110 protein-coding genes and 1 tRNA gene (1 of these 111 running past the window's edge) are annotated in these 115343 nt (G+C 35.8%); 57 read left to right on the top strand and 54 right to left on the bottom strand.

Annotated features, from left to right (window positions below):
- Positions 1-37 precede the first annotated feature (37 nt).
- Positions 38-721 carry a peroxiredoxin family protein gene (locus JAZ75_RS06105; RefSeq protein WP_232789368.1) on the top strand — a complete coding sequence of 228 codons (684 nt, stop codon included), beginning with the start codon at positions 38-40 and terminating at the stop codon, positions 719-721.
- Between the two features lie 51 nt (positions 722-772).
- Here JAZ75_RS06105 and radA read toward each other — a convergent pair whose 3' ends face one another.
- A complete protein-coding gene (gene radA, locus JAZ75_RS06110) occupies positions 773-2158 on the bottom strand; it encodes a DNA repair protein RadA (protein ID WP_132771694.1) in 1386 nt (461 codons plus the stop codon).
- A gap of 97 nt (positions 2159-2255) precedes the next feature.
- Between radA and JAZ75_RS06115 the strand changes: the two genes are divergently transcribed.
- The 3 genes from JAZ75_RS06115 to JAZ75_RS06125 are packed head-to-tail and all read left to right on the top strand — an operon-like array spanning position 2256 to position 3684.
- Complete coding sequence (locus JAZ75_RS06115) at positions 2256-2756, top strand: RNA polymerase sigma factor (RefSeq protein ID WP_132771695.1); 501 nt, start codon at positions 2256-2258, stop codon at positions 2754-2756.
- On the top strand, positions 2756-3373 hold the full coding sequence (locus JAZ75_RS06120) for a hypothetical protein (protein WP_132771696.1): 618 nt from the start codon (positions 2756-2758) through the stop codon (positions 3371-3373). The genes JAZ75_RS06115 and JAZ75_RS06120 overlap by 1 nt, the downstream gene beginning before the upstream one ends.
- A gap of 32 nt (positions 3374-3405) precedes the next feature.
- Positions 3406-3684, top strand: a complete 279-nt coding sequence (locus tag JAZ75_RS06125) for a DUF1294 domain-containing protein (protein WP_208700651.1) — start codon at positions 3406-3408, stop codon at positions 3682-3684.
- On the opposite strand, the gene JAZ75_RS06130 is transcribed toward JAZ75_RS06125, so the two are convergent.
- Both JAZ75_RS06130 and JAZ75_RS06135 read right to left on the bottom strand, forming a co-directional pair.
- Positions 3681-4838 carry a dipeptidase gene (locus JAZ75_RS06130; RefSeq protein ID WP_208700653.1) on the bottom strand — a complete coding sequence of 386 codons (1158 nt, stop codon included), beginning with the start codon at positions 4836-4838 and terminating at the stop codon, positions 3681-3683. The genes JAZ75_RS06125 and JAZ75_RS06130 overlap by 4 nt on opposite strands.
- Positions 4839-4843: 5 nt before the next feature.
- Positions 4844-6613, bottom strand: coding sequence for a serine hydrolase domain-containing protein (locus JAZ75_RS06135; protein WP_232789369.1), 1770 nt, complete (start codon positions 6611-6613; stop codon positions 4844-4846).
- Positions 6614-6718: 105 nt separating this feature from the next.
- Between JAZ75_RS06135 and xseA the strand changes: the two genes are divergently transcribed.
- Together xseA and xseB are read left to right on the top strand one after the other, a co-directional pair.
- Positions 6719-7987: an exodeoxyribonuclease VII large subunit gene (gene xseA / locus JAZ75_RS06140; RefSeq protein ID WP_208700655.1), complete on the top strand. Its 1269-nt coding sequence runs from the start codon at positions 6719-6721 to the stop codon at positions 7985-7987.
- Positions 7977-8192 carry an exodeoxyribonuclease VII small subunit gene (gene xseB / locus JAZ75_RS06145; protein WP_208700657.1) on the top strand — a complete coding sequence of 72 codons (216 nt, stop codon included), beginning with the start codon at positions 7977-7979 and terminating at the stop codon, positions 8190-8192. The genes xseA and xseB overlap by 11 nt, the downstream gene beginning before the upstream one ends.
- Here the strand turns inward: xseB and JAZ75_RS06150 are convergent, their stop codons facing one another.
- The gene (locus JAZ75_RS06150; RefSeq protein WP_208700659.1) at positions 8193-8888 is read right to left on the bottom strand and encodes a FadR/GntR family transcriptional regulator; all 696 of its coding nucleotides are present in this window, start codon (positions 8886-8888) and stop codon (positions 8193-8195) included.
- Between the two features lie 303 nt (positions 8889-9191).
- On the opposite strand from JAZ75_RS06150, the gene JAZ75_RS06155 reads away from it, so the two are divergent.
- The 7 genes from JAZ75_RS06155 to JAZ75_RS06185 are packed head-to-tail and all read left to right on the top strand — an operon-like array spanning position 9192 to position 18853.
- Entirely contained in the window at positions 9192-10115 is a 924-nt protein-coding gene (locus JAZ75_RS06155) for a dihydrodipicolinate synthase family protein (RefSeq protein ID WP_208700661.1), read from the top strand.
- 1 nt (position 10116) lies between these two features.
- A complete protein-coding gene (locus JAZ75_RS06160) occupies positions 10117-11232 on the top strand; it encodes a kelch repeat-containing protein (RefSeq protein ID WP_208700663.1) in 1116 nt (371 codons plus the stop codon).
- Between the two features lie 21 nt (positions 11233-11253).
- Positions 11254-12483, top strand: a complete 1230-nt coding sequence (locus tag JAZ75_RS06165; protein ID WP_232789370.1) for an MFS transporter — start codon at positions 11254-11256, stop codon at positions 12481-12483.
- 25 nt (positions 12484-12508) lie between these two features.
- Complete coding sequence (locus tag JAZ75_RS06170; protein WP_208700665.1) at positions 12509-14539, top strand: GDSL-type esterase/lipase family protein; 2031 nt, start codon at positions 12509-12511, stop codon at positions 14537-14539.
- A 5-nt stretch (positions 14540-14544) separates the two neighbouring features.
- Complete coding sequence (locus JAZ75_RS06175; protein WP_208700667.1) at positions 14545-15738, top strand: AGE family epimerase/isomerase; 1194 nt, start codon at positions 14545-14547, stop codon at positions 15736-15738.
- Positions 15728-17677, top strand: coding sequence for a family 20 glycosylhydrolase (locus tag JAZ75_RS06180; protein ID WP_208700668.1), 1950 nt, complete (start codon positions 15728-15730; stop codon positions 17675-17677). The genes JAZ75_RS06175 and JAZ75_RS06180 overlap by 11 nt, the downstream gene beginning before the upstream one ends.
- An 18-nt stretch (positions 17678-17695) precedes the next feature.
- On the top strand, positions 17696-18853 hold the full coding sequence (locus tag JAZ75_RS06185) for a sialidase family protein (RefSeq protein ID WP_208700670.1): 1158 nt from the start codon (positions 17696-17698) through the stop codon (positions 18851-18853).
- A 74-nt stretch (positions 18854-18927) separates the two neighbouring features.
- Here the strand turns inward: JAZ75_RS06185 and JAZ75_RS06190 are convergent, their stop codons facing one another.
- From JAZ75_RS06190 to purD, 6 genes are all read right to left on the bottom strand, one after another.
- Positions 18928-19641: a pirin family protein gene (locus JAZ75_RS06190; RefSeq protein WP_208700672.1), complete on the bottom strand. Its 714-nt coding sequence runs from the start codon at positions 19639-19641 to the stop codon at positions 18928-18930.
- Positions 19642-19794: 153 nt separating this feature from the next.
- Positions 19795-20535 carry an aspartate/glutamate racemase family protein gene (locus JAZ75_RS06195; protein ID WP_208700674.1) on the bottom strand — a complete coding sequence of 247 codons (741 nt, stop codon included), beginning with the start codon at positions 20533-20535 and terminating at the stop codon, positions 19795-19797.
- A gap of 13 nt (positions 20536-20548) precedes the next feature.
- Entirely contained in the window at positions 20549-21652 is a 1104-nt protein-coding gene (locus tag JAZ75_RS06200) for a serine hydrolase domain-containing protein (protein ID WP_208700676.1), read from the bottom strand.
- Positions 21621-22772, bottom strand: a complete 1152-nt coding sequence (locus JAZ75_RS06205) for a P1 family peptidase (RefSeq protein WP_208700678.1) — start codon at positions 22770-22772, stop codon at positions 21621-21623. The genes JAZ75_RS06200 and JAZ75_RS06205 overlap by 32 nt, the downstream gene beginning before the upstream one ends.
- A gap of 162 nt (positions 22773-22934) precedes the next feature.
- Positions 22935-23006 (bottom strand) — tRNA-Glu (locus JAZ75_RS06210).
- An 89-nt stretch (positions 23007-23095) separates the two neighbouring features.
- Positions 23096-24370, bottom strand: a complete 1275-nt coding sequence (gene purD / locus JAZ75_RS06215; RefSeq protein ID WP_132771710.1) for a phosphoribosylamine--glycine ligase — start codon at positions 24368-24370, stop codon at positions 23096-23098.
- A 174-nt stretch (positions 24371-24544) separates the two neighbouring features.
- On the opposite strand from purD, the gene JAZ75_RS06220 reads away from it, so the two are divergent.
- From JAZ75_RS06220 to JAZ75_RS06245, 6 genes are all read left to right on the top strand, one after another.
- A complete protein-coding gene (locus JAZ75_RS06220; protein ID WP_208700680.1) occupies positions 24545-27160 on the top strand; it encodes a carboxypeptidase-like regulatory domain-containing protein in 2616 nt (871 codons plus the stop codon).
- Positions 27161-27270: 110 nt separating this feature from the next.
- Positions 27271-28038: an enoyl-CoA hydratase/isomerase family protein gene (locus JAZ75_RS06225; RefSeq protein WP_132771712.1), complete on the top strand. Its 768-nt coding sequence runs from the start codon at positions 27271-27273 to the stop codon at positions 28036-28038.
- Between the two features lie 110 nt (positions 28039-28148).
- Positions 28149-28832: a hypothetical protein gene (locus JAZ75_RS06230; RefSeq protein ID WP_208700682.1), complete on the top strand. Its 684-nt coding sequence runs from the start codon at positions 28149-28151 to the stop codon at positions 28830-28832.
- A 78-nt stretch (positions 28833-28910) separates the two neighbouring features.
- Positions 28911-30644, top strand: a complete 1734-nt coding sequence (locus JAZ75_RS06235; protein WP_208700684.1) for a phospho-sugar mutase — start codon at positions 28911-28913, stop codon at positions 30642-30644.
- An 8-nt stretch (positions 30645-30652) separates the two neighbouring features.
- Positions 30653-31195 (top strand): NUDIX hydrolase, encoded by a 543-nt coding sequence (locus tag JAZ75_RS06240; RefSeq protein WP_021189368.1) that lies wholly within the window; start codon positions 30653-30655, stop codon positions 31193-31195.
- Between the two features lie 144 nt (positions 31196-31339).
- Positions 31340-32653 carry a hypothetical protein gene (locus JAZ75_RS06245; RefSeq protein WP_021189151.1) on the top strand — a complete coding sequence of 438 codons (1314 nt, stop codon included), beginning with the start codon at positions 31340-31342 and terminating at the stop codon, positions 32651-32653.
- A 47-nt stretch (positions 32654-32700) separates the two neighbouring features.
- On the opposite strand, the gene JAZ75_RS06250 is transcribed toward JAZ75_RS06245, so the two are convergent.
- From JAZ75_RS06250 to rpmB, 9 genes are all read right to left on the bottom strand, one after another.
- Positions 32701-33531, bottom strand: a complete 831-nt coding sequence (locus tag JAZ75_RS06250; RefSeq protein ID WP_208700686.1) for an N-acetylmuramoyl-L-alanine amidase — start codon at positions 33529-33531, stop codon at positions 32701-32703.
- A 497-nt stretch (positions 33532-34028) separates the two neighbouring features.
- Positions 34029-36902 carry an aminomethyl-transferring glycine dehydrogenase gene (gene gcvP / locus JAZ75_RS06255; RefSeq protein ID WP_183918335.1) on the bottom strand — a complete coding sequence of 958 codons (2874 nt, stop codon included), beginning with the start codon at positions 36900-36902 and terminating at the stop codon, positions 34029-34031.
- 364 nt (positions 36903-37266) lie between these two features.
- The gene (locus JAZ75_RS06260; RefSeq protein ID WP_208700688.1) at positions 37267-40449 is read right to left on the bottom strand and encodes a TonB-dependent receptor; all 3183 of its coding nucleotides are present in this window, start codon (positions 40447-40449) and stop codon (positions 37267-37269) included.
- A gap of 110 nt (positions 40450-40559) precedes the next feature.
- The gene (bshC, locus tag JAZ75_RS06265) at positions 40560-42149 is read right to left on the bottom strand and encodes a bacillithiol biosynthesis cysteine-adding enzyme BshC (RefSeq protein ID WP_208700690.1); all 1590 of its coding nucleotides are present in this window, start codon (positions 42147-42149) and stop codon (positions 40560-40562) included.
- 122 nt (positions 42150-42271) lie between these two features.
- Positions 42272-43606 carry a 30S ribosomal protein S12 methylthiotransferase RimO gene (gene rimO, locus JAZ75_RS06270; RefSeq protein ID WP_021189157.1) on the bottom strand — a complete coding sequence of 445 codons (1335 nt, stop codon included), beginning with the start codon at positions 43604-43606 and terminating at the stop codon, positions 42272-42274.
- Positions 43607-43620: 14 nt separating this feature from the next.
- Complete coding sequence (gene ftsY / locus JAZ75_RS06275) at positions 43621-44583, bottom strand: signal recognition particle-docking protein FtsY (RefSeq protein WP_208700692.1); 963 nt, start codon at positions 44581-44583, stop codon at positions 43621-43623.
- Between the two features lie 170 nt (positions 44584-44753).
- On the bottom strand, positions 44754-44921 hold the full coding sequence (locus JAZ75_RS06280; RefSeq protein WP_021189159.1) for a DUF4295 domain-containing protein: 168 nt from the start codon (positions 44919-44921) through the stop codon (positions 44754-44756).
- A gap of 47 nt (positions 44922-44968) precedes the next feature.
- Positions 44969-45151, bottom strand: a complete 183-nt coding sequence (rpmG, locus tag JAZ75_RS06285) for a 50S ribosomal protein L33 (RefSeq protein WP_002998409.1) — start codon at positions 45149-45151, stop codon at positions 44969-44971.
- An 81-nt stretch (positions 45152-45232) separates the two neighbouring features.
- A complete protein-coding gene (gene rpmB, locus JAZ75_RS06290; RefSeq protein ID WP_021189160.1) occupies positions 45233-45466 on the bottom strand; it encodes a 50S ribosomal protein L28 in 234 nt (77 codons plus the stop codon).
- A 443-nt stretch (positions 45467-45909) separates the two neighbouring features.
- On the opposite strand from rpmB, the gene recO reads away from it, so the two are divergent.
- Positions 45910-46632 carry a DNA repair protein RecO gene (gene recO, locus JAZ75_RS06295; protein ID WP_021189162.1) on the top strand — a complete coding sequence of 241 codons (723 nt, stop codon included), beginning with the start codon at positions 45910-45912 and terminating at the stop codon, positions 46630-46632.
- Between the two features lie 33 nt (positions 46633-46665).
- Here recO and JAZ75_RS06300 read toward each other — a convergent pair whose 3' ends face one another.
- From JAZ75_RS06300 to JAZ75_RS06310, 3 genes are all read right to left on the bottom strand, one after another.
- Positions 46666-46914: a hypothetical protein gene (locus tag JAZ75_RS06300; protein WP_132771720.1), complete on the bottom strand. Its 249-nt coding sequence runs from the start codon at positions 46912-46914 to the stop codon at positions 46666-46668.
- Positions 46911-47225: a DUF2752 domain-containing protein gene (locus JAZ75_RS06305; protein WP_132771721.1), complete on the bottom strand. Its 315-nt coding sequence runs from the start codon at positions 47223-47225 to the stop codon at positions 46911-46913. The genes JAZ75_RS06300 and JAZ75_RS06305 overlap by 4 nt, the downstream gene beginning before the upstream one ends.
- A 76-nt stretch (positions 47226-47301) precedes the next feature.
- Positions 47302-47493, bottom strand: coding sequence for a cold-shock protein (locus JAZ75_RS06310; protein ID WP_038695072.1), 192 nt, complete (start codon positions 47491-47493; stop codon positions 47302-47304).
- Between the two features lie 161 nt (positions 47494-47654).
- Here JAZ75_RS06310 and JAZ75_RS06315 point away from each other — a divergent pair, with 161 nt between their 5' ends.
- The 6 genes from JAZ75_RS06315 (at position 47655) to gcvT (ending at position 51965) form a co-directional block, all read left to right on the top strand.
- A complete protein-coding gene (locus tag JAZ75_RS06315) occupies positions 47655-48359 on the top strand; it encodes an SIMPL domain-containing protein (protein ID WP_021189166.1) in 705 nt (234 codons plus the stop codon).
- Entirely contained in the window at positions 48359-48844 is a 486-nt protein-coding gene (locus JAZ75_RS06320) for a DUF4112 domain-containing protein (protein ID WP_021189167.1), read from the top strand. The genes JAZ75_RS06315 and JAZ75_RS06320 overlap by 1 nt, the downstream gene beginning before the upstream one ends.
- A 77-nt stretch (positions 48845-48921) precedes the next feature.
- Positions 48922-49290, top strand: coding sequence for a DUF4359 domain-containing protein (locus JAZ75_RS06325; RefSeq protein ID WP_021189168.1), 369 nt, complete (start codon positions 48922-48924; stop codon positions 49288-49290).
- 6 nt (positions 49291-49296) lie between these two features.
- Positions 49297-49986: a pseudouridine synthase gene (locus tag JAZ75_RS06330; protein WP_132844920.1), complete on the top strand. Its 690-nt coding sequence runs from the start codon at positions 49297-49299 to the stop codon at positions 49984-49986.
- Positions 49983-50801, top strand: a complete 819-nt coding sequence (locus JAZ75_RS06335; RefSeq protein WP_208700694.1) for a DUF6929 family protein — start codon at positions 49983-49985, stop codon at positions 50799-50801. Before JAZ75_RS06330 ends, JAZ75_RS06335 begins: the two co-directional genes overlap by 4 nt.
- A gap of 84 nt (positions 50802-50885) precedes the next feature.
- Positions 50886-51965, top strand: a complete 1080-nt coding sequence (gene gcvT, locus JAZ75_RS06340; protein ID WP_183918386.1) for a glycine cleavage system aminomethyltransferase GcvT — start codon at positions 50886-50888, stop codon at positions 51963-51965.
- A 37-nt stretch (positions 51966-52002) separates the two neighbouring features.
- Here gcvT and JAZ75_RS06345 read toward each other — a convergent pair whose 3' ends face one another.
- The 10 genes from JAZ75_RS06345 to surE form a co-directional block, all read right to left on the bottom strand.
- On the bottom strand, positions 52003-52224 hold the full coding sequence (locus JAZ75_RS06345; RefSeq protein ID WP_132771725.1) for a DUF6358 family protein: 222 nt from the start codon (positions 52222-52224) through the stop codon (positions 52003-52005).
- A gap of 371 nt (positions 52225-52595) precedes the next feature.
- On the bottom strand, positions 52596-52910 hold the full coding sequence (locus JAZ75_RS06350; protein WP_021189171.1) for a rhodanese-like domain-containing protein: 315 nt from the start codon (positions 52908-52910) through the stop codon (positions 52596-52598).
- 50 nt (positions 52911-52960) lie between these two features.
- Positions 52961-53458 carry a GNAT family N-acetyltransferase gene (locus tag JAZ75_RS06355; protein ID WP_208700696.1) on the bottom strand — a complete coding sequence of 166 codons (498 nt, stop codon included), beginning with the start codon at positions 53456-53458 and terminating at the stop codon, positions 52961-52963.
- Positions 53455-54024: a thiamine diphosphokinase gene (locus tag JAZ75_RS06360; protein WP_208700699.1), complete on the bottom strand. Its 570-nt coding sequence runs from the start codon at positions 54022-54024 to the stop codon at positions 53455-53457. Before JAZ75_RS06360 ends, JAZ75_RS06355 begins: the two co-directional genes overlap by 4 nt.
- 5 nt (positions 54025-54029) lie before the next feature.
- Complete coding sequence (locus JAZ75_RS06365) at positions 54030-55220, bottom strand: M20 family metallopeptidase (RefSeq protein WP_208700701.1); 1191 nt, start codon at positions 55218-55220, stop codon at positions 54030-54032.
- Positions 55221-55230: 10 nt separating this feature from the next.
- On the bottom strand, positions 55231-55689 hold the full coding sequence (locus JAZ75_RS06370) for an SPOR domain-containing protein (protein ID WP_021189175.1): 459 nt from the start codon (positions 55687-55689) through the stop codon (positions 55231-55233).
- A gap of 24 nt (positions 55690-55713) precedes the next feature.
- Positions 55714-59010, bottom strand: coding sequence for a preprotein translocase subunit SecA (gene secA, locus JAZ75_RS06375; RefSeq protein ID WP_132771729.1), 3297 nt, complete (start codon positions 59008-59010; stop codon positions 55714-55716).
- A gap of 141 nt (positions 59011-59151) precedes the next feature.
- A complete protein-coding gene (locus tag JAZ75_RS06380) occupies positions 59152-60024 on the bottom strand; it encodes a menaquinone biosynthesis family protein (protein WP_132771730.1) in 873 nt (290 codons plus the stop codon).
- Positions 60021-60281: a hypothetical protein gene (locus tag JAZ75_RS06385; protein WP_208700703.1), complete on the bottom strand. Its 261-nt coding sequence runs from the start codon at positions 60279-60281 to the stop codon at positions 60021-60023. The genes JAZ75_RS06380 and JAZ75_RS06385 overlap by 4 nt, the downstream gene beginning before the upstream one ends.
- 1 nt (position 60282) lies before the next feature.
- Positions 60283-61053, bottom strand: coding sequence for a 5'/3'-nucleotidase SurE (gene surE / locus JAZ75_RS06390; RefSeq protein ID WP_021189178.1), 771 nt, complete (start codon positions 61051-61053; stop codon positions 60283-60285).
- Positions 61054-61449: 396 nt separating this feature from the next.
- On the opposite strand from surE, the gene JAZ75_RS06395 reads away from it, so the two are divergent.
- The 4 genes from JAZ75_RS06395 to JAZ75_RS06410 all read left to right on the top strand — a co-directional run bounded on the left by JAZ75_RS06395 (position 61450) and on the right by JAZ75_RS06410 (position 65193).
- Positions 61450-62361, top strand: coding sequence for an AEC family transporter (locus JAZ75_RS06395; RefSeq protein ID WP_208700705.1), 912 nt, complete (start codon positions 61450-61452; stop codon positions 62359-62361).
- 86 nt (positions 62362-62447) lie between these two features.
- Entirely contained in the window at positions 62448-63293 is an 846-nt protein-coding gene (gene kduI, locus JAZ75_RS06400) for a 5-dehydro-4-deoxy-D-glucuronate isomerase (protein ID WP_208700707.1), read from the top strand.
- 5 nt (positions 63294-63298) lie between these two features.
- Entirely contained in the window at positions 63299-64423 is a 1125-nt protein-coding gene (locus JAZ75_RS06405; RefSeq protein WP_208700709.1) for a DUF4861 family protein, read from the top strand.
- The gene (locus tag JAZ75_RS06410) at positions 64423-65193 is read left to right on the top strand and encodes an SDR family NAD(P)-dependent oxidoreductase (protein WP_317192302.1); all 771 of its coding nucleotides are present in this window, start codon (positions 64423-64425) and stop codon (positions 65191-65193) included. The genes JAZ75_RS06405 and JAZ75_RS06410 overlap by 1 nt, the downstream gene beginning before the upstream one ends.
- A gap of 38 nt (positions 65194-65231) precedes the next feature.
- Here JAZ75_RS06410 and JAZ75_RS06415 read toward each other — a convergent pair whose 3' ends face one another.
- From JAZ75_RS06415 to JAZ75_RS06425, 3 genes are read right to left on the bottom strand one after another with little or no spacing between them, the layout of a single operon-like run.
- On the bottom strand, positions 65232-66053 hold the full coding sequence (locus JAZ75_RS06415; RefSeq protein ID WP_208700711.1) for a formylglycine-generating enzyme family protein: 822 nt from the start codon (positions 66051-66053) through the stop codon (positions 65232-65234).
- Complete coding sequence (locus tag JAZ75_RS06420) at positions 66050-66805, bottom strand: hypothetical protein (protein WP_208700713.1); 756 nt, start codon at positions 66803-66805, stop codon at positions 66050-66052. The genes JAZ75_RS06415 and JAZ75_RS06420 overlap by 4 nt, the downstream gene beginning before the upstream one ends.
- 1 nt (position 66806) lies before the next feature.
- The gene (locus tag JAZ75_RS06425) at positions 66807-67565 is read right to left on the bottom strand and encodes a hypothetical protein (protein WP_132771736.1); all 759 of its coding nucleotides are present in this window, start codon (positions 67563-67565) and stop codon (positions 66807-66809) included.
- Positions 67566-67737: 172 nt separating this feature from the next.
- Between JAZ75_RS06425 and JAZ75_RS06430 the strand changes: the two genes are divergently transcribed.
- Positions 67738-68262, top strand: a complete 525-nt coding sequence (locus tag JAZ75_RS06430) for a YegJ family protein (protein ID WP_208700715.1) — start codon at positions 67738-67740, stop codon at positions 68260-68262.
- Between the two features lie 37 nt (positions 68263-68299).
- Here JAZ75_RS06430 and nadD read toward each other — a convergent pair whose 3' ends face one another.
- The 7 genes from nadD to dnaN all read right to left on the bottom strand — a co-directional run bounded on the left by nadD (position 68300) and on the right by dnaN (position 73582).
- Positions 68300-68875, bottom strand: a complete 576-nt coding sequence (nadD, locus tag JAZ75_RS06435; RefSeq protein WP_021190413.1) for a nicotinate (nicotinamide) nucleotide adenylyltransferase — start codon at positions 68873-68875, stop codon at positions 68300-68302.
- Positions 68875-69447 (bottom strand): guanylate kinase, encoded by a 573-nt coding sequence (gmk, locus tag JAZ75_RS06440; RefSeq protein WP_132771738.1) that lies wholly within the window; start codon positions 69445-69447, stop codon positions 68875-68877. Before gmk ends, nadD begins: the two co-directional genes overlap by 1 nt.
- 2 nt (positions 69448-69449) lie before the next feature.
- Complete coding sequence (locus JAZ75_RS06445) at positions 69450-70325, bottom strand: YicC/YloC family endoribonuclease (protein WP_132771739.1); 876 nt, start codon at positions 70323-70325, stop codon at positions 69450-69452.
- Positions 70326-70383: 58 nt separating this feature from the next.
- A complete protein-coding gene (locus tag JAZ75_RS06450) occupies positions 70384-70953 on the bottom strand; it encodes a CAP domain-containing protein (RefSeq protein ID WP_021188229.1) in 570 nt (189 codons plus the stop codon).
- A 64-nt stretch (positions 70954-71017) separates the two neighbouring features.
- Positions 71018-71665: a DedA family protein gene (locus JAZ75_RS06455; protein WP_208700717.1), complete on the bottom strand. Its 648-nt coding sequence runs from the start codon at positions 71663-71665 to the stop codon at positions 71018-71020.
- A gap of 122 nt (positions 71666-71787) precedes the next feature.
- Positions 71788-72447, bottom strand: a complete 660-nt coding sequence (locus tag JAZ75_RS06460) for a DedA family protein (RefSeq protein ID WP_021188231.1) — start codon at positions 72445-72447, stop codon at positions 71788-71790.
- A gap of 10 nt (positions 72448-72457) precedes the next feature.
- Positions 72458-73582 (bottom strand): DNA polymerase III subunit beta, encoded by a 1125-nt coding sequence (dnaN, locus tag JAZ75_RS06465; RefSeq protein ID WP_021188232.1) that lies wholly within the window; start codon positions 73580-73582, stop codon positions 72458-72460.
- A gap of 224 nt (positions 73583-73806) precedes the next feature.
- Between dnaN and JAZ75_RS06470 the strand changes: the two genes are divergently transcribed.
- The 6 genes from JAZ75_RS06470 (at position 73807) to JAZ75_RS06495 (ending at position 79013) form a co-directional block, all read left to right on the top strand.
- Positions 73807-74949, top strand: a complete 1143-nt coding sequence (locus JAZ75_RS06470) for an ATP-binding protein (RefSeq protein ID WP_208700719.1) — start codon at positions 73807-73809, stop codon at positions 74947-74949.
- Positions 74950-74955: 6 nt separating this feature from the next.
- The gene (locus tag JAZ75_RS06475; RefSeq protein WP_206368615.1) at positions 74956-76341 is read left to right on the top strand and encodes a stage 0 sporulation family protein; all 1386 of its coding nucleotides are present in this window, start codon (positions 74956-74958) and stop codon (positions 76339-76341) included.
- A 62-nt stretch (positions 76342-76403) separates the two neighbouring features.
- Positions 76404-76868 (top strand): gliding motility lipoprotein GldH, encoded by a 465-nt coding sequence (locus JAZ75_RS06480; protein ID WP_132844949.1) that lies wholly within the window; start codon positions 76404-76406, stop codon positions 76866-76868.
- Between the two features lies 1 nt (position 76869).
- Positions 76870-77925: a tetraacyldisaccharide 4'-kinase gene (gene lpxK / locus JAZ75_RS06485; RefSeq protein WP_208700721.1), complete on the top strand. Its 1056-nt coding sequence runs from the start codon at positions 76870-76872 to the stop codon at positions 77923-77925.
- 95 nt (positions 77926-78020) lie between these two features.
- Entirely contained in the window at positions 78021-78407 is a 387-nt protein-coding gene (locus JAZ75_RS06490; RefSeq protein ID WP_208700723.1) for a hypothetical protein, read from the top strand.
- Between the two features lie 198 nt (positions 78408-78605).
- Positions 78606-79013: a hypothetical protein gene (locus JAZ75_RS06495; RefSeq protein ID WP_021191448.1), complete on the top strand. Its 408-nt coding sequence runs from the start codon at positions 78606-78608 to the stop codon at positions 79011-79013.
- Positions 79014-79110: 97 nt separating this feature from the next.
- Here JAZ75_RS06495 and dnaA read toward each other — a convergent pair whose 3' ends face one another.
- Positions 79111-80535: a chromosomal replication initiator protein DnaA gene (dnaA, locus tag JAZ75_RS06500; protein ID WP_132771747.1), complete on the bottom strand. Its 1425-nt coding sequence runs from the start codon at positions 80533-80535 to the stop codon at positions 79111-79113.
- A 413-nt stretch (positions 80536-80948) separates the two neighbouring features.
- Positions 80949-82877, bottom strand: coding sequence for a 1-deoxy-D-xylulose-5-phosphate synthase (gene dxs / locus JAZ75_RS06505; RefSeq protein WP_132771748.1), 1929 nt, complete (start codon positions 82875-82877; stop codon positions 80949-80951).
- Between the two features lie 133 nt (positions 82878-83010).
- Between dxs and JAZ75_RS06510 the strand changes: the two genes are divergently transcribed.
- Positions 83011-83835: a segregation and condensation protein A gene (locus tag JAZ75_RS06510; protein WP_021189298.1), complete on the top strand. Its 825-nt coding sequence runs from the start codon at positions 83011-83013 to the stop codon at positions 83833-83835.
- Positions 83836-83891: 56 nt separating this feature from the next.
- Here the strand turns inward: JAZ75_RS06510 and thiL are convergent, their stop codons facing one another.
- Both thiL and nadA read right to left on the bottom strand, forming a co-directional pair.
- A complete protein-coding gene (gene thiL, locus JAZ75_RS06515) occupies positions 83892-84938 on the bottom strand; it encodes a thiamine-phosphate kinase (protein WP_021189297.1) in 1047 nt (348 codons plus the stop codon).
- A gap of 20 nt (positions 84939-84958) precedes the next feature.
- Entirely contained in the window at positions 84959-85954 is a 996-nt protein-coding gene (gene nadA, locus JAZ75_RS06520) for a quinolinate synthase NadA (protein ID WP_208700725.1), read from the bottom strand.
- A 2005-nt stretch (positions 85955-87959) separates the two neighbouring features.
- On the opposite strand from nadA, the gene nadB reads away from it, so the two are divergent.
- Positions 87960-89552 carry an L-aspartate oxidase gene (nadB, locus tag JAZ75_RS06525; RefSeq protein WP_168127991.1) on the top strand — a complete coding sequence of 531 codons (1593 nt, stop codon included), beginning with the start codon at positions 87960-87962 and terminating at the stop codon, positions 89550-89552.
- 7 nt (positions 89553-89559) lie between these two features.
- Positions 89560-90069: a gamma carbonic anhydrase family protein gene (locus tag JAZ75_RS06530; protein WP_021189295.1), complete on the top strand. Its 510-nt coding sequence runs from the start codon at positions 89560-89562 to the stop codon at positions 90067-90069.
- Here JAZ75_RS06530 and JAZ75_RS06535 read toward each other — a convergent pair.
- From JAZ75_RS06535 to apaG, 4 genes are all read right to left on the bottom strand, one after another.
- Positions 90066-91640: an Ig-like domain-containing domain gene (locus JAZ75_RS06535; protein ID WP_232789371.1), complete on the bottom strand. Its 1575-nt coding sequence runs from the start codon at positions 91638-91640 to the stop codon at positions 90066-90068. The two genes, JAZ75_RS06530 and JAZ75_RS06535, sit on opposite strands and share 4 nt — an antisense overlap.
- A gap of 186 nt (positions 91641-91826) precedes the next feature.
- Entirely contained in the window at positions 91827-93686 is a 1860-nt protein-coding gene (gene mnmG, locus JAZ75_RS06540) for a tRNA uridine-5-carboxymethylaminomethyl(34) synthesis enzyme MnmG (protein ID WP_208700729.1), read from the bottom strand.
- 100 nt (positions 93687-93786) lie between these two features.
- Positions 93787-95646 (bottom strand): ABC-F family ATP-binding cassette domain-containing protein, encoded by a 1860-nt coding sequence (locus JAZ75_RS06545; RefSeq protein ID WP_208700731.1) that lies wholly within the window; start codon positions 95644-95646, stop codon positions 93787-93789.
- A gap of 465 nt (positions 95647-96111) precedes the next feature.
- The gene (apaG, locus tag JAZ75_RS06550; RefSeq protein WP_208700733.1) at positions 96112-96498 is read right to left on the bottom strand and encodes a Co2+/Mg2+ efflux protein ApaG; all 387 of its coding nucleotides are present in this window, start codon (positions 96496-96498) and stop codon (positions 96112-96114) included.
- A 126-nt stretch (positions 96499-96624) separates the two neighbouring features.
- Between apaG and JAZ75_RS06555 the strand changes: the two genes are divergently transcribed.
- The 9 genes from JAZ75_RS06555 (at position 96625) to JAZ75_RS06595 (ending at position 106345) form a co-directional block, all read left to right on the top strand.
- Positions 96625-97332 carry an SAM-dependent methyltransferase gene (locus JAZ75_RS06555; protein WP_031287845.1) on the top strand — a complete coding sequence of 236 codons (708 nt, stop codon included), beginning with the start codon at positions 96625-96627 and terminating at the stop codon, positions 97330-97332.
- A gap of 442 nt (positions 97333-97774) precedes the next feature.
- Positions 97775-98275, top strand: a complete 501-nt coding sequence (locus tag JAZ75_RS06560; protein WP_021189291.1) for a hypothetical protein — start codon at positions 97775-97777, stop codon at positions 98273-98275.
- The gene (locus JAZ75_RS06565; RefSeq protein WP_208700736.1) at positions 98265-99365 is read left to right on the top strand and encodes a Nif3-like dinuclear metal center hexameric protein; all 1101 of its coding nucleotides are present in this window, start codon (positions 98265-98267) and stop codon (positions 99363-99365) included. The genes JAZ75_RS06560 and JAZ75_RS06565 overlap by 11 nt, the downstream gene beginning before the upstream one ends.
- Positions 99365-100117, top strand: coding sequence for a zinc ribbon domain-containing protein (locus tag JAZ75_RS06570; protein WP_021189289.1), 753 nt, complete (start codon positions 99365-99367; stop codon positions 100115-100117). Before JAZ75_RS06565 ends, JAZ75_RS06570 begins: the two co-directional genes overlap by 1 nt.
- 141 nt (positions 100118-100258) lie before the next feature.
- Positions 100259-103558, top strand: a complete 3300-nt coding sequence (locus JAZ75_RS06575; RefSeq protein ID WP_208700738.1) for a S41 family peptidase — start codon at positions 100259-100261, stop codon at positions 103556-103558.
- Positions 103559-103741: 183 nt separating this feature from the next.
- The gene (locus JAZ75_RS06580; protein WP_208700741.1) at positions 103742-104671 is read left to right on the top strand and encodes a CPBP family intramembrane glutamic endopeptidase; all 930 of its coding nucleotides are present in this window, start codon (positions 103742-103744) and stop codon (positions 104669-104671) included.
- Complete coding sequence (locus JAZ75_RS06585) at positions 104646-104861, top strand: DUF2007 domain-containing protein (protein WP_208700743.1); 216 nt, start codon at positions 104646-104648, stop codon at positions 104859-104861. The genes JAZ75_RS06580 and JAZ75_RS06585 overlap by 26 nt, the downstream gene beginning before the upstream one ends.
- Position 104862: 1 nt before the next feature.
- Positions 104863-105663: a phosphatidate cytidylyltransferase gene (locus tag JAZ75_RS06590; RefSeq protein WP_208700745.1), complete on the top strand. Its 801-nt coding sequence runs from the start codon at positions 104863-104865 to the stop codon at positions 105661-105663.
- Between the two features lie 10 nt (positions 105664-105673).
- Positions 105674-106345, top strand: coding sequence for a DUF2461 domain-containing protein (locus JAZ75_RS06595; RefSeq protein WP_132844976.1), 672 nt, complete (start codon positions 105674-105676; stop codon positions 106343-106345).
- A gap of 3 nt (positions 106346-106348) precedes the next feature.
- Here JAZ75_RS06595 and JAZ75_RS06600 read toward each other — a convergent pair whose 3' ends face one another.
- Complete coding sequence (locus tag JAZ75_RS06600; protein ID WP_208700747.1) at positions 106349-107545, bottom strand: anhydro-N-acetylmuramic acid kinase; 1197 nt, start codon at positions 107543-107545, stop codon at positions 106349-106351.
- Between the two features lie 107 nt (positions 107546-107652).
- Between JAZ75_RS06600 and gcvH the strand changes: the two genes are divergently transcribed.
- Entirely contained in the window at positions 107653-108033 is a 381-nt protein-coding gene (gene gcvH, locus JAZ75_RS06605; RefSeq protein WP_021189281.1) for a glycine cleavage system protein GcvH, read from the top strand.
- Between the two features lie 60 nt (positions 108034-108093).
- Here gcvH and JAZ75_RS06610 read toward each other — a convergent pair whose 3' ends face one another.
- From JAZ75_RS06610 to mqnB, 3 genes are all read right to left on the bottom strand, one after another.
- Positions 108094-108837, bottom strand: a complete 744-nt coding sequence (locus JAZ75_RS06610) for a DUF6263 family protein (RefSeq protein WP_132844981.1) — start codon at positions 108835-108837, stop codon at positions 108094-108096.
- A gap of 88 nt (positions 108838-108925) precedes the next feature.
- Positions 108926-109912 (bottom strand): pyruvate dehydrogenase complex E1 component subunit beta, encoded by a 987-nt coding sequence (locus JAZ75_RS06615; RefSeq protein ID WP_021189278.1) that lies wholly within the window; start codon positions 109910-109912, stop codon positions 108926-108928.
- A gap of 140 nt (positions 109913-110052) precedes the next feature.
- On the bottom strand, positions 110053-110682 hold the full coding sequence (gene mqnB, locus JAZ75_RS06620) for a futalosine hydrolase (RefSeq protein WP_208700749.1): 630 nt from the start codon (positions 110680-110682) through the stop codon (positions 110053-110055).
- Positions 110683-110787: 105 nt separating this feature from the next.
- Here mqnB and JAZ75_RS06625 point away from each other — a divergent pair, with 105 nt between their 5' ends.
- The 7 genes from JAZ75_RS06625 to JAZ75_RS06655 all read left to right on the top strand — a co-directional run.
- Positions 110788-111201, top strand: coding sequence for a 6-pyruvoyl trahydropterin synthase family protein (locus tag JAZ75_RS06625; protein WP_208702367.1), 414 nt, complete (start codon positions 110788-110790; stop codon positions 111199-111201).
- A gap of 27 nt (positions 111202-111228) precedes the next feature.
- Complete coding sequence (gene folE, locus JAZ75_RS06630; protein ID WP_132771763.1) at positions 111229-111858, top strand: GTP cyclohydrolase I FolE; 630 nt, start codon at positions 111229-111231, stop codon at positions 111856-111858.
- Between the two features lie 234 nt (positions 111859-112092).
- The gene (locus tag JAZ75_RS06635; protein WP_132771812.1) at positions 112093-112728 is read left to right on the top strand and encodes an O-methyltransferase; all 636 of its coding nucleotides are present in this window, start codon (positions 112093-112095) and stop codon (positions 112726-112728) included.
- A gap of 22 nt (positions 112729-112750) precedes the next feature.
- Positions 112751-113278 (top strand): glucosaminidase domain-containing protein, encoded by a 528-nt coding sequence (locus JAZ75_RS06640; RefSeq protein WP_208700751.1) that lies wholly within the window; start codon positions 112751-112753, stop codon positions 113276-113278.
- A 13-nt stretch (positions 113279-113291) separates the two neighbouring features.
- On the top strand, positions 113292-114119 hold the full coding sequence (locus JAZ75_RS06645; RefSeq protein ID WP_208700753.1) for a glucosaminidase domain-containing protein: 828 nt from the start codon (positions 113292-113294) through the stop codon (positions 114117-114119).
- Between the two features lie 58 nt (positions 114120-114177).
- On the top strand, positions 114178-114936 hold the full coding sequence (locus JAZ75_RS06650; protein WP_132771765.1) for a hypothetical protein: 759 nt from the start codon (positions 114178-114180) through the stop codon (positions 114934-114936).
- A gap of 31 nt (positions 114937-114967) precedes the next feature.
- Positions 114968-115343, top strand: partial view of a DUF3078 domain-containing protein gene (locus tag JAZ75_RS06655; RefSeq protein WP_208702369.1) — the beginning only. The gene runs 653 nt beyond the window's last position; the window shows 376 of its 1029 coding nt (coding positions 1-376); its start codon is at positions 114968-114970; the stop codon falls past the right edge of the window.

The raw sequence follows: 115343 nt of genomic DNA on the forward strand, positions 1-115343 counted from the left end.
TAGATTATATTATATTTGTAATCAAAACGCTCAAATAATGATGAAAAAATTTTTTATATACTTCTTATTTTGCTTACCCCTAATAGTGGTCGCACAGAAGAAAGAGTTAACTAAAGAGGATTATATCGCTCGTGTAAAAGCCAATCCAGATTCTATTTCTACATTGGTAGATTTAAGAAGAGTTGGTGGCTATACGCCAGAATATCAAGAATTACAAAGCTTATACAACACCTTAGGCAAAAACGTTAAAAATTCACAAGAAGGTCAGGAATTTAAAACTTATCTTGAAGCACTTTCGAAAGTCGAAATCGGAAAACAAGCTCCCGAGTTTACGCAAAATGATACCACGGGAAATCCTATTAAATTAACCGATTTCAGAGGGAAGTTTGTGCTACTAGATTTTTGGGCTTCATGGTGTCCTGATTGTCGGGTGCAAAGTCCTGACTTAGTCAAAACCTATGCGACCTTTAAAGATAAAAACTTCGAAATATTAGGAATTTCTTTTGATAGAGACAGAAACTCTTGGATAAAGGCCATTCATACCGATAAGTTACATTGGAAACATGTTTCGGACCTAAAGCGTTGGCAAAATGATGTGGGAACATTATACGGCGTCAAAGCTATCCCACAAAATGTGCTGATTGATCCTTCTGGAAAAATCATAGCCAGAAATATACATGGTGAGGAGTTGAATAAGAAACTGAAAGAAGTATTAAAATAAATAGAAAAGGGAGCGATTAATAGTCGTTCCCTTTTCTATTTATAGCTCATGTTAACCAAAAAGAGCTCGGAATACATCCTCAAGAGTTGCAACCGGACGAATAGCGATATTATACTTTTTAGGATCTAACCCCTTTGTATTAAACTTAGAAATAAAGATTCCTTCAAAACCTAATTTCTCAGCTTCAGCGATGCGCTGCTCGATTCGATTTACAGCACGAATTTCTCCAGAAAGCCCGACCTCACCAGCAAAAGTGATGTTTGTTTTTACAGCAATATCCTGTTGTGACGAAATAATAGCGACGATGACTGCTAGATCTATAGCAGGATCTTCCACTCTTAGTCCACCTGCAATATTTAAGAAGACATCTTGTGCACTCAATCTGAAACCAAAACGTTTCTCCAAGACAGCAAGTAACATACTTAATCTTTTAGTATCAAATCCAGTGGATGTACGTTGTGGATTTCCAAAAGCAGAATTACTAACCAAGGCCTGCACCTCAATCATCATAGGACGTGCTCCCTCCAGCATTGCTGCGATAGACACCCCACTAACCGGAGCATCGCGTTGCGAAATCATAATTTCAGAGGGATTGGAAACCTCTCTCAGACCTGAACCCTGCATTTCATAGATACCCAGCTCTGAGGCCGAACCAAACCGATTCTTCACAGCTCTCAAGATACGATAAACGTGATGCCGATCGCCCTCAAACTGTAAAACAGTATCGACCATATGCTCTAAAACTTTAGGTCCAGCAATAGATCCATCTTTAGTAATGTGACCAACAATTAAAACTGGAGTACTCGTTTCTTTGGCAAACCGCAACAACTCTGCTGTACATTCCCGAACCTGAGACACGGAACCCGGCGCAGATTCTATCTGCGACGAATGCAGGGTCTGAATGGAATCGATAACGATTACATTGGGTTGCACAACTTCTATCTGTTTAAAAATATTTTGTGTAGACGTTTCTGTTAAGATATAACAATTCGCATTAGATGATTGCGACAACCGTTCCGCCCGCATTTTAATCTGTTGCTCACTCTCTTCTCCTGAAATATACAGCGTCTTTACCTGCGGAATGGATAATGCCAGTTGCAACATGAGCGTAGATTTCCCAATACCCGGTTCTCCACCGATTAAAACCAAAGAACCTGGAACAATCCCTCCCCCCAAGACACGGTTAAACTCCTGATCGGGTGTCAGGATACGTGATTCATCCTGATAGACGATTTCATGAATAACAGCCGCTTTATTTGCGCGCTTGGGTGACGATGTTACCGATGTACTGCGCCATTCAGGGACTTTAGATCCTGATTTCTCTACCACTTCTTCTACGAGAGAATTCCATTGCTTACATGAAGGACATTGCCCAAGCCATTTTGCGGATTCAAATCCACAACTTTGACAGAAATATGCTGATTTTGTCTTTGCCATTGTACGAATTTACCACTTTTTAAACGGCAACATTTAGGTTATTAAAAAATCTTACAATATTTTGTAACAAGAATCAGAAGTTATCGACTTATCGAATATGAATTTGGAACAGGAGTTTATTATCCTTTTAGAAAAAAATCAAAATATCGTACATAAAATCTGTAAAATATATACGGATCAAGAGGATATGCATAAAGATCTTTTTCAAGAAATAACGATTCAGCTTTGGCATTCTTATCCTAAATTCCGAGGCGAGGCAAAATTTAGCACCTGGGCATATCGAATTGGGCTAAATACAGCGATATCCCTATTTAGAAACAAAAAAAGGACTTTACCAATTATTCCCTGGGACCAAAATTTAGAAAAAATATCATACGAGGAATACGATCCAGAAAAAGATGATCAGCTCAAATATTTATATGAGGCGATACACCATTTGAATGATATTGAAAAAGCACTCATATACCTTTATCTGGAAGATAGGGATTACACAGAAATCGCTGAGACACTTGGCATCAGCGAAGTGAATGCTCGCGTTAAAATGAACAGAACAAAAACAAAATTGAAAGAGATTTTAAAAAAGAAAGGAGCTTTGTAATGGATGAGTTAGATCAATTTAAAAAACAGTGGAAGGAAAACGAAAATTTCATGAAACTCAATCAATCTGAGATCAAAGCTATTCTTCATAAAAGCTCTAAATCGATTGTTAAATGGATATTTATTATAAGTCTTATTGAGCTGACTTTAGGCATTGTCATATCTCTACTATTGCCCGAATCAGATCGAGAGCACTTAGCATTCTTTAATTTTATAGGCTATGCTTCAGATGTCGTATTTTATAGTGGAATAGCTTATTTCATTTATAACTTTTTTAAATCCTATATCTCGATATCAAGTACAAGCAATACCAAGAATTTATTAGTCAACATCATGATGACTAGAAAACATGTTGAAAAATACATAAAATTCAATATTTATTTTATTATCTACTCCTTTTTGATAGCCTTTATAGAATTAACAATAAGTAGAATGGATGTAAGTACAAAATGGGGAGCTAATTTCTTTATGACCATTGTCTTTGCTGTTTGCATAACTTTAGTTGCCTATTTCTTTATTTCCATATTTAAATTTTACTATAAAATCGTTTACAGAAGATTGCTCAAAAAATTGAATCATAACTACGAAGAGTTAACACGCTTAGAAGAGGAATCTTAGAAAAAAGAAATCTATTATTACCTTTACAAACTATGCAGCAGACTATTATTTTCTATCTTGTATTCGTTAATCTTCTTACTTTTTTACTTTTTTATCTTGATAAACGAAAAGCGGTAAATAAAGCCAATAGAATCTCGGAGAAAACACTGCTAAGCTTTTGTGCCATTGGGGGTAGTTTAGGAGGGTTTCTTGGCATGCAGCTATTTCGCCATAAAACTAAAAAGAGAAGCTTTCTGCTTCCCTTTTTTATTATTGTTATTCTACAGGTAGGGGGTGTCTATGGATATGCTAATTATCATCATTTGATCTAGTTTTCATTTTCTTTTAGTATTCTTAAAAAGTTTAATCCCATAAGCTTTTCAAGGTCCGACTGATCATAGCCCCTTTTCAGTAAAGCCTTTGTCAAATTCGGTAATTTACTTACATCTTCTAATCCTCGAGGGGTTGACTCTATACCGTCATAGTCAGATCCGATGGCAACATGATCAATACCAATTTTTTGCACCAGATAATCAATATGATCCAAAAGTAAAGACAAAGGCACATCTGCAATATGTTTATTTTCCACAGACAATATCCCATATTGATCAGAAGCAGAGAGGGTATAATCGCCTTGAAGACCAAATTGCTTCTTGTACAATTTTTTGACACGCTTTTCATAATTTTTATCCAGAAAACCAGAGTAAAAATTAACACCTACCACTCCCCCATTTTTCTTCAGAGCTTCCAACTGGGCATCTTTTAAATTTCGGAAATGAGGAGTTAATTTGTAAGCATTACTGTGCGACACCAGTACCGGTTTGGTCGCGACATCCAATACATCATAAAAAGTCTTTTCACCAACATGTGATAGATCTACCATCATGCCCAGTTTATTCATTTTTCTAACAACATCCTTACCTAAGGATGATAAACCCTTACCATCCTGTGATGTCGTTTTGAACTCTTGAGCGGCCGCAGTAGCCCAAGATAAATTATAATTCCAAGTGAGCGTCATGTACCGGGCCCCTCGATGATAAAGAGCTTCTAAATAATCAATATTAGCCTCTATCATATTTCCGCCTTCTATACCGATAAGCGCTGCTACTTTTTCATTTTTTGTAATACGCTCAATGTCATCACTATTTTTAGCAAGCTCAATCTTATCGGGGTTTCTGTTCAGCACTTTTTCAAGAGCATCAATTTGATCATTAGCATGTTTAAATGCTCCCGATTTCCATTTTTTATCATCCGACCATACCGCAAAAACCTGTACATCGATACCACCTTCAATCAATCTTGGAATATCAGTGTGGTTTACCGTTAACCGCTGACTGATATCAAGACCGGGTAAGACCGATGTAATAATCACATCATTATGGCCGTCAACAACGATCATCTTTCGATGAATAGTTTCATAATCCTGTGCCTTCACAATTTCAATCCCTGATAACACGATTGCCAATGGTAAAATGTAATTTTTCATAAGAACTATTTTTTACCTGCTGCTATGGCTTCATAAATAGCGTCTTGAATCCTGCTTCTGATATTGAGGTTAAATAATTTAGTCGAAACCTGAGGGTGAACACGATTTGACAGAAATATATAAACCAGCTGATTAGCAGGATCAATCCAAATACAAGTACCTGTATAGCCCGTATGTCCATAAACAGTTGCATTTGAAAGTTTTGACGGATACTCATTTTTCAGATTCGGATCCCAACGGTCAAAACCTAAACCTCTCCGACTTGTTAAGGATTGTTTTGATGTGAACAGATCCACTGTCTTTGCCTCAAAATAACGTTCTCCGCCATATTCACCTCTATTTAATAGCAGCTGTCCGTAAATTGCCAAATCATTTGCAGTAGCAAATAGACCAGCATGCCCCGCCACTCCGCCGGCCATTGCCGCTCCTTGATCATGAACATATCCCTCCAAAAGCACTTTTCTAAAAGAAGTATCCTGCTCCGTCGGAATAATGTCCTGTTTTGCAAAACGATCCCTTGGGTTATAACCAGCTGTCTTCATACCTAATGGGCGATAGAAATTATCCTGCACATACTTTTGCATCGGTATAGCAGTTTGATGCTCCGCAACCTCTTTCATCACGTACATACTGATATCACTATATACATAATTTCCTACAGGTTTCACCTCTGAATGTAACATCTCAGGCCACATGACATCCCGGTAATAATTATTGACCAGATAACAGCTATCAGCCACTTTTACATGATGAGTCGGTGAATCATAAGATTGTAAATCGCCAGGTTTCAAATTTCTATAAAAAGGAATAAAAGACGTAAATCCGGCTTCATGTAACATCACACTCTTTAATCGGATATCCTTTTTATTTGTAGCCTTAGCTTGCCAAAGGTAGTCCCCGATAGGCTTATCTAAGTCAACAATTCCCTGTTCGGTCAAACGCATAATTACAGGAGTAGTACCTGCAATTTTACTTACTGAAGCCAAGTCAAAGATATTATGAATAGTTGTTGGTTCTTTTTTACTATAAGTATGATATCCGTAGCCTTTTTCAAATATTACCTGACCATTCTTAATGACCATGACCACAGCACCAGGTGTTGCCTTTTCAGCGATTGCTTCCGTTGCTATTTCATCAATTTTTTTACTTAATCGATCGATGTTGATCTCATCATTCGCGTGCACTCCATATTGGATACGAGTCTGACTAGTCGCTTCACCCATACCTTTCATAAAACTGCTGGAATAAGTTTTCTGTAGTTTATTAAAAGCAGATAGCCCCCCGAAAATTGTCATAGCTGCATTATTCTGCGTTTCGCGAGAAAAATGATCATTCCACAAAATTGGGACTTTCACATTATTCAGCAAAGACAATACATCCCCCTTTCCAAACACAGCAAGAATAATCTTCTTATTATTCATTTTTGCTTGAACAAGCTGTTCTATAAATGGAAATGTTAATGCTTCAGCATTAACAGCCACTATAACAAGGTTACTATATTTAATTTGTTCATCAAAACTCCCCAAACCTGCATAAGTTACAGCAGCATAACGGGATATCTGATCATTAAAATCACGGAATAAGCTAGAATCCTGTGTACAAACAGTAATCGTATACTTGTCCAATTTACCTAAAGGAAGTACAGCATCGATATTATTAAAAAGAACGGTTTCATTTTTAATAGTCGATTTATATTGCGCATTTACAAGATTCATTTGGAGAAATCCTACTGCAAAAATCCCTGCAATTAGAAGTTTTATTCTACTTATCATCATCTGTTTAAAAAGGGTTTATATGTAAATGTACAAATAAAAGAAATACAATCATGCACAAAAACGCATGATCAAAATATTTACATTTAATAATCTTATCTTTGATATATGCCGGAGGTAGTAGAAAATAGAACCATTTTTTCATTGTTAGAAGTAACGCGTAGCATCCAAAAAACTATTGCTGAGCGTTATAAGAGTTTGTATTGGATCAAAGCAGAAATGAATAAACTCAATCATTACTCTCATTCTGGACACTGCTACCCGGAGCTTGTCGAAAAGACAGAAGGAAAGATTGTGGCCGAGATCCGATCCATTTTATGGAAAGCAGACTACCAAAGAATCAACACGCAGTTTCTCAAAATTGCGCAGGAACCTTTGCGAGAAGGAATTACCATATTATTTCAAGCTAGTATTTCTTATGATCCGATGTATGGTTTAAGTTTACGAATTGTCGATATCGATCCCACTTTCACTTTAGGAGAACTAGAAAAAGAAAGAATAAATAGTATCAATAAACTAAAAGAAGATGGGATTTTTGATTTAAATAGAAATCTACCTTTTCCCACTTTACCCAAGCGGCTAGCAATTATTTCTGTCGAAACTAGTAAGGGTTTATCCGATTTCTATAAAATTATCAATCAAAACCCTTGGGGATATAAAATAGAACAAACCCTTTATCCCGCCTTATTACAGGGGGACAAGTCCGTTCCGTCAATCATCAAACAATTATCAGTCATTGCAGAGCGCTCCGATGCTTACGATGCGGTTGCCATTATTCGTGGTGGCGGAGGGGAAGTTGGCCTTTCCAGCTACAATAACTATCTATTGGCTAAAGCGATTGCAATCTTTCCACTTCCCGTTTTAACTGGCATCGGTCATTCTACCAATCTAACTGTGAGCGAGATGGTTGCTTATAAAAACGCCATCACACCAAGTGAATTAGCTGATTTTCTAATTCAGAAATTTCATAATTTCGCCATTCCTTTAGATCAACTGACAACGCGGATACTGCAAAACACCACAACGATTTTTAAAGGTGAAAATGAAAAATTAAAATCGCTTGCATCAGATATTAAATGGTCTTCACAGCGATCAATTCAGCAATCGAAAGTCGATTTAAACTCATTTGAAAAGGATTTAAAAATAAATATTGCCTACATCTTCCGTCAAAAATTTACCTCCCTGGATCATCTTGAAAAAATGATCCAATTGGCAGATCCAGTCAGACTTCTAAAAAAAGGATATTCCATTACACAGGTGAATGGAGAACTTCTTGTATCAGTCGATCAGATTAAAGATAACGATATATTGACAACGCAGGTTTGGGATGGTGAGATTATCAGTGTAACTCAAAAAATTAACAAAAATGGAAAATAAATATACATATACCGACGCATTTGCAGAATTAGAAAAAATCGTCCAGGAAATTGAAACAGGTAATACAAATATTGATGCGCTTTCCGAAAAAATTAAAAGAGCATCAATATTGATTCAAATTTGTAGAGCACAGTTAACATCCACTGAAGAAGAGGTCAATCTTTTATTAAAGAACCTGACCCCTATCGAAAATGAAGAAGAATAACTAGTGTTTCAATAAGCGATGATAATGATTATCGAGATGTTTTCGCATCCCATCTTTAAAGGAGGAAACATCTCCTTCTTTCAGCAATACAATCAATTGCTTATGCGAAATAAAATCATTGGAAAAAAATTGTTGATTCAATAAACCACCATCGTGTACGTATTGAAAAATTGGCAGTAACAACTCTTGGAATTCCATGAGCATCTTATTGCCTGAAATCTTATACAGCTTTCCATGAAAAGCGACTTCTTCGTGTATAAGGAATGATCGTCCATCACTATTTCCCATTTCCATTTCAACAATTTCTTCCAGCTCAGCAATATCAGCTACCGTTACTCTGTCAAAAATTAATTCCGCCATTCCGACCTCCAAAGCGAGGCGCATTTCAAAAATATCTTTCAACGTATCATCATCCAGCATAGCCGGATGAAAAACTTTTTTTAAAGGAGTCAATAAATTAGGATTCGTCAAAACCGCTCCCTTATTTTTTCGTGACTCAATTAACCCCATCATACGTAACCGTAAAAGAGCCTCTCTAATAACAGTTCTAGATACACCAAAACTTTCAGAAAGCTCCAATTCCTTTGGCAATGACTCTCCAATCTGAATATTACGAGCTCTAATTAAATCAATAATATGATTTTCTACTTTGTCTACTAAACTTGATGTATCTACGGTCTCAAATTTCTCTAACATCGGACTTTTTGTTATAATTTATCACCTTTTATCTTGGTATGTACAAATGTTACATTTTTTTTTATCATTTACTTGCTATAGTAGAGATAAAAGAATAATTTTAAACTTTATAATGTATGACATAATGCTAATTTATATCACTAAGCAGAATAGCACCTGTTGCTAACAACGTAAATAGAACCAATAAAGTGTGTACACTTTCAAAAAAGTTTAAATACATTGTTAACTAAGTCAGTAGAATATGTCAAACAAATAATAAAAGGAAATAATTTAAAGACCAATTATAAAAAAATATTTACACTCATGAATAATCACAAATTACAGGGCTTAATTGCGGCGCCTTTTACACCAATGCTGACAAATGGAGAAATAAACCTTGAAGCCATCCCTGCTTATTATCAATTTCTGAAACAAAATCAGGTAGCTGGTGCATTTATCTGTGGGTCAACGGGCGAAGGTGTTTCATTAACCTTTGATGAAAGAGTAGCTATTATGCAAGCTTGGGCAGATGCAACTGCCGGTGATAAAGAGTTTAAAGTACTTACACTAGTAGGTGGAACAAATATAAGAGAATGTTGTTTACTTGCCACAAAAGCTGAACAGATCGGTTTGTTTGGCATTTCATTTACTTCACCTTTCTATTTTAAACCTGCCAATGTAGAACAGTTAGCGAAATGTTGTGAGGAAATTGCATCGGCTGCGCCTAAAACAGCATTCTATTACTATCATATTCCAGTATTAACAGGAGGAAATTTTGCAATGATCGATTTACTGAAAGCAATTGATGGTAAAATTCCCAATTTTGTAGGAATAAAATATACACATGAGGACTTTATGGATTATCTCTCATGTCTAAATTTTGCCAATCGCAAATATGATATGCTATGGGGCAGAGATGAAAACATGTTATCAGCACTAGTCCTTGGTGCCAAAGGAGCTGTGGGAAGCACCTATAATTATGCTGCTCCTCTTTATCGAGCATTAATTGATGCATTTGATCAGGGAGATTTTGAAAAAGCAAATGCCTTACAGCAACAGTCAATTGATATGATCACTTTATTAGGAAAGTATGGTGGTATTGCTGTCGGAAAATCTTACATGAAACTCATAGGTTTAGATTGTGGAGCGTTTAGATTACCTGTCCGCAATATGACAGAAAAAGATTTTGAAAGATTTAAAGCCGATGTTGCATCGCTAAATTTTTCAAGTTTCAAATCAACTTTATAACATGATGAAAACTATTCCTCTTATCTTAAGCACACTCTTATTTATGCAATGTAGCACAACAAAAAATGTAGAAGAGATCACTTGGTCTGTTTCGGACTCTCTACCCAAAACGATTACCGGTCAAGTGCAACTTGGTGTTGCAGGACCTGTTGTAGGAATCCACAGCGATCATTTACTGATCGCTGGTGGCGCAAACTTTCCAGAAAAGATGCCTTGGGAAGGAGGAATAAAAAAATACCAGCATACAGCATATATTTATGCCATAAAGGATCATAATTTAGAGTTAACAAACACATATTCACTTAATACTTCCACTGCATATGCCGCAAATTGCAGTCAAGAAGAGGGAATTTATACCGCAGGTGGAGAAAATGAAATGGGCGCTTCGTCACAATTTCAGATCTATGCCTGGAACGCACAACAGAATAGCTTCCAAGTAAATCAACTCCCCGATCTTCCAGTTCCTTTAAGCAACGCAAGTCTGGTGGCAAACGACAACAAACTCTATTTAATAGGTGGAGAGAATGCAACGCTTGTTTCAGATAAAATATACCTATACGATCAAAAATGGCAGGAATATATGCAACTTCCATATCCATTAACACATACGGTAGCCCTTGTTAAAGATCATTTTCTTTATCTATTTGGAGGGCGTACCAGACAGCTTAATGCGATCAGTACATTATATAAAACCTGTTATAAAATTAACTTAAAAACAAAAGAGATTATCCAGATCACCGATTTGCCAGAAGCTCTTTCCGCAGGAACAGGATTCGCAGATAATAAAGGTAACCTATTCTTAATTGGCGGTGATAATGGTTCAACGTTTCACAAAGTTGAACAGTTAATTCTAGATATAGCACAAGAAACAGCTCCAGATCGAAAAGAAAAATTAATACAAGATAAAGCAATCGTGCAATCCAATCATTCAGGTTTTACCAAAAATGTTTTGCAATATGATGACCAACTAAACAAATGGCATGTCGCCAGCACTTTACCGACAGGATCACCTGTTACCACAACAGCTGTCTTTCATGACCAACAAGTTTATATTCCATCGGGGGAAATTAAAGCAGGCATTCGATCTGCAGGAATATTAACAGGTACCATTAGATAACATCTAAATATAAACCAAATCATGATACAAAATAAAAAATATTATCCTTGGATTGTTGTTGGCCTACTTTGGGTGGTCGCATTACTCAATTACATGGACAGGCAGATTCTATCGACCATGCGTCCGACGATGCAGGTCGATATCACTGAATTACAATCAGCAACTGTCTTTGGACAATTAATGGCCATATTCTTATGGATCTATGGACTGATGAGCCCTGTTTCAGGGATACTGGCCGATAGACTTAATCGCAAATGGCTTATCGTAGGCTCTTTATTTGTTTGGTCATTAGTCACCTCATTAATGGGATATGCTACAACCTATCCAGAATTAATGATACTTCGTGGTATTATGGGCGTTTCCGAAGCCATCTATATTCCAGCAGGACTATCACTCATCTCGGATTTTCATTCTGATAAATCGCGTTCATTAGCAATTGGTATTCACATGACTGGTTTATATACAGGCCAGGCATTAGGCGGATTCGGGGCAACATTAGCAAGTTCTTATTCTTGGCACAGTACATTCAAAATATTTGGTTTAATAGGAGTATTATATGCTATTGTCCTCATGTTCTTTCTAGCAGAAGCTCCGGTAAGAACGAAAAAATCAGAACAAACAGAAAAACCCATCAATAGTTTCAAAGCGATAGGTATGCTCCTGAGCAATATATCGTTTTGGGTCATCTTGTTTTATTTTGCGATACCAAGCTTACCAGGCTGGGCGACAAAAAACTGGTTACCCACTTTATTTTCAGAGAACCTCAATATATCAATGTCGCAAGCGGGCCCATTATCAACAATCACAATCGCGATATCCTCTTTCTTAGGGGTTATTTTTGGAGGTATATTATCTGACCGTTGGATCCAAAAGAATGTAAAAGGCCGTATTTATACATCTGCAATTGGTTTATTATTAACAATTCCGGCTATGTTCTTAATCGGATATGGGCAAAATATCTACCATGTTGTAGGCGCAGGATTAATGTTCGGTTTTGGCTTCGGCATGTTCGACGCTAATAATATGCCTATTCTTTGCCAATTTGTTCCGAGTAAATTCCGCGCAACAGCATATGGGATCATGAATATGCTTGGTGTTATGGCCGGTGCATTTATTACTAAAGTATTGGGGGCGTCCGCTGATGAAGGTAAACTAGGAAAAGATTTTGCGCTTTTGGCTGTCATTGTATTTGTTGTTGTCATCATTCAACTTGTTGTATTAAAGCCAAAATCAAATGCTTCGCTGGACTAAAAAAATAATTTTAATCACATCTATTATGGTGTATTCCTCCATCGCATTGTATGCTCAGAAAAGAGTGGCATGCATTGGCGATTCAATCACTAAAGGATTAGGATTAAAAAAGGAGAATAAAACATATCCCCAACAACTTCAAGAGTTATTAGGATCAAATTTTAAGGTCCAAAATTTCGGGTTTAGTGGTGCCACGTTATTGAGCAAGGGACATAAGCCCTATGTCGAAACCCAGGAATATAAACAAGCACTGGCATTTCATCCTGACATTGCGATTATAGCATTGGGCGTAAATGACACTGATCCTCGAAATTGGCCCAACTATGGCGATGAATTTGAACAGGATTACAGTACACTTATCAGTAATCTGAGAAAATCAAATCCCGATGTCTCCATATATATTTGTACCCTTACCCCTATTTTCAGCGGTCATACACGATTCTTATCCGGTACAAGGGATTGGCATCAAGCCATCACTGCGTTGATACCAAAAATTGCCAAAAATAATCAAGTTAAACTGATCAACATCAATGAACAATTAAAGAATAGAATCGATTTATTCGAAGATAATATACATCCAAATGTTGAAGGAGCGACCATAATCGCCAAACAGGTAAACCAAGCGATACAGGGAATCGTGCAACCTCTCTCCGTTAAGGCTAACTTTGGAGATCATATGGTCTTACAACGAAACAGAGAAAACCCTATTTTAGGAAAAGCATCATGCAATACAAAAATAGCGTTAAAATTCGATCACAAAACCTATGAAACTCAGTCCGATGAAAATGGTGATTGGTCAATTCTTCTTCCCAAAAGAAGTGCCGGAGGTCCATATGATATTCAGATCCAAACGGAACACGAAGAGTTAAAAATTAAAGATATACTTTTTGGCGATGTATATCTAGCATCTGGACAGTCCAATATGGCATTTGAACTAAAAAATGCACGCGGAGGAGACAGTTTAATTCAAATGAATGCACCAAAAGTAAGGTTGTTTAAAAATAACAATTTCGTTCAGACCAATCCGACATCCTGGGACTTAAATACACTTGAAAAGATTAATAAATTAGACTTTTTCAGTGGAAACTGGACTTTACCAACACAAGAAAATAAGGCAAATTTCTCTGCAATAGCTTATGCTTTTGCGCTCCAAGTATCTTCTAGAACCAATGTTCCAATTGGTATAGTCGAACTGGATGTTCCTGGATCCAATACCGAATCATGGATAGACCGTACAACATTAGAGCAAAATAATCTACTAGCAAGCTACATCCATAGTTGGAGGAAATCCGATTTTATACAGGATTTTTGCCGCAATAGATCTGATCAAAATCTGGCACTGTCCTCCGCAAAATATCAACGTCACCCTTATGAACCCGCCTACAATTTTGAAGCCGGTATATCGCATTGGTTACATACGCAATTCACAGCTGTTTTGTGGTATCAAGGAGAAAGCAATGCCCATAATATTGAACTACACGAGCTATTATTTAAAACACTTGTCAGTTCATGGCGCCAAAATTTTAAGCAAGACCTACCTTTCTATTATGTGCAACTGTCAAGTATTGAACGTCCTTCATGGCCGAGATTCAGAGACAGTCAGCGCAAATTGAATACAGAACTTGAAAACACCTATATGGCTGTTTCATCAGATGTCGGTGATCTTTCGGATGTCCATCCTAAAAATAAGATCATTATCGGAAACCGGTTGGCGAATCTAGCCCTTGCTCACGAATACAAATTCAAAATCAATGCAGATTATCCAACATTCGACCACTATACCATAAAAAACAATATGGTCAAGGTCTATTTTAAAAACTGTAAATCACTTAAAACAAACAATAATCAATCTTTACAGGGATTTACCCTGATCGATGAAAAAGGATATACCTTGCAGCCTGGAAAAATATCAATTCAAAAAAATTGTGTATCGATTGATTTGCCAAGCGATAAAATCATAACTGAAATCCGATACGCATATTCACCCTATAGCACCGCAAATTTGCAAAATGAGGCAGAAGTACCAGCTTCAACATGCAGTTTTAAAATTGACTAAAAACGATGTATACTTTAACACAACTCGAAGAACTCGAAAAATTTTATAAAACACAGCTTCTAGAAGATACTGTTCCATTTTGGTTCCCAAAATCATTTGACCATGAAGACGGTGGATTTTTACTCATGCGCGATCAGGACGGAAGTTTAATTGATGATGACAAAGCAGTTTGGATTCAGGGACGAGCAACCTGGTTACTGGCAACACTCTACAACACAGTAGAACCCAAACAAGAATGGTTAGATGGGGCTAAGTTAGGCTATGATTTTATCCAAAAACATTGCTTTGATACTGACGGACAAATGTTTTTCCATGTCACTAAAAATGGTGAACCAATCCGTAAAAGAAGATATTATTTTTCAGAGACTTTTGCCGTTATTGCCTTTGCTGCCTATGCAAAGGCCTCAGGCAGTCAAGAAGCTGCGGAACAAGCTCGTGCTATTTTTGGGAAATGCATCCAATATGCTTCCGGAGAAATCAAATTAGCTCCTAAGTTTACAGACACAAGGCCTTCAAAAGGTATCGGAACGCCGATGATCATGATCAATACGGCACAGCAACTACGTGACACAATCGGTGACCCTCGCTGTGATGAAGCCATTTCCACTTGGATCAAAGAAATTGAAACCAATTTCGTAAAGCATGACCTCAAGGTAGTCATGGAGCAAGTATCACCGAAAGGAGAAATCATCGATCATATAGATGGCAGAACCTTAAATCCCGGCCATGCCATAGAAGGAGCTTGGTTTATTCTGCATGAAGCGCAATACCGCAACAACGATCCAAAGCTAATCGAGTTAGGCTGTCAGATGCTCGACTATATGTGGGAAAGGGGTTGGGATAAAGAATTTGGTGGTATTTTATATTTTAGAGATTTATATAATAAACCTGTACAAGAATATTGGCAGGACATGAAATTCTGGTGGCCTCAAAACGAAACTATCATTGCCACGCTGCTCGCGTATTTATTGACAGGAAACGAAAAGTATGCCGAGATGCATCAAAAAATACATCAGTACGGCTATGAAAAATTTCACGATCAGAAGCATGGCGAATGGTTTGGATATCTCCATCGGGATGGTTCAATTGCACAGACTGCGAAAGGAAATCTATTCAAAGGACCATTCCACCTTCCACGTCAGGAATGGTATTGTTGGACAATTCTTAAAAACTTCTTAAAAGATAAAAATGAATCTTAAGCTCAAATACCTTAGCATTTTACTTGTTAGCATCAGTTTTTTTTCAATTTCGTCTGCACAAGAAAACTTAATTCCATTACCGATCAACATGGAATTGGGGGAAGGTATGCTTGATCTGAAGAAGGGGATTGTTGTAAATGAAAATAATACAGCACTAACGAATGAATATCAACTGGCCAACACCATTCTTGCAGATTGGAAAATAGGAACTAAAAAAGCTGGTCATAACAACAGTCTGCCACTCCTAACACTTGAGCTATTAAGTGGTTTATCCGAAAATAAGGAAGCTTATCATTTGAAAATTGATGAGAAAGGAATCCACATAAAAGCACACAATAGTGCAGGCATTTATTACGGACTACAAACATTAAGACAATTTTCAATTCAACAGAAAAAGCTTTCATTTTGTGAGATCAATGACAAACCGGCATTCTCATGGCGGTCCTTTCTCGTTGATGTCGGACGTAATTATCAACCTCTTGCTATGCTAAAAGAGCAGGTTGATATCATGGCACGTTATAAATTAAATGTTTTACACTTTCATTTTACAGAAGATATCGCTTGGCGTTTAGCCAGCAAAAAATACCCGGATCTTACCGATCCATCTTACATTACCAGAGGTAAAGGTGAACATTATACAGAAAAAGAGTTCAAAGAACTAATAAATTATTGCAAACTACGCCATATCTTGCTTTTACCTGAAATTGATATGCCAGGACACAGTGATGCTTTCAAAAGATATTTTGGAGTAGGCATGCAAACGGACTCTGGTATGGTATATATTAAAGAGCTTTTAAAAGAATTCTCAGAAACCTATACCGATCTCCCCTATCTGCACATTGGAGGTGATGAAGTAAAAATCAGCAACAAAAACTTCATTCCTGAAATCACAAAATACGTTGAAGAATTAGGTTATAAAACAATTGGCTGGGATCCGGGCAGTAACCTGATGCCACAGACCATTCGACAACTGTGGATGGGTGGTCCAAAAAAAATTCTAGAACAAGGGAACCATGTATTTATCGATTCCAAACATCTCTATATAAATCATATGGATCCTTTGGAAACTGTAACGACCTTATTTCATAGAAAAATTGGCGAACAAGATAAGGAACATAAAAATCTGATCGGAGCAACCTTGTGTTCATGGCCAGATCGTGCAGTAGCCGAACCTCAGGATATGTTTGTCCAAAACGCCATATATCCCGCTCTTGTCACATTTGCAGAACGCAGTTGGCGAGGTGGTGGTATAGCTGGCTGGACATGTAATATTGTGCAAGAAAGTCTTCCTGCTTATCAGGAGTTTAAAGTATTTGAAACTAGACTGCTCCATCATAAAAACAGCTATTTTTCTGATAAACCATTTCCCTATGTCAAACAAATAGGATTAAAATGGGAACTGATCGGACCCTTTCAAAATGAGGGCAATCTTGCAAAAACATTTCCAATAGAAACGAAACCATTTGCACCTGATATAACAGTTACAAAAACAATAGCGGGAGGTACCGTGATCCTAAGACATTGGTGGGCAGATATCATACCTGGTGCCCTTAATAATCCACAAGAGAACACAACTTGGTACGCACGTACCAAGATCTGGAGTGAAAAAAGCGAGCACAAATTATTCTGGATCGGATTCAACAATCTATCCCGATCGTATGCAAGCAATACACCCCAATTACACACTTGGGATGATCTTGGAAGCCAAGTCTGGGTCAATAATAAAGCGATCGAACCGCCTATTTGGAAGCATGCCGGTGCAAAAGGAGATTTAGAGACTCCTCTAGTAGATGAAGGTTACACCTATAGAGCGCCAACAAAGATTTTATTGAAAAAAGGTTGGAATGAAATTTTAATCAAATTACCGATCAGCGATTTTAAAGGAACCGATTGGCAAAATCCAGTAAAATGGATGTTTACATTTATACAGAGTAATTAATAACCAAAACATTATATCATGCAAAAATTATTTTTAACGCTTTCTATCCTGCTATCATCGACGATGATCCAAGCACAAGAAACGACCGTTTTTAAATCGGGAGATGACGGTTACAAAAGTTACCGTATTCCAGCGATTGTCAAAGATAAAAGTAACAATCTGATTGCATTCTCCGAAGGCCGTGTTGAACATGCCGGAGACTATGGAAATGTCGATATCGTTTACAAAATCAGTTCTGACAATGGAAAAACATGGGGACCTCTGCAGATAGCTGTAGACCAAGATAAATTACAAGCGGGCAACCCCGCACCTATCGTTGATCTATTAGATCCACAATATCCAAAAGGACGAATTTTCTTATTCTACAATACAGGAAATAATCACGAAGGAGATGTCAGAAAAGGAAATGGAATTCGCGAATGCTGGTATATCACTTCTACAGATGGAGGAAAAACATGGGCTGCACCGACAAACATTACAACTGCAGTGCATCGTCCAAATCAACCCGGGTTCAATCCTAATTATACTTTTAAAGAGGATTGGAGAACCTACGCGAATACGCCTGGTCATGCTTTACAATTTGATTCCGGAAAATATAAAGGCCGTATATACATTCCTGCAAACCATTCAGAAGGAGACCCAAAACCTGCAGGAAAAGATTATTTTGCACATAGTTATTATTCCGACGACCATGGTAAAACTTTCAAAATCGGAAATACAATAAGCTTTGAAGGTGGAAATGAAACGATGGCCGCACAGATCTCCGAAACAGGATTGTATATGAATACTAGAAACCAACAGGGAAATGTACGAAACCGTATTGTTTCTTATTCGAATGATGGTGGAGCAACATGGGATACCACTTTCTATGATAAAAATCTACCAGATCCTGTTAACCAAGGTTCTACCCTATCTTGGAAAAAAGGTAAAAATTATATTCTAGCTGTTTGCAATGCTGCCTCTCAAAAAGATAGAGATAATTTAACATTACGAATAAGTAAAGATCAAGGAAAGACCTGGTATTTTAACCATGTAGTGGCAAAAGCACCTGTAGGCTATAAAGATTCTTATGCCGCCTATTCAGATATTATTCTGATCAACAATAAGAAAATCGGCGTGCTTTATGAAAAGGATAATTACGAAACGATTGTTTTTGATACGGTGTCAATCAAATAGCAACCTGCTGAATCGAACTAAAAAAGTGTCTGTATCTAAAGATTCAGACACTTTTTTACTACGTATCTCAAAATTTAAAACATGGGTACTTCAATCAATAAAACTTGAGCATCCGATGTAGCACGCATATCGATTTCGTTTATTTCCCAAATTCCAACCGCATCTCTGCGATTTAACTTCTCTCCAGCTATTTCGATGGCCCCCTCTAAAACAAATACGTAAACACCATTTGCTTCACTATGCAATTGATAATTAACGGTAGTATCCACCTCGATATCTGCTAAATTGAAATAAGCATCTTGATTAATAAAGACCGCTTGGGCATCTGCTGTATTGGGAGAAACGATCGTCGCAAACTTATTTTTTCGATCTAAATCCAAATATGACTTCTGATCATAACTTGGGGTCAACTGTCTTTCATTCGGGATAACCCAAATTTGAAGAAATTTAACAGGATCTACTTTACTACCATTAAATTCAGAATGCGTAACGCCAGTTCCTGCGGACATAATTTGCACATCACCAGTTTGGATATCACGACTGGTTCCCATGCTGTCTTGATGAGCCAAAACACCCGCTAACGGGATACTGACGATCTCCATATTATCATGGGGATGACGTCCAAAACCATTTCCTGCTTCAACAAAATCATCATTCAAAACACGTAATGCTCCGAAATTAACCTTATCCTGATCGAAATAATTTCCGAAACTAAAAGAGTGGGCACTTTTCAACCATCCAAAGTCAACATGACCACGTTTTTCTGATTTATGTATTATCTTTTGCATTTGATTATAATTATATGTTCAAACATACAAATAACATACCAAGCTAGAAATCAATAAAATAATGGACTATTTAACATGACAGATTGACAAATCTGCTCCTAGAATTTCTTTAAAAGACGCAGGGAAAACTTCCGTACTCAAAATAATAAAGCATTATTTCAATTTATCCGGTGAAAAAGCATAAATAAGTGCTCTTGCTAATATTCGGTTTGGATCAATTAAGGTCATGCCATTATGATCATTTTCTGGAAGAGCAAGTGGCAGTTCAGTACATCCCAAGACAATAATTTCTGCTCCTCCTTTTTTTAACTCGTCCATGGCACTATGCAATTCCAGACGGACTTTGTTGGTCACAGGAGTTGACTGCGCTTTGATTCCATATTCCTTATCATATATAGCAGCATGTATCCGCTCTTGCCAATCTTCACTTGGTTCTACAATTTCGAATCCTTCTTTCAATAATAGGTCCCGATAAAGCCCGCTGTTACGCGTACCAGTGGTAGAAAGGATACCAACTTTTACTTTTGGATATAACGCCTTCATGTAAGAAATCGTCTCTTTAACGAGATGCAGTATTTTAATCTTTTGGTTCGTTTTAGCTAATTCCTGTTCATAGACCCCATAAATTGGATCTGCATGAGCAGTATTACACGGAATACCGACAATAGTAACACCCGCACTTTCCATCTGTCGTGTGATTGCTGCTAAAGCTATAGCTGGATTAACAGTTGAATTTCCCTTTAAATATTCCGAGCGATCACCAATTAAGTTCGGAAATGAATAAAGCATAACAGGTAAATGTTCCTGATCTGATAGCGCTATAGTTTCCTCAATAATTTTTTTATACAAGTCAAGCCCTCCTAACGGACCAACACCTCCTATAATACCGATCATATTTCCTCCTTATCTAATCTAGCTCTCCCTTTCGCCATTCGTATGACCAAAAAGTTTGATTGTTTTCCAAAAATAATTCCATTAAATATTTCATAGCATCCATTCCCGAATCCGAATTATTAAATGCTACGACACTTTCTCCTGACTCCGGATAAACAATAAAAAAAGCTCTAAATCCAGGATTTGAACCTGTATGCCAGTATGCTATACCACGTTCATTCTTTTGAATACGCAAACCAAGTGCCAAAGGAACATGTCGATCTATCTCTTGAACATCAACATCATTATTTGCTAATGCACACTCTTTAAGCATTAATTTATGTGTTGATTTTTTTAAGCCTTTGCCTCTAACTAGAGCCGCCTGAATAAAGGTTGTGTAATCTAAAGGAGTGCTGTAAAGACTATAGGCAGCATTTGCCGGAAAATACGTTCCCAAACGATCACGTGGACTTATACTATCGTTATGTCCCCATGCTGTATTTGTCCTTAATTCTTCCTTCCAAACGATTTGAGACCGTTTCATTGCAAAAGGAATGAATACCTCTTCCTCAACCAAAGTCTGAAATGCTTTGCCAGTAAGATGCTCCAATACACGTTGAAGATAAAAAAAGCCTTCACCAGAATAAAGGTAATCTTCACCAGGAGTAAACTGTGTATGAAGTGGCGTCTTGTACCACGTCGCAGTTCCCACATCTCCTTCCCAATTCAATAGTCCGCTATGGTGCGTCAAAACCATTCTTGCCGTTATTTTATTTCCATCTTTCGTGTCTCTAAGTCGATCGTAATCAAAATATTCAGAAAGAGGTGTATCCAAATTAATCAAACCTCGATCGTAAAATCTAAAAAATACATACGCAGAAAGAACCTTAGTCAAAGAAGCAGCCTGAAATGTCGTTTCAGCATCAATAAGTGATTTTTTTCCAAATTTCTTGACTCCGTATACATAGGAGTTAACTTTACCCTCTTTATCGACATGTACTACCGATAATCCAGGTACACCAATTTTGGAAGCAATTACCGCTATTTCATTTTGTTGAGCAAAACCCGATTTTACAATCATCAAAATAATAAAAAGAAGAAATTGCTTAATCCCGCATTGCTTTAGGTAATCGATCATAATTTAGTGCATTATATTTATTCATGATTTCAAGCGTTTGTTTGATCGGTAAGGCCGGTAAAAACGAGTTATTAGCACCTTTCATATCCGTTGCCATAAACATCGAATTTAGAATAGCCTCTTCTGTTGCTTCCCAGACCGCCATAAAGAGAGGAGACATCGCGTCATTTTTCAGTTCTGTCAAGCTCAGGATCTGCCCTTCACTTTCATGAGAAATACGATTGCCCGCATAAGTAGAAAAAGCAACTGAATAATCTCCACTGCCGTTAGAAGAAAAAGACCCCACATTTCCGAACGCTAAATAAGACCGTTTTGCTAAACGTTCTAGATTGCGCGCCGATAAAGGAGCGTCTGTCGCAATGATAATCATACAAGACCCATCCGCCTTATAATTATTTTTAGGATCTCGCATATAAAAATTATTCAACTCTCGTCCTACTGGCGCCCCGTTAATATCCAGTACTCCTCCAAAATTTGTTTGTACCAATACACCAACTGTATAGCCACCTTTAGATATTGGCAGTCTCCTGGAAGATGTCCCAATGCCGCCTTTAAATCCCAAACATTCCGTTCCAGTACCCGCACCGACATTACCTTCCTTAACCAGGCCAGAATGTGCATTTCGGATCGATTCAATAACATGTTCTGCTGTTACATGACGCCCTCTGATATCATTCAATCCACCGTCATTGGTTTCACCCACCATGGTATTTACAGACTTCACTTTTTCATTTCCCGTTTGAGCAAGAACATAGTCGATAACAGCATTAGCCACCAAAGGAGCGTTCAATGTATTGGTTAATAAAATTGGGGTTTCAATATTGCCTAACTCCTTGATCTGAGAAAGTCCCATTGATTTCCCAAAACCATTTCCAACATATACCGCAGCTGGAACCTTATTTTGAAAAATATTTCCACCATGTGGAATAATAGCAGTTACCCCTGTCCGAATATCACTTCCTTCAATTAATGTTGTATGCCCAACTTTCACCCCCTGTACATCAGTAATTGCATTGTATCGACCTGTTTCCAAAATCCCAATCTGGATTCCAAAATCACGAACGCGTCCCCTTGCTTCTTGTATAAACAGCAACCGATGCAAATAAAAAACTAATGGCAATAATAGAACATTTTAATATCATGGTATATTGATCCTGTGGTTTATCTAGTTCTAAAATAGTACTTTTTTACCTGCATTTCATCAATTTTAACCAAGAAACATCTAGCGATGATAAAAAATAGCGCCATAAAAAAAGCGACTTAATTTCTTAAGTCGCTTTCGTAGCCCGTAGGGGAATCGAACCCCTGTTTCTAGAATGAAAATCTAACGTCCTAACCCCTAGACGAACGGGCCATTTGGCATCTCCAATAGGATATTTCCCTGTTTGGAGATGCAAATATAGATATTTTTATTAATCTTCCAAAAAAGAATTGAAAAATTTTTTAAATCAAATCAAAACCGATGTCTCTGCGGAAATATTTACCATCGAAATAGATTCTTCCTGCATCAGCAGTTGCCTGTTGCAAAGCATCAAACAACGTATCCTGCAATGTCGTTACTGCGATAACACGACCTCCTGCAGTCACAACATTACCGTCTTGCATGCTGGTACCTGCGTGAAATACAATCGACTCTTTTACATTTTCAATATTTGAAATCACCTTACCAGACTCATAGTTTCCAGGATATCCTCCAGCAACCAGCATAACAGTTACTGCCGTTTTTGGAGTAACAGTATAAGAGCGTGTTTCTAGATTACCTTGAGCAACACCTTCTAATAAGTCAATTAAATCGGACTCAATACGTGGCAAAACAGATTCTGTTTCCGGATCACCCATACGCACATTATATTCGATCACTAATGGTTCGCCGTCAACATTCATCAAGCCAATGAAAATAAATCCTTTATATGGAATATTATCTTTCTTTAATCCTTCAACAGTTGGCTTGATAATACGCTCCTCAACCTTACTTATAAAAGCCTCATCAGCAAAAGGAACTGGAGATATTGATCCCATTCCCCCTGTATTTAAGCCAGTATCCCCTTCTCCAATACGCTTATAATCTTTAGCTGAAGGCAATACTTTGTACGAGTTACCATCTGTTAAAACAAAAACAGACAATTCAATACCTTTCAAAAACTCTTCTACAACAACAACATCACTCGCTGCACCAAATTTAGAATCAGCGATCATCGCCTTCAGTTCCAACTTGGCATCTTCCAATGTTTCACAGATCAGCACCCCTTTTCCAGCAGCTAAACCATCAGCTTTCAATACAATTGGTAACTTTTGAGTTTCCAGATATGCAAGACCCTCCTCCAAATTTGTTTTATCAAAAGAACGTGAAGCGGCAGTAGGAATACCATGACGGTCCATAAATTGCTTAGAAAAATCTTTCGATCCTTCTAGTTGCGCACCTTCTTGCTGTGGACCGATAACAGGTATATGTTTTAAATCGGCACGGTTCAAGAAATAATCATGAATACCTTTTACTAGAGGCTCCTCAGGGCCTACCAAAACCATGTTGACATCATTTTCAAGAACAAAACTTGCGATACCGTCAAAGTCAGTCACTTTTAATGCTACATTTTTACCATACGCACCTGTACCTGCATTTCCAGGAGCAATAAACAAATTTTGAAGACGCTTACTTTGCGAAAGTTTGTAGGCGAAGGCTGATTCACGACCGCCAGAACCAATGATTAGGATATTCATAGCACAAAGATATTTGTTTTAAGCTAATATTGATAGAAAATTTCGAATTGCATTGATATCAAATTCGAAACAACGGATTATTTAATAATTTTTCGTAATTTATTCCAAATTATTGACCCTCAATGTATGAATCTTAAGGCAAGCTTGTTTAGTTTATTATTCATAATTCCTTTTATGTCATTAGGACAAACGGATATCCGACAGTTCATCGATAAATTAGGAAATTATGCTGCAAGAAATCCAAAAGAAAAAATCCATGTTCATATGGACAAAGAAAGCTATTCCGCTGGTGAAAATATTTGGATGAAGCTTTACTGCACACTTACACCAGACAACCTCTTATCCGGAGTAAGCCAAGTTGCCTACATTGATTTAATATCTCCAGATAACAAAACAGTGAATACCTTAAAAATTCCCTTAACCGCTGGTTTAGGAATTGCTGATCTGACCTTATCAGACACGCTCATAGAAGGCTCCTATCGTATACGCGCTTATACACAATGGATGAGAAATGATAGTACAGCCTACTTCTTTGACAAAACAGTGCCCATCTATAACGGTCGTTCGGATAATATTATGACCGGTGATGAAATCATCTACGATGGAGAGAAAAAATACTATGCAATAAAACTAAAAACATTATCAGGAGTTCCCCTGCCAGAAATTAATATTAACTACAAAACCCATCTCAAGAATGGAAAACAAAGAGCATCACGCGAAAAAACAGATCAGCAGGGTCAGCTATTGATTGATCTTAAAGATATACCCGCAGGTGAAATCATCAATTTGTCTTTTAAATCAATAGACGGAATAATAATTCGTAAAACATTTACCGTTCCAGCAGATAAATCAAGTAACAGCCTGCAAATACTACCAGAATCAGGCAACATTATAAACCAACTACACACTAAAATAGGCTTTAAAGCTCTTAATAGTAAAGGACTGGGAGAAAAGTGCACCATTATCATTATGGACAGCAACAAGGAGAAGATAGTCGAGATGGAAACCAGTCCGCTCGGTATGGTCAGCTATCCTTTTGTTTTGGATGCAAAATTAAAATATACAGCCATAGCGACATTTACCGACGGCACTAAAACAGAAACACCTTTTCCGACAATCAGCATGTCAGGACTAAACATGAATGTGGGCAATCTTACTGAAGACAGGGTCTTTGTACAGGTTAATGCTAGCCCTGATCAAATCAATCAGCAAGAAATCTATCTTATCGCCCAATATAATGGAAACACCTTTCATGTTTCCAAGCAAAAATTGAATAAAAACGAAGTCCTTTTTTCCATCCCCAGACAAAATCTGCCTCAAGGAGTTATACAGTTATCCATATTGGATGCAACCCTAAAGCCTTTACTAGAACGAATGATTTTCAACTATCGGTCTGATAAGATTCTTCCTATCGAAGCAACCGCTGATAAACCCACTTATGGAACCCGTCAAAAAGTAAACATTAGCGTTTTAAGCGGAAACACCATAGACTCCATTCGGGTTGGTTCATTATCAGCATCAGTTGTTAATAGCAATAAAACCCAGATTGATACTCCCTATAGATCCAGCATATATACGTCCTTGCTCTTAAGTTCGGAAATAAATGGATTCATAGAAAACCCCAACTATTATTTTTCAGATAGTAAAGACATTAAAAAAAGTGATCTGGATAATCTGATGCTGATACAAGGGTGGAGAAAATTAGACTGGGCAAAAATAGATGAAGTATCTGATCCAAAATATAATTTTGAAAAAAATATATCCATATCAGGAACAATAAAAAAACTTGGTAGAAAAGCGGTTGTGCCAAAAGCAACAGTTACTCTGATCCCTACAACCAACATGACTGCCGCTATTGATACGCTAACAAACGAAGCTGGAAAATTTTCTTTTGATGACCTGTTATTTACCGACAGTATTAAATTCATTATGACGGCAAAATCCGATAAAGATAAAAATAGACTGGACATTGAGCTTGATGAAATCGAGGAACCAGCAACTGGTGTCAATAAAAATTTACCTGAAGTACTGAACAATATTAACACCAAATACTTAGGAAATATAAAAAATGCACAAGCCTACTTTGCACAGCTAGAAGCCGCTGGACTCAAACAGCGCTCCATACAACTCGAAGAAGTTAAAATTACTCGCACAGCAATAAAAAAGGCCGTTGCCAATTCAAGTAACTTAAATGGACCAGGCAATGCCGATCAAGTACTTACAGAAGAGGATCTGTCAAACTGCAGTACATTAGAACAATGTCTAGTCGGACGACTCACAGGTGTGATGTGGAGGAACGGTGTACCTTACAATACCCGAGGCAACGGACCTATGCAGGTTGTCCTCGACGGCATGTACATCGAAGGTGATCAGATCTCGATGTTAAGTGCCGCGGATGTAGGGAGTATTGAGGTCCTGAGAAACATTAATCATACTGCAATCTATGGTTCATATGGAGGCAATGGTTTAATTGTAATCACAACAAAAAGAGGCAATGGCGCTACAACTGCATTTAAACCAACAGGCATTCGTACCATTATACCGAAAGGCTTTAACCTGAGTCGAACATTTTATAAACCGAGCTATGAAGCAAAAGATGTATCAAAAATAGTTTCAGATTTAAGAACGACAATACACTGGGAACCCAACATCATTACCGATCAAGTTGGAAAAGCAAGCTTCGATTTTTATACTTCGGACGAAAAAGGTCCATATACAATAATTTTGGAAGGTATTGACTTCAATGGAAAGATAGGCAGGAAAGAAATTAATATAAATGTGGTTGAATAAATTTACAAGAACAGAAATCTTATGAAATATCCATGTAGTACAAACTGCACAAACACCAATGAAAATACTTTGGATATTCCATATGGCCTTTTTAAAAAAAATAATTACATATGAAACATATACAAATCAAAACGGAAGACCGTATCGCGAACATATTTTTAGACCGAGGAAAATCCAATGCAATGGATACGGTGCTGCTTGAAGAACTAAATGCTTGTATACACGATTTAAAATCAGATGTGGCTATTGAAGGTGTTATCATTCATGGCAAAGAAGGTTTTTTCAGCGCCGGTTTAGATCTGATCACATTATATGAATACAATGAAACCGAAATCAGAGCCTTCTGGTCACTCTTTTTCAAAACAACACGAGATCTGGCTTCGTTTCCAAAACCAATTGTATCCGCAATTTCCGGCCATAGCCCTGCAGGAGGATGTGTTATCGCAATCTGTTGTGATTATAGGATCATGGCAGAAGGAAATTTTATTATCGGCCTAAACGAAATTCCAGTTGGATTAATTGTACCAGAAAGTATATTTCACCTTTATAGCTTTTGGCTAGGGAAAGGGAATGCCTATCGCTTTTTACTTGAGGGAAAATTACTGTCACCACAAGAAGCCCTTACAGTAGGTCTTGTTGATGAAGTCGTGCCAGCAAATGCAATTCACACCGCCGCTTTACGCAAGATCAAATCAGTAACCCAGTTTGATAAAGAAACATGGAAAACCTGCAAATTGAACTTCAGAAAAGAACTTCTAGAAAACCTCGGCGCAAAAGAGGAAGAAACGATTGAAAAAATATTAGAGCAATGGTGGAAGCCCTCAACACGTAGTATTCTAAAAACAATCATACACAATTTAACGAACAAAACTAAATAAGTCAATTAATTTAAGATTAACGTACAACGTATTTGAATAAAGCAACCGTTGTTCTATTTTTGTAATTAACTCGGATTAATAAAAATCCGCTCAAGTAGATGATAATAACCATGGTGAAAAAAATATTGGGAGTCTGGCTCATTGCAGTTTTTCTTTTCAGCAGTTGCAATAGAACTGCTGAGAAAAAGGAAAGTCAACTGGATTCTATCGATACGATAGCAAAAGATACACTGACGATCCCATCAGATTCAACAGATACGATCCAAGAACAAGCACCACAGGGCGAATCATTAGACGCGGCCATAATGAATATTATTCAAGCATTTAACAAACAGGATTCCAAGGCGTTAAACAATTATATTGAAAAAACGATCGGTTATTACACCATCTATAGACCTGGAGTGCAAGCCATCTATACACATGCTGTGGCTTTTGATTTCAATCATCCAATACCCGATTATTACCCTTATCCGCATACCAATTTCTTAGGAAAGGTTACGATAGGGCAATTGCCGGTATATGACTGCGGAAAAGAGGCCTGGAATAAAAAGGGGTTATTTTGTAATAACAAACAACATCCAACAGAACTATCGCATACCGCAAAATTCATGAACGAGATCTCGGATGCTAAAATATCAAATGCTGAGATTCAAAAACTAAAAGCTTTAGAAGCTAAAAGTTACCGCGTCATACTAACCGATAAAAACGCTCCACTTATCTTCCACATCACAAATAAAAATGGTAAGTGGATATTTACGGTACTTGATCGTGCTTATGGTGGATGTGATGCCTAACAATAACGATTTATTTCACATTAAAAGCATTACATTCCTAAAAAATATTTAATTTGACAGTTTAAATTCACAATAACAATGAATAGTCTGGATCAGGAATTACAAGCAAAAGTCAACCAATGGCTTAGCTCAGAATACGATGAAGCAACAAGAGCTGCTTTACAAATTTTAATTGATAACAACGAAGTAACTGAACTAACAGATTCATTCTATAAAGATTTAGAATTTGGTACAGGAGGTTTACGTGGCATCATGGGTGTAGGATCCAATAGGATAAATAAGTATACCATCGGTAAAGCAACTCAGGGGTTGGCAAACTATCTAAAAAAGCAATTTCCAAATCAGGTCATTAAAGTAGCTGTAGCTTACGACAGCCGCAACAACTCGCAAAGCCTAGGAACACTGGTGGCTGATGTATTTGCGGCAAATGGAATCCAAGTATATTTATTTAATGAACTGCGTCCAACACCTGTACTATCATTTGCAATCCGTCACTTTGGCTGCCAAAGTGGTGTCATGCTTACCGCCTCACATAATCCAAAAGAATATAATGGCTACAAGGCCTATTGGAACGACGGATGCCAATTAACAGCTCCGCACGATACAAATGTCATTACAGAAGTTAATGCTATCCATAGCGTTTCGCAAATATCATTTCAGCCAATTCCAGAAAATATTATACCTGTAGGAGATGAAATTGATGAAATTTACATTAATGAAAATAAAAAATTAAGTATCCACCCGGAGGCTGTAGAAGCTCAAAAAGATCTTAAAATCGTATTTTCTCCTATTCATGGAACAGGAATTACAATTGTTCCAAAATTATTGGAAGCGTGGGGATTTAACAATGTTTCCATTGTAGAAGAACAAGCCACTCCAGATGGTAATTTTCCAACAGTTATTTATCCTAATCCAGAAGAAGAAGATGCTATGGCATTGGCCAAAAGAAAAGGTGAAGAGCTGGATGCTGATCTCGTACTCGCAACAGATCCTGATGCTGATCGCGTTGGAATCGCAGTTAAAAACGATAAAGGTAATTTTCAATTACTGAACGGTAACCAGATCGGTAGTCTACTAGTTTATTATGTATTAAGTTCTAAAAAAGAACAAAATCAACTTAATAACAATCCTTATGTTGTAAAAACAATCGTCACAACAAATCTTCAAGCTGAAATTGCCAACCATTTTAATGTACCTTACTATGAGACCTTAACTGGATTCAAATATATTGGCGAACTAATGACCAAATTAGGCGATTCAGCGACATATTTAGTTGGCGGAGAAGAAAGCTATGGTTACTTAGTCGGAAGTCTTGTGCGTGATAAGGATGCCCCAAATGCATGCGCATTCTTAGCAGAGATGACCGCCTATTACAAATCGAAAGGCAAATCTTTATATGAAGTTCTCCTTGACCTGTATCAAGAATTTGGATGCTACCAAGAAAAATTAGTTTCATTAACTAAAAAAGGTAAAGCTGGTGCAGAAGAAATCAAAGCAATGATGAGTAACCTGCGTGCCAATTTGCCTAAATCTTTAGGAGGCATAGCTGTTGTAGAAGTTCGTGATTATGAAAATTCGGTCGCCATAGATATAGCCACCGGTACTAAAAAAGTCATTGATCTCCCGAAATCGGACGTCTTACAATTTATCACTGTAGATGGTGATGTTATTTCTGCGAGACCATCAGGAACAGAACCTAAAATAAAATTTTATTGTTCAGTAAAAGCACCATTAACAGCTAAATCACTCTATGAACAGCTCCAAAAAGAGTTAGCCACAAAAGTGGACCGAATGATGGCCGATATTATTTAATCGTACGAATGGAAAAGTGGAAATTACTATCATCAGAATATATCTCGAAAGCACCTTGGGCTACCTTACGAAGGGATACCTGTGAGTTGCCTAACGGCAGTATTAATGATCATTACTATGTGCTAGAATATCCAAACTGGGTCAATATGGTCGGTATAACGGAAGACAATAAGTTGATCGTCATCAAACAATATAGACACGCTGCCGGCGAGGTTATTCTTGAAATACCGGCAGGAACGATGGAAGAAGGAGAAGATCCACAATTTACAGCGGAGCGAGAAATGCTTGAAGAGACAGGTTATTCTTTTACCAAGATTGAAAAAATTGCGGAACTCTATGCCAACCCTGCTACAAGTAAAAATATTACACATACTTACCTCATGCAGGGAGGAAAGAAGATCCAGGAGCAAGACCTAGATGAAAGTGAGCAAATAGATGTTTATTTGATTTCTATCGAGGAAGCAAAAGAATTGCTGTTGCAAAATAAATTTGGTCAGGCACTTCAAAGTTCAGCCTTATTTTATGCCTTTCACAAATTGAAAATATTTTAAGCATATTTAAATTAAAATTTCATACAGACCAGTAACAAAAGGGTTATTTTGATATCAAAATAACCCTTTTGTTATAAATTGATCAAATATCATCTTCCCTCCCATTCCTTTTCTGCAGGCTATCATTTTTTGTACCTTTGTACCATGGTAAGAGAAATATTTGAAACCAAAAGAAAAGCACTGAAAATAAATCTGAATCCGGAGATTTACGGCACCTTTGCTGAAATTGGAGCGGGTCAAGAAGTTGCACGTAACTTTTTCAATGCAGGGGCGGCATCTGGAACAATCGCCAAAACAATGTCGGCTTACGACATGACTTTTAGCGATGCCATCTACGGAGAAGAAGAGGATGGCAGATATGTAAGCCGCACGCGCTTAACGAAAATGCTAAAACACGAATTCGATTTATTAACCAAGCGCTTACATGGTGAAAAATACTGTAACAAAAAGTTCTTCGCTTTTGCCGATACCGTTACTACGCTAAACTTTACAAAAACAAATGAACCTCATGGTTGGATTGGTGTCAGATTTCAACACGAAGTCGACGGCCCTACCAACGATATCATTATACACGTAAGACTGCTAGATAGCGACAACCAGCTACAACAAAAAGTATTGGGTATCATTGGAGTCAACCTCCTTTTCGCAGCCTATTATTATACCGATAACGTGCAGACGATGATTGAGTCATTAGTCGACAATCTATCTGTAGGCTCTGTAGAAATTGATCTTGTAAAAGTAACTGGCCCGTTGTTTGAAAATGTCAATGAAAGATTGATCAATTTATACCTCATTGCTAAAGGTTTTGCAAAGGCCGCAATCTTTAAACCAGATGGCAAAGCCGCACAGATAAAAGATTACCTTTACAAAAAGAATATCATTCTTCTAAGAACAAAATATAGACAAAAATCTCTTCCTAACTTTGATCTATTCAATCTTGCTGTAGATCAATTTAAGAAAAACACAGGCGCAACATCAGAAAACACAGTAGTCCTGATAGAGGTATTAATGGGCAATGTACTTGAAGAGGATCATATCATTACGGATAAAGATCTGGAAGAATTTGCACACCGTGCCGAAGAGCTATGTTCAACGGGCAATAATATCATCGTCAGCAATTTCAGAAGAAATAATCATCTTGCTGAGTTTATCAATAATTTCAAACCAAAAAATATTGGTATTGCGACCAACGTTTCCAATTTAAGAAATATCTTTAATTCGGATAATTACAACAAGGAGCATTACACCAATGAACTTCTTTCCTATATTTCGGGAATGTTCAATAAGAATATCAAGCTATATGCATATCCATACTTATTGAAAAAAGAAAATAAGATTATCACCACAAAAAATATGGCCGTTTCTGAAGAAGCCAAACCATTATTTGATTTCTTAATTAAAAATGGCTACATCATAGACATTGAAAATTACGATATCAAATATGTTAAGACGGTATAGATGTCACAATAACAATAAAGAGCTCCAAAATTTGGAGCTCTTTATTGTTATAAGAACTTTTTATAGATCGAATACAATATCTTCAGATCATTTTCCTTCAGCGTAGCGACATTTGCATTCGTCTGGATGTAATGCTGTTTAAAAGCCTTAATAGCTGCATCCAAATTCTTTACATCGTAACCAATAATTCTCAAAGCCAGTTTTGGATTAAAATCAATTGGTGGAGTTTCCAGATATTCTTCGTACCAGTAACCGAAACCCTTATCTGCTAATACCTTCCAGGGAAATCGTGATGGATCATTTTTACGAGTTGGAGCTAAGTCCATATGACCAATGAAGTTTGCTTGAGGGATGTTATATTTCACTTTAAGATACGAAAGTAACTCGGTCAGCGCATTAATCTGTGCATCTGTCCAAGGATCTGTTGTTCCATTATTATCTAATTCAATTCCAATAGAAGAAGAATTTAGATCCGTATCATTACCCCATTTACCAATTCCTGCATGATGTGCACGATAATAATCATTGACCATCTGCACCACTTTACCGGTACGGCCAACAACATAATGAGCACTTACACCCGCTTTTTCAGAATGAAAGGTACGTATGGTCTGTCCCAGTGAATCCTGAGCAGTATGATGAATCACAACATAGTTTGGTTTGCGAATCCCAAAGTTTATCGATGAGATCCATTCTTTTTCAACCGATAGCGGTAATTTACCGATAGCTTGGTTGATAACAGGACTTGTAGCATATTCTTTGGCAAGTAACTTTGCTTTTTTCTTATAGACTTTCTCAGTTGCGGCATACTTACCTGTCGAACAGGAAGCAAATAGCGCTGTCATCACTAAAAAAGTTATTGTTGATTTTACTTTCATTATTAATATAATTACTTCAGAAGCACTTCATCTCATTTATGCATGATAAATACGTATTCCAACATCTTGCCTTTCCGTCCAGTAAATATTCCGTCAGCAAGCTATTCACAAAAATGATATCATCATTATTGATGCTGCACAAAAAAGACAATCCGCGTCGTTAGTTAAGTCATGTAAACTTGAACTTGGATTTTCATTAAAACACAAAACAAACTTAGATAAATTTGTTTTATTTACAATTATAATTGCATCATATATCAGACATCTTCTTTCTTTTACCTTTTTTGAGATTCATCATTTAGCTATGACGATCCTCTCTCTGCTGCCGCTACAAATGAATTATATTTAATCTTACTTCCTCAAAAAGTTAAGGTATTGAACTGTCCACCATCCATCATGAGCAAGATCCTAAAGATGACATGCTCAATATTACCTTTTACAAAAAAAAGCCTTCATCTGTATTAGATGAAGGCTTTTTTATTTTATTATATTTTTGATTAAGCTTCTGCGTACTCTTCAATAGAAGGACATGAACAAATTAATGTTCTATCTCCTTGTGAATCGTTTACACGGCCAACAGAAGGCCAGAACTTACGATCTTTTAAATAAGCTAAAGGATACGCAGCTGTTTGGCGAGAATAAGATCTAGTCCATTCGTCAGCAGTTACAACAGATGCAGTATGAGGCGCATTTTTCAATACGTTATCAGCCTGATCTACATCACCCGCTTCAACCGCAGCAACTTCTTGACGAATAGCGATCAAAGCATCACAGAAACGATCTAATTCAGCTTTAGACTCAGACTCAGTAGGCTCAACCATCAAAGTACCCGCTACAGGGAAAGAAACTGTTGGAGCATGGAAACTATAATCCATCAAACGTTTTGCGATATCAGCAACTTCAACACCCACATTTTTATATGCACGGCAATCTAAGATCATCTCGTGTGCACAACGTCCATTTACACCAGAATATAATACTGGGTAGTGGTTTTCCAAACGAGCTTTAATATAATTTGCATTTAAAATTGCAGTTTTTGTAGCGTTCGTTAATCCATCTCCACCCATCATTGCGATATAAGCATGCGAGATAATTAAGATAGAAGCAGAACCAAATGGCGCCGCAGATACTGCAGTGATACCCTCTTGACCAGAAACTTCAACCACTTCGTGATTAGGTAAGAAAGGTACTAAGTGTGCTGCAACACCGATTGGACCCATACCAGGACCACCACCACCGTGAGGGATACAGAACGTCTTATGTAAGTTCAGGTGACAAACGTCAGCACCGATACGACCAGGGCTTGTTAAACCAACCTGCGCATTCATATTCGCTCCATCCATATAAACCTGTCCACCATTTGCATGGATAATTTCACAGATTTCAATAATAGGTTCTTCAAATACCCCATGCGTAGATGGATAAGTCACCATAAATGAATTTAAATTCGCGGCATGCTCTGCTGCTTTTACTTTTAAATCCTCAACATCAATGTTACCACGATCATCACATTTAACAACCACAACTTTCAATCCAGCCATAGAAGCGGAAGCAGGGTTTGTACCGTGAGCGGAAGCAGGAATTAAACAGATGTTACGGTTATGGTCTCCACGACTTTCATGGTAAGCACGAATAACCATTAAACCGGCATACTCTCCTTGAGCACCAGAGTTTGGTTGGAAACTCATCTTAGCAAAACCTGTAATTTCAGATAACCAATCATTCAACTCACCGATCAACTGCATATAACCAGAAGTTTGATCTGCAGGAGCGAATGGATGTAAACCGCCGAAGTTAGCCCATGTAACTGGAGTCATTTCAGCAGTAGCATTCAATTTCATTGTACATGATCCCAATGGAATCATAGAATGACATAATGATAAATCTTTTGCTTCCAAAGATTTGATGTAACGTAACATCTCACTCTCTGAGTGGTAGCTATTGAAAACTGGGTGTGTTAAGTAATCAGAAGTACGAACCAAATCAGCAGGAAGAGCTGATGTTAAAGATGCCTCGATAGATTCGAAATCAACATCAGCCAAATTTTTAGCTTTTACTTTAGCAAATACTTTTACAATCGTTAAAATGTCTTCATAAGTCGTTGACTCATCAATAGAGATCCCTACAACAGAACCTACATAATTGAAGTTCATTTCGTTATTTAAAGCCTCAGATTTTAATCCAGCAACTTCACCACCTAATTCAAAACGAACAGTATCAAAGTAGTTTTTGTTCAATTGCGTATAACCCAACTGTTGAACAGCTTGGTCTAACAATTGAGCCAAATCGTGAATACGGCTAGCAATATTCTTGATTCCCTGAGGACCATGATATACGGCATAGAATGACGCCATAATTGCTAATAAAGCCTGTGCAGTACAGATATTAGATGATGCTTTATCACGACGGATATGCTGCTCACGAGTCTGTAATGCCATACGCAATGCGTAATTGCCATTAGAATCTGTCGTAACACCGATAATACGGCCTGGAATATTACGCTTAAAAGCGTCTTTAGTTGCGAAAAAAGCAGCGTGAGGACCACCGAAACCCATTGGTACACCGAAACGTTGCGAATTACCAACAACAACATCAGCACCCCATTCTCCCGGAGGAGTTAATAACGTTAAACTCATTAAGTCTGCAGCGGCACAAACAGTAATGTTTTTGGCATGCGCAGCAGCAGTAAAAGCTTTATAATCTATAATTGAACCATCTGCAGCAGGATATTGAACAAATGCAGCGAATACATCATCCGTTAAACTGTCTTCAGAAATAGCTTCAATACGAAGTTCAATTCCAAAAGATAATGCACGAGTTCTTAATACATCGATCGTTTGTGGATAAGCATTTTCAGAAACCAAGAAAACATTAGCCGCTTTGTTTTTACGAGCCGAGTAAAGCATAAACATACCTTCAGCGGCAGCAGTAGCTTCATCTAATAAAGACGCATTCGCGATCTCTAATCCTGTTAAATCACAAATAACCGTTTGAAAATTTAACAAAGCCTGAAGACGACCTTGTGCAATCTCTGCCTGATAAGGTGTATACTGTGTATACCATCCTGGATTCTCAAAGACGTTTCTTTGAATAACACCTGGTAAAATCACATCAAAATAACCTTGTCCGATATAAGACTTGAAAACTTTATTTTTTTCTGCAATTTGTTTTACCCTTTTCAAATAAGCGACTTCGCTTAAAGCAGCAGGCAATTGTAAAGCTTGTTTTGCACGAATCTGTGCAGGAACAGTTTGCTCAATAAGTTGGTCAAGCGAGTCAACGCCTAAAAATTCCAACATTTCTCTCGTTTCAACCGATCTTGGTCCGTTGTGACGATCTTCAAATTTTTCTTGAAAATGTATGTTACTCATGTGTGCAAAAAATTAGTGCCTTTCGCTAGATTCTTACCTTTTTTGGTTTTATTAAAAATAATAGCAAAACAGCTGCTTTTTGGATGTGCAAAGATACATTTTTTCAAGTCCTAAAAAAAGCAGATTATGTCTGTAAAAATAATTATTAGAATACCCATACAAAACAATCGTTTGCGATCTCATCTGCACACAAAATTTAAGCTCAATTTCATCATCTAGAACAAGATTCTATGTTACCCGACATAAATCCTGATAACAAGTGCTCGTTATGCACGATGTCAGTTCGCTTATCACCCATATCAAAATAAAATCATAAAAATGGGCCTTTTCTCATTTTGAAAAGACCCTCATATAAGTTGAAATATTAGAAAGAGTAACGTAAACCTAATTGAAATTGATATGGATTTCCAGAAGGGTTTACAACCCCTGTATTGTTAAGGTTATAATTAAACTGTTGCTTCGCCGCATCAAATGCAGGTAAAGCAGGATTTCCGTTCGCTGCTTTAACACCCAAAGAATACAACGCTTGATTCCCTAAAGATTCATTGATTCCCCAAGTTTTCTTAAATAAATTGGCAACGTTAAATAAATCCGCAGATACTTCCAAGGCATGAGATTTATATAGGTTAAACTTCTTTGCAATACGTAAATCAATTAGACCATAAAAACCATTAATTCCACCGTTTCGTTGAGCCATTGCTCCTTCATATTTTTTAATGTAATCCTTTAAACTCTGGCTCGCATTCGGGTTATTCAATAATGCCTGTAAACCATCAACCAGATTCGTCGGAGTCTTCGTGTTATTAGGATCAAAAATATACGCTAGATCATTATCACCTGCAACAAAATCGCCATTGATATTACCCCCCGCAAGCAAACTATAACGTGTTCCACCGATACCTGAATAACGTACGCCTACACTAACTCCATAAAAAGTAGGCAATGTTCCATAAATAACCACCTTATTACGGAATTGATTGTTCGAGTACGTCATATTGCTCAAATCTCTCGGATCATCTTTCACGGCCAAAGATAGTGTCGCAGTATTCGCCACATTACCATTGTAAGATGTGTTATCTTTTGCATCGTTCCATGTATAGCTTACCGAGATAGAACCATCCTTATAGTATTGGTAACTTGCGTCTAAAACCACTGCAAACTGATTCACCTTACCCTCCGAATTTAACTCCAGAACACGACCAAATTTATTAGATATACGTCCCTGCTTCCAGTCCGATTCTCCATTTACAATAGCCGATACCGGCACAAAAACTCCCCGGTTATCTTCATTCGCTAATCTAAAGAATGGATCCTTCACCATATTACGATCCACATACATATAATTATTACGGCCGAGGTTCATGTAGGCCGAAATTCCTGCTTTCAATTTTTCAGTAAAGAAATGCGTGTAAGAAGCATTTGCTTTATAAACTACGGGTATTTTAGCATCAGGTCCATAGGTATTAATAGTTGGGACTTGAAATTGTGCTAAAGTGGGAGTCGAAGAAGGATCTTTACGGTATTGTACAAAATCCGGGGTAGGTACATCATTTCCACGGACATCAACAGTAGCAAAGTGCTTACCGTCAAATGTTAGGTTATTGATCGTCATGTAATTGTTGATGTCCGATGCGAATATACCTGCTCCGATTCGGAAGAAATCCTTATGTCCTTCATTCACATCCCATGTCATCTGAAAACGCGGTTGTATCACAAGAGACTTTAGTTTATGATCTGTACGTACACCAACCTCTTTCAATAGTTCTTCATTTAAAGGTGATGTCGGATAGTGACCGTAATCAAAACGTAAACCTGCAACCAAATCTAAACCTGCCGCCAACTTGGATTGCATCTGTCCATACAATCCAGCATTGAAGATCTTGCCAACGACCATAGGATCCGAAACTAACGGCACCTCTCTATAAAAGTTATAAGCTTTCTTGTCTTGAAAATTTTGTAGTGCCGTTCTAGTATCACTGGCTCCAAAATGAAAACGGCCATTTACTTCACTTCCGTAAACAGAACTAGCATGCGTATACATCAGGTCAACACCGAATGTATAATTGATCTTATCCGTGTTATAATATAAATTATTGACTAACTGGAAGACATTATTTTTAAAAGATTCCTGTGCAAAACGATGTCCCCCTAACTGAACGGTTGTTTTGAGATCATTATTTCCAACTTTAGAAACAATATTCTCCACAATCGCTCTTGGAATATTCTGGCTAGGCAACTGATCTCCAGGACTACTGTTTTGATACGTATATAAGTGTTGTAATTTCAGTTCATTAGTAATATTTGACGAAACAGACGTTCTTAGCGTAGCCAGAAAACTATTATCAATATTCTTGTCATTACCATAAGACTCGTATAGCGTAATCGGTTTATTATCCTGTAGACCCAGTTTATTGATATCGCTGGTAAAGTTATTACGGATCGTTAACAAATTACTATTATTAATCTGCCAATCAATCCGACCAAATACCGCGTCTGAATTTCTTTTCTTGTCAAAAGAACCAAACTGACGGTCATTACTCAATCCATATTTTTCACGTCCGATATCAACAAATGCATTTAAATTATCTTGGGTGATTTTAAATCGCTCCTCATCAAGAGTCGAAGTAATATCTGCAATAATTAAAGGTCGTGCATCCTTTTGATGATCCCAAGCAACAAAATAATGTAATTTATCTTTTATGATAGGCCCACCTAATGTAAAGCCATACTGATAAGTCGAAAAATCATTGGTCCGTTTTTTACCGTCAATCGTGTAGGGGCTGGACAACCAGTCAGCTCGAGAATAAATCCAGGCGCTACCCTGTGTTTTATTGGTTCCCTGCTTCGTAACAGCACTAACTGTACCGCCGCCAGCTCTACCATAAGTCACATCATATTGGTTGGTCACCACCTTAAACTCACGAACTGCCTCTATAGAAATCGAAAATGGTGCGCCACTTCTGCTTGTTGTCGAACCTGCAGATGTCGGATTCTTTGCATTCATACCATCTATCGTAAAGTTTGTGGAGGAGCCCAGTTGACCACCAATATTATCACCTTTACTTAAGGGGGAAAGATCCATTAATGACGTGAAATTCCGCCCGTTAACCGGTAGCTTCGCGATATCTTTTGCCGTAACCGAGGTCGCTGCACCCAAATTTTCAATTTGATTTTTTAATGTGTTTGTGCCTTTAATCTCGACTGTCTCCAGAACATTTGAAGAATTTTGAATGGGAATATTAACTCGGATAAGATCTCCCTGATTTAAATTATATCCGGTCCGAACCTGTTCACCATATCCAACATAGGAAACTTTCAATATATAAGGACCGCCCAATGGCAGCTCTTTAAAATTATAATCGCCATTTGCATTGGTAGATGTTTTTGTGGTGAAGCCTGTCGATTCATTTCGAACCTCTACAGAAGCGCCTTGAACACCTTTAGCGTGCTCGTCTGTAATCTTTCCAGCAAAACCAGCCTGAGTTGTCTGCGCATACAAACCAGTACCAATGACAGTTAAACATGTTGTGAGTAGAAATTCTTTCATCTAGTATTTTGTTACATTGTTATGCAACAAATCTAACCACCCCCTGTTAACTAGAACTGAACTGTGTGTTATCAAATTATAAATGAAAAAAGTCAGCTTTGAGCTGACTTTTAATAGAGTATCGTAAACTTAAAATCCAATGGATTAAAATGCTTATAAAGTTCATCGAATAAGGTATCTCCATATTTAACATAGAGAAGACCAAAATTCTCAGACCGTTCCTGCAATCCACCACCGGGAAACAGACGTTCTTTGATATGGTCGATATTAGACAATGCATCTTTATGATTCCGCTTTTCGGCACGCATTAATTTCTTTTCCAGATTATTAATAGCTTTTTTTAACCGTGCTTTAATCGCTTCCGTACTTGGTGATAAACTAGAATCTATCTTGTGCGTACGAAGCTTTATTTTTCCGAATATGGCATTTAACTCCATCCATTCATCATTTAGATTTAAACGATGTTTCGTTTGCCGACGCACAAATTCCTTCTTTAGAATTTCACTATCCCGGAATATACTTTTAAAAGTAAGATCCTGTCTAAAAATCTTAGACACCACATTATCTTCAGTAATCATGGCAGAATTACGTGGTATTAAAATTGGAAAATCAATTCCATATTGATCAAAATTTGCTTTTAGCTGCATCCAATAAACCATTTCTGCCCCACCACCAATATAAGCTAAATTAGGTAAGATGATTTCCTGGTACATAGGACGCATAACCACATTCGGACTGAATCTTTCTGGGTATGTATCTATTTCCTTTTCAAGCTCCGCTTTTGTAAAGTAAATATCCTGATGTAAAACCTCATAACGGCCATCAGCATTTAAAACAATACGTTCGCGAAATTCATCTGTCAGATAGAAAAAATTGATTTCACGAGCATGCACCTGTGTGGCAAAACCGGCTTTTTCCAAAGACTCAGAAGTCTCTTCTATTGCTTTAAAGCTTTTTTCAGTTAAAATATCTTCTGTTATGATCGGTTTAAAAACGGTTTTTAACGCCTTGTCATCAGCATCAATAATAAGCAGGCCAAATTTCTTAAACAATTCATGTACAAGATATCGGGTAGCATCGGCTAAATTATCATGCTTGAGATAAGCATTCTCAACAATACAGGCAAGTTTACAAGAATGCTCAGAAAGCCCTAAAACACCGGTATACTGCTTCACCGCCTGAACAATAGAATCCGTATCCATTCTTCCTGTAGCTGAAACAGCGGGAGTATCCCAAACAATTTTTTTACCTGACAATTTCGTATGGTTTATTTCCGCAAAATCATGATCTTCCGTAGCCATCCAATAAACAGGAACAAATTCTTTCTCTGGAAACTTGACTTTAAGATCATCTGCTAAACGAATAGCTGTTATGATTTTAAAGATAAAATATAATGGACCAGTAAAAATATTGAGTTGATGTCCCGTTGTAATGGTATATGCGTTATCAGCAAGTAATTTATCAATGTTTGCTGCAACGTGAGGAGCGGATTCTAGTAAATCGCCATATTGTGCTTTTAATCGATCAACTAAAAGCGTACGCGAAAGAAAAGGTTTTTTTTCATTAATTTGCTTTTCAAAACCAGCGAAAGTTGGCCAATTCCCGATAAAGGGAACTAAAGCTTCATCCTGATTTAAATAAGCAATAAGTGTCTTAGAAAAGCTGTTGGTTTCGCTGTAGTCTATATAAGTTGCTTTCATTCGTGATTACATTAGCACTAAAAACAGAGTAATATACATAATTGCTATACAAAATAAGCAATTAATATTTTCTCTGCGCACAAATGTAGTGTTTACGAATAAAAGCAACGATTGGATCGCTATTATTTGACAATAGATCCATATAAATCAAAGTCTTCAGCGCGGTCCACTTTAACATTTACAAAATCACCGATTCGGGCATAGTTTGTTTTTGCATCAAGTATAACCTCATTATCAACTTCTGGAGAGTCATATTCTGTTCTGCCAATAAAGTAATCGCCGTCCACACGGTCAATTAATACTTTATAGGTATTTCCTATTTTATCTTGATTGATCTCAAAAGAAATTCCTTGTTGTACTTCCATGATCGCTTCTACACGCTCCTGTTTTACTTCTTCAGGGACATTATCTTCCAATGAATGCGCATGTGTTTTCTCTTCATGCGAATAAGTAAAACATCCTAAGCGGTCAAAACGTGTTTCCTCAACCCATTCCAACATCTCTTGAAAATCTTGCTCAGTTTCATCAGGATAACCACAGATTAACGTTGTACGCAAAGCAATATTAGGAACTTTATCACGGATCTTATTAACCAAATCAATCTGTTTTTGCTTACTTGTACCGCGACGCATTGAAGTCAACATACGATCAGAAATATGCTGCAATGGCATATCTAAGTAATTACAGATATTTGAACGTTCATTCATCGCATCAAGAATATCCATTGGGAATCCAGAAGGATAAGCATATTGCAAACGGATCCAATCGATACCATCAACATCAGATAAATGACGCATCAAGTCAGAAAGGTTACGCTTTCCATAAATATCTAATCCGTAATAGGTTAAATCTTGTGCGATCAATATCAATTCTTTCGTTCCATTAGAAGCTAAGAATTTGGCTTCTTTCACTAAATCATCAATTGATTTTGAAACATGCTTACCACGCATTAACGGAATCGCACAGAATGAACATGGACGGTTACAACCTTCAGCAATCTTAAAGTAAGAATAGTGCGAAGGTGTGGTCAGCATACGCTCACCCAAAAGTTCATGGCGATAATCTGCACCAATAGATTTTAATAAATCAGGTAAGTCATTTGTACCAAAATAACCGTCTACGTTTGTAATCTCAGATTGTAGCTCAGGTTTATAGCGCTCAGAAAGACAGCCTGTGACAATGACCTTATTGATCTTGCCCTCATCTTTCAACTCTGAAAACTGTAAGATCGTATCAATAGACTCCTGTTTGGCATTATCGATAAAACCACAGGTATTGATAACAACAATATCGTTCTCCTGAATATTAGTAGCCTCGTGTACAACTTCTATTTGATTACCTTTTAATTGTCCCATCAATACTTCACTATCGTGAATATTTTTAGAACAACCCAATGTAACCACATTCACACGGGGTTTTGACTTTGGCTCTACAGCCTTACTATATTTTGTTTTCATATAATGGATGTGGATTACTTGAACAGCGAATCCACAAACTCTTTTTTGTTGAATAACTGTAAATCGCCGATTTTCTCACCGACACCAATATATTTTACAGGTATTTTAAATTGATCAGATATACCGATAACTACCCCACCCTTTGCGGTACCATCCAGTTTAGTCAATGCTAAGGCATTGACATCAGTTGCTTGTGTAAATTGAGTACATTGTTCTATGGCATTTTGTCCTGTAGAGGCATCAAGAACCAATAGAATTTCATGTGGAGCACCAGGAATAACCTTTTGCATGACATTTTTTATTTTCCCCAACTCATTCATCAAGCCAACCTTGTTATGAAGACGACCTGCTGTATCAATAATACAGACATCATCACCGTTAGATAAGGCCGATTGGACTGCATCATAAGCAACAGAAGCAGGGTCAGATCCCATCGCCTGTGCAACAACACGAACACCTACACGTTCACCCCAAAGCTTGATTTGTTCTACGGCAGCAGCACGAAAAGTATCAGCAGCACCCAAAACAACTTTATTGCCAGCTGCTTTCAACTGATGTGCTAGTTTTCCAATTGTTGTTGTTTTTCCAACTCCGTTTACACCGACCACCATGATAACATATGGTTTGTGATTACCGTACTCAAAGTTTTCAAAATCAGAACTGTTGTTTTCCGCTAATAATTCCTGAATCTCTTCCTTCAATAACGTATTTAACTCTGAGGTTGAAACATATTTATCACGTGCAACACGCGACTGAATACGGTCAACAATTTTCAGCGTTGTTGTTACACCCACATCCGAGGTCACCAATATTTCTTCCAAATTATCTAAAACATCATCATCGATAGTTGATTTACCAACAACTGCTTTTGTAATTTTAGAAAAGAAACCCTCTTTAGTCTTTTCCAAACTTTTATCTAAAGCTTCTTGGGCTTCAGGAGTTTCTTGTTTCTTCTTGAAAAAATCGAATAATCCCATTGATATATGTTCCGCTTATGAATTCATTATTATTTATCTTCCGACCAGTATAAAATACCGATTGCCAAAGATAGATATTTGAAACCAACAAAAAAAGCCCTTTCGGTGTATACCAAAACGGCTATTTTTTTGAATTCTTTTTAAAGAAAAACTTTAAAAAAGGAAAATTACTAGTTATTTTTTGCAGCCTCTGCTAAAGTATCTTTTACTTTATCATTGTGAATCATCGCCTCTTTGAAAGTATAAGCTCCCGTTTTAGTCGATTTAGTAGTAATAATAACCTTTGTATATTCTTTACCGCCACCTTTTTGTAACGATGCAACAGATTTCTTTGCCATGGTATTAATATTTTAACTTAGTGCTTACACAGCAACTAAGATGTGAATTACTTAATTTCTTTGTGAACAGTAACTTTTCTCAATACTGGGTTGAATTTTTTCAATTCTAAACGCTCAGTTGTATTTTTCTTGTTCTTAGTAGTGATGTAACGAGACATTCCCGGAAGACCACTTTCTTTGTGTTCAGTACATTCTAAGATAACTTGTACTCTATTTCCTTTTTTAGCCATTGTTTTACTTTATTTTGAATCCTATAAAATGCTAGGATTGAAATTCATGAATGATATTTTATGCAACAGGCGAAAAATCAATTAAATTGATCCTTTTTTTATGAACTTACCGATAGCATTAGTGATACCGATTTTGTTGATAGTTTTAATCGCCGAAGTCGAAACTTTTAATGTAATCCAACGATCTTCTTCTGGAATGAAGAAACGTTTTGTTTGCAAATTTGGGTAAAATTTACGTTTTGTTTTAGCGTTAGAATTAGATACATTATATCCATTCATTGCTGTTTTGCCTGTTAAATCACAAATTCTTGACATGATATTATGTTATTTTGTTGTCTTAATTTAAATATATCTTTTCGCAAAGAGTGTGCAAATATCTATATTTATTTTGTTAAATGCAACAATTTTAAGGATTTATTTTTAAAAAAATAAATATCCAGGCCTTGGTAAAGGCAAAAATAATGTATTTAATTATATTATATTTGCTTAAACATAGAAAATAGTTTTCAACAATTCACACTTGTAAACATCATGAATAAATATTTACGCAGAGGACTATTAGAAATTATACTTGCTGTTATACTCATCCTGGTCAGTTATTATCTAATGAAATTACAAAATAATTGGTATAAACCTATTATGATTTTAGGGGTAATTTCTTTTGGAGTCGGGTTTCTTCGTATTATTTATCGCCTGATACGCAAGATTGATAGAAATGCATTGATAGAAATGCGAAAAGAGAAAAAAGATAAATAAATATGCTTCATAAAACTAGAGGTATTGTATTAAAAACCACCAATTATTCTGAAAGTAGCGTCGTATCTCAAATTTATACGGAACACTTTGGCTTGCAATCATACCTTGTGAATGGCGCCCGCAAACCCAAAGCTAAAATTAGATCGGGGTTCTTACAGGCCTTACATCCTTTAGATATGGTTGTAACCTTTAAAGATAACAATTCCCTGCATCGCATAAATGAAGCAAGGCAGGTACCTCCTTTAAAAAGTATACCTTACGATATTGTCAAAAGCTCATTAGCAATATTTCTCAATGAAGTGCTCTATAAAATCTTAAGGGAGCAATCTGGAGATCCATTTCTATTCGAATATTTGTATCAAGCGATACTATGGCTTGATAACTCTGAAACAAATCTTGCAAATTTTCATTTGGTATTTCTTATTAACTTAAGTCGTTTTCTGGGTTTTTACCCTGTTGAAGCTTCGAAAAACTATCCCTATTTCAATTTGGAATCTGCCACTTTCTCCAATCAGCTTCCCGAACATCCCTATGTATTACAGGAACCTCACACCACGCTTTTTAGAAAATTGATGGCAACAGAATTCAACTCCTCCGAAGATATCAAAATGAGTACTAAAGACCGTCAGATACTCTTAGAAAAAATAATCGACTACTACAGACTACATCTCACGAATTTCAGAGAAATAAAATCGCTCTATATCTTAGAAGAAATCTTTCATTAAAGGGCTGTTTGAACAATCATAAATGTGTATCTCTTAAAAAATACCACCACCAACAGCCAAACGAAACCCACCAAGTACAATTGCAATGACACATAAAATAATGCCAGTCTTTGGCTGGTTATTTGGTTGCACATTGACATCATTGTAAGCAATCAAACTAACGATCAAACCTACTACAGCAAAAGGAATATTAAGCCAGTTTAACCAACCTAAACAAGGGATAAATGCCACTAACATCCCGATTAAGGATAGAATACCCAATAGTAATCCTGCTATTCTCATAGTTTCTTATGGTTTATAATTTTTTCACTTATAAAGATAATAGAATTTACGATAATCAATGAAAACAAAATTATGCTTCCACGATTAAACTGATGAGCCAGTGAGAAATCACCTTCTTTAATTTTTAAAAATGCCCTTGTCATACCACATAGCATACATTCCGTCCCTTTTAGCTTTGATGGACAAATCGGCGCAGCTACAAGTAATAAAGAACTATCTAAAACAAACAGTACTACTAAAAAAAGAAGCATACAAATGGAAATTAGATTCCATACAATATAAAAAGGCTCCCGAAACTCATTAAATTTCATAATTAGAAGTGTATAAAAAAGCCCGATTTCGTTCTGAAATCGGGCTTTTCTACAATAAATATATCTTAAAATCTGATTAGATAACTTTTACATTTACCGCATTAAGACCTTTACGACCTTGTTCTACTTCGTAAGAAACGTTGTCATTTTCACGAATTTTGTCTACTAAACCAGAAACGTGAACGAAGATTTCGCTCTCGCCTGAATTTGGAATGATGAAACCGAAACCTTTGGTTTCATTAAAGAATTTTACTACTCCTTCTTGCATTGTTTTATTGTATTAAATTTCTTAAAGATATTTAAAAAAAATTAAAATCCTTTATCTTTTTAATTTTTTTTCCATTAAACTACTTGGCTCAAACTGCGTCTACATCAATAGAAACAAACAATGGTTCGATTTTTGAAAACAAGTATTAAAATAGAAAAAGTATGAAAAATTTATTGTTAGGAATAATGCTATTTGCATCTGTACACACTTTACAAGCACAACAAATGACAAATAAAGATATGGTAACAACCATCGGAAGAGCGGAAGAAGAAGTAACACCCGATATTATTTATATAAACGTTACTTTAAAGGAATTTTATCAAGACGGAAACACAAAGAAAAAGGTTTCAATCGAAACTCTTGAAAAGCAATTATTTCAAGCAGCAACAAATGTAGGGGTTGAAAAAAAGGATTTTACAATTCAAAATATCTACAGTACGAACTATGCTACAAAGAAGAAAAAAGAAACTGAAATCTTACTTTCTCGTCAATACCGTATTAAAGTAACGCAATTGAATAAATTAAATGATTTGTTCGATGGTGTTGATGCTGCCGGAATACAGAATACAGCAATCAGCGAACTTGATTATTCAAAAAAGAAAGAACTTGAAAAAACATTAAAAGTTAAAGCGGTTAAAGATGCGATGGAAAATGCGAAAATTTTAGCTGAAGCTGCTGGTCAAAAAGTTGGAAAAGCAATTCTATTGTCTGAAAGTCCACAAATGATTTATTTCAATTCACCACGTGCCATGGCTTCATTCAAATCAAGTAACATGGAAGCTGCAGATGTAGCTGATGATCTGGACTTGGATATTAAACCGATCAAAATTACAAGTGAGGTAAATGCATCCTTTGAAATATTATAATGAAAAGAGATTTATCTTTAGCTGACAAAGAAAAAAGAAGAGATCATGATTTCGGTTGGGTTGAAAGACTCTCCTGGCTGATGGATAATAATTTCCAGATAGCTGGATTCCGCTTTGGTCTTGATCCACTTCTTAATTTTGTTCCTTTTGCAGGAACAATTGCCAGCTTTGGAACGTCATTCGTTTTGGTAATGGTCATGTGGAGAAATGGAGCGAGCTCTAAATTAGTCGTCAAAATGCTGATTAATATTTCAATTGATGCAATTTTAGGAGCAATTCCACTTTTTGGAAATGTATTTGATTTCTTTAACAAGGCAAATACCAAGAATATCAAATTGATGAAAGAGCATTACTACGAAAACAAACATCAAGGTTCTGCGATTTGGTTACTACTGGGTATTCTATCGATCATTGTCCTCTTTTTTGTCGGCACCATCTATCTTTTATGGATTGCCGGAGAATGGGTTTGGCAATTACTTTTTTAACCGAATGTATATAAAATCATAAAATAGCGTTTATATGGATGTATAAACGCTATTTTTGTATACACAATTTCTTAAAAATGAATAAAAAAAGAATTTTTGCTTTAGTAATCATTTTCATTGTTATTGCAGCAATATGGACAAATCCGAAAAAGGAACAACATGAACTTGTTGTGAAAGAAAAAGCCGAATATTTATTAAAAAATCAATTAGGTAAAAAAGAACAGAGCTTATTTGATATCGGCATGCAGTTATTCGGAAATAATGCAGTCGAAGATTTTGTTTCGAAGAACGTTCTCGTTGAAAACTTCTATCTTTTTTCATTAACAAAAATTAAATGGCAAGGTAAGGAGAACCCAATAGGTGTCGGTGCTTTCGGAAAAATATGGTTAAGCCCTAAGATTGACGAAAAAGCGACCGAAATAATCGATGCTATAAAGAACAATTAATCCAACATGTTAGAAATATTATATCAAGACGAAGATATCATTGCGATTAATAAACCACATGGTTTACTTGTACACCGTTCATCTATCGCGCGCGATGCTTCCGAATTTGCCCTTCAGCTCTTGCGTGATCAAATTAATCAAACGGTATACCCTGCACATCGCCTTGATCGAAAAACAGCTGGAATCCTCTTATTCTCTTTAAATAAGGATATGGATAAGGAATTGCAGCAGTTATTTCAGAACCAACAGGTCGATAAAAAATATCTAGCGATATTACGTGGCCATGCGCCCGAGGAGATGCACATTGACTATCCCCTGAAAAAAGATAACGGGGTAATACAGGAAGCACAAACCGATTTCAAAACAATCGCTCATACAGAACTTCCTTTTCCATCAGGAAAATTTCCAACATCCCGCTATAGCTTAGTTGAAGCAAATCCTACAACAGGAAGGATGCATCAGTTAAGAAAGCACTTCGCACACATCTTCCACCCGATTATAGGTGATCGTCCTCATGGTTGTAATAAACAAAACAAGTTTTGGAAAGAGCATTTTGAAATGGACACCATGATGTTGCATGCCTCGGAAATAACATTTAAGCATCCCAAAACACAAAATAATATCATCATCAACGCAGGACTACAACCGGAATTTAAACGTGTCCTCGAGATCTTAAACATGGAGAACTCAATATGAAGAACATCATACTGGATTTTTTCCTAACCATCACCGGTATCAGTGCCGCATCAGGGTTAGTACATCAAAATAATCACCTTTTTCTAATCGCTGATAATAGTCAATACTTGTACGACTTTGGACTAAATGATCGACTTCTAACAAGAATTCAACTTGACAAAAACACATCAGATCTAGAGAATATAGCGAAAGCTAGAAAACCAGATTTTGAATCCATAACTTTAGATCAGGATAAATATTATATTTATGGTTCAGGATCAACGCCAAACCGTAACCTTCGCATTACATACCAAAAAGAGGTTCTAACCGAAGATTTTTCCAAAATATATCATCGCTTACAGCAGAAATTTCTAGTCGATCAGGACAATTTTAATATTGAAGGTGTTATTCATACGGAAGATGAGATTTGGTTATTCAATAGAGGTAATGGTCAAAAAGCTCAAAACGGAATCTTCAAAATCAACAAGTTCAACACTGAAAAATCCAGTTTTGATGCGATCAAATTACCGCTCATAGATCAAGTACAAGCAGGTTTTACCGATGCCATTCTGGTGGGTGACTTCGTTTATTTCATTGCTGCGGCCGAAGCATCAAACTCAACTTATTTAGATGGGGAAATTGCGGGCACAATACTTGGAAAATTTAATCGTAAAAATTCTCAAAGTATTGAAACTATCCGTATTCCGGGAAAGCACAAATTTGAAGGCATTACCTTAAAAGAGCAATCAGGAGATCAGATCACTTTTTTTCTTTGCGAAGATAAAGATGATGATAAAATGGAAACCACGATTTATTCTTTGACAATCGATCAGTAAATCGATTGCATAAATGCTAATCTTTAGGCTAAAATCCATGTTTATTTTGTAAATTTGTAAATAAATAAAACTTATCGTATTATGATCAAAAATACTGCCCTTACGGATACGCATATCGCTTTAGGAGCGAAAATGGTACCTTTTGCAGGTTTCAATATGCCTGTTCAATATTCGGGCATCAATGATGAACACGAAACTGTTCGTACAGGTGTAGGTGTGTTTGACGTTAGTCACATGGGCGAATTCATTCTAAAAGGAGAAAAAGCGCTAGACCTTATTCAGATGGTGTCTTCAAATGACGCATCTAAATTATATGATGGTAAAATACAGTATGGTTATCTTCCAAATGAAACTGGAGGGATAGTAGATGACTTTTTAACTTACCGCATCGACGAAAACACATATTTCTTAGTTGTCAATGCTTCTAATATAGAGAAGGATTGGAATTGGATTTCCAAATACAATAGTTTTGGCGTTGATATGAAAAATATTTCAGACGAAACTTCACTATTTGCGGTACAAGGGCCTAAAGCAGCTGATGCTTTACAATCTTTGACAGATATTGAACTAGCATCTATGGAATACTACTCTTTTGCTAAAGGTACCTTTGCTGGAGTAGAAAATGTGCTGGTATCAGCTACAGGTTATACTGGTGCTGGTGGTTTTGAAATCTATGTTGCTAACGAAGATGCTCAAAAAGTTTGGGATGCTATATTTGAAGCTGGAGCAGCTTACGGTATTAAACCAATCGGTTTAGGCGCGCGTGATACGCTTCGTTTAGAAATGGGCTTCTGTTTATATGGCAATGATATTGATGATACAACTTCTCCTTTAGAAGGCGGTTTAGGATGGGTAACAAAATTCACGAAGGAATTTGTTAACTCGGCGAATCTAAAAGCTGAAAAAGAAGCTGGTATCAAGAAAAAACTAGTAGGATTTGAAATGATTGACCGTGGTATTGCACGTCATGATTACGAAATCGTAGATGCTGAAGGAAACAAAATTGGTCGTGTAACTTCAGGAACACAATCTCCAACATTGAAAAAATCAATCGGTTTAGGCTATGTAGATAATGCTTTCGCTAAAGAAGGCACTGAAATCTTCATCAGTATCCGTAACCAAAGTATAAAAGCAAAAGTGGTAAAACCACCATTTGTTAAGTAAAAATAAAAAGGGGGCAATTGAAAAATTAGCCCCCTTTTTATTGCTTGTTCTTTTCTAATCTTCTTCGCTCTTCCTCTTTCTTTAAATCAATCCTAACTTTCTTAATTAGTACACGTTTAAAGAAAATAAAGACGACCAATAGCGCGATCGAAATACCACAGACTAAAATGTTTCCTGCTTCATAAGACTTATAGCCATAATAAACTGCACCTACTATCAGTAAGTTGATTAGAATATTTAAAATAAAATTTTTTGTCATAAGATTACTTTTTACCAATTACCTTCTCCCTAAATTTGAAGAAATAAAATAGACCCGCTACTATATTGAAAAATATAATAAATAAAGCCAAGAGCATCCGCTCTGTATTTGAAATTCGACCAGAAAAAATGATTTCTCTCAGTACCAATACGACCCAGATTAAAGAGAGTAACAAAGATATACTAAAGAGAATAGGAAAAATTTCAAAATAAAAGAATTTTGATATTATTGAAATGCAATAAAAAGCAAGACTAAACAAAAAAGCTTGTTTAGTCTGATGCTCTAAGTTTTTCATTAAATACGATTGTTTATTGTAAACCTATTCGGTTATTGATTATCGATATGAAAAGTATAACCTTGATGGATGTATATTAATAAACATCAATCTCAGGATCGATCTCCTCTTTCCAAGCAAGGATTCCGCCTTTTAAATTTGCTAAATTATCAAAACCTTGTTGCTCTAACATCATTACTGCTTGCGCAGAACGTTTTCCTGAACGGCATTGTACCACGACAGGTTTATCTTTAGCGATTTTATCTACTTCAATTAAGATTCCAGATAAAGGAATATTTAATCCTCCTAAATTAGAAACCTCATATTCAAATGATTCACGAACATCAATTAATTGAAAATCTTCGCCATTATCAATTTTTGATTTAAGCTCTTCTACTGTTACTTCTTTCATGATGATTACTATTTATATCAAATATACTACTTAATTACGAAAATAAACCGTTAAAGCGTGAGGTCTTTTTGCATAACATAATCATCCAAAATATAACCATAATAAGGGATGTCAACTACTTCCGTTACAACAAAACTCTGCTTTAAATAAAAATGATAAGCCGGATTACCCCGATTTACATTTAGCTCTAAAAGCTTTAGATCTCTTGATTTAGCCAGATCAGCTACAAAATTTAAGAACATCGTTCCATAACCTTTTCCCTTATCTTCAGCTAACAGATAAAGTTTTTCTATTCTCAAAATCGATTGTTCCTTATTTTGAACAGCAACAAATCCTTTGGGTACAGCATCTTCATACAGTAAATAAAAATCTTGACCACTGTCCATTAAAGCCTGAATAGCATCAACAGTGTAATTTTTATTCAACATAAAATCAATTTGTTCTTGCGTTAGAATAGCAGGATAAGTTTCATTATAACTTTGCTGTCCAATTTTACTAATAAATGCCGCTTCATCTTTTCCTGCGGATTTAATAATTACTGCGCTCATAGTTTTTCTGTCAATAAACAATATTTTGGTGATGAAAATTCTAACCTAAAAAAACCATCTTCAATTGTTCTAAAATGATTTTCTCCGATCGCTTGCAAACCACTTGTCTCCAAGTCATTCAGTACAGACCCTATAAAAAGCTCATCCCCAGCAGGCATCCATTTCTCAAATCCCGATTGAACAAAGATAGTTCTCGTTTCGTGATGCAACCATACAATATCAATCATTGGTGCAAAATATTCCAATACTGTCTGATCAAATCCAGATCCTAATATATTTACAGCTTTGTACCCCTCCTCAATAAGATAACTCAAAGCACTGGCTATAAAATTTTTTTCATAAATAACAGCCTTTACATGCTCCTGCGGGAAATCCATGAGCCCCGGAGTGAAGATGATATCGACCTTATAGGCCTGAGAAGTAACAGCTTCATAAGAGTTGACATCCGTAACGATCGTTGGAGACCACTCTAAAAGCTGTCCAACCAACTCTTTGTCAATACTATAAATATCCGTTATCAGTAGTGCCGGCTCTTGCCTTTCTCGAACAATATGATGTGACGACATAGACTTTACTGACCTAAACGTCTTAATGTCATATAAGCCATAAGACCAATGCTCAATTTTAATGCATCCTCATCAATATCAAAAGATGACGTATGAACAGCAGACTGTATACCCTTCGACTTATTTCCTGTCCCTAAACGGTAGAAGCAGGCATTTACTTCCTGCGAGTAATAGGAAAAATCTTCTGCCGCAGGCCAAAGATCTAAATCTAAAACATTTTCTTTACCGAGATATTCTTCAGCATAACCTCTTGCTGCTTTTGTCAGTTCAGGATTGTTAATTAAGAACGGGTATCCTTTACGTACATCAAAATCACAAACTGCACCCATACTCTCTGCAATACCTGTTGCCATTTTAACCATCTTTTCATGAGCCTCAGCACGCCAATCTTCATCAAACGTACGAAAGGTTCCTTCAAGATAAACTTCGTCAGGAACGATGTTTGTAGCTCCATTTGCAATGATCTTTCCGAAAGAAAGAACTGTAGGGGTTCTTGGGTCGGCAAATCGGCTCGCAATCTGTTGCAGTGCCGTTATGATATGCGCTGTGATAACAATTGGATCAATATTTTGATGCGGATGGGCACCGTGCCCTCCTTTACCTTTTACTGTCACAAAAAGTTCATCACAAGAAGCCATATACTTCCCCTCTCTAAAGCCAACTTTACCTGCCTCAATAAAAGGCATAACATGTTGACCTATAATAGCTGAAGGAATAGGATTTTCTAAAACTCCTTCTTTAATCATGAGGGATGCTCCACCCGGAAGACGTTCTTCTCCTGGTTGGAAAATCAATTTTACAACTCCTCCAAATTCCGATTTCAATGCGTGCAATATTTTGGCCACACCTAACAAAGATGAGGTATGCACATCATGTCCACAGGCATGCATGACACCTGGATTTTGAGAACCGTAAGTCCTGCCTTCCACTTCTTGGATAGGCAAAGCGTCCATATCAGCGCGTAAAGCAATCACTTCATCAGACACGATGTCACCCGTTAAATAGGCAACTACACCCGTATCAGCCATTTCTTCAAAGGGAATTCCAATAGCATTCAAAACAGACTTGACATATGCCGAAGTATTATACTCTTCAAAAGAAAGTTCAGGGTGCTGATGAAGATGTCTCCTCATTTGAACTGTTTCTTGAAAAAACTGTTGGGCTAAGGCATTAACTTTATCTTTAATACTTGCCATTTTAATAAGATTATTGGTAAACAAAAACGTTTTCAGAGAATACGAAGACGTTCTTAAATTGTTGACGCAGCAAATTCATAAAATTATTTGCTTCAGATCGACTCCTAAAATCTCCTACTTTAACCCTATAATTAGGTTCATCGTAATTAATATAGGTATCAATATCTTTATACATATTTCTAAATCGCGCCTGCTCTGAGAAAGCACTGTTACGATCACTGCCTGCAAATATCTGAACCCTAAAACCACGAACCGTAGTACGCGTAGCCGCGCTTCTTACAGTCGGTTTAGTAGGTACAGCAACAGGTTTGCTTTCGACAGGATTGATACCCATATTTGCCCTAACGTGTTGTAATAGCGTAATTAATGTATCTTTTACGACAACTACATTTTCATTTTGTTGCGCCTTTACTTTCGAAAAAGTAAAAGCAACTAAAGCAAAAACAACTATCAATCCTCTCTTAAGCATTATTATATTTTTTTAAAACACTGCCTAGCTATTAACGCCGTGACAGTTTTTGTATTTCTTACCAGAACCACAAGGACAGTCATCATTGCGGCCAATTGCATTTTCATTGCGGATAGGCTGTGTAGGGCCCAAATCACGGGTATCTACATCCTCAGCACTTACTCCAATTGGAGATTCCAGCTCTGCTTTTGTCGCTTTAACCTGTACCGGAGCAGCTTGAACAGAACGTTCTGGAACACTTTGCATATTTTGTCCAGGGATCTCACCTTTAAAGATAAAGCTTACAATATCCTTATTCATGGTCGCCAGCATCGACTTAAATAAGTTGAATGCTTCCATTTTATAGATGATGATCGGATCCTTTTGTTCGTAAACAGCATTCTGAACAGATTGTTTTAAGTCATCCATTTCACGTAAATGCTCTTTCCAAGCTTCATCAATTAATGCTAAAACAATACCTTTTTCAAAAGATTTGAAAACTTCTCTTCCTTCTGTTTCTATTGCTTTCTTCAAATTTGTAGCAACTTGAATGCCACGAAGACCATCGGAGAAAGGAATAACAACATTTTCGACAACATTACCACGCTCTTCAAATACATTTTGCAATACTGGCATCGTATGTGCCGCTACCGTATTTAATTTAGTGTGGTACGCATTGATTATCTGATCAAACAAACGATCTGTTAACGCTTCGATTTTTAGACTTGTGAATTCTTCTTCCGAAATCTCTGGATTTACAGCAAATATACGGATTACTTCAATTTGAAAATCTTCATATGAACCGCCTTCTTTAGCATCAACAACAATTTCTTCAACAACATCAAAAATCATATTGTTCAAATCGACGTCTAAACGTTCTCCGAACAATGCATTCTTACGCTTTGTGTATATAACTGTACGCTGTGAGTTCATCACATCATCATACTCCAATAAACGCTTACGAATACCAAAGTTGTTTTCTTCTACTTTACGCTGTGCTCTTTCGATTGACTTTGTCAACATACTATGTTGCATCACTTCACCTTCTTCAACACCCATTTTAACCATGATGTTAGAGATACGCTCAGAAGCGAAAAGACGCATTAAGTTGTCTTCCAAAGAAACAAAGAACTGCGATGATCCCGGATCCCCTTGTCGACCAGCACGACCACGTAACTGACGGTCAACACGACGAGATTCGTGACGTTCTGTACCGATGATCGCTAAACCACCTGCAGCTTTCACCTCATCTGTTAATTTAATATCCGTACCACGACCAGCCATGTTTGTCGCAATAGTTACCTGTCCAGGTTGACCTGCTTCCGCAACAATATCGGCCTCTTTTTGGTGTAATTTTGCGTTTAAGACATTATGCTTTACCTTACGTAATTGAAGCATACGGCTTAATAATTCAGAGATCTCAACAGAAGTTGTACCGACCAACACAGGTCTTCCCGCTTCAGTTAACTTTTGGATTTCTTCCGCAACGGCATTATATTTTTCACGAGCAGTACGGTAAATAAAATCTTGACGGTCATCACGTAAAGCAACGCGGTTTGTAGGAATTTCTACAACGTCCAATTTATATATTTCCCAAAGCTCACCAGCCTCAGTAGAAGCTGTACCCGTCATACCCGCAAGTTTGTGGTACATACGGAAGTAATTTTGTAAGGTAATCGTCGCATAAGTCTGTGTAGCATCTTCTACTTTCACATTCTCTTTTGCTTCGATTGCCTGGTGTAATCCATCTGAGTAACGGCGACCATCCATGATACGTCCCGTTTGCTCATCTACTATTTTAACTTTGCCTTCGTCAACAATATATTCAACATCATTTTCAAATAAAGTATATGCCTTTAACAATTGATTGATTGAATGAATACGTTCAGCTTTGATAGAATAATCACGTAATAATTCCTCTTTACGAGCAGCTTTCTCCTCTAAAGGAATATCCGCTTTTTCGATATCCGCAATTTCAGAACCTACATCTGGCAAGATAAAGAATGAAGGATCTTCTCCCGAAGCAGTAATAAGCTCAATACCTTTTTCCGTTAATTCTACTTGATTATTTTTTTCATCAATTACAAAAAACAATTCAGCATCAGCTTTAGGCATATTTTTATTCTGCTCTTGCATATAGTAGTTTTCCACTTTTTGCAAAATCTGACGGTGATTATCTTCACTTAAGTATTTGATCAAAGCTTTATTTTTCGGCAAACCGCGATAAGCTCTAAATAATGCTAAACCACCTTTTTCTGGATCGATATCTCCAGCTTTTACAGCTTTCTTAGCTTCATTCAATACCGTATTGATATATGCTTTTTGTGCATTTACCAAACGTTCGATACGTGGTTTTAATTGGTAGAACTCATGTTGATCACCACGTGGGATAGGACCTGAAATAATCAATGGCGTACGCGCATCATCAATCAAAACTGAATCGACCTCATCCACCATTGCAAAATGTAACTTACCCTGTACCAAAGCATCGGGTGTCTGCGTCATGTTATCACGCAAATAATCGAAACCAAATTCATTATTCGTACCGTAAACAATATCAGAAGCATAAGCTTTACGTCTTTGCGGCGAGTTTGGTTGGTGTTTATCAATACAATCTACGCTCAATCCATGAAATTCAAAGAGTGGTGCATTCCACTCCGAGTCACGACGTGCCAAATAATCATTCACTGTAACAATATGCACACCATTACCAGCTAATGCATTTAAATAAGTAGGAAGGGTTCCAACTAATGTTTTACCCTCACCAGTTGCCATTTGTGCAATTTTACCCTGATGCAAGACAACACCACCAATTAATTGCACATCATAATGCACCATGTTCCAAGTTACTTCAGTTCCTGCAGCTAACCATACATTTTTCCAAGTTGCCTGATTTCCTTCAATAACCACATTTTGCTTTTGCGCAGCAAGTTCTCTATCAAAATCTGTCGCAGTAACGACTAATTGTTTATTTTCTGCCAAACGTCTTGATGTTTCTTTTACCACAGCAAATGCTTCTGGTAAAATATCCATTAAAACCTCTTCTAATTTTTTATCACGGTCTTTCGATAATTTATCTACACTTTCGTATATCGCTGTCTTTTGTGACATGTCCAAATTATCATCTTCAGCTTCAGCCTTTAGAGTAGAAATCTCTTTATCAATATCTGCTAAATATCCTTTTATTCTATTTTTGAAATCAGCGGTTTTGCCACGCAATTCATCATCACTTAACGGCGAAAGTTGTTCGTACTCCGATTTGATTTTTTCTACAATTGGCTGGACCGCCTTAATATCTCGCTCGGATTTACTTCCAAATAATTTACTTAAAAATTTTAACATAATATTCTTTTCTATCTCAATTTATGACTTTCATTCAATAATGACTCCAAACTAAAATTGCAGACAAATTGACACTAATCGGGCAAATTTAGTTATTAGATATCATATCTAACACACTATATCTATATTTTTTACTATTTTTTATGACAAAAATAAATTCTTTTCCGTTTTAGGGATAAAGCCCATATCCTGAGCCTTCTTAAACATGATTTCAATCGCCGAACGCCCCTCTTTTCCAAGTTCTACAGAGTACTTATTGACATAAAGTTCAATGTGTTTATACATCACCTCGATGCTCATCTCCTGAGCATGCGATTTGATAAACTCGAGACCTGATGTCGGGTTTGCAAAAGCATATTCGACACTCGCTCTCAAAACGCGGTTCAATTTTTCTTTAATATCTTGAGGAATACTTCTTTTAACAACAATACCACCTAAAGGAATAGGACAATTTGTCGTTTTTTCCCAATAATCGCCCAAATCAACCACTTTAAATAAGCCCTTTTCCTGATAAGTAAAGCGGTTTTCATGAATGATCAATCCCAAATCTATATCGCCGGCTAACAAAGCACCTTCAATTTCTGAAAAAACAAGTTCCTTTTTATTTTTCAATTCAGGAAATGCCAAACCCAATAAAAAATTAGCTGTCGTATATTTCCCGGGATAACCGACCCGTAATTCTGCTAGTGCTTTCGTTAATACCGTTTTGGATGACAATATTTCTTGAAGCTCTTTAGCCAGCTCTTCATCTTTCGTAATTAACATGGGTCCTACTCCAAAACCTAATGCACTACCGGCGTCCAATAGCTCATAATCTTCAACAGCATAAGCAAAAGCGTGGTAACTTAATTTTGTGACGGCCAAGTCTCCCTTAAAGGCTTTTAAATTCAAGGTTTCGACATCTTCATATACAATGTCAAACTCTAGTCCTTCTGTATCTATTTTATGATGAATAAGTGCATCAAAAATAAACGTATCATTCGGGCATGGTGAAAAACCCAATGTCAATTTCATATGGATAATTTATGTGTAAGAATATAAAGTATGGTTGCTATAAATGTAGCGACCAAGACTCCTTTTGCTAAGGCACCTTTTTCTCCTTTAAACAAAAAACGTATAACCAATAAGTTGATAAATACCGCTATGGCATAAATTAACATCGGCTTTTCCGATATCGTTTTCTCAAAAAGCGTTGTATAGGTAGAAACTAAATAAGCGATCATGGGTGCAATAGCACCCAACAAAATCCCTATGCCTAAATTGTTTTTCATATTAACTATCGAATCCCCAAGAATTTAATTCAGGAATAACATGATGGGCAGTCATATCAAACTGTGTGGGTACGATAGCAACATAACCTTTGCTTAATGCGTATGAATCAGTATCCTCTCCACGATCTTCCAACTCAAACCTGCCAGTCATCCAATAATAATCCCGATCTCTAGGATCGACACGCTCATCAAACTCTTCAACATAATGTCCACCTGCCTGACGACAGATCTTTATACCTTTGGCTTCATCTTTAGGAAAATTAACATTCAACAAAGAACCTTTTGGAAGACCATTTGCCAACACCTGCTTGGTGATTGATACCAGGTAGGATCTACAATGAGAAAAATCTGCATCGTAATCAAAATTATCTAAAGAAAATCCAATAGACGGAATTCCTTCTATTGCTCCCTCAACCGCAGCGGACATCGTTCCTGAATATAAAACATTGATCGAATGATTGAGCCCATGATTAATACCAGAGACACATACATCAGGCTTACGCCCCTTAAAGATCTTATTTACGGCCAATTTGACGCAATCTACCGGAGTTCCAGAACATTTATACATCTCAACCCCTTCATACAGATCAATACGGTCTAAACGCAAAGGTCGCCCGATCGTAATGGCATGTCCCATACCCGATTGCGGGCTATCGGGAGCAACGACCACCACATGGCCAATTTTTTGCATTTCTTCAATTAAAACTTTAATCCCTGGAGCTGTAATGCCATCATCATTCACAACCAAGATGGTTGGTTTCTTCTTTGTCATGATGCTAATTTAGGAAGAAAAAAAGAAAAGCGTTAGCTTTTAACCTATTGCTTTTTCTTTTTATACATTAAAAAGACCTTAACTCATATTTTTTAAAGGACATCTGATGCACATATAGGTATCTCATTAAATATTTTAGGAGATTTATATCAGATATTATTTAGGTTTTATAGAGGGTTTCTATAGATTTACCTCTACGAACCCTCTAGAAACCCTCTATTACTCCTACAGTATCACTACATGAAATTATAATATGTTCAAAATATAATTGCCCTATATCTACCAGCAGAACTGCATTAAAAAAAGATGATTTTTATCCGATATATATTCTAAAAAATATAAAGTCAATTTCTCTTTTGAGTAACTTCGACCATTCATATCGTTTTCCAATTTAAAATGGTCAATTTTATACTTATTATATTCTGTGTCTGTGCTGGAATGCTATTTAAGCATTTTAGATTAATTCCTGAAAATGCTTCAAAAAGCATTAATATATGGGTTTTATATATCGCCTTACCTGCCGTATCTTTTAAATATATTCCCCAGATCACCTGGAGTACGCAACTTTTTTTCCCTGTCCTATCCCCTATACTTGTTGTTGCGGGGAGTTGGCTCTTTATGGAACTGTATTGTCGCTATAAAGGCTATAGTCAGCGATCAAGAAGTACGCTGGAATTGTCGTCGGCATATAGCAATACCTCTTTTATTGGTTTTCCTTTAATTATTGCCTATTATGGGGAGCAGAATCTAAGTATTGCTATTATTTGCGATCAGGTAAATTTCATGCTATTGTCTACCGTTGGGATTATTTGTGCCATCAAGGGAGACCGGAGCAATAATGAAGGGATTAAGGTTGGTGCCCTATTAATAAGACTTGTTACTTTTCCTCCTTTTATCGCCTGCATACTTGCCCTCGTATTGGCACAATACGTGGATTTGAGTATTACCGAACCATTTTTTGATAAGATCGCATCTACAGTCGCGCCCTTGGCATTATTTTCTGTGGGGTTGCAGTTGCAATTTAAAGGCATGAAGAGAGAGATTTCTCAAATTTCGATGACCTTATTGTATAAATTGATGTTAGCGCCTGCGATTGTTCTTATCGCCGCATTGTTACTCAATGTTAAGGGGGATATCGCCCGTGTGAGTATTATGGAAGCGGCTATGCCGACTTTAATTACAGCCAGTATGGTGGTACAACAATTTAGGTTAAACACGAAATTAATCAATCTCATTATTGGCTTAGGAATTATCTTAAGTCTATTGACAACAGCCATCTGGTCTTATATCATTTCAATATTTATTTAAAGTCTCCGATATCGATTGCGAAGATTATTGTGGCTTATGATCTATTTATATGTTATTTTTAGCATGTTTCTTAAATACGCTAGAATATGAAAATGAATTATGAGTCGCGCTACGCAATTAGCCCAAATGAATGTAAAACACTTGATACAAAGTCTTTAAGAGAGAACTTTTTAATAGAAAATATTTTTGAAGCAGATCAGATACATTTTACTTACTCACACTATGATCGCTACATGGCTGGAGGTGCCATGCCGGTTGCTGAAAAAATAAAATTGGAAACGATTCCAGCATTGTTGAAAGAACCTTTCTTTCTCAGCAGAAGAGAGCTTGGAATTATTAATGTTGGTGGAGCTGGAAAAGTAGAAGTTGATGGTACCACCTACGAATTAGGCTACAAAGAGGCCTTATATATCGGAAAAGGTGTAGAAGATGTTTACTTCAATAGTAATGATGCCTCGAATCCAGCAAAATTCTATCTAAATTCAACTCCTGCTCACCATACCTTCCCCACAAAAAAAGTAACGGAAGAGTCGGCTAATAAAATTGAACTCGGATCTCTTGAGACAGCAAACCATAGAACAATCAATCAGATGTTACTGAATAAGATTGTTGATACCTGTCAACTTCAGATGGGTATGACAGAGCTAAAACCAGGATCTGTTTGGAATACGATGCCCGCACACACCCATGACCGTCGAATGGAAGTTTATTTCTACTTTGAAGTTCCCGAAGGTCAAGCGGTATCACATTTTATGGGTCCAGTAGATGAAACACGCCATATTTGGATGAAAAATGAACAAGCTGTGATTTCTCCCCCTTGGTCAATTCACGCTGGAGCAGGTACCAGTAACTATACTTTTATCTGGGGAATGGCAGGAGAAAACCTCGACTACGACGATATGGACAAATCTGCAATTACAGATTTAAAATAAATACTATGAAATCATTATTATCGGTGGCATTATTACTCGGTATTACATCTAGTTTATCTGCCCAAAATAAGAGCTCATTACTCATCCACAATACTTCTTCTTTTGAGAGAAAAGAAGTCGTGAGTATTCCTTACGAAAAATTTAAACAGCACTTTGAACTAAAAGATACCGTTTTTTCGATTTTGGAAGAAGAATCGAAAAAACCGGTCATCTATCAACTGGAAAAGCGCGGAAAATCAACACCTCAAAATGTACTGATTGCGGTTCACATTGCTCCGAAAGCAAAAATTGAACTTGCTGTTACCGCCACTGCACCTGTAAAGACAGCAAGCAAAACATATGCGCGCTATGTCCCTGAACGAAAAGATGATTTTGCATGGGAAAACAATGTTGTAGCTTTTCGAGCATATGGTAAAGCTTTAGAAGGGACTTCTGAAGATGCACAAGGTTTTGATTTTTGGTCAAAACGGACCAACGATCTAATTATTGATGAGTGGTATAAAACAGGTGATTATCATGCCGATCACGGTAAAGGTCTCGACTATTATTCTGTAGGACAAACCCTTGGGGTAGGTGATATGGCACTATACTTTAATGGTCAAATTCAGTACACAAAACACTACCGTCGATCAGAAGTCCTGGACAATGGTCCTATACGCAGTACTTTCAAATTAATTTATGAGCCTCAAGAAATAGAAGGTCAGATGATCAGTATTGAAAAAGAGATATCAATTGATGCTGAAAGTCAGTTAAGTAGAATTAATGTGAATATGCATAATGCAACCGCTGCTGAGACACCTATCGTATTGGGTATCGCCAAGCGAAAAGAAGCAAATCCTAATTACACGATTTATAAAAAAGAAAACTTCTTTGCTTACTGGGAACCAGAGAATAAAGGCAATATTACGGGAACAGCGATCATTTTACCACATGTAAAGAAAGATTTTATTGATACTCCAACTCAATTTTTATGGAATATAGCGGCTAAAAATAATCAGACCCTGACTTATTATATTGGCGCAGCCTTCAACAAAGCCGGAAAAATTGAAAATATGGATGCTTGGAAAGCTTATTTGCAACAAGCATCAGAACAAATACAAAAACCATTAACCATTAGCTATAAAAAATAATGTCCATACTACAATCATTTGATTTAACAGGGAAAATAGCCCTTGTGACAGGTTGCAAAAGAGGAATTGGCAAAGCTATGGCCGAGGCATTAGCTGAGGCTGGAGCAGATATAATTGGTGTATCTGCAACATTAGAACAAGAAAATTCTGCTGTTCAAAAATCTATTGAATCTTTAGGAAGAAAATTCCATGCCTATCAGTGTGATTTTTCAAAGCGAAATGACTTGTATGCATTTATTACTAAGGTAAAAGAACAACATCCTGTCATTGATATATTAGTCAACAATGCCGGTAATATCTTACGCAAACCCGCAGCAGAACATCCGGATGAGTATTGGGATGAAATTATCGAGATCAATCAAAATGCTCAGTTTATCTTAACCAGAGAAATAGGTAAAGACATGATTTCACGTGGAACAGGAAAGATCATATTTACAGCATCTTTACTCTCTTTTCAAGGCGGAATCAATGTACCTGGATATGCGGCTTCAAAAGGTGCGATTGCATCGCTCACGAAAGCTTTTGCAAATGAATGGGCCTCCAAAGGTGTCAATGTGAATGCTATTGCTCCGGGATATATTGCAACAGATAATACTGAGGCATTGCGCGATGATCCGGAGCGTTCTGCTTCTATCTTAGGTCGAATTCCTGCCGCAAGATGGGGAGAACCTCAAGACTTCAAAGGACCTATATTATTTCTGAGCTCTGAAGCGTCTAACTACGTTCATGGAACAATTCTGACCGTAGATGGTGGCTGGATGGGTAGATAACAAATAGATGTAGAGAGATTCCTTTTTATTAGATCTCTCTACATTTTCTTGACTACTCGAAAGCCAAGATTACTAAAAGATGCATTTGGATTGACCGAACCTATGTATTGCGAATTAAAGGATGCGCAACTATTTTTACTGCACCACCACGATCCCCCGCGTGCATGGGCAACTTTCCTACCTTTATCACGTTCTAATGTGCCTTCACAAAATTCAAACACATTACCATATACATCATATAAACCTAAAGGATTTGCTTTAAATGTTTTAATCGGTGATGTATAGAGATAACCATCCGTGGTATCGGCTACCAAATGATTTCTGCCATGCCATATATTGGCATAATTGATGATTTTTTCTAAATCTACCCCTTCAAAATACTTTGTCTCCGAACCGGCTCTTGAAGCCACTTCCCATTCATCCAATGAGGGTAAACGAACCCCTGCCCATTCGCAGTAAGCGACTGCATCCCGATAGGATATACAGGTAACAGGATGATTCATTTTATCTTTAATCCCGCCTCTACTTATTCCGTTTGGAAACCGCCAATATGCCGTACTATCCTGTATCCATCGAAATTCTTCTAATCCGGGTTCAAAGATCATTGCATTACGAAATCGTTCTGCCAATGTGACATAATGCGTAGCAGAAACAAATGCAGCAAATGCTTCATTTGTTAATTCGGCTTCAGCAATAGCAAAAGCTGGAATTGAAACGGATCTTTTAGGATTATCCAAACTGATTGTATCACCTAAAATATAAGTACCTGCCTCCACCGCAATAAACTTTTGTTCTTGGGCAAAAGAAGTATTCATGTATAAAAAAAATCCAATCAATAATATCCGAATGCTCTTCATCATTTTGAAATTTTCTGATTATAATATTCCTGTGCCGTAGATAAGAGAAATTGTTCGTTTGCTGTATTGAAACGAACTGATGTCATATAATTAGCATCGCCCAAATACAATTTTCCATACATCTTAGATTTCAGATAAGGCGTGTACTGTTCTTTTTTTAATATTAAAGATAATACCGTCAAAACATCCCTATCTTTCCTATTTGTTTGATAATAGCGAATCATAGCCGGGATACTTTCCCATGCAGAAATTTCGACAAGGGCCGATTTTAAATTGACACCCATATGTTTCTTTACAGCTATGGTTTCAAAAATCAATGTCTGTACTGTATCGCGATTCTGTTTGAGAAATTTATATTGATCCGCGCTCCAGTCGACTCCTGAAAGACGAAAGGTAAGTAACCCAAAGATCTTTTGATCTTCACCCCGACTTGTCATATCATCTATACAAGCCTGACTATATACTTCTGGATGAATCATAACATAGGTAAACTGTTCTTTTAAATTCAATCGCTTAAATTCGTCCTTAGAAATAGCCGCGATGTAATCTGCAATCATGCCATCATCTTCTGGTTCTTTAATTTTTTTGATTAAAGATTCAACTTTTCTCAAACCAAACTCAAGCTTTGTCTCCTGCTCGCGGTATGCCCTATAGTTTCGATCAGCCTGCGTCGGTTCAACATAAACATGCTCTTGTGCAACTAATGTTGTACATAGACAAATCATAAAGAGACTTACACTAATTATTCGCTTCATATTATTTCTTTTTTACTTTGTAGTAACGATTTGCCCGCTCACAAATTAAATCCTCATTTGCTTTATTATAGTTCAAGTAGGCATAATAACCAGCATCTGTACCATACAATTTCTGATAGGATACTGAATTGAGGAATTCTTCATATTCGCCACGTTTCATTAATAGCATCAGTAAGGTTAGTGCATCTTTATCCTTTGGTGTATTTTTAACATACGTAATGATAAAAGGAATCATGTTCCAAGCATTCATTTCTAAAATTGCTTCTTTGTAGTTAATGCCCATCCATTTGCTCCGTCCAACTGATTCTTGAATGAGTCTCAATACCGAGTCTCGATTTTCAAGAAGAAAGTCAGCTTGTCTCTGGCTCCAGCTCGCCTCATTAAATCCCGTTTCAAGCTGTCCGAAAATGCGTTTCTGAAGATCATTTTGATATTCTGGAATAGCACAATTCTGTTGAGAAAGTTCTGCATGGATCATTACATAAGTAAATTTCTCTCTTAGGCTCAGTCCATTAAACTGCGAAGCACTTATCGCCTCAAAACCTCCATCAGAGCTTCCTTCTGGATCTTCTTTAAATGTAATATTTGATATTAACGTCTTGATTTTCGTCAGTCCGTACGGCGGTATAGTCATTTTAGTGCGCAATTCGTATCCTTTTTCATCCCTAGTATAAGAACTTCCATCATCCTCGTTCGTCTGAGCAAATGATTTTATAAAGCCTGAAAAAAGGAGAATCAATAATATTAAATGATGTTTCATTGTTTTAATATAAGTTAGTCCAGTTGTCCATTTAAAATTTATTGAAGATATGAATAAACTGTTATATAAAAATACAGACCATAGTACTAGTCATTTCTCTTCTATTTGCAGTAAATACTAAATTATGATTATCTTAAAATAATATTTCTAAGCTAATACAAATAAACAAACAATGCTACATTCAAAAAACAGTCCAATTTTCAAGTTTTTTTTATTACTCGTACTTGTATCGTTCTCATTTATTTCGTGCCAAAACACGATTAAAGACAAGATAAAGAATGATGATGTCATCGAATTCAATGGTGATGATCAAGCCATGAATCAGGCCATCCTCGAAGCAAATAAAACGTTTCAGAATTTTGAAACTTCTTTTAAAGATCCCCAGGAAGGATACGAGAGTTTTGCTATCAAAGTAAGATTCGATACAGAAGATGGGGGTGGTGAACATATCTGGGTGGATAATCTAACCTCAGATGGAAAATCATATCTTGGTACCGTTAATAATGAACCGCAACTAACTAAGGTTGTAAAATATGGTGATCAAGTAACAATAGATCCGCAACGGATCTCTGATTGGATGTATCTAGATAAAGGGGTCCTAAAAGGTGGATATACCATCCGTGTTATGAAAAAGAATCTATCTGAAGAAGAAAAAAAGGCTTTTGATCAGGAAGTTGGATTTATTATAGAAGATTGAAGTTCATAAAAAAGGCGAAACTTAAGTTTCGCCTTTTTTATGAATATAGTCCTTTTTTTTCGATAAACTCAATGACTTTATCCGGAGTATAGAATTTGATATTGCTCCCCTCTTTCACCGCTTGTCGAAGAAAGGTAGAAGACAATTCCATCATCGGTGTTTGTGTCAGGGTTATTGACGGATGTTCTTTCATTGTACCGCCATTATATCCAGGTCTTGGATAAACATAGATATGATAATCCCTTAAAATAATATCGTGATTCTTCCACTTTGAAAAGGTCTCTAAAATATCTTCACCCATAATTAAAACAAATTCATGCGTGGGATATTTTTCTGCCAGATGTGTTAAAGTATCGATGGTATACGAGGGTTGCGGTAAACTAAATTCAATGGAACTTGCCTTTAAATTTTCGGTCTCTTCAATTGCCAGATTAACCATCTCTAAACGGTCGTACATATTACCTAGGCTCTCTTTCTTTTTAAATGGATTTTGTGGAGATACCACAAACCAAACTTCGTCCAGCTCAGTATAGTTGGCCATATAATTGGCAATAATCAAATGCCCAACATGAACTGGATTAAAAGACCCGAAGAATAATCCGACTTTAGCCATTACTTTTTATTCAGAAAGTCCATTACCAATTTCTCTGCTTCCACAACAGCAACATCCAAATCATAATTTTTTAAAATCACATCAAACTTATCTGCATAGGATAATTCGGATTCAGCTTTTGCAAAACGTTCCTGCAATTTTTCTTCAGAGTCTGTTCCTCTACCACGCAGGCGTGCTTTTAAAACTTCTAAGGAAGGAGGTTGCACAAAAATAGATAAGGCTTCGTCTGGAAACTTTGAACGCAAACGAAGTCCTCCAATCACATCAATATCAAAAATAACATGTTTACCCTGTGCCCAGATACGTTCTACTTCAGAACGTAATGTTCCATAAAATGTACCTGAATATACTTCTTCGAATTCGATGAACTCTTGTTTCGCAATCTTATGTAGAAAGTCTTCTTTTGATATAAAGTAATAATCTTTGCCATCTATTTCTTCACCGCGCGGTTCGCGTGTACTAGCAGAAATAGAAAACTCCAACTTATCACCATGTTTACTTAATAGATTCTTTACGATTGTTGTTTTACCTGCTCCTGATGGTGCCGAGAATATAATTAACTTACCTGCCATTCCTATAATACGTTGAGCAATTGCTCTTTAATTTTTTCTAATTCTTCTTTCATTTTTACCACGATCTGCTGAATACCAGCGTGGTTGGCTTTTGATCCTAGCGTATTGATCTCTCTACCCATTTCTTGAGAAATAAATCCTAATTTCTTACCATTAGAATCAGATGCTTTCAAAGCTTTTTGAAAATAGGTACAGTGAGAGCGTAGACGAACTTTCTCTTCTGTTATATCTAATTTGTCGATATAATAGATCAATTCTTGTTCGAAACGGTTTTTATCAACGTTTTCCTTACCTACAGTTTCCTCCAGGTAATGGCCTATACGTTCGCGTATTAAAGGAATACGGTCCATTTCAACAGCTTCGACTTCTGTTAAATAAGTTAAGATCAATTCAACACGATCAGTCAGGTCCTGTGAAAGAACTGCTCCTTCATCTGCTCTGAAAATATTAAATTGCTCTACTGCCGCGTAAAATGCTTCTAATAATAATCGTGATTCTTCTTCATCAACTTCATTATCATTATTAGCAATTACTTCGGGCATATTAAGAGCCAATTCGAAAAGAGAAACTTGTTTATCTCCCAGTTCAAAAGCAATTTGTTGTAATTGAGTATAGTATTTTTTTAGCAAATCTGCATTAATTGTCGATGCTTTTGCCGTTTGATCAGAATATTCAACGTTTACAGAAAGGTTCACCTTACCTCTTTCAATAAGTTTACTGCACTCTGTACGTAAAGTCAATTCCTTGTCCGAAACTGCTTTTGGTAAACGCAGATTTAATTCAAGAAATTTAGAATTCAAGGATTTAATCTCGACGCTGTACTTAACTTTTCCATTGTCTTTTACAGCTGTGCCGTATCCTGTCATTGATTTTATCATATGCAAAGGTAAGAAACATTCCAATAATGCATAATATCAAGACTATAAATTGATTAATTTACCAATCATGCTTGGCAATAATGACACATAAATAACTTTTTTGATGTCCTTTCTTTCCTGTAGTAACAAAACCAATACCGATATCATATAAAGAGGCATTCCATTCGTCCATCCCTAATAGATGTTTTCGATGATGATAACCGGGCGCTTCTTTACCAATAATTAAACCTTTTATTGCGTCTGTGGCACTTGGCCAATTCCAGGCAATAGACTCAAAATTATTTGCCCGCTTATTTTTTAGCCATTTGGCATTCAAATCATAACCTGCTTGCTGCATATAATAATTAGGACCTATACCATCTGGATTGACATGGTCAAAATAATTTCGCTTTGCCATATCCTTGGCCCGCGATTCGGCAACCTCAGCGAGCCTCTTATTCCAATTCAGTGACTTTCGTGTCACTTTATTCAAATTGAATAGACCGAGCTTCTTTTTATACCGTTCAGGATTTTTACGGATTTCATTAAGAAGATGATAGGCTTCTTTTGCCTGCTTTTTTTCGACTCTTACTTGTGCTGATGATAATGAAAATAGTAGACTTAAACTGAAAATTAATAGGTACTTCATGTAAATAAATAGATGCTTCGTGTGAAATTCTTTCACAAAATAGACTCAAAAAAGGATCTTAGGTTTAGACCGTAGAAGATTTTTTATGATTAAAAAACTGTACCAGCACAGGTACAGCACTAATGATGATAACCAGGAAGACGACCAAAGAGAAATTATTCCTAACCATTGGGATTTGTCCAAAAAAATATCCTCCTAATAAAAATAAAGTGACCCATAATAGCCCTCCAAAAATATTATAGGTACCAAATTTAACATAAGTCATATGGCTAACTCCTGCAAAAAAGGGTGCAAATGTGCGTACTATTGGAACAAAGCGGGCATAGATAATAGCTCTATTACCATGTTTAGTATAAAAAGACTGGGTGTTAATTAAATATTCGGGTTTAAATATTTTAGACTTTGACCTGAAAACTCGATGTCCCCAATATTTTCCAATTTCATAATTAACAAAGTCTCCTAAAACTGCCGCTGTCACTAACACCAACCAAAATAAAGACAAAGAAAGATCACTTTCTGGAAGAGCAATAATAGCTCCTAATGCAAATAATACCGAATCTCCTGGTAAAAATGGTGTTATAACAAGACCTGTTTCAGCAAACACAATTAAGAATATAATCAGATAAGTCCATCCTTGATAATCATGAACAATTTGAATAAGATGCTTATCGATATGTAAAATAAATTCAATGAAATTTGTGATAATATCCATTTAAAATGCATGTTTAATAAAATCAAATACTTACTGTTTTGATCATCGAACCTTATTGGGTTACAAATACCTTATTTTATGATATGATACTAAAAAATTGCCTGTAATAAAAAAGGAAGCTTTTAGGCTTCCTTCTTACTTTTAAATTTTTCTTTTAAGACTTCAAAGACAATCGGCAATACTGATAATAAGATAATCAACAGCACTACTTTTGAAAAATTATCTCTGATGATCGGTATATTACCTAAAAAATATCCTGCTAATGTAATCCCTACGACCCAGAGAATTGCTCCAATAACATTATAAGTTATAAAAGTGCCATAATGCATTCTTCCAATTCCTCCAACAAATGGAGCCAGTGTTCTGACAATAGGCACAAAGCGTGCAATTACAATTGTTTTACTACCATACTTTTCATAAAAAGTATGTGTCTTTTGAATCTGCTCGTCTTTGATTACCTGCTTACCAAATAGTTTAAATTTGGTCATCTGCATTCCAAATCGCTTCCCGATGGCATAATTAAGAGAATCTCCCGATACCGCGGCTACTAATAAGATAGCAATCATCAACCAGACATTAAGTTCATTTGGCTGTGCTGCTAGCATTCCTGCTGCAAATAGTAAAGAATCGCCTGGTAAAAATGGCATCACAACAACTCCTGTTTCAACAAAAATGATCAGAAATAAGATGAGATATGTCCACGTTTTATAATCATTTACGATCTCAAGTAAATGTTTATCAATATGCAGAACAAAATCAATGATATGCGCTATAACTTCCAAAACAGTGCGATTAACCGATATTATTTAACATAACTGGCATAACCAGCATTAAAATATCTTCATTTTCTTCTGCTACTGCTGGAATTAGCAAACCTGCACGATTGGCTGTACTCATTTCAATGACTACTTCTTCGCTAGCTAGATTGTTTAACATCTCCACTAAAAATTTAGCGTTGAAACCAATTTCCATATCTTCCCCTTCAAACTGACATCCTAAGCGCTCATGAGCTTCATTAGAAAAATCAAGATCTTCAGCAGAAATATTCAATTCACTACCTGAGATTTTCAAACGTACCTGATGCGTTGTTTTATTCGCAAAAATAACAACACGACGTAACGTATTTAAAAATAGTAAACGGTCAACAGTTAACTTATTTGGATTCACCTGCGGAATTACAGCTTCGTAATCTGGGTAACGCTCATCAATCAAACGACAAATTAAATTGATGTTACCAAAACTAAAAAATGCATTTGTCGAATTATATTCAATCGAAACATTGATATCTTCTGATGGCAAAGATGATTTTAATAAAGACAATGCTTTTTTTGGAAGAATTAATGAAGCAGGCTTTTCTACGCCAATATCAGAACGTCTGTAGCGTACCAGTTTATGTGCATCTGTAGATACAAACGTTACGGCCTTATCTCCCAATTGAACTAACACACCTGACATTGCCGGTCTTAACTCATCATTACTAACAGCAAATATTGTTTTACTAATTGCCTCTGCTAGTATTGGAGCAGGCATATGAACAGTATGCGCATTGTCAATTACTGGAATTTTAGGGAAATCCTCAGGATTCTCACCACTCAACTTATATTTACCGTCACCGGCACTGATCTCGATCGCTAGCGTATTATTATCAACAAAAAAAGCAACTGGTTGATCTGGTAATGTTTTTAAGGTCTCTATTAAAATTTTAGAAGGCATCGCTACTTTTCCTTCTTCTTTAGCCTCAATTTGCAATGACGTAACCATGCTTGTCTGCAAATCTGTCGCAGATATTGTTAACGTATTGTCTTTTATTTCAAAAAGAAAGTTCTCTAAAATGGGTAGAACTGTACTACTACTTGAAGCGCCATTAATAGCTTGAAGTTGTTTTAATAAAATCGATGTGGATACTATAAATCTCATTTCCTAAAATTATGAATTATATCTGCAATATTACGCAAAAGAATCTACATTTTTAGAAGGTGTATATCCAAATAGCGGAAAATTAACTGTATAAACTTTATCCTACTACAGGTTAGTAAATAATTGAATTTCAATAAAATTGACATCATATATCCCATTTATATTTTGAATATAAATAAATGCTGTCTATTATTTATTACATTTGTATAGACTAGGAGTAGTATATGCAATTTAGGGATATTATTGGACATGATTTAGTTAAAGCTCATCTGATCAGCACAGTTCGTGAAAACCGTGTGAGTCATGCGCAATTATTTCTTGGACCAGAAGGTTCTGGCTCACTAGCTTTAGCTTTAGCTTACGCACAATTTATTAATTGCGAAAATAAAGCCGAGTTTGATAGTTGCGGTATATGCTCATCCTGTAGGAAATATAATAAACTTATACATCCGGATCTGCATTTTTCTTATCCTTTTATTGCGAAGCATAAGGAGGATAATGCTGCGACATTTATTGAGAATTGGCGAAAAGCATTTTTGAATAATCCGTACCTAAGTTTAGAAAATTGGCGACAACAACTTGATGCCGACAATAAGCAGGTTAATATCAATATTGCTGAAGCGCATGAAATAATCAAAAAATTAAGTTTAAAGTCTTTTGAGGCTGAATTTAAAGTTTTGATTATGTGGCTACCTGAATATTTAGAAAAAGAAGGTAACGCCTTATTAAAATTGATTGAGGAACCACCAGAAAAAACATTGTTCCTTTTGGTGGCTGAAAATCAGAATAAAATATTAAACACGATTATTTCGAGAACACAGCTCGTTAAAATTAATAAATTGAGTCATCAAGCGATTACATCGTATTTAATAGAAAATAAAAACCTCGAAGAATCTGAAGCAAGAGATATTGCTTTTATAGCTGACGGTAACGTACAGGAAGCTATAAATATGATCGATACGCAGACGAACAACCATTTCAATTTATTGGTTAAATGGTTACGGCTTATTGTTCAGGATTCTGGTCTAAATATCATCAGCATTTGCGAGGAGGAATTGGCTAAATTAGGTCGTGAAAATCAAAAAACGTTTTTGATGTATGCTATTAATATCATGCGTCAGATTATTTTAATTAAACTCGATCTTTCAAACTTAGTATTTCTATCCGCGCATGAACTTGATTTTGTAAACAAGTTTGCTACTCATTATACCATCGAACAAATTGAAGAAACAATTAATTTGTTTGAAACAACACACTATAGTGTGGAAAGAAATGCAAATCCTAAAATATTATTTTTAGATTTATCTTTGCAATTAGTATTAATGTTTAAATACAAAACGTTTCCGAAAGGAACTCAATATATATAGAAAACTATGGGATGTGGCAGTTGCTCATCCGGCGGAGGTTGTGGAAGTACGACGACAGTGGGCGGTACTCCAGCAGGTTGCCAAAATAATGGCTCTTGCATGACTAGCGGATGTAATAAATTAGATGTATATGACTGGCTATCTGATATGGATATGCCATCCAACTATAAACCTTTTGACATTGTAGAAGTTCGATTTAAGGGATCCCGAAAGGATTTCTTTGTCAATTCAGACAATCTATATTTAGAAATAGGTGAAATGGTTGCTGTAGAACCTACTACAGGCGGATATGATATAGGACACGTTTCTCTAACTGGCGAACTCGTTCGCTTACAGTTAAAGAAAAACAATGTGAGTTTAGAGAGTGTTACCAAAAAAATCTACCGTAAACCTACTGAGGCCGATGTTGAAAAATTCAATATGGCAAAAGATCTGGAATGGGAGACGATGCATAAAGCGCGTAATTTAGCTTTAGAGTTGGGACTTTCCATGAAAATTTCTGATGTAGATTATCAAGGTGATAAAACAAAGGCAACTTTCTACTATACAGCAGAAGGCCGTGTGGATTTCCGTGAGTTAATTAAAAGAATGGCGGAGTCATTCCGTATTCGAATAGAAATGCGACAGATTGGTATGAGACAAGAAGCAAGCCGCTTAGGTGGTATAGGTTCTTGTGGTCGCGAATTATGTTGTTCGACATGGTTAACAGATTTTAAAACTGTTTCAACTTCTGCAGCTAGATATCAAAATCTATCGCTTAATACGCTAAAATTAGCGGGTCAATGCGGTAAATTGAAGTGTTGCTTAAATTACGAATTGGATAGTTATATGGATGCTTTAAAGGATATTCCTAATAATGTAGACCGTATTGAAACTTTGAAGGGAAATGCATATTTGCAAAAAACCGACATTTTCAAGAAAATGATGTGGTTCTCTTATCCTGGAGCAGAGAGTTGGATTGCACTTCCTGTGGATCAGGTCAAAGAACTAATCGAGAAGAATAAACAGGGCATTAAAGTTGAAGAGTTGATCACAACTGTTGATACTGAGATCAAAGAGGAAAAAATTGTTAATTATGATTACGAGAACGTAGTCGGTCAAGATAGCTTAACCCGTCTGGACGAAAAAAACAAAAGAAAAAGAAATAATAAAGGTAGATCCAAACCTAATAATCGTGCAAAAACTGTTGCGGAACCTAATGTAAAAACGCAACCGGTAAAGCTGGAGAAACCGCAACAAAAGCAGGATAAAAATACAAAGGTTTTAAATGTAGACAAAACTACTGCTTCTGCCCAAAGTAAAGAAGGTACAGGAAGTAAGCCAAAAAGACGTTTCAATAAGAATCGAAATAATAGAAATAAAGGCAATAACACTGATCCTTCAGCTGAATAATAAGTTATTGCATTAATTGGCGAGAATAGCTATTCTCGCCAATTTTATAGACTTAAATAAGAATGAAAAACAACGCGTTTCTAATTGGCTTTATACTGATAATACTATTGGGTGCTTGCGATTCCAATACCATTATTGATAAAAATGTCAATATTAACAACAAAGAATGGCTCCATTCTGATAAACCAAGCTTTAACATACATATTTCAGATATCTCTAAAAAATATGACGTTTGGTTAAATGTTCGACACACGGCAAAATACCCTTATTCTAACCTTTTTGTTTTAGTACATGAAAAAGGTCCCAAAACTAAAGAATACAGCTATAGAAAAGCGCTCAAATTAGCAGAAGCTGATGGAAAATGGACAGGAAAAAGCGCAGGTTCTTTATATACGCAGCGTAGCCTTATTCATCAAAATTATACGTTCCCAGATACCGGTATTTACCAATTCACTTTTGAACAGAATATGCGCGACAATCCGCTTGTAGAAATAAGTGACGTTGGATTAAATATTATGAGCAAATAAAATGAATTCTCTTCGATTACTATTATTCCCTTTTGCAATACTATACGGATTTATCATCTGGATCAGAAATCGATTATTTGACCTCCAGATACTAAAATCTAAAACTTATTCCATACCGACTATCGTTGTTGGCAACCTTGCCATTGGAGGTACAGGAAAGAGTCCTATGACGGAGTTTATTATTAAAATCCTTAAAGATAAAAGATGTATCGCTACCTTGAGTCGGGGATATGGACGTAAAACCAAAGGTTTTAAATATGTTAACGTCTCTTCAACTACTGATGAAGTAGGTGACGAACCTTTACAATTCAAAAATAAATTTTCAGATATTACAGTTGCTGTTTGTGAAGACAGATGCTTAGGGGTTGAAACATTAATGGATAATCATGATGTTATTATTCTAGATGATGCTTTTCAGCACCGTAAGCTAAAACCTACATTTTCAATACTCTTATTCGACTATCATTCTTGCCTCAATCCCATGTTTGTACTTCCCATGGGTAATTTTAGAGATCTTCCGGGAGAATCTAAACGCGCAGATATGATTATGGTTACAAAAACTCCTGCTTCAGTTACGTTTCAAGAGAAAGCAATTATTAAAAGAAAACTAGAACGTAAAAGTGGTCTTTCAAATATTTTTTTCACTTCCATACACTACGGTGAGCTAGTATATCTGAATACAAATAGGATTGAAATGAACGCCAATACGACAGTATTATTACTTACAGGTATAGCGAACCCAAAACCTTTATTAGATTACCTTACAGGGCTTGTAAAAGGGATAGAGCATCTTGGTTTCTCTGATCACCATGCCTATACATCAAATGATATATTGACAGTCAAACAGAAGTTTAATCAGATCAAAAATCCTTCTAAATTAATTATAACTACAGAAAAGGATGCACAAAGAATCCGTACTCCTGAATACTTAGCTTTAGTAGAGAGCTTACCTATAGCTTACATTCCCATCGAAATAGCATTTGAAGATCAGGAATATCGAAATATTGTTGAACAACAACTTCTATCTATCTGTGACAGAAGTGTTAATGAATCTTAAATTTTTAATACACTTAAACTTTACTAAATATCATTTGTCTTCTTATTGGCGACTAAACTAGTTGACATAAAAAATAAGTAAACTAATAAAATGATATGAAAAATTTAAAATCAAGTTTAATGGGAGCTTTTATGTTATTGGCTGTAACAGCTATGGCACAAGAAAGACAACGTAATGGTGGTCAGCAGCGATCTCCTGAAGACCAAGCTAAAAATATGGTAGAAAGATTAGATAAGCAATTAAAATTATCACAAAATCAAAAAGATTCAATCTATGTATATAGCTTGGAACTGTCCAAAAAGCAACAAGATATTTTTAAGAATACAGATGACCGTAAAGCAGCTTTCGAAAAATTGCAACCTCTTCGTTTTTCAACCGACGTAAAAATCAAATCATTTTTAAATGCTGAACAAAGTAAATCTTACGACGCATTACAAAAAGAAATGCTAGAACGTAGGCAACAAAGACAAAAATCAAACTAATTTGGTTATAATTATTGATAAAAGGTTCAACTTCACAGTTGAACCTTTTTTTTTATTAAAAACTGATTTTCAATAATTTAAAACGTTAATTTTGTTAAAATTTTGTTAAAGTAACAGATTTGATACAATAAAAAGCAGTAGTTTTTAGTTTTAGTAGTAGAATTTAAGAATTGAATATTTACACTAAAAATAACAGACATGAAAAAATTATTTTTAACAGGGATCGGGTTTTTATTAGCACTCAGTTTAACATTTGCCCAACAAGCTAGTCCAGAAGAAACAGCTACTCAGGTAACGACGGAATTAACGCAAAAATTAAGTTTGACAGACGAGCAGAAAACTGCCGCTTATACAATTACGCTAGATCAGGCAAAAGCTGAGGCTGCTTTACTGCAGGATACTACGGCTACTAAAGAAGTATTAACAGAACAATTTACTAAATTACAAGCTGATGCAGATGCAAAGGTTGATGCATTACTAACAGAGGATCAAAAAGAATTATTCAAAAAAGTGGTGGCAGAAAGACCTGCTAAAGTTATTCCAGAAGTAGCACCTAAGCCGGTCAAGGAAGAGCAAAAAGAAAATACAGAAGAAACAACACAATAGTATAAGAGCTTGTTCATAAACGTTATCCAATTTGGATAAAAAAAGGGATTCTAATTAGAATCCCTTTTTTGTCTTATATCTTTATGTATGGATGATATTAAGCTTTTAGCTTTTTCATAATATCATTTACATACGTTTTAAACTTCTTATCTGTCTCAATTAGATCTTCTACTGTCTGACAAGCATAAATTACCGTAGAGTGGTCGCGACCACCGAAGAATGAACCAATTGTTTTCAATGACGATTTTGTATGGTTCTTAGCGAGATACATTGAAATCTGTCTGGCTTGTACGATTTCTCTTTTACGAACTTTAGATTTAACCATTTCTACTGGAACTTCAAAATACTCACAAACGAGCTTTTGAATAAATTCCATTGAAATTTCCTTATGCGTGTTTTTAACAAAGTTCTTAAGCATTGATTTAGCTAGATTTAAATCAATCTCTTTTTTATTTAATGTTGACTGCGCTAATAAAGAAACCATAGCTCCTTCTAGTTCACGAACACTATTGTCAATTTGATTTGCAACATATTCTACAACATTTTCTGGTAATTCAATTCCATCAGAATACATTTTCTTTTTCAAAATAGCCATTCTTGTTTCCAAATCTGGAATTTGAATATCTGCAGAAAGACCCCATTTGAAACGGCTTAATAAACGTTCTTCTAATCCTGCTAAATCTTTAGGAGCTTTATCAGATGTTAAGATTACTTGTTTTCCAGACTGATGCAAATGATTAAAAATATGGAAAAATATATCTTGTGTTTTCTCTTTACCAGCGAAGTTATGTACATCATCCATGATGATCACATCCATTGCCTGATAAAAATTCACAAAATCATTAATGGTATTATTTTTAAGTGAATCTACGAATTGTTGGCAAAATTTCTCACAAGAAACATAGATCACCAACTTATCTGGTAGATTTCTTTTGATTTCATTACCGATAGCTTGTGCTAAGTGAGTCTTTCCTAGTCCTACAGCTCCATAAATCATCAATGGGTTGAATGAGGTACCTCCAGGTTTATTTGCCACAGCAAAGCCCGCAGATCTCGCCAAACGGTTACACTCGCCTTCAATAAAATTATCAAAGGTGTAATTTTGATTTAATTGAGGATCAACCTGTAGTTTCTTTAATCCTGGTATTACAAATGGATTCTTGATATCTTTATTTAAAGATACAGGAACAGGTATAGATTGTTTCTTACCTTCTGCACCATTGCCATTGGAAGGGATATTTGTTGTATAAGGAATTGAAGCTGATGACTTCTCAACCACGATATTGTATTCCAACCTACCAAGCTCACCTAAAAACTTTTTAACAGTCTTACGAAGAATACCAACATAGTGCTCCTCCAACCATTCGTAAAAAAATAAACTAGGTACTTGAATAGTCAAAACGTCACCCTCCAAACGTACTGCTTTCACAGGCTCAAACCAGGTTTTAAAACTTTGCGCTGGTATATTGTCTTTGATGATTGCAAGACAATTATTCCAAACACTTGTACTCGTTTTTTCCATTCTAAAATTCTTAATAAGTTGATTTCCAATAAGCGACCAAAAAAATGTTGATAACTTTCTCTTAAGACGAAGATGACAAAAAAAAATCAGCTAAAAAACTAAAATTTAAAATTAATTTAAATTCATTATTAATCAACTAGTTACATTAAAAAAATCGCTTTTTTTTGCAACTAATTTTAGCCTTATTTTTTTTTATTAACATTCCAAATTTTTTGTTATTTTTTTTAAAAAAAAGTAGTTTTTGGTCTATAATTCATGCAATATTCCATCCGTATAACGTTGCAAAATAATGATCGAATCTAGTAAACTATAAAAAAGGGAACTGCTGCCGGATGAATCTTTCTAAAGTTAAACAAAAAAAGAGGAATCATGATGATATGATTCCTCTTTTTTATTTTTTTTACCAAACGAATTTAGCTAACCATCGTATCCGTTTTTATACCTTTTACTAATTTTCGACATTCGGCCATTATAGCGGCACTGTCGTAGTATGCTATATTCCATTGATCTTTCTGTTCGGCATGCTCGATGATAGCATCAGGGATACCTAATCTTACAACTTTACGACTGTATTGATGATCGGCCATAAATTCTAGAACAGCAGACCCAATTCCACCCTGCAAACAGCCATCTTCAACGGTAATGATATTTTCAAATTTTTGAAAAACTTTATGTAACAATTCTTCATCCAAAGGTTTAGCAAATCTTAAATCATAGTGAGCCGGATATATTCCTTCTTCAGCTAATTGCAAAATTGCTTTACTGGCTTCGTTACCGATTGCTCCAAAAGTTAAAATGGCAACAGCTTCTCCATCCTGAATTAATCTGCCTTTTCCAATTTCAATTTCTTTAAACGGTTTTTTCCAATCGACCATCACGCCGTTACCTCTTGGATAGCGAATTACAAAAGGACCTTTATTTTCTAATTGAGCAGTATACATCAAATTGCGTAACTCCTCTTCATTCATTGGAGCGGAAACCGTCATATTTGGTATACAGCGCATAAAAGCAATATCGTAAGCACCGTGATGTGTCGGACCATCCGCTCCTACTACACCGGCACGGTCCAGACAAAATACTACATTAAGATTCTGTAAGGCTACATCATGAATGACTTGGTCAAACGCACGCTGCATGAATGAGGAATAAATATTACAGAAAGGCATTAGCCCTTGGGTTGCTAAACCGGCACTGAATGTAACAGCATGTTGTTCTGCTATTCCTACATCAAATGATCGTTCTGGAAAAGCTTTCATCATAATATTCATAGATGATCCAGAAGGCATAGCAGGTGTAATACCCACTATTTTATCATTCTTCTCCGCAAGTTCTACCAATGTATTTCCAAAGACATCTTGATATTTCGGTGCTGTAGGTTTATCATTGACAGATTTTTTTATCTCGCCTGTTATTTTATCAAATAAACCTGGGGCATGCCATTTGGTTTGATCTTTTTCTGCTAATGCATATCCCTTACCTTTAACAGTTACGCAATGTAACAACTTTGGCCCCGGGATATGGCGCAAATCTTCCAGTGTCTTTGCTAATTTTTTGACATCATGTCCATCAACAGGTCCAAAGTATCTGAAATTTAAAGATTCAAATAAATTAGCATTCTTGAGTAATGTCCCTTTTATGCTTTTTTCCAGCTTTTTAACAGCTCCTAAAGCATTCGGTCCCATCTCTGATATCTTGGATAAGACAGATGCAATATCGTCTCTGAAACGATTATATCGTTTTGAAGTTGTGATACTGGTTAAATACTCTTTTAATGCTCCTACATTAGGATCAATGGACATACAGTTATCATTGAGAATAACCAAAAGATTTGATTTCTCTATACCTGCATGATTCAAAGCTTCAAATGCCATACCTCCTGTCATAGCACCATCGCCAATAATCGCAATATGCTGACGATCTTTTTCTCCTTTGATCTGAGAAGCAACCGCCATACCTAATGCGGCAGAGATTGATGTTGACGAATGTCCTACTCCAAAAGCATCATAGATGGACTCTCCTCGTTTTGGAAAACCGGAAATACCATCGACAATTCTATTCGTATGAAAAGAATCTCTACGTCCTGTTAATATCTTATGCCCATAGGCCTGATGACCGACATCCCATATTAATTGATCATAGGGAGTATTCATGACATAATGTAATGCCACAGTCAATTCAACTACTCCCAAACTAGCTGCAAAGTGACCACCATTAACCGAAACTAAATCAATGATATATTGACGTAATTCCTGGCTCACCTGTTCCAGTTGGTCATCCTTGAGTTTTTTCAGATCAGAGGGATCATTGATTTTACTTAATAATTCTCCAGCATCAAACTGCATAGTATTGCTAATTACTTTAAAATATTGATACAAAATAACAACTAATTTATCACAACTTTCGTATTTATCATACTTTTTGTATTAGAAAATGAACAGTTGCAGAAGCTTTTAGTTTTAATAGTTTGAAATAAAAATGTTTGTATTATTATGTAAATTTGCTCTTGATATGCAAGTAGAAGAAGGATACGAAATAAAGTTACCCCAGTTTGAAGGCCCATTTGACCTTCTCTTATTTTTTATTGAAAGGGATGAATTAAATATTCATGAGATACCAATCTCAAAAATAACCGACGATTTCCTGTCATATGTCAACAAATTACAGGCATTAGACATGGAGATGGCCAGTGAATTTATTTTTGTGGCTTCGACCCTGATGCGTATAAAAGCTAAGATGCTCCTCCCACGCCCGGAATTGGATGATGATGAAAATGAAATCGATCCTAAAGAAGATTTAATCCAAAAATTAATTTTATACAAGCAGTTTAAGGATACCTGTGAGGATTTAAAATTATTGGAAGATGAGCGGCTTAAACTTTATAAACGGGGTAATATCAATTACGATATTAAACTTGCTAGGCCGGAATCAAATACAGGCGAAGAATTAAACAGTTTTGATCTGTATAAATTGATGATGGTATACGAACGTGTCATGTTTCAATATGCTAATAGACCTGCGGAAGTAAAACATACTGTTATAAAACATCCTTATAGTATAGATCAACAAAAAAAGGCAATTGCAGATTTGATAGAAATAAATAGGCAACTCGATTTTCAATATATTCTAAAAAACTCTGAAAATAAGGTACAGTTCGTTTACAATTTCCTCGCGATCCTTGAAATGCTTCAACAAAAATTATTGCAAATAGAAATAGGTTTCGGCTATAACGAATTCAGTATCCGAAAAAGACGTGAAGATGAATTCGATCACATCGATATTGAAGAAGAATTAGCATTATAAATAGAAGAGGCGATAATCTGGATTATCGCCTCTTCTATTTATAGTATACAATACCCTTAGTCTTTAAATGCATTCCAACCTTGCGCCGTTATTGGATAGACCTTTCCAGATTTAGAAATCATTTGACATCCTTCACTTGCTTGTGTAATATGCCCAATAACAGTAATATCCATCGATCCTTTTATTTTATCATAATCAGCTTGTGGAATCGTGAACAATAATTCATAATCTTCTCCTCCATTCAACGCACAAACGGTTGGATCTATTCCAAATTCACGAGCTGTCTCATAAGTCATCGAATCCAGCGGTATTTTATCTTCGTAAAGTTTACAACCTTTATCAGATGCCTCACAAATATGTATAATCTCTGATGCCAATCCATCTGATACATCAATCATTGCATTCGGCTTAATACCGATTTTTGCTAATAATTCAACAATATCTCTTCTAGCCTCTGGTTTCAGCTGGCGCTCTACGATATAATCCTTACCTTCTAGATCTGGTTGTATATTTGGGTTCTCCAAGAAGATATTTTTCTCACGCTCTAGTAATTGTAGCCCAACATAAGCAGCGCCCAAATCACCTGAAACACATAACAAGTCGCCTTCCTGTGCACCTGATCGATAGGCAATCTGATCTTCATCAGCAAAACCGATACTCGTTACCGAAATAACCAATCCTTGAACTGAAGCTGACGTATCCCCGCCAATAAGATCCACATTATACTTTTTACAAGCAATCAGTGCACCTTGATAGATTTCTTCAACTGCTTCTAATGGAAATTTTGAGGATAACCCGATTGAGAATGTAATTTGCGATGCTGTTCCATTCATGGCATAGATATCACTCAAATTCACCTGTACAGCTTTATAGCCTAAATGTTTCAAAGGAACATAACGCAGATCAAAGTGGATACCCTCCAACAGAAGATCTGTTGAAATTAAAGTTTTCTTATTTGAAAAATCTAAAACAGCGGCATCGTCCCCGATACCTTTAAGGGTACTGGGTTCATTAATCTCGACAGCCTTCGTTAAATATGAAATTAAACCAAATTCACCCAACTCTCCTAAATTTGTTCTTTCTGTATTATCAAATTCTAACATATCTGTCTTTGTTTTTTATTTTATAATCCTAATTGTGCGGATATTTCCAACATACGTTCAATAGGTCGTTGCGCACGGGCAATCACGGAATCCTCTAGTGTTATTTCCGGACTTTCATACTTTAAGCAATTATAAAGCTTCTCCAACGTATTTAATTTCATATGTGGACAATCATTACACGCACATGCATTATTTGGAGGCGCAGGAATGAAAGTTTTACCTGGACTAGCCTTTTGCATCTGATGGATAATTCCCGACTCTGTAGCGACTATATATGTGGTCGCAGGATCATTGATTGTAAACTTCAGCATTCCAGAGGTAGAACCTACATAATCTGCATTTGCTAAGATATGATCTTCACACTCCGGATGAGCAATGAATTTTGCATCGGGATGTTCAGCTCTTAAACGATCTATTTTATCCTGAGAAAAAATCTCATGCACCATACATGCACCATTCCATAAAATAAGATCTCTTCCTGTCTTCTTCTTTACATAGGCCCCAAGATTACGATCTGGTCCAAAAATGATCTTTTGATCTTTCGGTAGACTCTCCACAATCTCAACTGCATTACTAGAAGTACAGACAATATCAGATAGCGCTTTCAATTCTGCAGTACAGTTTACATACGTGATGACCAGATGATCGGGATACTGCTCCTTAAACTTAGCAAATAGATGAGGTGGACATGAATCCGACAATGAACAGCCTGCTTTGGCATCTGGAAGTAAAACTTTTTTTGATGGTGAAAGTATCTTTGCTGTTTCAGCCATAAAGTGCACTCCAGCGAAAACAATCACGTCAGCATCGGTCTTTGCTGCTTCCTGAGATAAACCTAAACTATCACCAATATAGTCAGCTATATCTTGTATTTCCGCTTCTTGATAGTAATGTGCTAAAATGACGGCGTTTTTCTCTTCCTTAAGACGTTTGATCTCTTGTATCAAATCTAAGCTAGGATCTATAGGAGCATCAATATAGCCCTTAGCTTCAATATCGTAATTTACTAAATCCATTAATTCTTCTTCTTAATTTGATTTACGTTACAAAATTAAGAATAGTTCTTCAATAAATCTTTCAAATAGAAAATGATGTTTATAATTCCAACTGTAACTAACTGATAGTTATAAATAGTATATTAATATTCAGCTAATTAACACACTTATCAACATTTCAATAAAGCGTATTTTTACTATGTGTTAATAACAGGTGAAACTCAGGCTAAAAACCTAATTTAAATACTTGTAATAAAGCTAATTAACAGACTTATCAACATTTCTTAAAAGGTGAATTTTAAGACTACAAAAACCTATCTAAATAGCACTGTATAGCAATATGAGATTTAAATATTCAATATAGTTGTCCACATAAATATAAATATCGAATTGTAAAGGCCTCAAAATTCAAATTAAAGGCTCTTAGAATCGAATATTTGGAATTTCACTTCTAAAATTATCAAATATCGCAGTATTGATCACAATATAGAATGGTGAGAATATCAAAGAATTTTAATGAAATGCTATAAATTAAAAAATCAAAGATGATTTTAATGCAAATCAATAGGACAAAGCTAAACTATTTTGAAGCTATACAAATAAATTACAGCAAAATTTATTCACAAAGTTTTCAAATATTTAAATGTAAGGGACTTAATTTTTAATATAAACGCTTGAGAAAACCTATACATCAACAGAAAAATTTTAAAAAAACAAATATTGCAAGTAAAGCGTTTTTAAATATAAAAGATAAGGTTCGAAAAAAAAAAATTACTGAAAAGTGGAAGCGGCTATGATCATCGGCCATTACGATCTGAAGATGATATAAAAATATTTGACTGCTAATTTTTAAAAAAAAATAAAGCGACCATAGATAGAATTTTTTGAAAATAAAATTCTGATGAAGTAAATAAGAGATCCTCAAGGCGCCTAAAATCAAATTAAAGGCTTTGAAATTACAATGTAGAATAATTCATTTTTTATAAAAAAGTATATTCAATTCTAAGCGAGCTTATTTATAAAATAAACCACTTTAAAAGATCAAATTTTTACAAAATCCAAAAAATTTTATAAAAATTCAAAGCTAAACGACTTTAATCGTAATAACATTTTCAAAAAAAAACTGAAAAATTTATTTTTTCAATCTCAAATTTCAAAAATATGATTTTTAAGAAGATGGTATTTAAGATCGCCAGGGGAGATTTCAATTAAAAATTTTGAAAATGCTGTATACACAATTACAAAAAAGACTGACCAAAGGGATCTCAGTGTAAAATGACCTAAAATTTTTCGTTTTAAATCTAGACCAATTTATAAAAAGCAAATTTCAGGTATTTAAGATTCAATACTTAGAATAATAAAAAAATAAAATCAAAATATTGAAATCTAAAGCCACTAAAATAGGTGATTAAGCTGTTTAACAGTTCATTATTTAGATTTTTAAATTTAAAAATAAGATTTATCGCATTCTAAAGGGGTTTAAAAATATTTTGAAAAGAAATAAAGCCCTTGAGAATTGAATATTTGATTTCAGTTTCAATACCTAATCAATAATCAAATTCTCAAAGCCTCAAATTCAACTTGACAAAACTAAACAAAGAAAATCAAACGTATTCCACATTCTTTTTTTTTAATAAATAATAATCTTTTTTATATAAAAAGGTCTTATTGTTTATTAGTGTGTGGAAAATGGGGATAAAAGTGTGATTTTTTATTTTGATATGAAGATTTTATAAAGTTATTAACAATTTATTCACATTAATTTCATTTTAAAGGCCTGATTTTTAATTATCTGATTTTTCCTTGATTTTGTTTTCAATAAAAAAATGTGAATTTTTTTGATGTTAATTTATGTTGATAAACGAGCAGTTTTGTGCTAATAACTTTTAAGAATTTTGTGAGAAATAGGAGATATCAACAATAAAAAAAAAGTTATCATTTTTATTTAACCTTTTATTTACACGTTTTCCACATTTTTTGTTAATTTGAATAGTCAAAATGTGCTGGTCACATGTAATATTATTTTATGTCAGAAAAAAAGGTAGATTTCCTTGTAATTGGGTCTGGAATAGCGGGATTAAGCTTTGCTTTAAAAGCTGCTGATCATGGTAAAGTATTGATTGTCACAAAATCTAACGAAGATGAATCTAATACAAAATACGCACAAGGAGGAGTGGCCGCAGTTGTGGATAAGTCTGATAGCTTTGAGCAGCATATAATTGATACTCAGATTGCTGGGGATGGTTTATGTGATGTGAATATTGTGGAAAACGTAGTTCGGGAAGCTCCAGAACGTATTAACGAATTGATTTCATATGGAACTTCATTTGATAAATCGGACAGTGGATTTTATGATCTTGCGAAGGAGGGAGGTCATTCTGCCAATCGTATCTTGCATTATAAAGATATCACGGGGTATGAGATTGAAAGGTCTCTTTTGCAGAAAATACACGAGCATCCAAATATCGAAATGTTGACCCATTATTTCGCTATAGATTTAATAACACAGCACCATTTAGGTGAATTTGTCGATAAGCAAAGGAGCGATATTAAGTGTTTTGGCATCTATGCATTCAATACAAATACGCATCAGGTTGATAAGATTTTGAGCAAAACTACGGTGATGGCTTCTGGTGGTGCTGGCCATATATATGCAAGTACAACCAATCCAACTATTGCCACAGGTGACGGAATTGCGATGGTTTACCGTGCAAAAGGTAAGGTGCGAAATATGGAATTTATGCAATTTCATCCTACTGCTTTGTATAATCCGAGTGACTCACCAGCGTTTTTGGTTTCGGAAGCTGTGCGTGGTTTTGGCGGTATTCTAAGACGTATTAATGGGGATGATTTCATGGCTGAATACGATGAACGAGCTTCATTGGCACCTCGGGATATTGTGGCTCGAGCAATCGATGCCGAGATGAAAAAGTCAGGAATTGATTATGTTTATTTAGATATAACCCACCGTGAGAAGGAGGATATTATTAAACATTTTCCAAATATTTATGAGAAATGCTTGTCTATTGGACTCGACATGAGTAAGGATTTTATTCCTGTTACACCAGCTGCGCACTACTTATGCGGGGGTATCTATGTTGATGATTTTGGACGTAGCAGTATTCAAAATTTATATGCTTGTGGCGAATGTTCATCGACAGGTTTACATGGCGCAAATCGCCTAGCTTCCAACTCCCTGTTAGAAGCATTGGTATATGCGCATCGTATTTACCTGGATGCTACAAAAGTGATTTCTACAGCCGATTATGCGGTAGGAGTGCCAGAATGGGATGATTCAAAAGCAAAGCTTTCCAATGAAGATATTTTGGTTACCCATAATCTGCGAGAGTGTCAAAAAGTGATGAGTGATTATGTTGGCATTGTACGTTCAGATTTTAGATTAGAACGAGCACTCAATCGATTGCATTTATTGTATGGGGAGACTGAAGACTTTTATAGGCATACAAAATTGTCAGTTAAACTATGTGAGCTTAGAAATGTGATACAGGTGGCTTTCATTGTGACAAAATCTGCTTTATTAAGAAAAGAAAGTAGGGGACTGCATTTTACAACAGATTATCCGCAACATGCTGATACTTTAACAGATACTTTATTTTAGAACAATTATGGCCTGCATATTACCAGTAAAGGGTATTAGCCCTAAATTTAAAGATAACTGCTTTATAGCGCCTAATTGTACTATTGTAGGTGATGTTGAGCTGGGAGAGCATTGTTCAGTTTGGTTTAATGCTGTCGTAAGAGGAGATGTAAATTATATCCGTATCGGTAATTATACCAATATTCAGGATGGGGTTGTTATTCATTGTACCTATCAAAAGGCTGGTACAACGATCGGTAACTATGTGAACATCGGCCATCAGGCGATGGTACATGGTTGTGTTGTACATGATTATGTGCTGATAGGTATGGGGGCCATTGTTATGGATAATGCTGTGCTAGAAAGCCATGTTATTATTGCAGCAGGAGCTGTTGTTTTGGAAAATACAGTATGTGAATCGGGGTATTTATATGCTGGAGTGCCGGCTAAAAAAATAAAAGCGATAACTGATGAACAAAGGTTATTGTTACAGCAGTTACCGCATAATTATGTGCTTTATAGTTCCTGGTTTGATTAATTCAAGTCGTTCAGTTCCTGTAAACTGAACGATTCATTTTGCTCCCAGTTAGCACGTATTGTAAAGGTTTTGTTTAAATATACTAGGGGTTCTGGTTGCGTTGATTTATAAACTTCTCCAGGATCCCAAATGCCATTCTTGTTATCGTCGCGTATTATTCTGATGGAATATTTACCACCGGGGAACTCTTTATAAGCTACTTTCCCGATTGAATTATTGAGAATATCTCTTCGGAATACTTTTTCTTTTTTCTCATCAATAAGTTCTACGATGTACTGTCTTGCACTGTCAATGGCAGTAAAAGTAAACGTTATATCGCCGTAATTATCACTATCATCATAAGCAAGTGTCAGCTTTTTCTCTTTATTTTTTTCACCGAAATAGCCTTGCATTGCGCCTTCTTCAAGAATAATTTCATAGTTTTTTTGCTTTCTCCAATTGTATCTTAAGTGATAAAGATTGGCAACATTAGTATCCAATTGGAGTTGAAAATTTGTTTTAGCAATGCTATCTTCTATCAATTTTACTTTGCTTTTATCTATTAATTTTATAGGTGTTAAAGATGATATTGTTAGATGTTTTACGCGGTCAACTTTACCTGTAGATGGAGAAGTTGTTGGAACAATTGATCTATCTAATTTCAGATTCGATTTCTTTACCAATATGGTATCAAGTACTGTATTGTTTTCTGATAAGACAAATTTTAAAGAATCTCTTTCTAGGTTATTAATAAAAATTAACGCTGAATCCTGTGCTTCCGAGTACTTAACAATTTTTGATTTATCATTTTCATCATCATTTAGTAGCACTAAGTTTGGCTTTTTTATACCCCTATTGAAAACTAAATGTATCCGTCCTGTGTTTTCAATTTTCTTGTCAACTACTCTAAATTTAAGTGGTGTACCTTTTGATATTTGAAGATTAATATTCGTTAAGTCTTTGTCCAATACAATGGAGTCTTTTAAGAAACCGATTAGTTCATCTGCGCCGTTATAGATACGGTCATTATTTGTTTCCTTTAGTGCATAAATGCGATAGGTATTAGCTCTTAGATTACTGATTTTAAAATTACCAATTGTATCTGTTTGCGCAAAAATATTGGCTTTCTTTTTGCCAAATATAGAATCCTGACTGACTGGAATTAGTAATACCCGGACTTCCTTTTCTTTCTCCTTTGTCAAAGCGTTGGTTACATTTCCTGATATTGATAATGAATCAATCTGATCTCCTGTTGCAAATACATAACTGTAATTGATGATTGGATTACTCGCATTATAATCAACGAGACCCTTTCCAAAATTGATGGTATAGGTTGTATTCTGTTCTAAAGAATCTGGTAAGGTAATTTCGAGTACTTTCTTTTTAATTTTAAATTGTGGTGGCTTATCCATATCAGGAGAAACACTGATTTCCTTTTGCTGATTATTGAGTTTAATATACTCATCTAATGTGATGCTAATTTTTTTCTCTTTGAAATTTTTTGAGAAATTCTTAGGAAACTCATTGAGTACAACCGGTGCAATTGAATCTTTCGGTCCACCTGTTGGCTGCTTTATGCTTGCACATTGCACAGTTAATAAAATTAGAGAAGAAAACAAGCTTAAAAGCACTGACCTTGTGATTAGTGTGCTTTTAATGCTTTTTAAGCTTGTTTTATTTTTTTTTGAATGTTGACTCATAAATGAAATAATAATACTTTATATCGCTTTATTTTGCATTGATAATATTTATTATACAAGTAACTGTAAATCAGATTATTATGACATATGTACCATTAAAACACTGATATCAGATGGTGATACACCTGATATTCTGGATGCCTGGCCCAATGTTCTTGGTTTTACCTGAGCTAGTTTTTGTCTTGCTTCTATCGACAACGAAACTAAGGAAGAATAATCAAAATCTGGATTGATTTCTCTATCTTCCATTTTTTTCATTCTGTTTACGATTTCCATTTCTTTCTCGAAGTAGCTTTCATATTTGACTTTGATTTCCGCCTGCTCTATTGTCTCTTTGTCAAACTGGTTTAAATAGGATCCAAAATCTGAATCACCTTTCGCGAGGTCATAGATATTGATTTGTGGTCTTCCTAGTAAATTAACCAATTTTGTTTTTTGTGAAATCAAGCTTGATCCAACTTCGTCTAAGATAGGATTCATCTTATCTACTGTTGTTGAATTTTGTTTAAGATACTGAATAATATGATCTGAATTTTTAATTTTCTCATTTACTTTATTCAGTCGCTCATCTCCTACTAATCCTAATTTATGGGCAATCGGTGTTAATCTGATATCTGCATTATCTTGTCTTAGCAGTAAGCGGTGTTCTGCTCTGGAAGTAAACATGCGGTATGGCTCATCAGTTCCTTTTGTTACTAAGTCATCAATTAGTACGCCTATATAAGATTCAGATCTTTTTAAGATTAGTTCTTTATCATCAGTAATGCGTTGGTGTGCGTTGATACCTGCAATGAATCCTTGCGCTGCTGCTTCTTCATAACCTGTAGTACCATTAATCTGTCCTGCAAAAAAGAGATGCTTTACAATGAGTGTTTCCAAAGTTAGATCAAGTTGCATAGGTGGAAAGAAATCATATTCTATAGCATAACCTGGTCTGTACATTCTTGCATTTTCAAAACCTGGTATCAATTGTAAAGCTTTTTGTTGCACGTCTTCCGGTAAAGAAGTGGAGAAGCCATTAACATAAATTTCATTCGTAGTCCATCCTTCTGGTTCTACAAAAATCTGATGTCTTTCACGTTCTGCAAAGCGATTGATTTTGTCTTCTATCGAAGGACAGTAACGTGGCCCGAGACCTTTAATTCTACCTGTGAACATAGGCGATCTTTCAAAACCTGTTTTCAACATTTCATGTACCTTATCATTGGTATATGTGATCCAGCAACAGCGTTGCTCTGTCGGTAATGGAGTATCTGTATAAGAGAACCGACCTCGATTATCATCGCCCCATTGCTCTTCCATCAAGGCATAATTTAAGCTTCTTCCATCGATTCGCGGAGGTGTTCCGGTTTTCATTCTACCGGACTCGAAGCCTAGTGATACAAGTTGTTCAGTTAAACCTGTTGCTGCCTTCTCTCCTGTTCTCCCACCACCGAATTTCTTTTCACCAATGTGAATGACACCATTTAGAAAAGTTCCATTTGTTAGGACTACTGCGTCTGCTTCTATTTCTATTCCTAAAGAAGTGATGACACCGCAAGCTTTTCCATTTTTAACGATCACTTCTTTCACAGTATCTTGCCACATGTCTAATGTTGGCAGAGCTTCCAGTTGTAATCTCCATTCTTCCGCGAATCGCATACGATCATTCTGTGTTCTGGGACTCCACATGGCAGGTCCTTTCGACAGATTAAGCATTCTAAATTGAATAGTTGATTTATCTGCGATGATACCCGTATAGCCACCCATAGCATCAATCTCTCTTACGATTTGTCCTTTTGCTACTCCACCTATTGCTGGATTACAACTCATCTGTGCGATTACTCCCATATTCATTGTAATGAGAAGTACAGATGAACCTAGGTTTGCAGCTGCCGCCGCGGCTTCACAGCCGGCATGTCCTGCACCAACTACGATAACGTTATATTTTTTAAACATCTTATTTTATTTCAAAGTTCCACGTGAAACGCCGGAATTGATTGTTTAGTTTTTTATTATTTATTACGCTACGTTTCACGTGAAACGTAGCGTGTTGTTTTTACATCAGTTCTGCTAGACTTAACCATCTTTCAGATTTTACGTCTATACTATTTTGTATATCTTCTATTTCTTTTGCTATACTTGATAGTTGTACATGGTCCACCGTAGAATGAAGTGTATTGTTTTTTTCTACCAAGAGTTCTTCCAATTGCTGTATTTCTTTTTCCAGTTTATCATACTCCAATTGCTCTTTATATGAAAGCTTTTTCTTTTCTTCCTTTACTTCTTCTTTCTTTTGAACAGGAATATCTTTTTTCTGTTTTTGTTCTTTTAGTAAGATATCCTGCTCTGTTTTATAATCGGCATAATTACCATTATAGATATCAATTTTTCCCTCTCCCTCAAATATGAATAATTGCTCTGTCAATTTATCGAGTAGATACCTATCGTGAGAAACTAATATAAGTACGCCATTATAGTTCATTAAGAAATCTTCTAGAACATTTAAGGTGTCAATATCAAGATCGTTTGATGGCTCATCGAGTATTAGGAAGTTCGGGTTTAACATCAGCACGCGCATTAGTTGTAGACGCTTACGCTCACCCCCACTCAACTTGCTTACAAAACCAAATTGTTTTTCAGGAGGAAACAAAAAGTGTGTCAATAATTGTGAAGCAGTGATCACTTCACCATTTGCCATCTTGATATATTCTGCTACATTTTTTACAACATCTAGAACTCGATCTCCTTCACTTACTTCTAAACCACCTTGTTTGTAATATCCATAAACGGTCGTTTCACCTACAGCAATACTACCACTAGTCGGTACTTCATTTTTGGTAATTAGATTTAGAAAAGTAGATTTACCTGTTCCATTCTTACCGGCTAATCCAATACGGTCACCTTTTTTGAAAACATAAGAGAAATCACTGATGATGACTTTATCTCCATAATTTTTAGAGATATGTTCTAATTCTAAAATTTTAGAGCCTTGTCTACTTATTTTAACACTTAACTGAACAGAGTCATTTGCTTTTTGAGCTTTGGATTTATCTTCAAGCTCATAGTAAGCATCTATTCTAGATTTTGATTTTGTACCACGTGCTTGCGGTTGTCTTCTCATCCATTCTAGTTCCCGACGTAATAGATTTCTACTTCTTTCTACCATTACTGCGTCGATCGCTTCGCGATCAGATTTTTTCTCGAGGAAGTATGAATAGTTTCCTTTATAAGTAAATAGCTTTCCCCTATCCAATTCTCTGATCTCTGTACAAATGTTATCTAAAAAATAACGATCATGGGTAACCAGTAATACAGTTTTATTTCCTGTTGTCAAAAGTTTTTCAAGCCATTCTATTGTTTCAATATCCAAATGGTTGGTAGGCTCATCTAGAATGTAAACATCCGGTTCGTCTATTAAAAGTTTTGCTAGAGCTAGTCGCTTACGTTGTCCTCCCGAAAGACTCTTTATATCTTGATGAAAATCGACAATATTAAGTCTATTCAAAATAGTCTTAATATTATACTCATACTCCCATGCATTGAGGGTTGTTATTTTTTCTGTCAGCTCTTCTAATTTATTCTGATCAATTTCTGGCATAGCCAAAAGCTCTTCATAATCTCTAATTAATCGCTGTTCTTCGTTGTCAGTTGAATATATAAAATCGTTAATGGAGGTTAATCCATCATATTTAGGATCTTGATCTAAAAAACCAATCTTGATACCTTTTTCTTTAACAACTTTTCCTGAGGTAGGCTCTAATTTGCCACCTAATATGGAGAGAAGGGTTGATTTTCCTGTTCCGTTAATACCTACTAAGGCTACTCGATCCCCTTTTAGAAGTCCAAAATGTAAATCTTTAAAAAGCCATCTATCATGAAATGAATGACTTACTTGTTCAGTTGCTAATATACTCACGTTAATTTCCTAATTTTTCTTGTTCAATAAATTGCATAATTTATACATAAGAAAAACATAAACTACTGATTATAAGTGTTTTGTGTTTTTCTTGTGTTTTTCAATACACCTCTATGTATTAAAAACTATGAATGTCTACCCTCTAGTATAAATAACTTTGATGGTAGTAAATTATATGCAAAAGTTAGCACATTGCTAACGTATTATTTTATTAAGAATAAATGACAGTTGGTCATTTAATAGGAGATTTTAAATGTTGGTCCCTAGCAACAGTATGTCCAAGTTATTCAAGCAGATTTTATCACATGTAAAATCAATCGCGATGAATAAGGAAGATATATGAATTTGATTATTTATAAAATAATTTCCACTCACAAATGTATCACGCAAAAGTAAGTAATTTTCGCCTTTTATATGTAATCTTTGGAGAAGATCTGGATAAGATGAAATGCAGGTGATAATGATCTAGTTCAATACGTAATTTGCAATCAAGTTAAATCTAGGGATGTTAACTTTGAATGAAGAGTCGTCTATCAATTTGATCATATTAAAGTAACCTTCCATATAGCCCATCTCACTTTTTAAATTGCATCCTGATGTATATTGATGCATTTGACCTGGTTCAATAATGGGCTGTTCTCCGACCACACCGTCACCATATACTTCATTATGATCTCCGATTGAATCGAAAATATTCCAGTAGCGGCTCATGAGCTGAATACTTGAATCACTTAAGTTTTCTATACTTATTAGATAAGCAAACATAAAATGATCTCTTTCTGGATTAGAATATTCAGGTTGAAAAACGCATTCTACTGAAATTTTTATTCCTTCTGTTATTTGAGTTGTCATATATAGTTTTTTTGCTATGCAACTAAGTTACTAATAATGAGTTTAAATACTCAAAAAAATGATAAGGTTTTACATTATATTGAAAAATGCATCTGTTATGAAAGACAATTTAGTAGGTTTGTAAATATGCAAAAAGGTACACTATTTTTGATTCCGGTTCCTCTTAGCGAGGAAGCATCAGCAAAATCTTTCACTTCCTATTTAGTGGAGACAATAAATAGCTTGGATGAATATATTGTAGAGAATGAGAAGACAGCACGTAAGTTTCTTAAACAAGCTGGTCTTAAGATTCCTCAAAAGGATTTGATCATTTATGATTATGGTAAGCATGCAAGAGATAAAGGAAACATTAAAGATTTTTTCAAGGGCTTATTAGCAGGTAAAAATGTCGGTCTCATGTCCGAAGCTGGTTGCCCAGGTGTTGCTGACCCCGGTGCTGATATTGTGGCTGAAGCACATCGTCAAGGAATTAAGATTGTGCCATTAGTTGGGCCTAGTTCTATTTTATTAGCCTTAATGGCTTCGGGTTTTAGTGGACAAAAATTTGCTTTCCAAGGATATCTACCTATTGATAAAACAGATCGTTCAAGACGTATAAAAGAATTGGAACTACAGGCATCAAAGGAAGATCAGACACAAATTTTTATAGAAACTCCTTTCAGAAATAATCAATTACTGGCCGAATTATTAAAAACATGTAAAGGACAAACTAAACTTTGTGTTGCATGTGATCTCACAGATGATGCTGAATTTATTAAAACATTGACTATTGATCAATGGAAAAAGAGATCCGATGATTTTCATAAAAGACCTGCTATATTTTTGCTTTACTAGTAATGGTCTCCCCTACCCTAGTGTGGTAAGTTCGCATACTGAAATTAAAAACCTCACTGAGGTGTTTTAAATGTGGTGAAATGTGGTGAGTAAGTACTTATTTACTCTGTTGATAACGAATAGTTTTTGAAACGCGTTGTATTAAATGATTCCATGTAGATTGCAATCATTATTTCAGTTGTATACGGCATACTATGCTTTTTAAATACACGTCTGATTATTAATTAGATATATTTTTTATATGAACTTTATTTTTCATAAAACTTGCTAAGTTGCAGGAATACAGTCGGATAATAATCTAATAAATCCCCCACTCTTTCACTATTTGGGAATAGGTTAAAGCTTTTAATATAAATATCATTTTAAGGGTAATTGATCAAAATCGACGAATAAAGAATTTAAAAGAATTGGTATCTTTACTGCATAACGAGAATTAGCACAGATGGATCAAGTAGAATTACAAGAACAGTTATTGAAGGAAATTTCAAAGCCGGAGTTTATCTATACAGTAATTGCAATTTATATTATTCGTATTGTTATTTGGCTGTTTTTAGCCAATACGATGAGAAAGACATTATTATTGGTGTCAGAAGAAAATCAATGTATAAAACCTAATCAGGTATTTGGTATCGCTATTCCTTTATTTAATATTTATTGGAATTTTGAAGTAGCAAGACGTTTACGGGATTCGTTAATTAATGAATTTTTTGATCGTAAAATCGCTGTAGATGAATCTCCGACATTTAAGAAAGGTTCACTATATGGCTGGATATATTTGGCGACAAATATTCCATTACCCCCATTTATATCTGTTGTTGCTATTATTTTTCATTTTGTAACCATGATTAATTATTGGGTTGATATCAAAAATTATAAGCGTATATTAGAGCAACATAATACTTTTAGGGATCAAGAAGAATTAGAGAATAAACATGAAGATTAAGGAAATTACTGCTTATCTGGAAAGGATAGCACCATTAGATCTACAGGAGTCGTATGACAATTGCGGTTTAATCGTGGGAGATCCGGATCAAGAACTTTCAAAAATATTGATTTCTTTAGATTGTACTGAAGAGGTAGTTGATGATGCAATTGCTAAAGGATGTAATTTAATTGTTTCTCATCATCCCATTGTTTTTAAAGGTCTGAAGAAATTTAATGGAAACAATTACGTGGAGCGTACTGTTATAAAAGCAATTCAACATGATATTGCGCTGTATGCTATTCATACGAATCTGGATAATATAACAGGTGGTGTTAATTCAAAGATAGCCTCCCTGTTAAATCTTCAAAATCAGGCTATTTTAGAACCTAAATCTAATCTTTTGTATAAACTTGTGGTCTATGTCCCACGAAGCCATGTCGAATTGGTTAGAGAAGCTCTATTTGATGCTGGCGCAGGTAAAGTTGGGACCAAATACGATCAATGCAGTTTTAATACTGCCGGTTATGGTACATTTAGACCTCATGGCGAAGCACAACCAACTATTGGGGAAATTGGGCTACAAGAAAGAGTGGAAGAGACCAGAATTGAAGTTGTTTATACAAAAGCTATTGAACGTAAAGTTCTTTTGGCTATGTATGAATCACATCCTTATGAAGAAGTTGCTTACGATACGCTTAAACTGGAAAATAAAAATCAAGATGTCGGAGCTGGAGTTATTGGAAATTTAGAAAGTCCTATGTCTGAACAGGATTTTTTAGCCTATTTAAAAAATAATTTAAACCTGCAGGTTATTAGACATACTGCTCTACAGGGAAAACCTGTGTCAAGGGTTGCCGTATGTGGTGGTGCCGGTGGATTTTTATTAAATACCGCAAAGCGGTCTGGAGCGGATTTTTTTGTTACAGCCGATTATAAATATCATGAATTTTTTGATGCAGAAAATCAAATTGTGATTGCAGATATCGGTCATTATGAAAGCGAACAATTTACGCAAGAATTATTGTTCGATATAATTACAGAAAAATTTCCTAACTTTGCAGTCCTAATAACAGAAGTAGATACAAATCCTATAAAACACTATTGTTGATGGAACAAACCGTAGAACAAAAATTGAAAGCATTATGGTTATTACAGGCCATACATACTAAAGTAGATAAAATTCGCCAAATTAGAGGAGAATTACCTATCGAGGTTGCAGATCTTGAAGATGAAATTGCGGGTTTAGAAACACGTATCGAAAAGATCAGAACAGACTTAGATGAGTTAGAAGATTCGATCGTTAAGCGTAAGAACATGATTAAAGACGCTCAATTGGCTATCAAAAAATATGAAAGTCAACTGAACGAAGTAAAAAATAATCGTGAATATGATGCTATTTCGAAAGAAATTGAAATTCAAGGATTAGAAATCCAAGTTTGTGAAAAAAGAATTAAAGAATTCGAATTCGAAATTCGCAATAAAACAGAAAACTACGATACGACAGTATCTAATTTAGAGTATAGTAAAGGTGAGTTAGAAGGTAAAAAGAAAGAATTGGAAACAATTACTTCTGAAACTCAAAAAGATGAAGATGATTTGTTGGCTAAAGCCGAAAAAGCGGAAGCTAACATTGATGAACGCTTAAATAAAGTTTATTACCGTTTACGTAATTCATTCAAGAATGGTCTAGCAGTTGTTTCAATTGACCGTGATAGCTGTTCAGGATGTCATAATAAAATTCCTGCACAACTACAATCTGAGATTCGTCAACGTAAGAAAATTATTATCTGTGAACACTGTGGACGTGTTTTAGTAGACGAAGGTGTTGTTTTAGAAATAGAACAAGACTACGGTTTCTAAAAAACAGCCTTATATTGATATTTAAGCCCCAATTTTTTAATTGGGGTTTTTTTATTGCAACTTAATTGATATACATAATTTATTGATGAATTATTGGTTATTTTTACAGCACAATAAAAACCCTATTTTATCTTTAAATATATGTTAAAACCTAAACTTCGATTTTTAGGATTAGTAATGGCTTTATCGGGTGCTTTTTCAGTAGAAGCACAAGAAACTTTGTTATTGAGAAGTCCTAGTATTAGTGCCGAAAATATTGCTTTCGTATATGGAGGTGATATTTGGATCTCGGATAAATCTGGAGCAAATCCAAGAAGATTAACGACAAATCCTGGTGTTGAACAAAACCCCATCTTCTCACCGGATGGAAAACAGATTGCTTTTACGGGTAATTATGATGGTAATACAGACGTTTATGTCATGCCGATTGAAGGTGGTGAACCTAAACGTATTACTTTTCATCCCGCATCTGATGTGCTGCGAGGCTGGCTAAATAATAATGAAGTATATTATACCACAACCCGCGAATACAATTATGCATTAAGTCCACGTTTATATTCTTCATCTGTTACTGGATTGACATTGGACAAATCGCTTCCTATGCCAGAGGCTTATCAGGGCAGCCCTTCTAAAGATGGACGCTATTGGGCTTATATAAAAAATACAGATCCTACGGAACGTGACCGTGTTGCTTTTAAGCGCTATAGGGGCGGTGGTATGCCATCCATTTGGATTTTCGATACAAAGAGTAATCAAATCGAAATAATCCCTGGAGAGCGCTGCAATGACGTTAAGCCGGTATGGTTGGATAATAAGGTTTACTTCCTTTCGGACAGAGATAAAATTGTCAATATTTTCTCGTACGATGTCAAATCAAAAAAAATCGATAAAATTACCAATTTTACTGACTATGACGTCAGAACATTGACGGGCAACGGATCGGAATTGACCTTTGAACAAGAAGGAAGAGTACACATTTACAATATCAATTCAAAGTCTTCTACAGCATTAAAAATTAATGTGAGTAATGATGCGTTGTATAAAAGACCACATTATGATAATATGCGTGATGATATTCGCACTTTGAACATTTCCCCTACCGGGCAACGTGCTCTTATAGAAGCGAGAGGAGAAATATTCTCTGTACCTAAAGAAAAAGGCGAAGCGCGCAATATTTCAAATTCTCCAGGCGCACATGACCGCTTTCCAAGCTGGTCTCCGAACGGGAAATGGGTTTCCTATATTTCGAGTGAAAAAGGGAAATATGTACTTCAATTACGCGATCAATTTGGAAAAGATGAACCTCTAATGTATACTTTAGGTGAATCTAATTTTTATTTTGAACCTACCTGGTCTCCTGATTCTAAGAAATTGTTTTATAACGATTCTCACTTGAATTTATTTTACATTGATATCGATAGTAAAAAGATAGTCAAGGTAGATTCGGATAGTGAAAGTGCTCAGACTGGACGTGTTTTTAATCATTTCCAACCAAGTTGGTCACCTGATTCGAAGTGGATTTCTTACATTAAAACACTTCCAAATTCCGTTTCGGCAGTATTTTTATATAATCTTGACAGTAAAAAAAGCACACAGATTACCGATGGTATGAGTGCGGTTCGATCGACTTCATTTAGTCGAGATGGTAAGTATCTTTTTTTCACAGCAAGTACAAATGTAGGACTAACAAATTCAGGACTGCATATGTCAGCAACGGAGCGTCGTGCTAATTATGAAGCATATGCATTCATTTTATCCAGTAAAACACCATCTATTTTCAAAAATGAAAGTGATGAAGAAACGATAAAAGAAGAGAAAGAGGAGTCTGAAAAGCCTAAAGAAACAGCAAAGGCTAATAAAAAGAAAAAAGACGAGAAGAAAGAAGAACCAAACAAAGAAGCTTCAAAACCTGCGGTACAGCCTACAGAAATAGATTTTGATAATATCAATAATCGAATTGTTGCGCTTCCATTAGGTGATGGTATTTATGGTATCAATGGATCTGTCGTCAATCAATTGACATATGTCAAGAATGGGACACTCTATGCTTATGATTTTACAGATTTCAAAGAAAAAGATCTTGTCGCAGGTATCCGCTCATATGCTATCAGTGCCGACGGTAAGAAAATGATTATTCAGACCAGTACAGGTATTAATATTGTAACAGCAGGTCAAAAAGTGGCAAGTCCTACAACTGGTGTATTGAAATTGGATAATATCAAACAATTAGTTGATCCTGTTGCTGAGTGGAAACAAATATTCGATGAAGTATGGGCAATGCAGAAAGATTATTTCTACGTTGAAAATATGCATGGAGCAGATTGGAATGCTGTAAAAACGAAATATGAGAAGTTCTTGCCTTATGTAAGTCACCGTTCTGATTTAGGTTATTTATTGAACGAAATGATGGGCGAAATGGTTGTTGGACATAATTATATTTATCCAGGGGATCAACCTAGTGGTCCTTCGGTTAGTGTGGGTGTTTTAGGAGCTGATTATTCTATTGATAAAGGTTTTTATAAGCTTGATAAAATTTTTACACGCTTAGATTGGAATCCATCATTTAAAGCGCCTTTGTCTGAACCAGGATTAAATATCAAATCGGGAATGTACTTAGTAGCAGTAAATGGTACAGCAGTTACTGCCGATATGGACTTGTACAGTTTATTTGATAATACTGTCGGTAAACAGGTAAGTATTAAAGTCAATACAAAACCTAGTTTAGTTGGAGCTAAAGAATATGTGGTTAAACCAATATCATTTTCTGATGAGATGAGTTTAAGAAGCACAGAGTGGATGGAGCGCAACAGAAAGCGTGTGGAAGAATTAAGCAAGGGTCAGATCGCGTATATTTATATGCCTAATACCGGTGGAGAAGGATACACTGCTTTCAATCGCTATTATTTCTCGCAGATGGATAAAAAAGCGGTATTAATTGATGAACGTAATAATGGTGGCGGTTGGGTTGCCGATTACGTTATCGATTTATTATCCCGTGATTTAATCGCTGGATGGGGAATACGGGACGGAAAGGGATTCAATACGCCAGGTAATGGAATTTATGGGCCAAAAGCAATGATTATTAATGAAAATGCGGGTTCCGGAGGAGATATGATGCCTTATATGTTCCGCCACAAAGGATTAGGAAAATTGGTGGGCCGTACCACTATGGGTATTTTAGTTGGTATCAGCGGTTATCCTCCTTTATTGGATGGAGGAAGAATCACTTCACCAAACTTTGGTGTATACGATTTGAAAGGCAATTATATCATCGAAAATGAAGGTGTTGCTCCAGATATTTTCGTTGAACAAACACCTAAGGATTTGATAGAAGGTCGTGATCCACAATTGGAAAAAACGGTTCAGATCTTGTTGGAAGAAATGAAAAATTATCCCTACAAGAACATGAAAAAACCGGCTGATCCAATTCGGGTTAATTAATTGAAAAACATGGAAATCCCGTTTCATTTTAAATGAAACGGGATTTTTTTTGTTTACAGGTTTCTATATCCAGATAAACGTTGTTCTAGATGTAGCATGATAGCTTAAAGTAGATCTTTTAGAAGATTTAGAGGTAATAAATTTTAATTGTAATATATTTATAGAATAAATTAAAAGTACTACATGGAAGAATTAGTGACAAAGATAAATCCCGGAAAATCTTTATTTAGATTATTGCTTTACATGATCGTTTTGGGTGTAAGTATTCAATTGGTATTGATGGGATTATCACTATTGGTTATGAAGATTTTGTCTCCCGAGAGTCCGTTCAGTTTATCTTTTTTTCAAGAAAATACAGTGGCACTCAAAGGGATGTTGTTGATCAGTAGTGTTACAACATTTATTTTACCAGCTTGGATCTTATATCGTAGCGAATCAGGCATTCACCCCTATTTTGAAAGAATAAATAAGGTTTCATCATTACAATATCTTTTTGTCTTTGCGGCCATGCTATGTTTCATTCCTATGATGTCATTGCTTGCGTATTGGAATGAATCTATGCAATTGCCCGATAGTCTTCAAGGTGTACAGCAGTGGATGCGTGCTAGTGAAGATAGTGCCGCTGTAATGACTAAACAAATTGTAGAGGAGTCAACTTGGGGCGGTTTATTGATCAATCTGATCATTTTAGCAGTGGTGCCGGCCGTAGGTGAAGAAATGGTTTTTAGAGGCTGTCTACAAAACATTTTTGGACGTTGGATATGGAATAAGCATGTGGTCATTTGGTTAGTAGCAATAATCTTTAGTGCATTTCATATGCAGTTCTTTGGATTTATTCCTAGAATGCTTCTTGGTGCCTTTTTTGGATATCTCTATGTCTGGAGTAGAAACATATATTTGCCTATTTTTGGTCATTTTATTAATAATGCAAGTGCCACCATTACAGCGTTTTATTATACAAGAAAAGGGATACCTTTCGAAGAAATGAATAACTTTGAACAAGAACCAATTTGGGTTTACCTTGCAAGCTTAATATTTACTGTTATTTTTGTAGTATTATATTATCGTTCAACTAAAAAAATCCCATATGGAGCAAGGCTGGAAGAAGATTAAAGTTTATACTAATGCAATAGAAGCTGAGATCGTTAAACAAATGTTAGAAGAAAGCGGGATACCTGCTATTGTATTAAATAAGCAGGACTCATCATACCTTGTATTTGGTAAGATTGAGCTTTATGTGAATCAAGAAGATGAGCAACAGGCATTAGTTTTAATCGAATCTACGACAGAAAGCGAAGATTAGTATGAAAACTAGAGCTATTACAGGATTTTTCTTTATCATCGTCATGGTTGGGGCTATGCTTCTGGGCGACGCAGTTTTCCTTGGATTTTTTTCTTTATTAAGCGCCTGGTGTCTGTATGAGTTTTATTGTATTGTAAGCTCAGAAGATCGTAGACCAAGTAAAGCTTTAGGTATATTGACTACAGTTGTTTTATTTAGTACAACAGCGTTATATAGTTTAGGCATTTTTGAGGCGAAGTATATTTTGTTATGCATCCCTTTTCTTTTAGCGATCTATATACAAGCTCTTTATCAAAAGCGTGATTTCCCCTTTAATGATATCGGCTTTACCATTTTAGGTATTCTGTATGTTGGATTTCCTTTTTATTGTTTTACAAGATTAGGCTATATAGGTGGCTCATTTAATCATTTTTTACCTTTGGGCTTTATGATTTTGCTTTGGACGAGTGATACAGGGGCTTATTTAGCTGGGAGATCCTTGGGAAAACATAAACTTTTTGAGCGAATTTCTCCAAATAAAACCTGGGAAGGTTTTATTGGTGGTATTGTATTGGCAGTTCTTGTATCTTTATGTTTAGCACATTATTTTGAAACAATACCGCAATGGCAATGGATTATTGTAGCAATGATAATTGCTGTATTTGGTACATTGGGTGATTTGGTAGAATCGATGCTTAAAAGAAGCTTAAATGTGAAAGATTCTGGACATATATTACCTGGACACGGAGGTTTATTAGATCGATTCGACGGTTTATTAATCGCTGGACCTTTGGTATATTTATTTTTGTTTTTAGTAAATTAAGATCATATTTATGGGACATATTAATCAAAATACGTTTAAATTTTTAAAAGATTTACAGGATAACAATACCCGTGAATGGTTTGCAGAAGAGAAAGAACGTTATGAAGCGGCTTTAGCTGATGTTCGTCTGTTTGTGGCTGATTTGATTAATAGCCTGTCTCAATTTGATCCTCATATTACGACCGATATTCAGGCCAATAAATGTTTGTTTCGTATCTATCGTGATACGCGTTTTTCAAAAGACAAAACACCCTATAAAAATTGGTTCGGTGCAGGTATTTCCAAAGATGGCCGTAAATTGGACGGACCAGAATACTATATCCACATCTCTCCAGATAATTCATTTATTGCCTGTGGTTACTGGAGACCAGAAAAAAAACATTTAGATGCTATTCGTCAGGAAATAGATTATAACGAAGAGAAATTTAATGCAATTATAGCAGATTTACAGAAAAAAAGTGGTCTTACTTTAGAAGAAGAAGACAAACTAAAACGCCCCCCTGCTGGCTATGAGGCAACACATCCTTCAATTGAATTTTTAAAATTAAAGAGCTTTGTTGCACACAAAAGCTTATCCAATAGCGCTCTGACTGATAAAAATGCTTTGAATAATATCATTGCCTTATATAAAACAATGCTTCCTTTGAAGCAGTATCTACACGAAGCTATTGATAATGATTAGTTGTTATTGAGGTAAGCTAATTTTACCCATACAGACTGCAGGAGAATCTTTTATTTGACTTACATTGTCTCTGTCGCCAACCAATGTTTCATTAGCCAGTAGAGCAAATAACACTGCTTCTTTAGCGTCGGGATCAATGCCTAGTATTCCAAATGAGGAGACTTTATGATGAGGCAATCCTGCTTTGATTTTAGCGACCAATAGCGGATTGTGTAAACCTCCCCCACTGATGTAGATATGTACATTGCTTAATGTTTTTGACAGCTTATGGATTGCGTCAATGATGCATGTTGCAGTAAATTGATTTAAGGTGGCCATGATATCTTCAGGAATCATATGAAGATTATTGGATGCTATCTGACATCTTTTTAGATAATCCAAATTAAAGAGCTCCGGACCAGTTGTTTTAGGGAATTCATCTTGTAGAAATGGTTCTTTTAAAAGCTCATTTAAAAGTCCCTCATTGATAATTCCTTGTGTAGCGATGTTTGCATCCTTATCCATCTCTATATCAAATTTTTCTTTTGCAAACTGATTCATAATGGTATTTCCGGGGCCAATATCTGTTGCAAAAGCTTTCAAATCACTTTCTTGGCTAGGTATAAATGTATAATTAGCAATGCCACCGATATTCAATAAAAATCGATTTTCTTTCCTATCCGAAAACAATAAGTAATCGCCGTAGGCCGCCAGAGGTGCACCTTCACCACCTGCAGCGATGTGTTTTTGTCTAAAATCTGATAGTGTAATAATACCAGTTTTTACAGCAATATGATCGCCATCCCCGATTTGAAGAGTGCTGTTAGGCATTAATTGATCATCTGTAAGGCTTTGTGAAGCGTGGTATACTGTCTGCCCATGGCTAGCAATACAATCAATTTCTGTATGCGGAATCCCCCATTTTTCAAGAGCCTGATTAATGAGTGCTGCATGTACATTTCCGACGTAAGCATGAAGTCCGCAGAGCAACTGTTGATCAATTGTACGCTTTGCAAAAACACCTCTTACGTATTTTCTAAACTCATCCTGATAGTCCATTGTAATAAAATTATCCACGCTAATTTGTGTAGACTTACCACTATTACTTATTCTACAAAGTGCAATATCAAGACCATCCAATGAAGTCCCTGACATAAGTCCTATTATAAAACGACTATCTTTTTTTGCGATTTTGTAAAGCTTTTCAATCATTGAGTTCATACCTTAAAAGTAGGAACAAAATATGATAGAGTACACAAGATTTTTGTGATATAAATATATTTTGTAACTTCATGGCGTAATTAAATAGAAGATTAAAAAAAAGTAAAATGAATTTTCCAGCAGAATTAAAATACACTAAAGATCACGAATGGATTCGTGTTGAAGGTGATGAGGCCGTTATTGGTATTACTGATTTCGCACAACGTGAGTTAGGTGATATCGTATTTGTAGACATCAACACAATTGGTGAAGAAGTGGCTGCAAACGAAATCTTTGGAACAATCGAAGCAGTAAAAACGGTTTCTGATTTATTCATTCCTGTTACAGCAACAGTGTTAGCTGTTAACGAGGCAATCGATGCATCACCAGAATTAGTAAACTCAGATCCTTATGGAGAGGGTTGGATTATTCGTATCAAATTAAATGATGTAGCTGACGTTGATGCTTTATTAACTGCTGATCAATATAAAGAAGAAATTAACGCGTAATTTTAACATTTACGTTCAATAAAACCACAAAAGAGCTGTCATTGACAGCTCTTTTGTGGTTTATAGGATTTCTATTTTGCTGGTGACTTCAACCTCTTCATTTTTTACTTTTGTTTCGAGCGTAAGCGCTTTTAAATAATGAGTTTTAGGATTTAATAGGTATTGGCCAGTGATTGATCCGACAGTTTGGCCTTCTGCCGTTATACTTCCTTCCGAAGTAATCGATATACCCTCTGCTGAGATACTTTTTAGGGTGTATGTTTGTTCTATTGGGCCTAGAGACTTATTATTTGCTGTTGCTTTCCATTGTTCTCCAACTTTTAATTCTCTATTTGGGTATTCAAACGCTGCTTCTTTGAGCATATTGGCATCAAACAGATCATTATCATCAGGTAAATCTTCGACATCTTTTATTTTTCCATTTAAACTCATCACAGCCACGATAGGGGTTTCCAGCAAAGTTTTAACTTTTTCATGGATCTGTTTGGAAAGTTCATTGGCTTCCGGATTCTTGGAATCATAGTTGACGGTCATCATTCCTGCATCCATTGCCATGATCATTTCTGTATATTTCGTTGCATAGGTCAATGTACTGTCTGTAGCATTGGTGTTTGTTGTTTCGCACAACATGGTTGCATCGATCATAGTACTTTGAGCACCAGCATTGACATCTATAGTCATGTGCATTTTTTGTGAAAAGGGATTATTAAGGTCGGGTTTCAGCTTTAATAAAACTTTGTCTTGAGCAATTAATGTCGTAATAATAAAGAACGACAAAAAAGCGAGCGATAGGGTCTTGATCATTTAAGATTAGTTAGTAAAATATCCCCTAAATTAAAAAAGACCTTTGGTATTACCAAAGGTCTTTTTTGAATTAAGCAATTAGATGCCTTTATTTTTTGATGTAAGCAACTTCTTTTACAGCTTTTACAACTTTAGCAACACTTGGAAGAGCTGCTTCAATTAATGTAGCTGCATATGGAAGAGGAACATCTGCTGCTGTAATACGAACGATTGGAGCATCTAAATAATCAAATGCATTACGTTGTACAGAATATGTTATTTCAGATGAAATAGACGCTAATGGCCAAGCTTCTTCCACAATTACCAAACGGTTTGTTTTCTTAACAGACTCGATAATAGTTGGGTAATCTATTGGACGAACAGAACGTAAGTCAATTACTTCCACATTGATACCTTCTTTTGTCAATTCTTCAACAGCAGGTAATACAACACGTGGAACCATTTTACCGAAAGATACGATGGTTACATCAGTACCTTCTTTAACAACATTTGCTTTACCTATTGGTAAGTAATATTCTTCTTCAGGCACGTGACCTTTATCACCGTACATAACCTCAGATTCCATAAAAATAACTGGATCTGGATCAATCATAGCAGATTTTAATAAACCTTTCGCATCATAAGGATTCGAAGGAACAACAACTTTTAATCCTGGAGTATTTGCATACCAGTTCTCAAAATTTTGAGAGTGCTGTGCTCCCAATTGCCCTGCATTACCAGTTGGACCACGGAATACTATTGGAATAGAGAATTGACCTCCACTCATGGAACGAATCTTTGCAGCAGCATTGATAATTTGGTCAATCGCAACTAAAGAAAAGTTGAAAGTCATGAATTCAACGATTGGTTTTAAACCGTTCATCGCAGCACCGACTGCTATACCTGCAAAACCTAATTCTGCAATAGGTGTATCTATCACGCGTTTAGCTCCGAATTCATCCAGCATACCTTGGCTCACTTTATAAGCACCATTGTATTCTGCAACTTCTTCTCCTAATAAAAATATTGTTTCGTCTTTACGCATTTCCTCGTTCATCGCTTCACGAAGTGCTTCTCTGAATTGTATCTCTCTCATCAGTTGTAAAATAGTGTCAAATTTTAGATTACAAATCTACTATTTATTATTGATATTTTGAAGGTTATTCATCGCTAAATATCTGCTTTTATGTCATTTTTTAATAACAGGATGGCGAAAACAGTAATAAAATTCAAAAATTAAACTTTATCTATTTTAGACAAAATTTCGAAAAGAACCGCATTGCTATTGTGGATAGCGAGCGGTACGTTCCACGTGGCACGATTTCGCTTCTCTACATAATTAGATATTCCACGGATCTGTATGGTTTGAATTTTTGCTTCAGATGCAGCTAAAAAAACAGACCCTCCTTCCATGGATTCAATCAGAGCATTGGGTATTTGTATCAGTAATTTCGAAATTTCTAATTCATTTCCATGCACCTTATTAACTGTTACACCTAGCCCTGTTGGTAATGCATGCACCAGTTCCTTAGTTGTCTTATTTTGTGTGGCCACATAATGAGCGTTACCAAATCCAAGTTCATCAATCGGAATGAATCGCTCATCATCTTCTGCTCCTAATTCTGAGAAGATCTCGCGATCGATTGAAACGACCGCCCCTATTGGTAATGATCGATTAAAGCAGCCACCAATACCGATATTAATGATAAGATCATATTGATTATTTACAAGATGTTTTCCAAGCCGATAAGCTGTTTGTACCATACCCACTTCCGTTATTAAATAGTCGGTATTCGGATATGCAGCAATACGATCAAGGAAGGGTTGAATTTCGAATCGAGTTGCTGCTACTATAAGTGTTTTCATGTGGGATAACCTTTGTACAATATTAATCAATATTTACGCAAATGTGATGGTAATCATTTCGTTGAAAGCGATATTTTGGTTGCAAACACGTATCTTTGTGGTATTATGGTATATATCACTCGTCGTGAGCGCTTTTGCGCTGCACATAAGCTTTACCGCGAAGATTGGAGTATTGAGAAAAACGAAAATGTTTTCGGAAACTGTTCAAATGTTAATTGGCATGGTCATAATTATGATTTGTTTGTGACGGTCAAAGGTGACGTAAATCCAACAACAGGTTTTCTGATTGACTTAAAATTGATGAAAACCATTATTTTGGAAAATATCGTAAGTAAAGTCGATCACAAAAATATTAACCTTGATGTTGATTTTATGAAAGATAAGATGGCTTCTACAGAAAATATAGCAATTGCTATATTTGAGGTATTGAAACCATTATTTGAAGAACAAAAAGTGCAGTTGCACAGCATTCGCCTTCATGAAACAGAAAATAATTACGTCGAATATTTTGGCGACTAATCTTATACACTAATTTATTTAATTACTATGAGTAATCACTCATTTGAAGAAGAAGAGTTAGACGGCTACGTGAAAATTGATCAATATAATCAAGAAAAAGTTGGTCGTATTGCCGCTCATTATACAGATATTTTAGAATCTCTAGGAGAAGATCCGAATCGTGAGGGATTATTGAAAACACCAGAACGTGTAGCAAAAGCTTTGCAGTTTTTAACTCATGGATATGATATTGATCCTGCTAAAGTATTACAAGGTGCTATGTTTGAGGAAGACTATAGCCAGATGGTTGTGGTGAAGGATATTGAAGTGTATTCGATGTGCGAACACCATATGTTGCCATTCTTTGGTAAAGCACATATTGCTTATATTCCCAATGGTCATATCGTCGGATTGAGCAAAATTCCACGCGTTGTAGATATCTTTGCACGTCGACTACAAGTTCAAGAACGTCTTACCAATGAAATCCGTGACTGTATTCAAGAAACCTTAGGAGCAAAGGGTGTGGCTGTGGTGATCGAATGTAAGCATATGTGTATGGCTATGCGAGGCATTCAGAAGCAAAATTCTGTCACTACAACATCAGCATTTACAGGAGCTTTTCAAAACGATGTAACGCGTTCGGAATTCTTAAAACTAATTACTGCAAACTTGACGTAATTCAATAAAAAAATAACAAAATTTAAAGTCCAATCTTCCTATGATGATTGGACTTTTTTTTCTTTAAAAATTCAAAGAATTTAAAAAATCACAATTTTTTAAAAGTGTCATTATGCTTCATAAAGGCGGATGCGATTTTTTATGTAACATTTGATCAAATATTAATTACCTAATTATCAGCAGTTTGTATTTTATTTTTTCTGATTATAAATCATGTTCAGTAATTTTGTTGTTATGGACATTTGTAATGAGCATTTAGAATCTTACTTAGAGCGCACATGTGACGAAGAAAATCCGTTGCTAAAAAGCGTCAATAGGGAGACCTATTTGAAGGAAACAATGCCTCATATGTTATCCGGACATTACCAAGGAAGGGTGCTTGCTATGCTTAGTAAATTAGCTGCTCCAAATACTATTTTGGAAATCGGTACGTTTACTGGATATGCTACTTTATGCCTTGCAGAAGGCTTGTCTAAAAAAGGGATTTTACATACGGTAGATGTTAATGCAGAACAGGAGGAGCGTGTACAGGGATATTTTGACAGATCTGAATATGCGTCTCAAATTAAATACCATATTGGTGATGCTGCAGAAGTAATTCCGAAGATCGAAGGTAGCTTTGATCTGGTTTTTATAGATGCTGATAAAAAACGTAATCATTATTATTACGAATTAATTTTAGATAGAGTCCCGTCTGGAGGGCTGATTTTAATCGATAATGTCTTGTGGAAAGGCAAAGTATTAGATGAAAATCCAGACAATCAAACAAAGCAAATCATAGATTTGAATGAACAATTAGCTCAGGACCAGCGCATCGAAAAGGTTTTATTGCCGATTCGAGATGGACTTTTTGTATTACGCAAAAAGTAATTAGTGGACTAAATGATTCTTTATGAATTTTAAAACATTAAAAAACTATGTTGCTGTATTAATTTTGATCGTCAGTAGTTATGCTATTGCATCCGCTCAAAGCAATCAATTTTATATTGATAAATACAGCCCCGTAGCACAAGAGATGATGCAAGAACATGGTGTTCCAGCATCAGTAATTTTAGCTATTGCAATGCATGAAAGTGCACATGGAAATAGTAAGATTGCAAAAAATTTAAATAATCACTTCGGTATTAAAGGAAAAAATAATAGCAAAGTGATTAATTCAGCATATAAAGGTTATAAATCAGTACTTGATTCTTATAATGACTTTATATCGTTGGTTAAAAGAAAGAAAACCACGACTCCCTTATTTGAGGAAAATCGAGGACACAACTACAAAGCTTGGGTAGGTGCTTTAGCAAAAGCAGGATATTCAAGAACTAAAGATTGGTCTGCTAAGGTTATCAAAACAATTGAAATGTATGATTTAGATAGTTTTGATAAAAATCCGACCACAATATCTAGGAAACTCACCGCTTCTAAGTAATGCTACTCATCCAATGAAAAAAATTGCTTTTATCCTACTTGCCCTTACTGTTTTTTTTAGTTCATGCTCATCCAAAAAAAACACCGTCTATAAAAGCAAAAATCATCAAGGCTCTACCTCTTCCAATCGTCCTAGTAAGTTAAGACCAGCTGTTTCAGGAAATGCTTATGTTGAGAAATATAAAGATATTGCTATTTCAGAAATGAATAAGTACGGTATTCCTGCGAGTATCAAATTGGCACAAGCATTATTAGAATCTGGAAATGGCAATAGCTATCTCGCTACAGAAGCCAATAATCACTTTGGAATCAAATGTGGAGGAGTATGGAAGGGAAAATCCATTAATCGCCCAGATGATAATATCAATGACTGCTTTCGCGTTTATGAAAGTCCGGAACAGTCTTTTAGAGATCATTCTGAATTCTTGTTGCGTAAACGTTATTCCGATTTATTCTTGCTCAATAAGAACGATTATAAAGGCTGGGCCAAAGGTTTGAAAGCCGCAGGCTATGCCACCAACCCGCGATATCCAGATTTATTGATCGATATGATTGAACGGTATGAACTCTACCAATATGACCGTGTGGAAACTCGTGTTGAGAAGGAGAAAAGAGAAGTTGTTGTTGAGCGGGAGATTGTACACAATGCAGTCGAAGCTCCTGTGGTACAAACAGAGCAAATCAAGAGTCCTGTAGCAATGCGTATTCATGAAGTACAAGGGAAAGACACATTATACTCGTTGAGTAAACAATACGGTATCACTGTTGATCAAATAAAAGAGTTAAATGGCTTGATTGACACAAACTTAGCCATCGGGCAGCTATTGGTAATTTCAAAGTAAATCATCAAAAGATGTTAAATATTTCTATTTTGATAAGCTAAAACGTAGTTTTACGAGAGTGAAGACTCTGCAAAATATCGTAATACTCATTCTTTTGTTTGCACTAGCACCCGATGCTTTTGCACAAAAGCGTATAGAGGGTATTGTTTCTGATTTTAATACCAAACAACGTATATCAAAAGTAACAATCCGCAACACCAGGACCAACGAAGAAGTCTTTAACAATAGTAAGGGAGAATTTTCGATTATGGCCGACAAAGGAGATGCATTGATCGCGACTTCTCGGGAATACTATCCTGATACCGTCATTGTAAATACCTCTCCTGTTATACTGTTCCATTTGAAGCGTGAATCGATTTATATTGATGAAGTCTCTGTAGTTGCAAAGAAAGATCCGGATGAGATTTTAAAAAAGGCAAGAAATGATTATGAGAAAGCCTTTCGGCTTTCTGATCCAGGAGATCTGTTTTCAGTTGGGCAAAATGGTGCAGGGCTCAGTATCAACTCCATCTATAGTCTGTTTAGCAGAGAAGCTAAAAATGCAAAAAGATTAAAGAAATTGATTGAGAGTGATTATAAAGATAATGTTATCGAGTATAAGTTTTCAGAACAATTGGTGAGTCGTACAACTGGTTTAGAAGGAGAAGAGCTCAATAAATTTAGACGGATCTTTAAACCAAGTTACTTTTTCATCATTAGTTGTACACAGTATGAACTGACAAATTATATCAAAGAATGTTATGAAAAGTATCAAAAAAATCCTTCTCGATATTTTATTGAGCCATTACCAACAATAAATCCTATTTTAGTACCTTAAATTAAGAAAAGAAAAAAAAGAGTTGCTTGATATGAAGTTACAATCCTTATTTGCCTTATTAATTATTGGCTTATCGTGTGGTACGGTTAGCGCTCAGGTTAATTTGAAAGACCTTAGAGTAAAGCCAGATTCAGTTATTTCGGAGAATAAACAAGAAAATATCTCCTTAAAAAATATTCGTCCAGTAGTACCAAAATTAGAATTACAAGTTGATTATTGGAAGCATTGGACTCGATTTGGCGTAACTGCAAATCAAGCTTATTTTAATGAGGATTGGCAAGGCGGGGGGGTAAATTCACTTGCAGTAGGTTTTAATGTTTATCATAAATCAGACTATACCAAAGATAATTTTAATTTCATAACAGAATTAGATTTGAGATATGGAAAAGTGAAGAATAGGGACCAAA

Origin of the sequence: Sphingobacterium sp. UDSM-2020, assembly GCF_016132525.1 — a bacterium.
GTDB lineage: Bacteria > Bacteroidota > Bacteroidia > Sphingobacteriales > Sphingobacteriaceae > Sphingobacterium > Sphingobacterium anhuiense.

Excerpts from the sequence above, each read along its gene's own strand:
- JAZ75_RS06585 (WP_208700743.1), top strand. The coding sequence starts at position 104,646 with ATGGAGCAAGGCTGGAAGAAGATTAAAGTTTATACTAATGCAATAGAA.
- JAZ75_RS06570 (WP_021189289.1), top strand. The coding sequence starts at position 99,365 with ATGGAACAAACCGTAGAACAAAAATTGAAAGCATTATGGTTATTACAG.
- secA (WP_132771729.1), bottom strand. The coding sequence starts at position 59,010 with ATGTTAAAATTTTTAAGTAAATTATTTGGAAGTAAATCCGAGCGAGAT.
- rpmG (WP_002998409.1), bottom strand. The coding sequence starts at position 45,151 with ATGGCTAAAAAAGGAAATAGAGTACAAGTTATCTTAGAATGTACTGAA.
- JAZ75_RS06320 (WP_021189167.1), top strand. The coding sequence starts at position 48,359 with ATGAAAAGAGATTTATCTTTAGCTGACAAAGAAAAAAGAAGAGATCAT.
- JAZ75_RS06345 (WP_132771725.1), bottom strand. The coding sequence starts at position 52,224 with ATGACAAAAAATTTTATTTTAAATATTCTAATCAACTTACTGATAGTA.
- JAZ75_RS06430 (WP_208700715.1), top strand. The coding sequence starts at position 67,738 with ATGCTACATTCAAAAAACAGTCCAATTTTCAAGTTTTTTTTATTACTC.
- purD (WP_132771710.1), bottom strand. The coding sequence starts at position 24,370 with ATGAATATCCTAATCATTGGTTCTGGCGGTCGTGAATCAGCCTTCGCC.
- gcvH (WP_021189281.1), top strand. The coding sequence starts at position 107,653 with ATGAATTTTCCAGCAGAATTAAAATACACTAAAGATCACGAATGGATT.
- JAZ75_RS06405 (WP_208700709.1), top strand. The coding sequence starts at position 63,299 with ATGAAATCATTATTATCGGTGGCATTATTACTCGGTATTACATCTAGT.
- JAZ75_RS06240 (WP_021189368.1), top strand. The coding sequence starts at position 30,653 with ATGGAAAAGTGGAAATTACTATCATCAGAATATATCTCGAAAGCACCT.
- JAZ75_RS06475 (WP_206368615.1), top strand. The coding sequence starts at position 74,956 with ATGGGATGTGGCAGTTGCTCATCCGGCGGAGGTTGTGGAAGTACGACG.
- nadA (WP_208700725.1), bottom strand. The coding sequence starts at position 85,954 with ATGGATTTAGTAAATTACGATATTGAAGCTAAGGGCTATATTGATGCT.
- JAZ75_RS06445 (WP_132771739.1), bottom strand. The coding sequence starts at position 70,325 with ATGATAAAATCAATGACAGGATACGGCACAGCTGTAAAAGACAATGGA.
- JAZ75_RS06130 (WP_208700653.1), bottom strand. The coding sequence starts at position 4,838 with ATGAAAAATTACATTTTACCATTGGCAATCGTGTTATCAGGGATTGAA.
- JAZ75_RS06455 (WP_208700717.1), bottom strand. The coding sequence starts at position 71,665 with ATGGATATTATCACAAATTTCATTGAATTTATTTTACATATCGATAAG.
- JAZ75_RS06600 (WP_208700747.1), bottom strand. The coding sequence starts at position 107,545 with ATGAACTCAATGATTGAAAAGCTTTACAAAATCGCAAAAAAAGATAGT.
- JAZ75_RS06470 (WP_208700719.1), top strand. The coding sequence starts at position 73,807 with ATGCAATTTAGGGATATTATTGGACATGATTTAGTTAAAGCTCATCTG.
- JAZ75_RS06175 (WP_208700667.1), top strand. The coding sequence starts at position 14,545 with ATGTATACTTTAACACAACTCGAAGAACTCGAAAAATTTTATAAAACA.
- JAZ75_RS06415 (WP_208700711.1), bottom strand. The coding sequence starts at position 66,053 with ATGATGAAGAGCATTCGGATATTATTGATTGGATTTTTTTTATACATG.
- JAZ75_RS06480 (WP_132844949.1), top strand. The coding sequence starts at position 76,404 with ATGAAAAACAACGCGTTTCTAATTGGCTTTATACTGATAATACTATTG.
- ftsY (WP_208700692.1), bottom strand. The coding sequence starts at position 44,583 with ATGGGATTATTCGATTTTTTCAAGAAGAAACAAGAAACTCCTGAAGCC.
- surE (WP_021189178.1), bottom strand. The coding sequence starts at position 61,053 with ATGACAAAGAAGAAACCAACCATCTTGGTTGTGAATGATGATGGCATT.
- JAZ75_RS06220 (WP_208700680.1), top strand. The coding sequence starts at position 24,545 with ATGTCATTAGGACAAACGGATATCCGACAGTTCATCGATAAATTAGGA.
- nadB (WP_168127991.1), top strand. The coding sequence starts at position 87,960 with ATGTCAGAAAAAAAGGTAGATTTCCTTGTAATTGGGTCTGGAATAGCG.
- dnaN (WP_021188232.1), bottom strand. The coding sequence starts at position 73,582 with ATGAGATTTATAGTATCCACATCGATTTTATTAAAACAACTTCAAGCT.
- JAZ75_RS06395 (WP_208700705.1), top strand. The coding sequence starts at position 61,450 with ATGGTCAATTTTATACTTATTATATTCTGTGTCTGTGCTGGAATGCTA.
- JAZ75_RS06640 (WP_208700751.1), top strand. The coding sequence starts at position 112,751 with ATGAATTTTAAAACATTAAAAAACTATGTTGCTGTATTAATTTTGATC.
- JAZ75_RS06115 (WP_132771695.1), top strand. The coding sequence starts at position 2,256 with ATGAATTTGGAACAGGAGTTTATTATCCTTTTAGAAAAAAATCAAAAT.
- JAZ75_RS06200 (WP_208700676.1), bottom strand. The coding sequence starts at position 21,652 with ATGATCGATTACCTAAAGCAATGCGGGATTAAGCAATTTCTTCTTTTT.
- thiL (WP_021189297.1), bottom strand. The coding sequence starts at position 84,938 with ATGTTAGAATTTGATAATACAGAAAGAACAAATTTAGGAGAGTTGGGT.
- JAZ75_RS06610 (WP_132844981.1), bottom strand. The coding sequence starts at position 108,837 with ATGATCAAGACCCTATCGCTCGCTTTTTTGTCGTTCTTTATTATTACG.
- JAZ75_RS06335 (WP_208700694.1), top strand. The coding sequence starts at position 49,983 with ATGAAGAACATCATACTGGATTTTTTCCTAACCATCACCGGTATCAGT.
- mnmG (WP_208700729.1), bottom strand. The coding sequence starts at position 93,686 with ATGTTTAAAAAATATAACGTTATCGTAGTTGGTGCAGGACATGCCGGC.
- JAZ75_RS06185 (WP_208700670.1), top strand. The coding sequence starts at position 17,696 with ATGCAAAAATTATTTTTAACGCTTTCTATCCTGCTATCATCGACGATG.
- JAZ75_RS06135 (WP_232789369.1), bottom strand. The coding sequence starts at position 6,613 with ATGATGATAAGTAGAATAAAACTTCTAATTGCAGGGATTTTTGCAGTA.
- JAZ75_RS06575 (WP_208700738.1), top strand. The coding sequence starts at position 100,259 with ATGTTAAAACCTAAACTTCGATTTTTAGGATTAGTAATGGCTTTATCG.
- JAZ75_RS06425 (WP_132771736.1), bottom strand. The coding sequence starts at position 67,565 with ATGAAACATCATTTAATATTATTGATTCTCCTTTTTTCAGGCTTTATA.
- JAZ75_RS06370 (WP_021189175.1), bottom strand. The coding sequence starts at position 55,689 with ATGCTTAAGAGAGGATTGATAGTTGTTTTTGCTTTAGTTGCTTTTACT.
- gcvP (WP_183918335.1), bottom strand. The coding sequence starts at position 36,902 with ATGAGTAACATACATTTTCAAGAAAAATTTGAAGATCGTCACAACGGA.
- JAZ75_RS06365 (WP_208700701.1), bottom strand. The coding sequence starts at position 55,220 with ATGGCAAGTATTAAAGATAAAGTTAATGCCTTAGCCCAACAGTTTTTT.
- bshC (WP_208700690.1), bottom strand. The coding sequence starts at position 42,149 with ATGAAAGCAACTTATATAGACTACAGCGAAACCAACAGCTTTTCTAAG.
- xseA (WP_208700655.1), top strand. The coding sequence starts at position 6,719 with ATGCCGGAGGTAGTAGAAAATAGAACCATTTTTTCATTGTTAGAAGTA.
- radA (WP_132771694.1), bottom strand. The coding sequence starts at position 2,158 with ATGGCAAAGACAAAATCAGCATATTTCTGTCAAAGTTGTGGATTTGAA.
- JAZ75_RS06420 (WP_208700713.1), bottom strand. The coding sequence starts at position 66,805 with ATGAAGCGAATAATTAGTGTAAGTCTCTTTATGATTTGTCTATGTACA.
- gmk (WP_132771738.1), bottom strand. The coding sequence starts at position 69,447 with ATGGCAGGTAAGTTAATTATATTCTCGGCACCATCAGGAGCAGGTAAA.
- JAZ75_RS06260 (WP_208700688.1), bottom strand. The coding sequence starts at position 40,449 with ATGAAAGAATTTCTACTCACAACATGTTTAACTGTCATTGGTACTGGT.
- lpxK (WP_208700721.1), top strand. The coding sequence starts at position 76,870 with ATGAATTCTCTTCGATTACTATTATTCCCTTTTGCAATACTATACGGA.
- JAZ75_RS06230 (WP_208700682.1), top strand. The coding sequence starts at position 28,149 with ATGGTGAAAAAAATATTGGGAGTCTGGCTCATTGCAGTTTTTCTTTTC.
- JAZ75_RS06410 (WP_317192302.1), top strand. The coding sequence starts at position 64,423 with ATGTCCATACTACAATCATTTGATTTAACAGGGAAAATAGCCCTTGTG.
- mqnB (WP_208700749.1), bottom strand. The coding sequence starts at position 110,682 with ATGAAAACACTTATAGTAGCAGCAACTCGATTCGAAATTCAACCCTTC.
- JAZ75_RS06235 (WP_208700684.1), top strand. The coding sequence starts at position 28,911 with ATGAATAGTCTGGATCAGGAATTACAAGCAAAAGTCAACCAATGGCTT.
- JAZ75_RS06155 (WP_208700661.1), top strand. The coding sequence starts at position 9,192 with ATGAATAATCACAAATTACAGGGCTTAATTGCGGCGCCTTTTACACCA.
- JAZ75_RS06190 (WP_208700672.1), bottom strand. The coding sequence starts at position 19,641 with ATGCAAAAGATAATACATAAATCAGAAAAACGTGGTCATGTTGACTTT.
- JAZ75_RS06450 (WP_021188229.1), bottom strand. The coding sequence starts at position 70,953 with ATGAAGTACCTATTAATTTTCAGTTTAAGTCTACTATTTTCATTATCA.
- JAZ75_RS06615 (WP_021189278.1), bottom strand. The coding sequence starts at position 109,912 with ATGAGAGAGATACAATTCAGAGAAGCACTTCGTGAAGCGATGAACGAG.
- JAZ75_RS06280 (WP_021189159.1), bottom strand. The coding sequence starts at position 44,921 with ATGGCAAAGAAATCTGTTGCATCGTTACAAAAAGGTGGCGGTAAAGAA.
- JAZ75_RS06560 (WP_021189291.1), top strand. The coding sequence starts at position 97,775 with ATGGATCAAGTAGAATTACAAGAACAGTTATTGAAGGAAATTTCAAAG.
- JAZ75_RS06225 (WP_132771712.1), top strand. The coding sequence starts at position 27,271 with ATGAAACATATACAAATCAAAACGGAAGACCGTATCGCGAACATATTT.
- JAZ75_RS06565 (WP_208700736.1), top strand. The coding sequence starts at position 98,265 with ATGAAGATTAAGGAAATTACTGCTTATCTGGAAAGGATAGCACCATTA.
- JAZ75_RS06250 (WP_208700686.1), bottom strand. The coding sequence starts at position 33,531 with ATGAAAGTAAAATCAACAATAACTTTTTTAGTGATGACAGCGCTATTT.
- xseB (WP_208700657.1), top strand. The coding sequence starts at position 7,977 with ATGGAAAATAAATATACATATACCGACGCATTTGCAGAATTAGAAAAA.
- recO (WP_021189162.1), top strand. The coding sequence starts at position 45,910 with ATGCTTCATAAAACTAGAGGTATTGTATTAAAAACCACCAATTATTCT.
- JAZ75_RS06310 (WP_038695072.1), bottom strand. The coding sequence starts at position 47,493 with ATGCAAGAAGGAGTAGTAAAATTCTTTAATGAAACCAAAGGTTTCGGT.
- JAZ75_RS06305 (WP_132771721.1), bottom strand. The coding sequence starts at position 47,225 with ATGAAATTTAATGAGTTTCGGGAGCCTTTTTATATTGTATGGAATCTA.
- JAZ75_RS06165 (WP_232789370.1), top strand. The coding sequence starts at position 11,254 with ATGATACAAAATAAAAAATATTATCCTTGGATTGTTGTTGGCCTACTT.
- JAZ75_RS06380 (WP_132771730.1), bottom strand. The coding sequence starts at position 60,024 with ATGAAATTGACATTGGGTTTTTCACCATGCCCGAATGATACGTTTATT.
- JAZ75_RS06580 (WP_208700741.1), top strand. The coding sequence starts at position 103,742 with ATGGAAGAATTAGTGACAAAGATAAATCCCGGAAAATCTTTATTTAGA.
- JAZ75_RS06105 (WP_232789368.1), top strand. The coding sequence starts at position 38 with ATGATGAAAAAATTTTTTATATACTTCTTATTTTGCTTACCCCTAATA.
- apaG (WP_208700733.1), bottom strand. The coding sequence starts at position 96,498 with ATGACAACTCAAATAACAGAAGGAATAAAAATTTCAGTAGAATGCGTT.
- nadD (WP_021190413.1), bottom strand. The coding sequence starts at position 68,875 with ATGGCTAAAGTCGGATTATTCTTCGGGTCTTTTAATCCAGTTCATGTT.
- dxs (WP_132771748.1), bottom strand. The coding sequence starts at position 82,877 with ATGCAGTTTGATGCTGGAGAATTATTAAGTAAAATCAATGATCCCTCT.
- JAZ75_RS06120 (WP_132771696.1), top strand. The coding sequence starts at position 2,756 with ATGGATGAGTTAGATCAATTTAAAAAACAGTGGAAGGAAAACGAAAAT.
- rpmB (WP_021189160.1), bottom strand. The coding sequence starts at position 45,466 with ATGTCAAGAATTTGTGATTTAACAGGCAAAACAGCAATGAATGGATAT.
- JAZ75_RS06180 (WP_208700668.1), top strand. The coding sequence starts at position 15,728 with ATGAATCTTAAGCTCAAATACCTTAGCATTTTACTTGTTAGCATCAGT.
- JAZ75_RS06635 (WP_132771812.1), top strand. The coding sequence starts at position 112,093 with ATGGACATTTGTAATGAGCATTTAGAATCTTACTTAGAGCGCACATGT.
- JAZ75_RS06595 (WP_132844976.1), top strand. The coding sequence starts at position 105,674 with ATGGGACATATTAATCAAAATACGTTTAAATTTTTAAAAGATTTACAG.
- JAZ75_RS06170 (WP_208700665.1), top strand. The coding sequence starts at position 12,509 with ATGGTGTATTCCTCCATCGCATTGTATGCTCAGAAAAGAGTGGCATGC.
- JAZ75_RS06325 (WP_021189168.1), top strand. The coding sequence starts at position 48,922 with ATGAATAAAAAAAGAATTTTTGCTTTAGTAATCATTTTCATTGTTATT.
- JAZ75_RS06315 (WP_021189166.1), top strand. The coding sequence starts at position 47,655 with ATGAAAAATTTATTGTTAGGAATAATGCTATTTGCATCTGTACACACT.
- JAZ75_RS06590 (WP_208700745.1), top strand. The coding sequence starts at position 104,863 with ATGAAAACTAGAGCTATTACAGGATTTTTCTTTATCATCGTCATGGTT.
- kduI (WP_208700707.1), top strand. The coding sequence starts at position 62,448 with ATGAAAATGAATTATGAGTCGCGCTACGCAATTAGCCCAAATGAATGT.
- JAZ75_RS06245 (WP_021189151.1), top strand. The coding sequence starts at position 31,340 with ATGGTAAGAGAAATATTTGAAACCAAAAGAAAAGCACTGAAAATAAAT.
- JAZ75_RS06195 (WP_208700674.1), bottom strand. The coding sequence starts at position 20,535 with ATGATCGGTATTATAGGAGGTGTTGGTCCGTTAGGAGGGCTTGACTTG.
- JAZ75_RS06645 (WP_208700753.1), top strand. The coding sequence starts at position 113,292 with ATGAAAAAAATTGCTTTTATCCTACTTGCCCTTACTGTTTTTTTTAGT.
- JAZ75_RS06510 (WP_021189298.1), top strand. The coding sequence starts at position 83,011 with ATGTTTGTATTATTATGTAAATTTGCTCTTGATATGCAAGTAGAAGAA.
- rimO (WP_021189157.1), bottom strand. The coding sequence starts at position 43,606 with ATGAAAACAAAATATAGTAAGGCTGTAGAGCCAAAGTCAAAACCCCGT.
- JAZ75_RS06530 (WP_021189295.1), top strand. The coding sequence starts at position 89,560 with ATGGCCTGCATATTACCAGTAAAGGGTATTAGCCCTAAATTTAAAGAT.
- JAZ75_RS06350 (WP_021189171.1), bottom strand. The coding sequence starts at position 52,910 with ATGAAAGAAGTAACAGTAGAAGAGCTTAAATCAAAAATTGATAATGGC.
- JAZ75_RS06125 (WP_208700651.1), top strand. The coding sequence starts at position 3,406 with ATGCAGCAGACTATTATTTTCTATCTTGTATTCGTTAATCTTCTTACT.
- JAZ75_RS06355 (WP_208700696.1), bottom strand. The coding sequence starts at position 53,458 with ATGAGCGCAGTAATTATTAAATCCGCAGGAAAAGATGAAGCGGCATTT.
- JAZ75_RS06150 (WP_208700659.1), bottom strand. The coding sequence starts at position 8,888 with ATGTTAGAGAAATTTGAGACCGTAGATACATCAAGTTTAGTAGACAAA.
- JAZ75_RS06555 (WP_031287845.1), top strand. The coding sequence starts at position 96,625 with ATGCAAAAAGGTACACTATTTTTGATTCCGGTTCCTCTTAGCGAGGAA.
- JAZ75_RS06160 (WP_208700663.1), top strand. The coding sequence starts at position 10,117 with ATGATGAAAACTATTCCTCTTATCTTAAGCACACTCTTATTTATGCAA.
- JAZ75_RS06625 (WP_208702367.1), top strand. The coding sequence starts at position 110,788 with ATGGTATATATCACTCGTCGTGAGCGCTTTTGCGCTGCACATAAGCTT.
- JAZ75_RS06490 (WP_208700723.1), top strand. The coding sequence starts at position 78,021 with ATGAAAAATTTAAAATCAAGTTTAATGGGAGCTTTTATGTTATTGGCT.
- JAZ75_RS06495 (WP_021191448.1), top strand. The coding sequence starts at position 78,606 with ATGAAAAAATTATTTTTAACAGGGATCGGGTTTTTATTAGCACTCAGT.
- JAZ75_RS06330 (WP_132844920.1), top strand. The coding sequence starts at position 49,297 with ATGTTAGAAATATTATATCAAGACGAAGATATCATTGCGATTAATAAA.
- JAZ75_RS06360 (WP_208700699.1), bottom strand. The coding sequence starts at position 54,024 with ATGTCGTCACATCATATTGTTCGAGAAAGGCAAGAGCCGGCACTACTG.
- JAZ75_RS06385 (WP_208700703.1), bottom strand. The coding sequence starts at position 60,281 with ATGAAAAACAATTTAGGCATAGGGATTTTGTTGGGTGCTATTGCACCC.
- dnaA (WP_132771747.1), bottom strand. The coding sequence starts at position 80,535 with ATGGAAAAAACGAGTACAAGTGTTTGGAATAATTGTCTTGCAATCATC.
- folE (WP_132771763.1), top strand. The coding sequence starts at position 111,229 with ATGAGTAATCACTCATTTGAAGAAGAAGAGTTAGACGGCTACGTGAAA.
- JAZ75_RS06300 (WP_132771720.1), bottom strand. The coding sequence starts at position 46,914 with ATGAGAATAGCAGGATTACTATTGGGTATTCTATCCTTAATCGGGATG.